The organism is Leisingera sp. M658 (assembly GCF_025144145.1).
GTDB lineage: Bacteria > Pseudomonadota > Alphaproteobacteria > Rhodobacterales > Rhodobacteraceae > Leisingera.
The window spans coordinates 3542151-3627500 of the sequence record NZ_CP083546.1; the positions used below are offsets into that span (position 1 = coordinate 3542151).

At 61.6% G+C, this 85350-nt stretch carries 76 protein-coding genes, 1 tRNA gene, 2 rRNA genes, 6 pseudogenes and 1 riboswitch (1 of these 86 cut by a window edge); of the genes and pseudogenes, 27 read left to right on the forward strand and 58 right to left on the reverse strand.

Going from position 1 to position 85350, the window contains the following annotated elements; genetic code table 11:
• Together K3724_RS17405 and K3724_RS17410 are read right to left on the reverse strand one after the other, a co-directional pair.
• Nucleotides 1-27: the 5' end (the start) of an amidohydrolase gene (locus K3724_RS17405; protein WP_259987681.1), read on the reverse strand. The gene continues 1119 nt to the left of window position 1, outside the view; the window shows 27 of its 1146 coding nt (coding positions 1-27); its start codon is at nucleotides 25-27; its stop codon lies beyond the left edge, outside the window.
• 166 nt (nucleotides 28-193) lie between these two features.
• Nucleotides 194-736: a hypothetical protein gene (locus K3724_RS17410; RefSeq protein ID WP_259987683.1), complete on the reverse strand. Its 543-nt coding sequence runs from the start codon at nucleotides 734-736 to the stop codon at nucleotides 194-196.
• A gap of 234 nt (nucleotides 737-970) precedes the next feature.
• On the opposite strand from K3724_RS17410, the gene K3724_RS17415 reads away from it, so the two are divergent.
• Nucleotides 971-1450: a YHS domain-containing (seleno)protein gene (locus K3724_RS17415; RefSeq protein ID WP_259987685.1), complete on the forward strand. Its 480-nt coding sequence runs from the start codon at nucleotides 971-973 to the stop codon at nucleotides 1448-1450.
• Nucleotides 1451-1558: 108 nt separating this feature from the next.
• Here the strand turns inward: K3724_RS17415 and K3724_RS17420 are convergent, their stop codons facing one another.
• The 12 genes from K3724_RS17420 to miaB form a co-directional block, all read right to left on the reverse strand.
• Nucleotides 1559-2191 (reverse strand): d(CMP) kinase, encoded by a 633-nt coding sequence (locus K3724_RS17420; protein ID WP_129369485.1) that lies wholly within the window; start codon nucleotides 2189-2191, stop codon nucleotides 1559-1561.
• Nucleotides 2188-3534 (reverse strand): 3-phosphoshikimate 1-carboxyvinyltransferase, encoded by a 1347-nt coding sequence (aroA, locus tag K3724_RS17425; RefSeq protein WP_259987688.1) that lies wholly within the window; start codon nucleotides 3532-3534, stop codon nucleotides 2188-2190. The genes K3724_RS17420 and aroA overlap by 4 nt, the downstream gene beginning before the upstream one ends.
• Before the next feature lie 100 nt (nucleotides 3535-3634).
• Nucleotides 3635-4411 (reverse strand): tRNA (guanosine(46)-N(7))-methyltransferase TrmB, encoded by a 777-nt coding sequence (locus tag K3724_RS17430; protein ID WP_259987690.1) that lies wholly within the window; start codon nucleotides 4409-4411, stop codon nucleotides 3635-3637.
• A gap of 90 nt (nucleotides 4412-4501) precedes the next feature.
• Nucleotides 4502-5158, reverse strand: a complete 657-nt coding sequence (locus K3724_RS17435; protein ID WP_259987692.1) for a hypothetical protein — start codon at nucleotides 5156-5158, stop codon at nucleotides 4502-4504.
• Between the two features lie 268 nt (nucleotides 5159-5426).
• On the reverse strand, nucleotides 5427-6608 hold the full coding sequence (metK, locus tag K3724_RS17440; RefSeq protein ID WP_259987694.1) for a methionine adenosyltransferase: 1182 nt from the start codon (nucleotides 6606-6608) through the stop codon (nucleotides 5427-5429).
• A gap of 6 nt (nucleotides 6609-6614) precedes the next feature.
• Nucleotides 6615-6664: riboswitch (SAM-SAH riboswitch) on the reverse strand.
• 61 nt (nucleotides 6665-6725) lie between these two features.
• Nucleotides 6726-8225: an apolipoprotein N-acyltransferase gene (gene lnt, locus K3724_RS17445; RefSeq protein WP_259987696.1), complete on the reverse strand. Its 1500-nt coding sequence runs from the start codon at nucleotides 8223-8225 to the stop codon at nucleotides 6726-6728.
• Complete coding sequence (locus K3724_RS17450) at nucleotides 8222-9121, reverse strand: hemolysin family protein (RefSeq protein WP_259987698.1); 900 nt, start codon at nucleotides 9119-9121, stop codon at nucleotides 8222-8224. The genes lnt and K3724_RS17450 overlap by 4 nt, the downstream gene beginning before the upstream one ends.
• Nucleotides 9122-9143: 22 nt before the next feature.
• Nucleotides 9144-9656 carry an rRNA maturation RNase YbeY gene (ybeY, locus tag K3724_RS17455; RefSeq protein WP_259987700.1) on the reverse strand — a complete coding sequence of 171 codons (513 nt, stop codon included), beginning with the start codon at nucleotides 9654-9656 and terminating at the stop codon, nucleotides 9144-9146.
• 80 nt (nucleotides 9657-9736) lie between these two features.
• Nucleotides 9737-10747 carry a PhoH family protein gene (locus K3724_RS17460; protein WP_134828862.1) on the reverse strand — a complete coding sequence of 337 codons (1011 nt, stop codon included), beginning with the start codon at nucleotides 10745-10747 and terminating at the stop codon, nucleotides 9737-9739.
• A gap of 142 nt (nucleotides 10748-10889) precedes the next feature.
• Nucleotides 10890-11195 (reverse strand): hypothetical protein, encoded by a 306-nt coding sequence (locus K3724_RS17465; RefSeq protein WP_129369476.1) that lies wholly within the window; start codon nucleotides 11193-11195, stop codon nucleotides 10890-10892.
• Nucleotides 11196-11208: 13 nt separating this feature from the next.
• Entirely contained in the window at nucleotides 11209-11790 is a 582-nt protein-coding gene (locus tag K3724_RS17470; RefSeq protein ID WP_129369475.1) for an OmpA family protein, read from the reverse strand.
• Between the two features lie 272 nt (nucleotides 11791-12062).
• A complete protein-coding gene (gene miaB / locus K3724_RS17475) occupies nucleotides 12063-13385 on the reverse strand; it encodes a tRNA (N6-isopentenyl adenosine(37)-C2)-methylthiotransferase MiaB (RefSeq protein WP_259987705.1) in 1323 nt (440 codons plus the stop codon).
• 128 nt (nucleotides 13386-13513) lie between these two features.
• On the opposite strand from miaB, the gene K3724_RS17480 reads away from it, so the two are divergent.
• Nucleotides 13514-14383: a glycosyltransferase family 2 protein gene (locus K3724_RS17480; RefSeq protein WP_259987706.1), complete on the forward strand. Its 870-nt coding sequence runs from the start codon at nucleotides 13514-13516 to the stop codon at nucleotides 14381-14383.
• Between the two features lie 61 nt (nucleotides 14384-14444).
• On the opposite strand, the gene K3724_RS17485 is transcribed toward K3724_RS17480, so the two are convergent.
• Complete coding sequence (locus K3724_RS17485; RefSeq protein ID WP_259987708.1) at nucleotides 14445-15779, reverse strand: PLP-dependent aminotransferase family protein; 1335 nt, start codon at nucleotides 15777-15779, stop codon at nucleotides 14445-14447.
• A 138-nt stretch (nucleotides 15780-15917) separates the two neighbouring features.
• Here K3724_RS17485 and K3724_RS17490 point away from each other — a divergent pair, with 138 nt between their 5' ends.
• Nucleotides 15918-17048 carry an MFS transporter gene (locus K3724_RS17490; RefSeq protein ID WP_311200188.1) on the forward strand — a complete coding sequence of 377 codons (1131 nt, stop codon included), beginning with the start codon at nucleotides 15918-15920 and terminating at the stop codon, nucleotides 17046-17048.
• Nucleotides 17049-17074: 26 nt separating this feature from the next.
• Here K3724_RS17490 and K3724_RS17495 read toward each other — a convergent pair whose 3' ends face one another.
• The 9 genes from K3724_RS17495 to K3724_RS17535 form a co-directional block, all read right to left on the reverse strand.
• Nucleotides 17075-17872, reverse strand: coding sequence for a hypothetical protein (locus K3724_RS17495; RefSeq protein WP_259987713.1), 798 nt, complete (start codon nucleotides 17870-17872; stop codon nucleotides 17075-17077).
• A complete protein-coding gene (locus K3724_RS17500; RefSeq protein ID WP_259987715.1) occupies nucleotides 17869-18249 on the reverse strand; it encodes a hypothetical protein in 381 nt (126 codons plus the stop codon). The genes K3724_RS17495 and K3724_RS17500 overlap by 4 nt, the downstream gene beginning before the upstream one ends.
• Before the next feature lie 65 nt (nucleotides 18250-18314).
• Nucleotides 18315-19274, reverse strand: a complete 960-nt coding sequence (locus tag K3724_RS17505; protein ID WP_259987717.1) for a dynamin family protein — start codon at nucleotides 19272-19274, stop codon at nucleotides 18315-18317.
• Nucleotides 19271-21316 (reverse strand): dynamin family protein, encoded by a 2046-nt coding sequence (locus tag K3724_RS17510; protein ID WP_259987719.1) that lies wholly within the window; start codon nucleotides 21314-21316, stop codon nucleotides 19271-19273. The genes K3724_RS17505 and K3724_RS17510 overlap by 4 nt, the downstream gene beginning before the upstream one ends.
• Before the next feature lie 88 nt (nucleotides 21317-21404).
• Nucleotides 21405-22598 (reverse strand): hypothetical protein, encoded by a 1194-nt coding sequence (locus K3724_RS17515; RefSeq protein ID WP_259987721.1) that lies wholly within the window; start codon nucleotides 22596-22598, stop codon nucleotides 21405-21407.
• Nucleotides 22595-23578: a PP2C family serine/threonine-protein phosphatase gene (locus K3724_RS17520; RefSeq protein WP_259987723.1), complete on the reverse strand. Its 984-nt coding sequence runs from the start codon at nucleotides 23576-23578 to the stop codon at nucleotides 22595-22597. The genes K3724_RS17515 and K3724_RS17520 overlap by 4 nt, the downstream gene beginning before the upstream one ends.
• A complete protein-coding gene (locus K3724_RS17525; protein ID WP_259987725.1) occupies nucleotides 23562-24911 on the reverse strand; it encodes an FHA domain-containing protein in 1350 nt (449 codons plus the stop codon). The genes K3724_RS17520 and K3724_RS17525 overlap by 17 nt, the downstream gene beginning before the upstream one ends.
• Before the next feature lie 11 nt (nucleotides 24912-24922).
• Nucleotides 24923-26281 carry a serine/threonine-protein kinase gene (locus tag K3724_RS17530; protein WP_259987727.1) on the reverse strand — a complete coding sequence of 453 codons (1359 nt, stop codon included), beginning with the start codon at nucleotides 26279-26281 and terminating at the stop codon, nucleotides 24923-24925.
• Nucleotides 26282-26879: 598 nt separating this feature from the next.
• Complete coding sequence (locus tag K3724_RS17535) at nucleotides 26880-27383, reverse strand: TetR/AcrR family transcriptional regulator (protein ID WP_259987729.1); 504 nt, start codon at nucleotides 27381-27383, stop codon at nucleotides 26880-26882.
• 183 nt (nucleotides 27384-27566) lie between these two features.
• Here K3724_RS17535 and K3724_RS17540 point away from each other — a divergent pair, with 183 nt between their 5' ends.
• The gene (locus K3724_RS17540) at nucleotides 27567-28430 is read left to right on the forward strand and encodes an NADP-dependent oxidoreductase (RefSeq protein ID WP_259987731.1); all 864 of its coding nucleotides are present in this window, start codon (nucleotides 27567-27569) and stop codon (nucleotides 28428-28430) included.
• Nucleotides 28431-28485: 55 nt separating this feature from the next.
• On the opposite strand, the gene K3724_RS17545 is transcribed toward K3724_RS17540, so the two are convergent.
• The 4 genes from K3724_RS17545 to gstA are packed head-to-tail and all read right to left on the reverse strand — an operon-like array spanning nucleotide 28486 to nucleotide 30667.
• Nucleotides 28486-29457: a nitronate monooxygenase family protein gene (locus K3724_RS17545; protein WP_259987733.1), complete on the reverse strand. Its 972-nt coding sequence runs from the start codon at nucleotides 29455-29457 to the stop codon at nucleotides 28486-28488.
• Nucleotides 29454-29675: a 4-oxalocrotonate tautomerase family protein gene (locus tag K3724_RS17550; protein WP_259987735.1), complete on the reverse strand. Its 222-nt coding sequence runs from the start codon at nucleotides 29673-29675 to the stop codon at nucleotides 29454-29456. The genes K3724_RS17545 and K3724_RS17550 overlap by 4 nt, the downstream gene beginning before the upstream one ends.
• Nucleotides 29676-29678: 3 nt before the next feature.
• Nucleotides 29679-30059: a nuclear transport factor 2 family protein gene (locus tag K3724_RS17555; RefSeq protein WP_259987737.1), complete on the reverse strand. Its 381-nt coding sequence runs from the start codon at nucleotides 30057-30059 to the stop codon at nucleotides 29679-29681.
• Nucleotides 30056-30667: a glutathione transferase GstA gene (gene gstA / locus K3724_RS17560; protein WP_259987739.1), complete on the reverse strand. Its 612-nt coding sequence runs from the start codon at nucleotides 30665-30667 to the stop codon at nucleotides 30056-30058. Before gstA ends, K3724_RS17555 begins: the two co-directional genes overlap by 4 nt.
• Nucleotides 30668-30776: 109 nt before the next feature.
• Here gstA and K3724_RS17565 point away from each other — a divergent pair, with 109 nt between their 5' ends.
• Nucleotides 30777-31661, forward strand: a complete 885-nt coding sequence (locus K3724_RS17565; protein ID WP_259987741.1) for a LysR family transcriptional regulator — start codon at nucleotides 30777-30779, stop codon at nucleotides 31659-31661.
• A gap of 206 nt (nucleotides 31662-31867) precedes the next feature.
• Nucleotides 31868-32887 (forward strand): AraC family transcriptional regulator, encoded by a 1020-nt coding sequence (locus tag K3724_RS17570; RefSeq protein WP_259987743.1) that lies wholly within the window; start codon nucleotides 31868-31870, stop codon nucleotides 32885-32887.
• Between the two features lie 448 nt (nucleotides 32888-33335).
• Here the strand turns inward: K3724_RS17570 and bla are convergent, their stop codons facing one another.
• Nucleotides 33336-34217: a class A beta-lactamase gene (gene bla / locus K3724_RS17575; RefSeq protein ID WP_259987745.1), complete on the reverse strand. Its 882-nt coding sequence runs from the start codon at nucleotides 34215-34217 to the stop codon at nucleotides 33336-33338.
• 126 nt (nucleotides 34218-34343) lie between these two features.
• Here bla and K3724_RS17580 point away from each other — a divergent pair, with 126 nt between their 5' ends.
• From K3724_RS17580 to K3724_RS17595, 4 genes and pseudogenes are all read left to right on the forward strand, one after another.
• Complete coding sequence (locus tag K3724_RS17580; RefSeq protein ID WP_259987747.1) at nucleotides 34344-35252, forward strand: LysR family transcriptional regulator; 909 nt, start codon at nucleotides 34344-34346, stop codon at nucleotides 35250-35252.
• Nucleotides 35246-35422 (forward strand): annotated as a pseudogene (locus tag K3724_RS17585) (integrase core domain-containing protein); the annotation flags it as partial. The gene K3724_RS17580 and the pseudogene K3724_RS17585, both read left to right, overlap by 7 nt.
• 81 nt (nucleotides 35423-35503) lie before the next feature.
• Nucleotides 35504-35683: a hypothetical protein gene (locus K3724_RS17590; protein WP_259987749.1), complete on the forward strand. Its 180-nt coding sequence runs from the start codon at nucleotides 35504-35506 to the stop codon at nucleotides 35681-35683.
• 123 nt (nucleotides 35684-35806) lie between these two features.
• Nucleotides 35807-36844, forward strand: a complete 1038-nt coding sequence (locus tag K3724_RS17595) for an IS110 family transposase (protein WP_259987751.1) — start codon at nucleotides 35807-35809, stop codon at nucleotides 36842-36844.
• Nucleotides 36845-37159: 315 nt separating this feature from the next.
• Here the strand turns inward: K3724_RS17595 and K3724_RS17600 are convergent, their stop codons facing one another.
• Complete coding sequence (locus K3724_RS17600) at nucleotides 37160-37807, reverse strand: TetR family transcriptional regulator C-terminal domain-containing protein (protein WP_259987753.1); 648 nt, start codon at nucleotides 37805-37807, stop codon at nucleotides 37160-37162.
• A 232-nt stretch (nucleotides 37808-38039) separates the two neighbouring features.
• On the opposite strand from K3724_RS17600, the gene K3724_RS17605 reads away from it, so the two are divergent.
• The 6 genes from K3724_RS17605 (at nucleotide 38040) to K3724_RS17630 (ending at nucleotide 45236) form a co-directional block, all read left to right on the forward strand.
• Complete coding sequence (locus tag K3724_RS17605) at nucleotides 38040-38903, forward strand: ABC transporter permease (protein WP_259987755.1); 864 nt, start codon at nucleotides 38040-38042, stop codon at nucleotides 38901-38903.
• Nucleotides 38900-39691: an ABC transporter permease gene (locus K3724_RS17610; RefSeq protein ID WP_259987757.1), complete on the forward strand. Its 792-nt coding sequence runs from the start codon at nucleotides 38900-38902 to the stop codon at nucleotides 39689-39691. The genes K3724_RS17605 and K3724_RS17610 overlap by 4 nt, the downstream gene beginning before the upstream one ends.
• Before the next feature lie 16 nt (nucleotides 39692-39707).
• Nucleotides 39708-40808 carry an ABC transporter ATP-binding protein gene (locus K3724_RS17615; protein WP_259987759.1) on the forward strand — a complete coding sequence of 367 codons (1101 nt, stop codon included), beginning with the start codon at nucleotides 39708-39710 and terminating at the stop codon, nucleotides 40806-40808.
• 20 nt (nucleotides 40809-40828) lie between these two features.
• On the forward strand, nucleotides 40829-41887 hold the full coding sequence (locus K3724_RS17620) for a PotD/PotF family extracellular solute-binding protein (protein WP_259987761.1): 1059 nt from the start codon (nucleotides 40829-40831) through the stop codon (nucleotides 41885-41887).
• A 74-nt stretch (nucleotides 41888-41961) separates the two neighbouring features.
• Nucleotides 41962-44037, forward strand: coding sequence for an FAD-dependent oxidoreductase (locus K3724_RS17625; RefSeq protein ID WP_259987763.1), 2076 nt, complete (start codon nucleotides 41962-41964; stop codon nucleotides 44035-44037).
• Nucleotides 44037-45236: an aromatic ring-hydroxylating dioxygenase subunit alpha gene (locus K3724_RS17630; RefSeq protein ID WP_259987765.1), complete on the forward strand. Its 1200-nt coding sequence runs from the start codon at nucleotides 44037-44039 to the stop codon at nucleotides 45234-45236. The genes K3724_RS17625 and K3724_RS17630 overlap by 1 nt, the downstream gene beginning before the upstream one ends.
• A 28-nt stretch (nucleotides 45237-45264) precedes the next feature.
• Here the strand turns inward: K3724_RS17630 and K3724_RS17635 are convergent.
• Nucleotides 45265-45795 (reverse strand): annotated as a pseudogene (locus tag K3724_RS17635) (IS481 family transposase); the annotation flags it as partial.
• A 132-nt stretch (nucleotides 45796-45927) separates the two neighbouring features.
• Nucleotides 45928-47427: a trimethylamine methyltransferase family protein gene (locus K3724_RS17640; RefSeq protein WP_259987767.1), complete on the reverse strand. Its 1500-nt coding sequence runs from the start codon at nucleotides 47425-47427 to the stop codon at nucleotides 45928-45930.
• Nucleotides 47428-47573: 146 nt separating this feature from the next.
• Here K3724_RS17640 and K3724_RS17645 point away from each other — a divergent pair, with 146 nt between their 5' ends.
• The 4 genes from K3724_RS17645 to K3724_RS17660 are packed head-to-tail and all read left to right on the forward strand — an operon-like array spanning nucleotide 47574 to nucleotide 51630.
• Nucleotides 47574-48779, forward strand: coding sequence for an SRPBCC family protein (locus K3724_RS17645; RefSeq protein WP_259987769.1), 1206 nt, complete (start codon nucleotides 47574-47576; stop codon nucleotides 48777-48779).
• A 58-nt stretch (nucleotides 48780-48837) separates the two neighbouring features.
• On the forward strand, nucleotides 48838-49695 hold the full coding sequence (locus tag K3724_RS17650) for an ABC transporter permease (RefSeq protein ID WP_259987771.1): 858 nt from the start codon (nucleotides 48838-48840) through the stop codon (nucleotides 49693-49695).
• Nucleotides 49692-50525 carry an ABC transporter permease gene (locus K3724_RS17655; protein WP_259987773.1) on the forward strand — a complete coding sequence of 278 codons (834 nt, stop codon included), beginning with the start codon at nucleotides 49692-49694 and terminating at the stop codon, nucleotides 50523-50525. Before K3724_RS17650 ends, K3724_RS17655 begins: the two co-directional genes overlap by 4 nt.
• A 1-nt stretch (nucleotide 50526) precedes the next feature.
• Nucleotides 50527-51630, forward strand: a complete 1104-nt coding sequence (locus K3724_RS17660) for an ABC transporter ATP-binding protein (protein ID WP_259987775.1) — start codon at nucleotides 50527-50529, stop codon at nucleotides 51628-51630.
• Between the two features lie 102 nt (nucleotides 51631-51732).
• Here K3724_RS17660 and K3724_RS17665 read toward each other — a convergent pair whose 3' ends face one another.
• The gene (locus K3724_RS17665) at nucleotides 51733-52794 is read right to left on the reverse strand and encodes an extracellular solute-binding protein (RefSeq protein ID WP_259987777.1); all 1062 of its coding nucleotides are present in this window, start codon (nucleotides 52792-52794) and stop codon (nucleotides 51733-51735) included.
• 165 nt (nucleotides 52795-52959) lie between these two features.
• On the opposite strand from K3724_RS17665, the gene K3724_RS17670 reads away from it, so the two are divergent.
• Nucleotides 52960-54999: an NAD(P)-binding protein gene (locus tag K3724_RS17670; protein ID WP_259987779.1), complete on the forward strand. Its 2040-nt coding sequence runs from the start codon at nucleotides 52960-52962 to the stop codon at nucleotides 54997-54999.
• 221 nt (nucleotides 55000-55220) lie between these two features.
• Here K3724_RS17670 and K3724_RS17675 read toward each other — a convergent pair whose 3' ends face one another.
• The 4 genes from K3724_RS17675 to K3724_RS17690 are packed head-to-tail and all read right to left on the reverse strand — an operon-like array spanning nucleotide 55221 to nucleotide 61016.
• Nucleotides 55221-56600 carry an aminotransferase gene (locus K3724_RS17675; RefSeq protein WP_259987781.1) on the reverse strand — a complete coding sequence of 460 codons (1380 nt, stop codon included), beginning with the start codon at nucleotides 56598-56600 and terminating at the stop codon, nucleotides 55221-55223.
• 18 nt (nucleotides 56601-56618) lie between these two features.
• Nucleotides 56619-57797 (reverse strand): aminomethyltransferase family protein, encoded by a 1179-nt coding sequence (locus tag K3724_RS17680; protein WP_259987783.1) that lies wholly within the window; start codon nucleotides 57795-57797, stop codon nucleotides 56619-56621.
• Complete coding sequence (locus K3724_RS17685; RefSeq protein ID WP_259987785.1) at nucleotides 57797-59368, reverse strand: NAD(P)/FAD-dependent oxidoreductase; 1572 nt, start codon at nucleotides 59366-59368, stop codon at nucleotides 57797-57799. Before K3724_RS17685 ends, K3724_RS17680 begins: the two co-directional genes overlap by 1 nt.
• A 10-nt stretch (nucleotides 59369-59378) precedes the next feature.
• The gene (locus tag K3724_RS17690) at nucleotides 59379-61016 is read right to left on the reverse strand and encodes an NAD(P)/FAD-dependent oxidoreductase (RefSeq protein WP_259987787.1); all 1638 of its coding nucleotides are present in this window, start codon (nucleotides 61014-61016) and stop codon (nucleotides 59379-59381) included.
• 113 nt (nucleotides 61017-61129) lie between these two features.
• Between K3724_RS17690 and K3724_RS17695 the strand changes: the two genes are divergently transcribed.
• On the forward strand, nucleotides 61130-61822 hold the full coding sequence (locus K3724_RS17695; RefSeq protein WP_259987789.1) for a TetR family transcriptional regulator C-terminal domain-containing protein: 693 nt from the start codon (nucleotides 61130-61132) through the stop codon (nucleotides 61820-61822).
• A 126-nt stretch (nucleotides 61823-61948) separates the two neighbouring features.
• On the opposite strand, the pseudogene K3724_RS17700 reads toward K3724_RS17695, so the two are convergent.
• A pseudogene (locus tag K3724_RS17700) lies at nucleotides 61949-62494 on the reverse strand (integrase core domain-containing protein); the annotation flags it as partial.
• On the opposite strand from K3724_RS17700, the gene tnpB reads away from it, so the two are divergent.
• From tnpB to K3724_RS17725, 5 genes and pseudogenes are all read left to right on the forward strand, one after another.
• Nucleotides 62448-62777, forward strand: a complete 330-nt coding sequence (gene tnpB / locus K3724_RS17705; RefSeq protein ID WP_409201385.1) for an IS66 family insertion sequence element accessory protein TnpB — start codon at nucleotides 62448-62450, stop codon at nucleotides 62775-62777. The pseudogene K3724_RS17700 and the gene tnpB sit on opposite strands and share 47 nt — an antisense overlap.
• A 62-nt stretch (nucleotides 62778-62839) precedes the next feature.
• A pseudogene (locus K3724_RS17710) lies at nucleotides 62840-63466 on the forward strand (IS66 family transposase zinc-finger binding domain-containing protein); the annotation flags it as partial.
• Between the two features lie 48 nt (nucleotides 63467-63514).
• Nucleotides 63515-63649, forward strand: a complete 135-nt coding sequence (locus K3724_RS17715; protein ID WP_259992678.1) for a hypothetical protein — start codon at nucleotides 63515-63517, stop codon at nucleotides 63647-63649.
• Between the two features lie 51 nt (nucleotides 63650-63700).
• Nucleotides 63701-64246, forward strand: coding sequence for an IS66 family transposase (locus tag K3724_RS17720; RefSeq protein WP_259987791.1), 546 nt, complete (start codon nucleotides 63701-63703; stop codon nucleotides 64244-64246).
• Between the two features lie 59 nt (nucleotides 64247-64305).
• Nucleotides 64306-64881, forward strand: coding sequence for a transposase (locus tag K3724_RS17725; RefSeq protein ID WP_259992680.1), 576 nt, complete (start codon nucleotides 64306-64308; stop codon nucleotides 64879-64881).
• A gap of 216 nt (nucleotides 64882-65097) precedes the next feature.
• Here K3724_RS17725 and K3724_RS17730 read toward each other — a convergent pair whose 3' ends face one another.
• The 20 genes and pseudogenes from K3724_RS17730 to K3724_RS17825 form a co-directional block, all read right to left on the reverse strand.
• Nucleotides 65098-65721: a hypothetical protein gene (locus K3724_RS17730; RefSeq protein WP_259987793.1), complete on the reverse strand. Its 624-nt coding sequence runs from the start codon at nucleotides 65719-65721 to the stop codon at nucleotides 65098-65100.
• A 565-nt stretch (nucleotides 65722-66286) separates the two neighbouring features.
• The gene (locus K3724_RS17735; protein ID WP_259987795.1) at nucleotides 66287-66517 is read right to left on the reverse strand and encodes a transposase; all 231 of its coding nucleotides are present in this window, start codon (nucleotides 66515-66517) and stop codon (nucleotides 66287-66289) included.
• Nucleotides 66493-66636 (reverse strand): annotated as a pseudogene (locus K3724_RS17740) (transposase); the annotation flags it as partial. The pseudogene K3724_RS17740 and the gene K3724_RS17735, both read right to left, overlap by 25 nt.
• 325 nt (nucleotides 66637-66961) lie before the next feature.
• A complete protein-coding gene (locus K3724_RS17745) occupies nucleotides 66962-67171 on the reverse strand; it encodes a transposase (protein WP_311200226.1) in 210 nt (69 codons plus the stop codon).
• Nucleotides 67122-67629, reverse strand: a pseudogene (locus K3724_RS17750) (transposase); the annotation flags it as partial. The gene K3724_RS17745 and the pseudogene K3724_RS17750, both read right to left, overlap by 50 nt.
• A gap of 220 nt (nucleotides 67630-67849) precedes the next feature.
• Complete coding sequence (locus K3724_RS17755) at nucleotides 67850-68653, reverse strand: IclR family transcriptional regulator (protein WP_259987797.1); 804 nt, start codon at nucleotides 68651-68653, stop codon at nucleotides 67850-67852.
• 67 nt (nucleotides 68654-68720) lie between these two features.
• The gene (locus K3724_RS17760; protein WP_259987799.1) at nucleotides 68721-70061 is read right to left on the reverse strand and encodes a TRAP transporter large permease; all 1341 of its coding nucleotides are present in this window, start codon (nucleotides 70059-70061) and stop codon (nucleotides 68721-68723) included.
• Between the two features lie 41 nt (nucleotides 70062-70102).
• Complete coding sequence (locus tag K3724_RS17765) at nucleotides 70103-70600, reverse strand: TRAP transporter small permease (protein ID WP_259958015.1); 498 nt, start codon at nucleotides 70598-70600, stop codon at nucleotides 70103-70105.
• A gap of 61 nt (nucleotides 70601-70661) precedes the next feature.
• Nucleotides 70662-71732, reverse strand: a complete 1071-nt coding sequence (locus K3724_RS17770; RefSeq protein ID WP_259987801.1) for a C4-dicarboxylate TRAP transporter substrate-binding protein — start codon at nucleotides 71730-71732, stop codon at nucleotides 70662-70664.
• 176 nt (nucleotides 71733-71908) lie between these two features.
• Complete coding sequence (locus tag K3724_RS17775; RefSeq protein WP_259987803.1) at nucleotides 71909-73429, reverse strand: class I adenylate-forming enzyme family protein; 1521 nt, start codon at nucleotides 73427-73429, stop codon at nucleotides 71909-71911.
• Nucleotides 73430-73452: 23 nt separating this feature from the next.
• On the reverse strand, nucleotides 73453-74457 hold the full coding sequence (locus K3724_RS17780; RefSeq protein WP_259987805.1) for a nitronate monooxygenase family protein: 1005 nt from the start codon (nucleotides 74455-74457) through the stop codon (nucleotides 73453-73455).
• 10 nt (nucleotides 74458-74467) lie between these two features.
• Entirely contained in the window at nucleotides 74468-75247 is a 780-nt protein-coding gene (locus K3724_RS17785) for an oxepin-CoA hydrolase, alternative type (RefSeq protein WP_259987807.1), read from the reverse strand.
• Nucleotides 75244-75669: a PaaI family thioesterase gene (locus K3724_RS17790; protein WP_259987809.1), complete on the reverse strand. Its 426-nt coding sequence runs from the start codon at nucleotides 75667-75669 to the stop codon at nucleotides 75244-75246. Before K3724_RS17790 ends, K3724_RS17785 begins: the two co-directional genes overlap by 4 nt.
• A gap of 3 nt (nucleotides 75670-75672) precedes the next feature.
• A complete protein-coding gene (locus K3724_RS17795; RefSeq protein WP_259987811.1) occupies nucleotides 75673-76803 on the reverse strand; it encodes an acyl-CoA dehydrogenase family protein in 1131 nt (376 codons plus the stop codon).
• Between the two features lie 14 nt (nucleotides 76804-76817).
• Complete coding sequence (locus K3724_RS17800) at nucleotides 76818-78014, reverse strand: acyl-CoA dehydrogenase family protein (protein WP_259987813.1); 1197 nt, start codon at nucleotides 78012-78014, stop codon at nucleotides 76818-76820.
• Between the two features lie 13 nt (nucleotides 78015-78027).
• Complete coding sequence (locus tag K3724_RS17805; RefSeq protein WP_259987815.1) at nucleotides 78028-79206, reverse strand: acetyl-CoA C-acyltransferase; 1179 nt, start codon at nucleotides 79204-79206, stop codon at nucleotides 78028-78030.
• A gap of 11 nt (nucleotides 79207-79217) precedes the next feature.
• Nucleotides 79218-81311 (reverse strand): 3-hydroxyacyl-CoA dehydrogenase NAD-binding domain-containing protein, encoded by a 2094-nt coding sequence (locus tag K3724_RS17810; protein ID WP_259987817.1) that lies wholly within the window; start codon nucleotides 81309-81311, stop codon nucleotides 79218-79220.
• Between the two features lie 510 nt (nucleotides 81312-81821).
• Nucleotides 81822-81898: transfer RNA gene (locus K3724_RS17815), tRNA-Met, on the reverse strand.
• A 46-nt stretch (nucleotides 81899-81944) separates the two neighbouring features.
• Nucleotides 81945-82059 (reverse strand): 5S ribosomal RNA (gene rrf, locus K3724_RS17820).
• A 212-nt stretch (nucleotides 82060-82271) separates the two neighbouring features.
• Nucleotides 82272-85115, reverse strand: a 23S ribosomal RNA gene (locus K3724_RS17825).
• Between the last annotated feature and the right edge of the window lie 235 nt (nucleotides 85116-85350).

Here is an 85350-nt window from a genome sequence, read left to right on the forward strand (position 1 = left end):
GGTCAGGCGGTCCTGAAAGCTGTTCATATGCGTTCCCCAAGCTGATTGCAGAGACCTTATTCTGCGAAACATGACTTGGCGCGTATATTTCTGGTGACGCAGTGACGAAATTTATTGCCGCGAGCGGGTTGCGGGCGGAAATTCGTACCTGTCAGAATGGCTGCAGTTTGGACCGCATTCCGGGAACTTAAGCCTAGATTTCCTCGCCCTTTTCCAGCAGCTCCTCGATCAGCTGCCGCTGGATGCCCGGGCTGTCGCCGCCGCCGAACTGCAGCGCCCCGCCGGTGTAAAGTGTGCCATAGGTGCGGGCGATATTGACGGTCTGGCCAAGCGAGGAAATCAGCTGATCCTTCTTCAACGGCGACAGCGGATGGATGAACACCGCCCAAAGCCGCCCCTTGGCCACGGCATAGCGTGCATCCAGGGCCGTGTCGAAATTGGCCTGCATCATCCGCATCATATCTTCCGCTGTCAGCCCCTCGGCCGGGCGCAGCGGCACCATTGCCCGCATCCGGTCCGCCGTCCGGTCGGTCACCACCAGCATCGGCACGCCTGAAATGGTCAGCTGAAACCCGGTACCCGCGGGCTGCGCGTTTTCGTCCAATGCAAAGAGTATCCGCCCCAGCCGTTCATAGGTCATCGGCGGCTCGGGGGAGTCAGGGACCTTCGGCGCGTCCTGCGCCAAAGCAGGCGCCGCAAGAACACACGCTGTCACAATCGTCCGCAACCAGGCCATAACGGCACCTCCTCATTGACACATGCACACAGGCTACTGCGCCGCGGCGCGAGGCTCCATGCACAGATGAGTGAGGCGCTGTGACTAAGCTCAAACAAAGATCGGGACGATCTGCAATGTCAAGCGAACGAACGAGAATTAAACGTCCAAGATTTCGGACCTAAGTTCAACTTATCGGGCTGCACAGCCTGAACTGAACAGAACAACCCGCAACTGAACCTGATGAGGACACCCATGAAAATTCTTCTGACAACCGCCCTGATTTCGCTCTCTGCCGCACTGGCCGCCCCGGCCTTTGCCGCTGATGAGCTTAACGTCTCCAACGGCATCTCGGCCGGCGGCGCACCGCTGGCTGCGCATGGCGTGGATCTTGTGTCGCTGCTGGACAGCCGCAACCCGGTGGAAGGCGTGGCAAACTACTCTGCCACTGTGGACGGCGCCTCTTATTACTTCACATCTGAGGAGAACAAGACCGCGTTTGAGGCCGATCCGGCGAAATACCTGCCGCAGCACGGCGGCTTTTGTTCCTATGGCGTGTCTGTGGGCAAGAAATTCGACGGCGACCCGGACCAGTATCTGGTGCATGACGGCAAGCTGTTCCTGTTCCTGAACGCCGCCACCCGCGCCGCCTTCCTGGAAGACGTGCCCGGCACCGCCAAAACCGCAGACACCCAGTGGGGCCAGATCAAGCACACCGCCGTCAGCGAGCTCTGATCGCGCACCACCCTGCGTCCCGGAGGGCCAGGCGGTTCCGCTCCGTCCCGCCTGCCCTTGCACCCGCGGCTGTTGCGTCAGCTGCGGGTGTTTTTGGTTGTTTGATGTTTACGCCAGTGTTTCGCCGGCCTCGCGGCGGGCTTCGATCACTGTGATCGCCTTGGCCAGGGCTTCTTCGATGCTCAGATCGCTGGTGTCGATCAGAATTGCATCAGCCGCCGGCCGCAATGGCGCCTCGGCACGGTTCATGTCACGCTCGTCGCGGGCCTTCACATCACCCAGCACCTCATCCAGCGTGGTTACCTTGCCCGCAGCGGCGAGTTCCAGAAACCGGCGCCGGGCGCGGACTTCGGCGCTGGCGGTCACAAAGAATTTCACCTGCGCATAGGGGCAGATCACGGTGCCGATGTCGCGCCCGTCCAGCACCGCGCCCCCGGCCCGGCGGGCAAAGGCGCGCTGGAAATCAATCAGTGCGGCGCGCACTTCGGCAATCACCGCCACTTTGGAGGCCGCCTGTGCCACCTCCCGCCCGCGCAGGTCGTCGCGCGCCAGGTCTTCCGGTGTCAGGTTCTGCGCGGCCTCTACTGGCGCCACACCATCCAGCATCTTGGCCCCCACGGCACGGTACAAAAGACCGGTATCCAGATGGCTGAAACCGTAATGGGCCGCCAACGCCTTGGACAGCGTCCCCTTGCCAGCCGCCGCGGGGCCGTCGACGGCTATCGTGTAACTTTCGCTCATGTGCGCTCCAGCTTGGCGCCGAGGTCCCCCATCAGGCTCTCGAAGATCGGGAAGGATGTTGCAATCGGGCCGCCGTCATCGACGGAGACCGCGTTCTGCGCGCCCATGCCCATCACCATGAAGGACATGGCGATGCGGTGATCCAGGACGCTTTCGCAGGTGCCGCCGCCGGGCACACCGTCGATGCCCAGGCCGGTGACTTCCCACCAGTCGTCGCCTTCCTCAACCGTCACGCCATTGATGCGCAGGCCCTTGGCCATCGCGTCGATGCGGTCGCTTTCCTTGACGCGCAGCTCCTTGACGCCCGCCATCATGGTCTTGCCTTCCGCAAAGGAAGCCACCACCGACAGCACCGGGTATTCGTCGATCATCGAGGCGGCGCGTTCCGGCGGAACCTCAATGCCCTTCATATCGGGAGAGTATTTGGCCCGCAGATCGGCAACCGGCTCGCCGCCCTCTTCGCGCATGTTCTCAAACGTCAGATCCGCGCCCATGTCCTGCAGAGTATAGTAGAGGCCTGCACGGGTCGGGTTCAGGCCGATGTTCGGCACCAGCACGTCGGAACCGGGGGTGATCAGCGCGGCACAGACCGGGAAGGCGGCGGAGGACGGATCGCGCGGCACCGCGATCACCTGCGGTTTCAGCTCCGGACGGCCGGTCAGGGTGATAACGCGGCCCTCTTCGGTTTCCTCGGTGGTGATCTCGGCGCCGAAACCGGCCAGCATCCGCTCGGTATGGTCGCGGGTGGCTTCCTTTTCGATCACCAAGGTTTTGCCCGGTGCGTTGAGGCCTGCGAACAGCACCGCTGATTTCACCTGCGCCGAAGGCACAGGAACCTCGTAACGCACCGGCACCGGATCAGCCGCACCCACGATGGTCATTGGCAGCCGCCCGCCGGAGCGGCCTACGGATTGCGTGCCGAACAGCGCCAGCGGGTCGGTGACACGTGCCATCGGGCGCTTGTTCAGCGAGGCATCGCCGGTAAAGGTCGCAGTAATCGGAGAGGTGGCCATCACCCCCATGATCAGCCGCACCCCGGTGCCCGAGTTGCCGCAGTCGATCACATTGCCCGGCTCAGCAAAACCGCCAACGCCAACCCCGAACACCGACCAGCTGCCGCCGCCGTGGTTCACCACCTCGGCGCCAAAGGCCTGCATTGCTTTGGCTGTGTCCAGAACGTCCTCGCCCTCCAGCAGGCCGGAGATCCTGGTCTCCCCCACCGACAGTGCGCCCAGGATCAGCGAGCGGTGCGAAATCGACTTGTCGCCGGGCACATCTGCCACGCCTTTCAGCGGGTCGGCACGGTGGGAGGTCATCGGGATGGGCGTGCCGTGTCCGGACATGGGGCTTCCTTCGTCTGTCGGTGCTTACTTACGTTGGCGCTATCGGTAACGGATTGGCGCTGGACGGTCCAGAGCCTTTGCCCGCAGCCCGCCCGCACCCTCAGCCAAGGTGGCGGAAGGTCAGGTAATGCGGCGTGCGGCCCTCGCGCAGGGCTTTCTGCTCATAGCGGGTGGAAATCCAGTCATCCCAGGACTGGCGCCAATCTTCGGGACCTTCTGCCATCCACTCGAAACCGGCCTTCGGCACCTCCTCCAGGGTCTGGCGCACATAGTCTGGAATATCGGTTGCCACCCGGAAGATCGCGCCCGGTTTCAGGCAGCGGGCCAGCGGCTCAAGATGCTCTTGCGTCACAAAGCGGCGGCGGTGGTGGCGCGCCTTGGGCCAGGGATCGGGATACAGCAGAAAGGCACGCGAAATGGAACCCTCGGGCAGCACATCCATCAGGTCACGCGCGTCGCCGGGATGCACCGCGATATTCTCAGCCGCCGCTTTGCGGATCTTGCCCAGCAGCATGGCGACGCCGTTGATAAACGGTTCGGCCCCGATGATGCCAACATCCGGGTTGCTTGCGGCCTGATGCACCAGATGCTCACCGCCGCCAAAGCCGATCTCAAGCCAGACATCTTTGCCGCCGAACAGTGCGTTCACGTCCAGCGGGGTACGGTCCGGGTTCACATCCCAATCAACCGCACCGGGGCTGAGGCTGGCCAGATCTTCGTCAAGATAGCGCTTCTGGCTGTCTTTCAGAGTCTTGCCCTTGAAGCGGCCATAGAAGTTGCGCCAAGGCGCGCCGCTGGCATGTTTATCGGCCGCATTGGCAACAGCGGTCCGAGCATTCTTGGTCTTGTCGTCGCGGGGCTTCTGGTCGCCGGACATGCGTCTGGGCTCCTGTTCAGGGCGTCTTTTGAAAGGCTGGACGCTCCTCTGCCGCATGCAGGCCTCGTGGTCAAGCCTGTGTCAAGCCGGCTAGCGGGTTTGCCCCTGCCGGACCTCGCGCAGAACACCCGCTGCTATCAGCCGCAAGCGGCTGGGATACCATTCGCCATCCGGGTCCGTGCGCAGTGTCTCAATCGCAAAGCCGGGATCGACACCGCGCGCCACCATATAGCTGAGATGGTCATGGATTTCGCGCTGCGTATCCACATAGATCCAGGATCCGAACTCAAAAGGCGTCGCCCAGCGCTGTGCCTTCCGCTCGCTCCGATAGTATTTATGCACCGCTACCGCCGGCCAATTGCGCTGGTGAAAGCCGATCTTGGACCCGATTGTCATCCGCCTCCGGCTGCCGGCCAGAAAGACATCGACACAGGCGCTGATACAGGCCCCGTCAACCGATGTGTCCAGCCCGTGTTCCAGCACCAGCCCGGCCATCTCTTCCCCGGCATAGACACTGCCGCCAATGCTGTTGAGCTGCAGTTCGGAGATTTCCGGGTTCTTCTTCAGAATTTCCTGCAGGCGCCCGATGTCTTGCTCGGTGATTTCCGCCGGCTCGTCTTCCGTTTTCCGTTCGGTGTCATAAACCAGCGTTCCGCCTTGCAAGCTGAATTTTTGCGGCAATGTGTCCTTGGCGGACGCAGATGACGCCAGAGCCAGAAAGGAAAGAACAGTTGTCACGCGCAGCATCGCAGTCCCGGCAGCTGGAAACACTCTTCTTTGCACTATGGTGCAGCGGACCGGTGTCTTCCAGCCTCAAAACGTCAGCTCTTCTGCCTCAGTATTTCGCGCGTGAGACACCCGGTCAGCATTGCTGACCGGCCCGCCGCGCCGCAGCGCGGCGCCCGGCCCAACGGGAGAGGCGCATTCCCAGAATGCGCCAAAACGGGCGGGAGCATCACCCAAACGAAAAAGAGCGGCCCCTGCGGCCCGCTCTCTTGTTTCGATCAGCCCGGTGTCAGACTGCTTTCTTCAGCGCCCCGGCCAGATCAGTGCGTTCCCAGCTGAAACCGCCATCGGCTTCCGGGTCGCGGCCGAAATGACCATAGGCAGCGGTGCGCTGATAAATCGGCTTGTTCAGGCCCAGATGCGAACGGATGCCGCGCGGGGTCAGATCCATCACCTGGTCGATCGCCTTTTCAATCGCTGCTGCGTCCACTTCACCGGTGCCATGCGTGTCTGCATAGATCGACAGCGGTTTGGACACACCAATAGCATAAGACAGCTGAATGGTGCATTTCTCCGCGATGCCCGCAGCCACGACGTTTTTGGCCAGATAGCGCGCTGCATAGGCTGCCGAGCGGTCCACCTTGGTCGGGTCCTTGCCGGAAAACGCACCGCCGCCATGCGGGGCCGCACCGCCATAGGTGTCCACGATGATTTTACGGCCGGTCAGGCCTGCATCGCCATCCGGGCCGCCGATCACAAACTTGCCGGTCGGGTTCACATGCCATTCGGTGGCGCTGGTCAGCCAGCCTTCGGGCAGGGTTTCACGGATGTAGGGTTCCACCAATGCACGGATGTCAGCCGAGGTCAGGCTTTCGTCCAGGTGCTGGGTCGACAGCACCAGCGAGCTGACGCCCACCGGCTTGCCGCCCTCGTAGACCACCGACAGCTGCGATTTCGCATCCGGGCCCAACGCAGGCTCGGTGCCGTTTTTGCGCACTTCCGCCAAGCGGCGCAGGATCGCGTGGGAATACTGGATCGGCGCAGGCATCAGCGCATCGGTTTCATTGGTGGCAAAACCGAACATAATGCCCTGGTCGCCGGCGCCTTCGTCCTTGTCGCCGGACGCATCCACGCCTTGGGCGATATGGGCGGACTGTTCGTGCAGCAGGTTGGTCACTTCCACGGTTTCGTGGTGGAATTTGTCCTGCTCGTAGCCGATGTCCTTGATGCAGGCACGGGTGATCTCATCGATCTTGCCCATGTAGTCGTGCAGCTTGTCCTGATCGGACAGGCCGACTTCGCCCCCGATGACAACACGGTTGGTGGTGGCGAAAGTCTCAGCTGCCACGCGTGCTTCGGGTTCTTCCGCCAGGAAAGCATCCAGCACCGCATCTGAAATGCGGTCGCAGACCTTGTCCGGGTGGCCTTCGGAGACAGATTCCGAAGTGAAAGTGTAGTTCATACGGGTCATGAAAAGTGCTCCACTGGTTCCATCCTTGCCACGCCAGGAAGCCGTTGTGGCAGGTATCAAGCCGCAGTACGCGGCCCATCCGCGCGGGTCAATCTATATTCCAATAGAGTTAAGCAGCTATGACCGCGGCACAAGGGCGCGGGAGCGCAAAAAAACCGCAGCCGCAGCCAACAGGCACAGCAGGAACACCGGCCAATCCCCGATGCGGCTGTAGAGCGTCGGCGGCAGCGGCGCAGGCAAGGCCGCATCGATGTAACCCGCGTCACCCAGCGGCAGGCTGTTCAGCAGCGTTCCGTCCGCACCGATCATTGCAGACACCCCGGTATTTGCAGCCCGGATCATTGGCAGGCCTTGCTCGATGGCCCGCATCCTGGCCTGCACCAGATGCTGAAAGGGGCCGGACCGGGTGCCGAACCAGGCGTCATTGGTGACCTGCACCAGCATGTCGGGGCGGGTCTCTGCGGCATTCACATCCTGTGGAAAAACAGCCTCGTAGCAGATCAGCGGCAAGGCGCGGCCAATAGGCAGATCCATGATTTGGGGCCCGGGCCCGGCGGCATATCCCGCACCTGCCCGCGACGCAAAGCCATAGATCCCGAACCGGGCCATGACGTCGCCAAACGGCACATATTCCCCGAACGGCACCAGATGCGCCTTGTCGTAGGCGGCAGCGGGCTGACCGTCCATGTCCAGCAGCACCGCAGAATTGTAAAAGGCGCCCGCCTCCTCCCGCTGGATGCCCAGAAGCACCGGCACCCCGCCGGCGTTTTCGGAAATGACCCGCAGGGTGTCATCCGCATAATTCAGCAGCTGCGGCACCGCGGTTTCCGGCCAGACAATCAGGTCCGGACGCGGCGTTTCGGCAGAAAAAGCAACAGCGCGGCGGACAAATTCCCAGCGGTGATCCGGGTGCCACTTCAAATCCTGCGGCGCGTTGGGCTGAACGATTCGCACGGTCTTGCCTGTTGGATTTGCCAGCGGCGGGGCGGGAACGGCAAAGGCAGCGGCTGCCGCCAGCCCCAATGGCGCCAAGGCTGCCGCCGGGGCCCGCAGCAGCAAGGCCAGCGGCAGGAAGGCCCCAAGCGTCAGCAGCGCCAGCCCTTGCGGCCCGATCCAGGGCAGCAGGTTTGCAGCAGGCGTATCAATCCAGAATTGTCCGAAAGCCGCCCAGGGAAAGCCGGTCAGCAGATAAGCACGGCCAAATTCCGCCAGAGACCAGGCAGCAACCAGCATCGGGATCCGCCAGACGCCGGCGCTGAACCGGGCGGCCAGTCCAAACGCAGCGCCCCAAAACAAGGCAAGCCCGGCCGCAAGAAACAACAGCGCAAAAGGGGCCATCCAAGCATGGCGTTCCGGATCAATCTGAAAGGGTTCAAGAATCCAGGACAGGCCAAAGGCAAAATACCCCAGCCCGAACAGCCAGCCGGCCAGCATCGCCGCGCGCGCCGTGGCGGCCTGCAGAACCAGCCAGCCTGCGGCGCCCAAGGCAAGCGGCAGTCCGAACCAAAAGCTCCAGGGGGCAAGTGCCAGAGACGCCAGCGCGCCGCCGCCAAAGGCCAGGCCGGCCCCGGCCGGGCAAAGCTGCCGCACGGCCTGCCGCAGCCCGGTTGCCATCATGCAGCGGCGTCCGGCAGCCGAACCCGCAACCGCTTGATCCGGCGGGGGTCGGCGTCCATCACTTCAAATTCGGTGCCTTCGGGGTGTTCGATCACCTCGCCGCGGGCTGGCACCCGGCCCGAGAGCATGAAGACCAGCCCGCCCAGGGTCTCGATCTCTTCCTCGTCCACGTCGTCGTGGCTGGTCAGAGACTGGCCGATCTCAGTCTCGAATTCCGGCAGCGGGGTCCGGGCAAGCGCGATGTAGCATCCGGGCTTTTCCTCGAACCAGGTCTGCAGCTCATCGGCGTCGTGCTCGTCCTCGATCTCGCCGACCACCTGTTCAATCAGATCCTCGATGGTGACAAGCCCGTCCACACCGCCGTATTCGTCGATCACCAGCGCCATATGGCGGCGCTCGGCCTGCATTTTGGTCAGCAGCACCCCGATCGGCATCGACGGCGGCACAAACAGCAGCGGACGCAGCATTTGAGACAGCTCAAAGTCCGAGGTGCCGCCGTTGAAACCATGGGTCAGCGAGAAATCCTTGAGGTGAACAAATCCCAGCGGCGTGTCCAGCGTGCCCTCATACACCGGGATCCGGGTAAAGCCGCTTTCGCGGAAAATGCCAACAAGGTCTTCCTTGGCGATGGAAACCGGCACAGCAGCGATTTCTGCAGATGGAATCGCAACGTCCTCAACCCGCAGCCGGCGCAGGTTCATCATGCCGCGCGGTTCCGTCCCGGCAACGGGCTGTTCGCGGCCACTGTCTTCTTCGGACTGCGGCTCTGCACTGAAGGCCCCGAAGAGCCGTGCCCAGAAACCGGTTTTCCCAGAGGCCGGCGCATCCGCTGCCGTGCCATTGATGTTCTGCAGCGCGCCCTGCGCCGCGTTAGAACTGCCTTCTATGTCGCCCATCGATCCTATCCAAAGGCCCCGCTTAAGGGGCGTCCTCACTCATATATGGGTTCGCGATACCCATTTTGCCAAGTAGCAGCACCTCAATCCCTTCCATCAATGCGGCATCGCGGTCACGAATGTGATCATAACCTAAAAGATGCAACATTCCGTGAACGATCAAATGGCGGGTGTGATCGCCCAGCGGCTTGCCTGCTTCCGCAGCTTCGCGGGTGCAAGTGTCATAAGACACCGCAATGTCGCCCAGCGGGTATTCGCCGGTGAAATCGGCCTGGGGCCGCGCCGGGGTGCCGCCGTCTTCTTTCGCGGCAAGGTCTTCGGCAGGCCAGCTCAGCACATTTGTCGGCTTGGCCTTTTCGCGGAACTCGGCGTTGAGATCCGCAATGCGCGGGTCATCACAGGCCAGAAGCGAGATTTCGCAATCCTCCGGGTCAAATGCGAAATGCGCCAGAACCGCTGAGACAGCCTGTTCAGCCAGTGCTTCAAGCCCGGCCTCTTGCCAGCGGCTGTCTTCGATAGTGATGTCGAGCGTCATGAAGCCGTTGCACATGCGGGGGCCAGCCCCCGCACCCCCGGAATATTTTTACAAAGGTGAAACCCGGCAGAGCCTTCGCATCAGGCCGGTTTAGCATCCGCGTCATAGGCTTCGATGATCGCCGCCACAAGGGGGTGCCGCACCACGTCGCGGGCAGTGAAGTAATTGAAGCTGATTTTCGGGATCGCGTTCAGCAGCCGTTCCGCGTCTGCCAGACCCGATTGCACGCCGCGCGGCAGATCGACCTGGGAGCGATCGCCGGTGATCACCATGCGCGAACCTTCGCCCAGGCGGGTCAGGAACATCTTCATCTGCATAGTGGTCGCATTCTGCGCCTCATCCAGCACCACAAAGGCATTGGACAGCGTGCGCCCGCGCATGAAGGCCAGCGGCGCGATTTCGATGCGTTTTTCCTCGATCAGTTTGGCCGCCTGTTTTTCCGGCAGGAAGTCGTTCAGCGCATCGTACAAGGGCTGCATGTAAGGATCGACCTTGTCCTTCATGTCGCCGGGCAGATAGCCGAGCTTTTCGCCCGCCTCCACCGCCGGGCGGCTGAGGATGATGCGGTCCACATGGCCGGTGATGAACATGGAGACACCCACCGCAACGGCGAGATAGGTCTTGCCCGTGCCCGCCGGGCCGATCCCGAAGGCCAGTTCACTTTCGAACAGCGAATGCACATAGGCCTTCTGTGCTTCGGTGCGCGGTTCCACCAGTTTTTTGCGGGTTTTGATTTCCACCCGGCCGCCGCGGAACATTTGCAATTGGCCGTCCGGTTCGGCATCCGCCGTCTCTTGCCCCATGCGCAATTCGCGGTCGATATCGCCGCTTTCGACGCTGCGGCCGGTTTCCAGCCGGTCATATAGCGCGGTGAGCACCCCGGCCGCCTGACCGCGTGCCGACTCCTCGCCCATCACCGACAGCTGGTTGCCGCGGCGGACGATCTGCACGCCCAGTTTCTGTTCGATGTCAGCCAGGTTGCGGTCGTATTCGCCGCACAGGTCGATCAGCAATCGGTTGTCGGGAAATTCCAGAAGCACTTCATGGGTTGCGGACTGGTCTTGCGCGTCATTCAGGGCACTGATGGCCAAGCTGATCTCCTCAATCTGGCGTTGCTCTTTCAGTTTGCCCGCGAAGTGGAAATTGCGCAAGATCCGGCGCACAAAATTCACACCGCTGAAACAAAACAGCCGCCCCGGAGGGCGGCTGAAAAGCAATTGGCACAAAGTCTGCTTACAGCGCGTCGGCGAAGGTAGAGCCAGCCTTGAACGGGCCGGTGGCAGTGTTACGCGGCAGGTTGCTGTTGCAGACCGGCTTGCCGTCAGGTGTGCGGCGCAGGTCGGCGTAGCCTTCGAGACCGTCGTCGATGATCCAGTGTTCGCAGCCCTGCGGGTCGACCCAGATGCCGGCGGTCATATTCGACAGATGGCTGGAAGAACCATCGCCGGCATGCTGGTCACGGGTTTTGTCCAGGGTTTCGGAACAGGCCGGGACCAGGGCCGCGGCGGCGAGGAGCAGAAGTGTTTTACGCATCAGCATGGTTTTTGTCTCCTCAGCGCAGGCAATAGATTTCGACACGGCGGTTTTGCGCCATATTTCCGGCACTGGTGTTGGGCACCCGCGGGTCGCGTTCACCATAGGCGCGCACATCATTGATCCGCGCACCCACCGAACGGCCCGCCTGAGCCACGGCATGGGCACGGCGCTCGGACAGGCGGATATTATATTCATCCGATGCCCGGCTGTCGGTATGGCCCGCCACGATGAAGGCACGAGCGCCATTGGATTTCGCCTGCTGGAAAAATTCCCCCAGGCGCTTGCGGCCTGCGGCATTGATGTAGTGTTTGTCCGTGGCAAAAAACTGGTCTGTCGGCATCACGCCGCAAATGTTGCCGCGGCGGCAGACCGGCTTGCCATCCGGGGTCACATGCGGGGACATGAAGCCTTCGGCGCCGTCATCCATCACCCAGTGTTCGCAGCCGTCCGGGTCAACCCAGATGGTGGGCACATAACGTTCGCCCTTGATGGTCCGCTGAGTTTGCGCGCTGGCAGGCGCGGCAGCTATGCTGAGCGCAGCCGCAGCAGCGGCGGCCAGCGCAACCGCTTTATTAAATTTGAGTATCAACACAACCAGATTTCCTTCACCTAAGTTCCCCCAGCGCGCTTGCCGCTTACGTGCCCACCGCTCAGGCCATAAGAGTCAAACTACCTGAAATTGATGCAGTATACCTGCTAAATTAATTGTTATTCCGCGCAGATTAATCGCATTTTCCGGGACACTCAAAGCACCCAAATAATATTGTCGCCGGAACCGATGCAATCGGGACTCACCTGCGCAATTCGAAAAACGGAGATCGAGCCGCTCTGAAAAAAGCGGCTGGAAAGATTCGCGCTGTGGCGGGAGTATTAGCCGATCAATTCCCCGGCCAGGGAATTTGCACCAGAGGAAATGATGCGCACCCGGGCCAAGTCCCCCGGCACGCGGTTGCAATCAGCGACATGAACGGCGTGGAGGTAGTCGGATTTACCAACCATCTGGCCCGGCCGGCGGCCCGGCTTTTCAAACAGAACGCCCACTTCGCGGCCCACCATGCTGTCCTGCACCTCGCGCTGCTGCCGGGTCAGCAGAGCCTGCAGGCGCTGCAGCCGGTCATCCGCCGCGGCCGGATCGACCTGGGCGCGTTCGGCTGCAGGGGTGCCGGGGCGGGTTGAATATTTGAAGGAATAGGCAGTGCCGTATTTCACCTCTTCCACCAGGTCCATGGTGGCCTGGAAATCTTCCTCGGTCTCTTCCGGGAAGCCGACGATGAAGTCGCCGGAAATCAGGATATCGGGCCGTGCGGCGCGGATGCGCTCAATCAGGCGGAGGTAGCTTTCGGCGGTGTGGGCACGGTTCATCCGCTTCAGGATCTTGTCCGATCCCGCCTGCACCGGCAGATGCAGATAAGGCATCAGCTTGGCGCAGGTGCCATGCGCCTCGATCAGGTCGTCCTGCATGTCGTTGGGATGCGACGTGGTGAAGCGGATGCGCTCCAGCCCGTCGACCTTGTCCAACTCCCAGATCAGTTGTGCCAGGGTCAGGTCGCCATTGGGCCCGGCCCCGTGATAGGCATTCACATTCTGGCCCAGAAGGGTGATTTCGCGCACGCCGCGCTCTACCAGATCGCGGGCTTCGGTCAGGATACGGTCAGCGGGGCGCGAAACTTCGGCGCCGCGGGTATAGGGCACCACGCAGAAAGCGCAGAATTTGTCGCAGCCTTCCTGCACCGTCAGAAACGCGGTGGGGCCGCGCTTGGCCTTGGGGCGGTCTTTCAGCTTCTCAAACTTGTCTTCCTCGGGGAAATCGGTGTCCAGCACCTTTTCCCCTTCGCGCGTCTTGGCTTCCATTTCGGGCAGGCGGTGATAGCTTTGCGGGCCGACCACCAGGTCCACCAGCGGCTGGCGGCGCATGATCTCTTCGCCCTCGGCCTGGGCGACACAGCCGGCGACACCGATCTTCAGATCCGGCTTTTCTGCCTTCAGCCCTTTGAAACGGCCCAGCTCGGAATAGACTTTCTCGGCGGCCTTTTCCCGGATGTGACAGGTATTGAGCAGGATCATGTCGGCGTCATCTGCCGATTTGGTCTCGACATAGCCTTCACCGCCCAGCGCTTCGGCCATGCGTTCGCTGTCATAGACATTCATCTGACAGCCATAGGTCTTGATAAACAGCTTCTTTGGGGCGCTCATGCGGGTCAGCCTTCCAGCCAAAGTGGGTAAACAGCGGCCTGCCTTACAGACAAATGCCGCCGCTTGCAATGAGGCGGGATTTACCCGATTTTGGCCGCAATGGCCAGAAAGGCAAAAGGCAGACGGGCATGATGTATTCTTCGCTGCAGGATTTCCTGAAAGAGGGCAAGGCGTTGCTGGTCAAAGGACCGGTTGCGCTGGTCTTTGTCGAGGATGAGGTGGAGATCGCCACCACCCTGCGCCACCACCTGCAAAGCGGTTTCAAGGCCGTTGTGGCGCTGATGCCGGATGCGTTTGACCTGCCGCAGGATGTGCGCGCTAAGGTGCACCGGGTGCCGTTTGACTGCGCCCTCGAAGGCGCGCTGACAGAGGCCGTCAATGCGGTGATCGCTGCGGCGCAACCCGGTTGCTGGCTTTATTACTGCTACAATGCGGAATATCTGTTCTACCCGTTCTGCGAGACCCGCAGCGTTGGTGAAATGCTGACCTTCCATACCGAAGAGCGGCGGGATGCGGTGCTCAGCTATGTGATCGACCTTTATGCCGGCGATCTGGAGGCCTGCCCCGGCGCTGTCTCGCTGGAGGCGGCCTATCTCGACAAATCCGGTTACTATGCCCAGTCGCGCAAGGACCCCGAAACCGGCCATCCGCGCGAACGGCAGCTGGACTTTTTTGGCGGGGTGCGCTGGCGGTTCGAAGAACATATCCCGGAGAAGAGCCGTAAAATCGACCGGATTTCACTGTTCAGGGCCAAACCGGGACTGGTGCTGCAGCAGGATCACACTTTCAACGACCAGGAATACAACACCTATGCCTGCCCCTGGCATCACAACCTGACCGCTGCGGTCTGTTCTTTCCGCACCGCCAAGGCGCTGAAGCGCAATCCCGGCTCCACCTTCGACATTGAAACCTTCCGGTGGCACAACTCCGCGCCGTTTGAATGGCATTCGCGTCAACTATTGGATTTGGGGCTGATGGAGCCGGGGCAGTGGTTTTGAACCCAGCCGGCAACGGCTGAAGAAATACATGACCGGGGGGCCGCTTTTTGGCTGCCCGCCCCTACCCTGCCGTCGCAGCCTGGACCGCTTGGCGCACTGTCTCCAGCGTGCCGCGCAGCTCTGCCATCGGCAAGCCGCCAAACGCCAATCTCAGGGCCTGCGGAGCTGCGGCAGCTGTTGCAAAAGCCTCCGCGCCGGACACCGAGATGCCCTGATCTTTCAAACGCGTCACGATGGGTTGCGCACGTGCGCCTTTTTCAAGCGGCAGCCAGGCAAAGCCCGCGTTGCGATGCGAAATGACCGAAGTCTCGCCAAAGACCTCCCGGCACAGCGATTGGCGCGCGGCGCCATCCTGCCTGCGGGTTTCCTCGGATTTTTTCAGTGTCCCGTCTTCGATCCATCCCGTGACCAACGCAGTGATCAACGCGGGCGTGTTCCAGGTCGTCGCGCGGATCGCTTCCAGCAAAGCCGCGGTGCGGTCAGCGGGCGGGACCGCATATCCCAGCCGCAAACCCGTTGCGAGGCTTTTGGAGAAACCGCCGATATGCACCGTCCGGCCGGGTGCCAGCGACAGGAAAGCGGGCGGCGGATCCGGTTCCAAAAACGCATAGGCCGCGTCCTCGATGATAAGAAGGCTGTGCTGCTGGGCCACGTCAAGCAAGCGCAGACGTGTGGTTTCATCCATGACGGTTCCCAGCGGGCTTTGGACCGTTGGCATCAGATAGACAGCAGTTATGTTCCGCATGCGGCATTGGCGGTCCAGATCATCCGGGTTCATGACACCGTTCTGTGTCCCGACCGGGGCAAGTTCCAGACCGTTCAAGGCGGCAGCGGATTTGAACCCTGGATATGTAAGCGCATCAGCAGCGATCACATCGCCGGGCTGAAACAGCCCCAAACAAGTGATCGCCAGCCCGTGCTGGCTGCCTGAGGTGACCAGCAAGTGCTCGGGGTCAATCCGGCCCAAAGACCGTCCGAGGCTTTCGGCGATGATCCGGCGTTCGTGCATGCGGCCGCCGTGGGGCTGATAGCGCAGCATCGCATCCAGATCGCCGGCCGCCGCAAGCCGCCGCAATCCGGCCCGCAAAATGTCTGCGTCCGCGGGTCCGCCTGGCATATTGAAAACCAGATCCGCGATCCCCTCAGCCGCTGTTTGATGCACCCCCAGTGTCATGGGCAGGCCAGGATCGCGCACAAAGGTGCCGCGCCCGGCTTCGCCGCAGACAAGCCCCCTGCGCTCCAGTTCCTTATAAACCCGCGTTGCGGTTGCCAGCGCGACGCCGGATTTCTCCGCAAAGGCCCGGTGCGGCGGCAGTCTGGAGCCCGGTGCGAGTTTGCCCTCGCGGATTGCGTTGGCGAGCATGTCGGCCAGGCGGATGTATCTGGATTTGCTCATATGCCCACCGTCATTAGTACAATAGAAAAATTGTCATACGCCGGACCGTCATGGCATTGCGGAGGCAAGTCAACCTGTGAGGTCCGCCCAATGCTCCGATTTCTGTCAGCTGCTTTGCTTGCCGCAATACTGTTTACTGTGACATTTGCCGTGAATCTTCAGGCGCCGCTGTATGATGCCTATGCCGCCCAGAACGAGGCCGGCGCCACCGCAGTTACAATTGCCTTCGCCGCTTATGCCGGCGGGCTGATGCCGACGCTGCTGCTGCTTGGCGGGCTGTCGGACCGGACCGGGCGGCGTATCCCTCTTGCTCTGGCCCTGGTCCTTGGCGCGGTTGCGACAGCGGTGCTGGTACAGTTCCCAAACTGGGCAAGCCTGGTCACGGCGCGGATCTTGCTGGGTATCGGGACCGGGCTGGCGACCACTGCGGGCACGGCGTATATGGCCGAAATCCTGGGCGCCGACCGGGAACGCACTGCGGCCTTGATTGTGACATCGGCAACATCGCTTGGTTTCGGCGGCGGCGCTTTGGCAACCGGGCTTAGCCTTGGCCTGCAAGGGCCGACATTCCTGCCATACAGCTACGCGGCACTTCTTGCAGCTGCGCCGGTTCTGGCCGCAGCCGCATTGGCCCTGCCCAAGGCGGACAGTCCGAAACCCGTCACACCGCTGCGGCTGCCGGTCTTTCCGTCCGGCACCTGGGTGTTCGGTGCGGCAATGGCGCTGGCCTGGTCGACAACCGGCATGACCATTGCCGTGGTGCCGTTGCAATTGGCCGCCAATGGGCTTGGCGGCTGGACCGGGCTTGTCATCTTTCTGGCGATCTTCGCAGGGTTTCTCTGCCAGCCCGTCGCCCGGAGCATGTCCAACGCCCGGGCACTGGCACTCGGGTTTGTGCTGATCCCGCTGGGCTTTCTCGTGCTCCTGGCCGGTGTCTGGCTGACATCACTGGTGCTGGTCCTTGCCGGAACCTGCATCACCAGCGCGGCAAGCTATGGCTTTACCTATCTTGCCTCCCTGGCGGAGGTGTCACTGCGCGCACCTGACGACAGGGCGCGGGCAACGGCGGGCCTGTTTGTCTATGCCTACTGCGGGTTTTCGCTGCCGGTCATTGCCAGCGGAGCACTGGCCGACACCTTTGGACTGCTGGCCGCAATGGCCCTTTTTGCTGCCGCGCAAATATCCGTTACAGGGGTCATCGTCCTGTTCTGGAGGAAAAGCTTGCATCCGGCCCGGTCAAGAACGGAACAGGGCTTGGGCATTGTTTGATCCGGGCGGATTTCCGCAAGCACAGATCAAGAGCCGGGAAAAATTTCCGTCCACATACGCAGCACCGCATCTGCCGCGTCGGCACGCAGGGTCAAAAGCAGCTGTTCGCCGCAAACCGAAACCACGATGATGCATCTCTGAGGTGAGACCGGCAGCAGCAGGCATTCCAGCTTGGGCGCAGGCATTCGGGCCGCGGACGGAAAGGCGCCCTGGGCCGCGAGGACGGTGCGGACTGCGTCCAACTGGCAAAGCAGTTCCTCCGGCCCGCCGCTGCCGGACAGATTTCCACCCCGCCCGCATGACATCCAAGCCTCTGCCTGAGGGGTAGCACGAGCGTGGAACCGGTCCAGCGGGCTGCTGTTCCCGGTTGCGCCCATAGCGTCGCTCAGCATCTTGGCGGTACAGCTGCCCGCGCCTTCGGTGGCCTTGCAAGGACGGCGTTTGATTGTGAAGCCTGCGCCATTGGCAACGGCGTCCAGAGTGCGCAGCCGCGCGGCAAAGATCCGGGCGGCTGCATCCGGATCCTCTGCCCCGTCCGCGGGATCTGCGGAGCGGCACAGGGTCAGCCCCGTCAGCCTGCGTTGCGCAATGGTGAGCACAGCGGCAGACTGCTGGCCGACACAAATGGTCAGTTCCCGGGGCAATACGGTTTCGCTGATTTCGCGCAGCACAGCAACGGCGAGCGGTTCCTGCCCGGCAGCAGCCTGCTGCACGCGTGCACGGATTGCGGCTGGTGTTTCAGCCAGCCGGTTCAACGCCTGCTGCAGCGCGCCACCTGCCCCGGCCGGCTGCGGCAAGAGATGAGCAGCCGCGTCTGCCATCATGCCCCCCCGGCCATTGCTGCCAGCAGGCTCCGCGCCGGGGCAGCAAGCCGCCCGGCGCTTGCCGCATCTGAGCAGACACACAGCACCGCGTCACCCGATCCATCTGCGGCGCGGATGAAAACACGTGCTTCGCCCGGGGTCAGAATCAGGACATCATCGGCTGCCGCTGCGGATTGCGGATCTCCGGCTGCCACAGCGGCATCAAGCAGCAAGAACCCCAGCCGGGCCTGCTGGCAGAGGCCGTCAAGATACTCCTGCGGATGGCTGGCGGCACTGCTGCTGCGCAGAACAATGCTGGCGCCGAGATCACCAAAGGCGGCCAAACGGCAGCCCTTGGCGGTCTGACGCAGCGCATCAAGCTGCAGGGAAAGCGTCACAGGATACCCCTGTTACCGGCAAGGGCCGCTGTGCATTCTGCTTCGGGACGTTTGGATATCATGCGTTACTCACCAGTTGGATGGGTTTCGGGCCGGGACCGGGCAGGCCGCTTGCTGCGCTTGACCGGGGTGACCCGGCGCGGTGTCACACGGCCGTCGGCATCCGCGCAGGCAGGGCTTTCTTGCAATTGCGGCTGTTCACCGCTCTCGCGCCTGCCGCCAAAGTCCAGCACGTCAGCCCCTAAAGGCTGCTCCGTTTGCGGATTTTGTGCAGAAGCCGCAGGATTGGATTGTGCAGGCGCAACGCGGTTTGGCTGCGCCCAAGTCACAAGCATATCCACCAGATACTCAATGAAACTGTCAGCGCCGCTGGTCTTCCAAACTTCCATGTCCTCACCCGCGGCCAGCGCCTGACTTAGCGACAGCGGAAAGATTGCGCCGAAGGCAACGCCGGTTTCCTTCCTGACACGCCGGACCACACGGTCCTGATCACGGCTGTTCCGCAGCTTGTCGAAATGCGTGATCAGCAATGTACTCGGGCCTTCAAACCGGTGTGAAATCTCCTCCCATACGGCGGCTTCGGACTGACGCCAGGCCTGGGTGGCATGGGTGCACCAGATCACACCGTCAACTTCGGGCAGCAGGTTTTGCCAGACACTGGACGGCATGTTGGGATCCGAAATGCCCGGCATATCAATGAGATCGCACAGCTCCAGCGCCTCTGCCGGGAGGGTCAGGCGGATCAGCGCCGTGGTGTCCATCGGCACATTGGCAAGGTCCTCGGGCCGCAGCGGTGTTTTGCTGCCGTCGGTGGCGGTGATGCTGGCCGCCTCAGGCCCGTGCGATATCCAGACCGGCGGCAACCGGGTGGCGGTCACGCGGGTCGGCAGCGGCTGTCGCCCCACAAGCAGGTTGGTGAGAGTGCTTTTGCCGGCGCTGAACTCGCCCATCAGTGCCAGGCGCGGCTTGCGCTGTGGTACAGCAGCCGGGAAGACGGGAGTGTGCATGGCGGATTCCTGTGTCATTCGGTGAAGCTCCTGAGCGTTTGCAAGGCGTCGTTGGCCTGTGTCCGGCGGCTGTCATCGGCAATCAGCCCCTGAATATCATCGCCGCAGCGGCTGTGGTCTGCGATTTCCATCAGGATGTCGCGCTGGTCGTCGAAAAAGCCCTGCAGCCTGGCAAGGACAGCGGTGCCCGCATCTGCTGTCTGCACGAATTTAAGCTGGGTCATGAAATCTTCGGTCTCGCCCGCGATCAGACTGCGGAAACGTTTGGCAAAAGCCTGATAACCGCGGGTGCGGCGCCACCAGGCAGCCCACCAGCTGTCATTGAAATCCAATGCTATGGCCTGCCCCAGCGCAATCGGAGAGCTGGCCGGGGGCACCTCGGGAATTGACAGCTGAATACCCTCGACCGCTGCGCCGAAACCGTCATACAGCAGCTCCGCGACGTCCTGCACCGCGGCCTTGTAGCGGGCCTGGGCGGCAGCCTGCAGGCGGCTGGTCATCACCGAATAGGCCGAGCGCAACAGCATCCGCAGCCCGGCGGGATCATATTCCCAGTGGCAGTCCTCGCCCCATTTCTCCAGGTGCTCGATCAGCGCGTGGGTGGCGCGGTCGGTAAAGGTGGCATGGGCCCGGTCGGCGCGGTCGCGGAAGGCGTCGAGGATTTGCGCGGTCTCGGCCTCCAGTGCGTCCAGATGGGATTTGCAGATATTCTCAAACGCGGCGCGGGTGTCGTGGAGACCGGCCTGCGCGCCGCCCTCGCCCTGCACCCTGACCGCATCTGCCGCCTGCTGGCCGGTGGCAGCGGTCACGGCAGACCCGGCAACGCGGGCCAGCAGCGGTGCGCCGAGGTCGGTCACGATCCGATCAGCCACCACCCGGTTCAGTGCAGGCAGCCCGGACAGCTCCCAAACCATGTTCTGGGCCGACAGATCCGCATGGGAACTGTTGACCGAGGCTTCGGCCCAATTGAGCAGCGCGGCGGAACTTGCCTTATCCATGTCCTCCAACCCTCCGGTCAGCACCTTGTTGGCCCAATAGGCACTGCCAAAGAGGACGGTTGCGTCCTCGGGCCCGTGATGACTGTCCAGTGTCTGGCGGACGCTGGCCTCGATCTCGGGGATCTGGATGGCGGGGGCGGCGAGTTCGTCGATGCGGTTGACGAAGATCACCACCTCACGCGATTTGAGGTTGGAGAGCATCCGGATCAGCCCCATGTCGACCGAGGTCAGCGCCTGGCCGGCAGACAGCACCACCACGCAAAGGCGGCTGTCACGGATTGCCTGGATGGTGATCTGCTCGCGCATCATGAAGGTGTCGTTGACGCCGGGCGTGTCGCGCAGGCACAGGCGGTGGGGCACGCTTTGGCAATTCAGGTACAGATCGGCCGCGCGGGTGATATCGGCAAAGCGCCCCTGTTCGCCGACGCCGCCCTCCTCCTCGTCAAAGTCATCGCCCAGGCAAATGTAGCGTTCGATCAGGTTCTTGTCGAAATAGCCGTATTCATGTTTCTGCCCCATCAGCAGTTCGAATTTACGGCCCAACCGCTGGCGCGAGCGTTCCCGCATCTCTTCGATCTGGGTACGGATTTTTTGCAGTTCGCTGCTGGCGCCGGCACGGCCCGCCATTTCACCGATGCGCCCGCCCTTGGTCAGCAGCCGGTCCCATTCCGCCTCGGTCATGAACTGGAAACAGGCCTTGTTCTCAATCCGGGCATCCCCCGGTGTCAGGTGCAAGGAGGTGACGACCGAGGTCCAGGGGTTCACATCCGACGGCAGCAGGTCAGCCCAGCCCGCCATCGCATTGACCAGGGATGTCTTGCCCGACTTCACCTGTCCCAGCAGCGTGACACTGGGTTCAAAACTGCTGAGTTCCGACTGCAGTCGCGACAGGCTGCGCTGGACGCGCATCCCCGAAACTGCGGACAGAGCAGACAGAGCGGTTTCAAGCCGCTGCGATTTGCGGGCAAAGTCCAAGAGCGGTTCCAGCCCCGCATTCAGATTGGTCGGACGCGCGGAGGCGTGGATGTCGGTGGCACTCTCGATCTGAGTTTCCATGTTCATGGCTGAACCTTGCTGTGTCTTGCTTTGGCGTGTGTGTCAGCCCTGCCGGACCGCGAGGCGGCGGCGGCAAGGGAATTGCGGTTGGTCATCACCCCGGGATGTCTTCGGTCAGCTCCTTTTTCAGCTGTATCAGCAGCGTCACCGCATCGATGGCCGCGTCTTCATCCTGCTCCAGTTGGCAGAGCATCAGCATTTCCTCTCCGTCCTGGGCTGCTTCGCGGGCGGCCTCCACTGCTGTGCTGCCTGGCATCGCTTCCAATGTCTGCGACAAGCCGCGGATCATCTCCATGCATTGCGCCAGTACCGGACCGGCCTGGGGGCCGCCTGCGGCTTCGGCCTCTGTCAGCATTTCCTCGGCCCGGGCTTGCATCTGGTCCAATGCGCTGCTGAGGCCGGCAGCAGCGGTCAGCGGCGGGGCCGCAGCAGTAACTGCAGACTGCCGGCCGGCAGGGTCAGCTGTTTCACCGCCAAACTGGCGGATCAGCAATTCGGCTTGATCCACATCCGAGGCACGGCCCGTTTCAACCTGCCGCATCACGCCGTCCGCCAATTGTTTGCCGCCGCTGGAGCGCCAAAGATCATGTGCCGGTGCGGGTTCTGCCTGGGCCGTCAGCCCCTGGATCGCGGCGACAGGATAGACGCCCAAAAACTCCTCAGCGGCAACTGGTTCCACCGTCTTGATCAACCCATCCAAGGTTCCCCGCATGATCTGCCGGTCGGCCATTGTCAGCACCAGGAAGCTGTGATCCTTGGTGCTGTCAGGAACGTCGGCCCACAGGGCCTGCTCCGTGTCCGGAAACGCCTGGCTGCACCACAGGATAATATCCGCCGCGCCAGAGGCCTGCTGCAGCAGGTTCTGCTGGCGGGCCTGCGGGCCTGCAAGCGGCAGTTCCGTATAACTGTGGGTGCGCAGCCGCAAATCTGGCAGAAACTGGCGGATCCTCAGGGTGCCCGCCGGCATGTCAAGGTCTGCCAGAACACCCGCCTGTTGCAGGCGCTCGCCCTTGGCGGTTTCAAAAACCGCGCATTCCTGATCGCCGTGGCAAATGTCAATGACGACGCTGCCCGCGTTGCGGCCAATGACCACCCGCCCCAGCATCATATCTATCAGCGCCGACTTGCCGGAACCGGTGACGCCGGTGACGATGATCTGCACCGGCTGGCGCAACCGGCGCAGCAGCTGGCTGCCCCAGCCTGAAAACTCTGCCGGCAGCTGCCCTGTGCTGAGCGTGTGCTCCAGCCGGCCTGCCAGCGGGCTGATATCTGTCTGAAGAAGGCTCAAGCCGATGCATCCGTTTTGTTGCGGCGGGCGGCGGGTGCAGAATCCCACGTCGCCGAAGCCAGGAGGGTGATCACCCGGCGGCCGCTGCGCTGACGCGGCGGCGCGGGCGGCTGTTCAGCCGGCGGCGGGTCCAGAACCGGCGCGTCCATCGGCAGCGCTGATGGCTGTGCCTGGGCAGGAAGAGCGGCCTGCGGATCAATGGGTTTGATCACGCAGAACGCGGCATTGTCCTGTTCGGCGGCATTCAGCACCTCCAGCTGCCGCATCAGCGCTGCGCCGATACGGGCGCTGGAACTGCCGCATTCTGCAGCGAGGACGGCGGCGATCTCTTCCTCCTCCAGGAATTGCAGCCCGTCGCTGGCGGCCAGCACGATATCGCCATGCTGCAGCCTGACGGGTGTGCTGCGGCAGTCGATGCGGGGGATGTCCGCCCCGGTCAGCACCGAAGTCACGCAATGCCGGTCCGGATGGCTGGCGGCCTCAGCCGGGTCCATGCGGCCCTGGGCGGCCAGCCTGTCGATCTCTGCTGCCATCGAATGATCGGCGTTGAGCCGGATCAGCGCGCCGTCACGGAACAGGTAGAGCGGCGAGTCACCGACCGAGATCCAGTAAAGCCGGTCGCTGAACAGCACCGGAGCCAGCAGCGTCGCGCCCATTCCGCGGGCCTGAGGCTGATGGCTGGCGTATTCGCCAAGGCAGGCATTGGCGCCGCTGGCAGCCTGCTGCAGCACTGCGCCGATCGACTGTTCCAGCGCACCCGGGTCGTCCGTGCGCAGCTTCAGCTCGCTGAACACTTCTGTGACCACAATTTTACTGGCGACATCTCCGGCGGCATGGCCGCCCATGCCATCGGCCAGCACCGCAAAACCGGTGCCGGTGCCGGCCAGGAAATCGGCGGCAAGCGCGTCCTCCTGGCGCTCGCGGCGGCCCTTGCTGATGGCCGTCGCGGCATCATATTCGAACTCAGCGGTGCACAGCATGGTCGGTATCGCTGGGTTGCGGCTGGTCCCAGCCGAAATCGGCGCCGCACAGCGGCACAAAGCGCAGGGTGGTCTCGCCAATGCGGATCACATCGCCTGCCGACAGGGTTTCGGTGCTGAGCACAGGGCGGTTGTTGCGGCGCACCAGGTTCGCCTTTCCGCCATGACCGACATAGAAAGCCTTTTGTTCCGGGTCATAGGCGATGGCAGCGTGGTTGTCGCGCGAGATGCTGTTGTCACCGAAGTCCAGCCTAACAGTCTGGTCGGCGCCGCGGCCGATCACAGTGACGCCGCTGAACAAAGTAAAGGCAGCACCACGGCCCGGCCCCTGCACGATGGCAAGCCAGCCGACGGGGAAACGGGTGTAACCGGGCGCAGTGTCTTTCTGGCTGCGGGCAAAGGGATCGCTGTCTTCGGCTTGAGCGGGGCTGAAACCCAGCAGGCGGGTCTTGACCCGTCCCGCCCGGCTGGCGCCGCGCCCCATCGACGGTGCCGGCACATCAATTGACGCGTCTGCCGGGCTGTCCATGGAAACCACGGGTTGCGAAGCTGCGGGCGCCGGTTGCGGGGCGGAAACAGCAGCTGCCTGCGGAGCAGGAGCAGCCGGCTGGGTGGGACCGGCCAGGATACTGGCAGGCTGTGCTTCGACGGCGCGCGGGCTGGTTTCTTGCTGTTGCTGAGGCTGATTTGCTGGGGCAAAGGCTGCAGAAGGAGTCTCCTCAACATCTGGCGGGCTGCTTTGCTGCTGCACGCCGGCCTGGGTTCGCTTGAAGACCCTGTAGGAATCGCTGCTTTCGACTGCTGGTTCAGCCAGTTCCGGGCTGCGGAAACTATCCTCCCTGCCAGCGCGCGCAGGCGCTTCGGCGCCAGGTGCGAAGGGATCATCTGATGCGGCGCCTGCGAGGCTGGCAAGGGTTCCGGTATCCCTAGGGTCAGCAGCGGCCGCTGGCACTGCCGCGGTTTCTTGCTCGCGGGCGAAAAAGGCCGCGATGGCCGGGTCCTGCGGCTGCTCTTCAGCAAAGCCTGGCAAGCCTTCGCCTTCTGCCAGCGCGTCTTCAGGCCCTGCGTCATAAGTCCAGCCGTCCTCCGCCGGCTTGCCGGCCAGCGGAGCAGCAGTCTCTGCCCGGGATGCCGCCTGAGCAGTTTCCGGCGCCGTATCCAGCAGGAAACCGCGGTCAAGGCTGAGAGGCGGACGGGCAGCCCCGGTATTGGCGACGTCAGGCGCAACCGCATCCTGCACAGGCGCCTGGGCCGGGTCTGCTTCTGGCGCCGCATGACCGTCCAGGCGGACCCTCTCTCGCTTTTCGCCAATGATATCCTTGATGAATTTCATACTCATTCCCTTCAGTTCTTAACCGTTTCCGGGTTGCTGCGCTGGCGCCCGAAGATCTTACGCAGCCGGCCCGCGAAACCGGGCTTTTCCCGGCGCAGTTCCAGAACCGGATCTGCCGGGAGGTCCGCGGCAGATACGGCGGCGGGCAGCCGTTCCACGGCGGGTGCGTTTTTCTTCCGCCGGGGGATAGCGTCCTGTTCCTTCAGCCAGGCTTCCACGTCGCTGACCGGCTCACCGAAGATATTCACCAGCTGGCGAAGCGGCTTGGAGGGTTTGCTGGCAGGCTGGGTCAGCTTTTGCCTGACCGAACGCGGTTGCCCAGGTGTCAGGCCGCCATTGGCCGTCGCGACCAGCTCGGCGATGACAGCATCCAGGTTGGCATTGTCTTCAGGCGCTGGCGCAACCGTGCCGGGCAGTTGAGTGTCTATTTCCGCAGCGTTCTGTGTTTCGCAATCGTTTTCGGCCAGCGCGCCCGCCCAGTCATGCGCCGATTGGAACCGTTCAGCCGGAAGTACGGACATCGCCATATCCACAGTTGCCAGCACCGCAGCATCCGCATTCCACGGTCTGCCCAGCAGCGGATTGCACGGGTCCGGGTCACCTGCCATCACTGCGCTCAGCCGCTGCTGGCTGCTTGCGGGCACGTCGCCGGTAATCAGGTAATACAGCGTGGCGCCCAGCGCATAGAGGTCACAGGCCGGACGCTGAGGCAGCTCGGGCTTGTACAGCTCATGCGCGGAGTATCCATCCTTGACCGCCAGCAGCACCGGCAGCGCGGTATCGTCATTGGGAAGACTGCCGCAGGCGGCCCCGAAATCGATCAGCGTGAGGCTTCCATCCTTGCCAAGGATGAAGTTGTCCGGCGAGATATCGCGGTGCAATATACCTTGCCCGTGCAGGCAATCGAGCGCTTCCAGCGCCTGGCAGAGAATGTGCCGCAGAAGCGGCCCGGTCAGCCGTTCAGGCTGGTCCTCACGCACGGTCAGCAAGTCCAGACCGTCGACGAATTCCATCGCGATATAGGCGGTTTGATTTTCCTTGAACACCTGATGCACGCCGACGATGCCGGAATGCCGGGCGCGGGCCAGCAGTTGCGCCTCGCGCAGAAAATTGCGCAAGACATTACGGCAGGATTTGGCGTGCTCTTCCGTGTTGGGTTCGACGTCCGTGCCACTGCGGCGGCAAATGCCTGCCGGAAAGCACTCTTTGATGACAACGCGGCGTTCCAGACTGTCGCGGGCCAGATAGGTGATCCCAAAGCCACCGCTGAGCAGCGGCTGCTCGATCTGGTACTGACCTTGCAGCAGCTTGAAGCCGCAGGGCAATTCACAGGCGAGAGCCGGGTCAGCAGAAGATGTGTCGTGAGGCACAGCGTCAATTCCTTGTGGCAGCCTGGGCTTTGGCCGGAGCGGGGCGGATGAACCCCAACGCTGAAAGCAGAATGCGGAAAGATCGCGGCGCCATTCAGGCAATCAAGGCGGTTGCGTCCAATTTTCGCCGCAATTGGCGCGGGACGCTTGGAAAGACTGAGTTAACGGGCCCATAACTACTTGCGTCGAAGTTAGTTAAACTGCGTGTGTAGGTGATGATTGCCCGTAACCCTGGCCAGGACAGCGGTGGATTTGGCTGTAAACGCAGCGGCAAGGTGATTTGCGGGAAGGATTCCAATGCCCCGTTTCAACCAAAGGCCCGGCAGCATTTTCGCTTGCCGCAACCTTGGCCGCCAGCCTGCCCGCCAGCGGCCAAGGCGCATCCCTTCGACTGACAGAGGCAGCTTGGGGACTTGGTGTCTTCCAGGTGATGCAAGTAACTTACAGACAGCAAACATGTGCTTAGGAACAGATCCGGGCCTTAAAACAGGTCTGCAGACACGTTTTTGGAACCTATGAATATCTTTCGGATGCGGCAGCAGCTAAGCTTGTCCCAGCGGTTTTCAAGATAGGGCCAGCTGAGGGGCATCCTTGTTTTCTAAGGCAAAACCGCAACTTGGCCCAGCGCCAGTTCAGCCACGCTGTGCAAAGCATCCGCTGTGGCACCATCGCGGGCTTGCGCCGCAAGCCCCTGAATCAGAACTGCAATGTACTTCGCCAACAGATCCGGATCACTTGCTGCGGGCATGTCTCCGTCTTCGATACCACGCCGGATCCGGGCGGCGACCATTGCCTCGCTGGCCTGCCTGTATCCGGCGAGCAGTTTCTGCGCACCGCTGCTGGCGGTGCCGCAATTGGTTGCGGCACTGACCAGCAAGCAGCCTTTGGGTCTCTCCTTAAAGGAAAACGCCTCGATGGCCTCATACACATAGCGGTGCAGGGCTTTGGCAGCCGTTGTTTCCTCGTCCAGTGCGCGGGGGGCATAGGCCGCAATGTTCTGCGCGTAATGGCTGGCACAACGTTCAAACAACGCCTGTTTGTTGCCAAAGGCCGCGTAGATGCTTGGGGGGTTCACCCCCATGGCCGCGCTGAGATCAGCCATGGATGCGGCTTCATATCCGCGCTCCCAAAACAGAAGCATCGCCTGTTCAATCGCATGGCCGGTGTCAAAAGATCTTTGCCGCCCCAAGGTCGCCTCCGAATTACTTATCGATCATTACACAAAATGCTTGACCCGGCAAGCTACCCATTATTTAACGATCACTACAAAATAAAGGAGGCACGGATGAAAGCTGCAATCATAGAATCCTTTGGCGACGCGGATGTGTTCCGGATGGCAGACCTGCCGCGTCCCGAACCCAAACCGGGAGAGGTGCTGCTCCGCATCCATGCGTCCAGCGTGAACCCGGTGGATGCGGGGGTGCGGTCCGGGACCATCCTGCCCGATGATCCCGCCCTTTTCCCGATGATCCTGGGCTGGGATGCAGCGGGGACAGTCGAGGCGCTTGGCCCGGAAACAGAGGGGTTTGCCCCCGGCGACCGGGTGATGGCAATGTCGCCGCAGCCTGGGTCAATGGTCGGTACCCATGCGGAATTTGCCGCCTTGCCAGCCAGTCAGGTTGTGAAAATTGCCGATGCGGTTCCCTTCACTACTGCCGCCGCAGTGCCGCTGATCGGCAGCACAGCGCTGGCGGCTCTTCAGGCCCTGGCTTTGCCGCCGGGCGCGCGTGTCCTGATCAACAATCCAATGGGGGCGGTTGGCGCAATGGCGGCAGCAATCGCCCCTCTGCTGGGGTTCGAACTCGCCGCCCCGGACGCGCGGCAGGTGGACGGCGCCATTGACGTGCGCGGGCGCAAACACGCGCAGCAGGCATTTGCTGCCGTGAAAGATGGCGGCGCCTATGCAACGATTGTCCCGGAGTGGTGGAAGCCAGGCGGGGTTTTCGCGGAAGCGCGGGGGATCACCCCGGTGACGGTTCAAAACCCCGCCAATCAGGAGGTTCTGCTGCCATTGGCGGGCTGGCTGGCCGAGGGTGTTTTGATGCCGGAGATCGAGGATATTCTGCCGCTTGATCAGATCGCAGAGGCGCACCGCAGGCTGGGGACGCCTGGGCACACGGGCAAATTCGTTCTGGACCATACCCTCTGATATCAGCTGGAAAGGGAACAGGCGGGCGGGTCTCCGCCTGTTCCGGTACAATAAGCTACTGTAGTCCGGACTGGCTTTGCCCTGCCAGACACTGCTGCGCCTGCGCCGTGATGCAGGCCAGAATATCGCTGGCGGCCTGCACTTTATCGATCAAGCCGATGCCTTCACCGGCAAAAGCGGTGGCAACATCCGGATCGCCGGCCTCCTGGGCTGCCGACCATTTTGCGGCCTCTGCGCCCGCTTCCAGTTTCAAAGCCTCCTCGGAACCGTGCCATTTCTGAATGAACCGGTTGCGCAAAACGCGGCCATTGTAACGGCCGGGCCAGTCATAACCGCGGACCACATCCACCACCCGGGTGCGGATCGTGTCATCTCCCGTTGCCGCCAGCGCGCGGTCCAGAATGCGCGGGTGCACCAGCGCCTCGTGCGAGGCCCAGAACCGCGTGCCGATCACCGCCCCATCCGCCCCCAGCATCAGCGCTGCCGCAAGGCCGCGCCCATCCGTGATACCGCCTGCGGCACAAAGCAGCGCTTTGCTGTTCCGGCGTGCGATCTCGTCAGCGATCTCGGGCACCAAGGCAAAGGTGCCGCGGGCTTCGCCATGGCCGCCAGCGTCCGCACCCTGGGCGACAATAATGTCTGCGCCGCAGTCCAGCGCTTGCCGGGCATCGCGCAGGGTCTGCACCTGGCAGATCAGCGCCACACCCGCTTCCTTGATCGCAGGCGCGAATGGTGCAGGGTCGCCAAAGGACAAGAACAGCGCCGCCGGATCGCGCGCCAGCACCCGGTCCAGCAGCTGCGGCTGTTCCGCAAGTTTCCAGGTGATCAGCCCGCAGCCGACGCGGGCGTCCGCCGCAAGGCCGAACTGCTGGTCGATCCAGGCGGCATCGCCGTAAGCGCCGCCGATCATACCCAGCCCGCCCGCATTGGAGACGGCACTGGCCAGCGCGCCGCCCGCGGCAAAGGCCATTGGCGCCTGAATAACCGGACAGGTGATCCCCAGCGCCTCTGTCAGCCGCGTCTTCATTGCGCCTGTTTCCGGTACTCCTGCACCGGCAGGCCGCCAACGCCCCAATCCTCCAGCGGGACTTCGTTGATTACCACAAAGGTTGTCGCCGGGTTCTTACCCAGAACCTCCTGCAGCAGGTCCGTAACTCCGGTGATCAGCTGCGCCTTTTGGTCCGCACTCGGGCCGGTGCCGTCAGGGCCGCCTTCACGGGTGACTTTGATACTCACATAAGGCATCTGTCAGCCCTTTCGCGGTACATATGAGAACACTTTTGCTACAATGCGCCATTCAGCGCCGTGGCGGACAAGGGTAAGCAGGTCATGGAAATCCCGGCCCATCATGGTCATCCGGGCGCTGACCCGGGCCAGCCGGTCGCTGGCAAAGGCAATCTCGAGGATCTCCTCCTCGCGCGGGTCCCCGCGTTTGGCCGGCGGCTCGCGCCCGTCGACGCGGGCCATGTAGGTTTCAAGATCTAAGTAAAGCTCATCGCCCTCGGTGGCGCAGATGTAGGCGAGATGCGGATGGAAAACTTCGCGCAGCATGGCGCTGTCAGCGTGATGGAGGCCCTCGAAATAGGCCTCCATCAGTGCGCCGACCACTTTGTGATCGGCTGGTGTCATTGGATCAGCCCTTCTGCGCGCATTGCAGCCTGAGCGGACGGGCGGGCGGCACTGCGGCTCACGAACGCCGCCAGCCGGGGCCAGCGGGCCAGGTCGATGCCGGTGAAGTTCGCCCAGTTCGAGACCGCGAACAGATAGGCATCCGCGACCGAGAACCGGTCCTCTACCAGCCACTCGCGGCCATCCTCCAGCTGCGTCTCGATGAAATCGAACTTGCCCGCTACAGCGGTGCGCGCATCGTCTTTGCCGCCCTCGGATATGCCGTCGCGGAACAGCGGGTTAAAGGCTTTGTGCAGCTCGGTTCCGATCCAGTTGAGCTGTTCCTGCATCCGGGCACGGGCCAAGGTACCGGCTGCCGGCGCCAAATCCGCTTCCGGGTTGCTGTCCGCGATATACTGCAGAACCGCCGCCCCTTCGGTGAGAACGCTGCCGTCGTCCAGGCCCAGGGCCGGCACATAACCCTTGGGGTTGATCGCGCGGTAGTCTGCGCCGCTTTCGGTCCGGCCTGCCGCGGTATCGACAGCTTCGATTTCAAATGGACGGCCGGTTTCATGCAGGGCGATATGGCTGGCCAGCGGACAGGCGCCGGGTTTGTAGTAGAGTTTCATGACAGTCTCCTGTGTTTGGTGATGTCCTCTGACTACCCGCTGATATGATTGATTGATAATATTGAGTACTCATGAATATGATCCAAAAAAATAATCATGTAATGGTCCCATGAAACACGATCAGCTCATTGCCCTTGAGGCGATTGTCTCAACCGGCACCTTCCGCGGCGCGGCGGAGCGTCTGAACAAATCGCAGTCCGCCATCAGCCACACAATCCGCCTGCTGGAAGAGGAGCTGGAGCTGGAGCTGTTCAGCCGCGCGGCCTACCGGCCGGCGCTTACCCCGGCAGGTGAAATCTTCTACCGCGAGGCCTCCCGTGTGCTGCGGCAGATGCAAGGCTTGAAAACCACCGCCGCCCGGCTGCGCGCCCGCGAAGAGCCAGAGCTGAACATTGCCGTCAGCGCCACAATGAATCTGGACCCATTGCTGCCGGCGCTTGCCGAAACCGGACGGCATCACCCGGCCACCCATCTCCGGCTGCGGATGGAAATGATGGGCGGCCCGATCGCCCGGCTGATGGAGGGCAAGGCAGACATCGCGCTTGCTTCGCTGGAAGGGGTGCCGCTGGATGATGTGGAAGCTGTGCCGGTCACGGAGGTGACAATCCGGCCAGTGGCCAGCCCCGGGCTGAACCTGCCCGTCGGCTCCCGTGCATTTTCAGCATCCGAAATGCAAAGCTACGTGCAGGTGGTCGCGGCGGGCACAGGCGGCGCCGCGCATGAACAAAGCCGCGACCTTCTGCCGGGCGGGCTGAAGTGGACCGTTTCCGATCTAGCTGCCAAGAAAAAGGTGATCCTCGCCGGTCTCGGCTGGGGCGGCCTGCCGGACCATATGACCGAGGAGGAGCGGCTGTCTGGTGCATTGCTTCCCCTCAACCTGGAACGATTCCCTGTACGCCAAACGATGATTTTCAAGATGAGACGCAGAGACCGCCCGCCCGGCGTCGTGGCCAGTGAACTTTGGAACAGAATCGGGGCAGCCGAACCGGCCTAGGCCCTGAAAATGCCCGGCAGCAGGTCACGCCGCAATCGTCGGCAATTTCGCCTGAGGGCACGCAGAAACGCTCCCGCGGCTGTTGCTTTCCGCCGTGGGCGCGTACTGTTACCTGATGCCAGATGCGTGTAGAAGTTGACCAGATTCACGTTTGAAAAAGGCGGTATGCTTTCCAAAAATGACAATCGGCGCTGGAGCCTAAGAAAATGACAGCTTCGGATCCTTCAAGCCTGGCCACGGTTTCGTCGCAGTTTGCCGGGCATTGGATTATGGCCTTGCGGCACTGTTGCACGGATGCCCAATTGGCCTCCTTTCTGCAGCGCGCGGGGATGCATGCAGTCCAGGGTCGGATTGCCCACCGCATCACTTTGGATCAGATTGTCCGGCTTTACCAAATCGCTGCCATCGAAACCAATGATGAAATGATGGGCCTTTGGAGCCGGCCGATCCGGGCCAGAGCACTGCAGCACCTGCTGACGACGGTCCGCGAAGCCAGCTCTCTTCCCTCAGCCTTGCACCGGTTCTCTACGTTCTGGAACCTGCTGCTGGACGATTACCAGATTGAACTCGCGTCCGGAAACGGCAGCGTCAGTCTGCGGCTTGTGCCGCGCGGTGCGCAGCCCTGTCAGCAGTTCGGCCATATGCTGATCCTGAAACTGGCGCATGGGCTGCTGTCCTGGCTTGCAGGATATGAAGTGCCTGTCCAGGCGGTTCAGTTTGCCTTTGAGCGCCCTGGGTTTTCAGACGATTACGCGGTGATATTTCCGGCGCAGATCAGCTTCATGGCACCGTGTTCGGCAATTACGTTTGAGGTCGCGAAACTGGGGCCAACAAAAAGACGCAGCCCTGCGGAGCTGAAGGAGTTTCTAAGCCGGGCCCCCCGCGACTGGATGTTCACAGGGTATAGGGAACATAAGCAGTCTCTGAGAGTCCGGGAGTTCCTTTATCAAACAAGCTGGGAGGGCGGCCACTTGGCAGATGCCGCCCGCGCATTGAACGTCACACCTAGAACCTTGATGCGGCGGCTGGATGCGGAAAACACCTCCTTTCAGGCGATCAAGGACGGGCTGCGCCGGGACATAGCCATTCATGACCTGCAGGCCGGGAGCAAGAGCATCGAAGAAATCTCTCAGGATGTCGGGTTCTCCTCTCCCGCGAATTTCCACCGCGCTTTCCGGCGGTGGACGGGTGTAACACCAAGTTCGTACAGAGCATCGGAAAACTGAACACTGGCCCTGTCCCCAAAGAAGATCGCAGAGGTGCTCAATAAGGAAGGCGTGCCGGGCCCGTCCGGCCGCCATTGGGGGATTTCACCATCCATGGCAACCGCCGGAGAGGCACCGGCATTCTGAACAAAGAGCTCTATAACAGACGCCAGTTCTGGAACCGGCTGTGTTTCGATAAGATCCCTCAGACAAACCGGCGGATGTCCCGCCTGAATCCGGAAAGTGAATGAACCATCACCGAGGTTCCAGAGCTGCGCATCGTTGAGCGGCATTTGCAAATCCATCCCTGCCGCCAGATCCGGCATTGATTTTCGCTGTACCGCCGCGGTCCAAGCCGGCCGGCTGTCAGGCAGAGTGCCGGCATTAAACCGGCACAGTTTCATGCTGCACTCCGCTGCGCCGCAAGATTTCTTCGGTCCCGAATTTCCGCGCCCCGGCCCGAACCCCTTCAGTCCCGGATCACCGCCATGGCTGCACCGCCAAGTTCCTGCAGGGCCGCGTTGCGCGTGCCGAAATCCGCATCTGCGTCCGACAGAAAGATGGTGATGATCCACGGCGCCCCTTTATCGGGCGTGACCATTGCAATGATGTTGCGGGTGTGGCTGCCGCTGCCGGACTTGTCGAGGACTTGCCAGTCCGCGGGCGCGTCAGCGCGCAGCAAGTTGCCCGTCACGCCGCCATGGCTCATCCAGTCTGCCAGTTGGTCGCGCGATGCCGGTGACAGCGCATTGCCCAGCAGCAGCTTTTCCAGCGTGGCAGCCATTGCCGCCGGGGTCGTTGTGTCGCGCGGATCGCCGGGGGCGAAAGTGTTCAGTTCGGGCTCACGCCGGTCCAGACGGCTGATCGGATCGCCAATGCTGCGGAAGAATTGCGTAACTGCCTGCGGCCCGCCAAGCCGGTCGATCAGGATATTGGCTGCAGTGTTGTCGCTCATGTCGATAGCGGCAAAGCACAGCGCGCCGATCGTCATGTCCTCGCCGACCCGTGTTTTTGCAACCGGCGCGTAGGACTGCAGATCCGCCTCACGCACCGGCAGCGCGTCGGAAAGAGCCAGTTCCCCCGCATCGCGCTGCGCGAGCACGGCCCCGCAGATTGGCGCCTTCACGGTGCTGTTCATCAGGAAACGTTCATCTTCCCGGTGCGACCAGGACGTCTGCCCGCCAACCTCTTTGATCGACAAACCGACGCGCCCGCCAAGCCTCTGTTCAACGTGCGACACGGTTTCGGCCAGTGCCGCGAGGCGCGTGTCAGCTGCGGACATGGTGGCCAGAGACAGGCCAAGAGCGAGCCCTGCCGCTGCGCGCGACAGGACGGAAGCGGTGAACCGCATGGGATGTTCCTTTCGGGATAAGAGCCAAAGACGACATCAGGTGATGTCATGCGTCTGGTATATTTCAGCTTGATCCGGCGCTACAAACGACAAATCTTATCGCCCGCCATTAGCTGAGGTATTGCCATGGATCGCCCCGACCTGCCTTTGAACGCCCTGCGCGTGTTCGAGGTTGCCATGCGCCAGGGCAGTTTCACCAAGGCCGCCGTCGAACTGCGGGTGACCCAGGCCGCGGTCAGCCATCAGGTCGCGCGGCTGGAAGATCTGCTGGGAGTCACCCTGTTCCTGCGCACTTCGCAGGGGCTGGTGCCGACCGACGAGGGGCAACGGCTTTTCCCGGTGCTCGAACACGGGTTCGACGCGATGGCGAGGGTTCTTGGCCGCCTTGGCGGGCAGCGCGACGTGGAGGTTCTGAAGGTTGGGGTGAACACGACCTTTGCGCTCGGCTGGCTGATGCCGCGGGTCGATGCCTTCCGGCAGGCGCATCCGGAGATCGATCTGCGGATTTCGACCAACAACAACCGGGTGGAAATCCTGCGCGAGGGACTGGACATGGCCATCCGTTTCGGCACCGGCGGCTGGACCGGCCATGACGCAATCCCGCTGATAGAGGCACCGTTGGCGCCGCTCTGCGCGCCGCGGCTGGCGGCGCGCCTGCAGCATCCATCGGACCTCGGGCATGTGACGCTTCTGCGCAGCTACCGCAGCGCCGAATGGCCGGGTTGGTTCGAAGTTGCAGGCGCGCCCTGTCCGCCGGTCACGGGCCCGGTCTTTGACAGCTCGGTGGCGCTCGCGGAACTTGCCGCCTCGGGAGCAGGCGCGGCGCTGCTGCCAGTCGCCATGTTCGAGAGATTCATTGCCCAAGGCCGGCTGGCACAACCCTTCTGCGTCACCTTTTCCGCCGGGCGCTACTATCTTGCCTGGCCCTCAGACCGCCCTGCAACACAGGCGATGAACACATTTTCCCGATGGCTCTCCGGGCAGCGCACAGAAGAGTCAAAGCTGATGCCCCTTGCTGGATCGGGAGACGCATGATCCGTCAGCCATGGCTGGGGAAATACATCTTTGAAACCGTCGAGGAGGCGCAAAACCAGGCAACGGAATGGCTTTGGACTTACAACAACGAGCGACCCAACATGGGCATCAACGGCATGACACCCGCAATGAAACTGAAAATAGCCGCATCTACGGCTGGGTTCCACTAAAAATGGGGGACTACCCGATCGCCGGCCTTACGCTGTTGGCAGGCTCGCCCTGGCGAATTCTGGAACCTGGACGAAGTTGCCGTGAAAATCGCGGGCAGGTCATTCTGGTTGTGGCATGCCGTCGATCAGGAAGGCGCCGTGTTGGAAGAAATCCCCCAATCCAGGCGGAATATGCGGGCGGCTGATCTGAGCCCCGGCGCAACTGTCTTAAGCCAGACCCGGCTTACTGGCTCAAATAATCTGAGCCGAAAACGGCGATGATCTCGCGCCCGACGATTTATGATCTCAAGATACCGTAATGGGCTGCTCAAGCCGCGTGTTTGGTTACAAGCTCCTCGTGAAGGGAAGTGGATTGTCCACCTTCCGTGTCAGCAGGAGGATATCATGGAAGTCTATATCGGGGTCGATGTGTCACTGGAATTGTCGAGTGTCTGCGTGGTCGACCGCGCCGGCCAGGTGATACGTGAGACAAAGGTTGCAAGTGAACCCGATGCGTTAGTCGATTTCTGTTGTTCATTGAGCCAACAGATCGTGTTGATTGGCATGGAAGCGGGGCCTTTATCGCAATGGTTGTTCGCTGGGTTGACTGAAGCAGGACAAAAGCCGGTTTTGATGGAGACCCGCCAAGTCAAATCTGCGCTACAGGCGATGCCAGTCAAAACCGACCGGCGCGATGCACACGGGATTGCCCAACTCTTGCGCACTGGTTGGTTTCGGCCAGTGCATTGCAAATCAATCTCGGCGCAGGAGATCCGAGCTTTGCTTTCAGGACGTAAGCTGCTGCTGAATAAGCTGATTGAAATCGAGCATGGCTTAAGAGGTATTCTGCGCGGCTTTGGTTTGAAAATGGGCAAAGTCAGCAGGGGGCGTTTTCTAGAGCGGGTGAATGAGCTTGTTGCAGGCAACCCTATGCTTGAGGAGATCTCGCAGGCGATCTTACAAGCTCGCTCGGCGCTCCAGACGGAGGTTTCGGATCTTGATCGCCGCGCTCGAAGCCTGGCCCGCGCTGACGGCCCTTGCCGATTGATGATGACAGCCCCCGGTGTCGGAGCGCTGACGGCCCTCACCTTCAAAGCGGCGGTGGATGATCCTGCCCGGTTCCGGTCATCAAAGCGCGTCGGGGCGCACTTTGGACTGACACCGCGAAAACACCAATCCGGTGAGACCGACATAACCGGTTCGATCACTCGGGCGGGCGACGCAGGAGTCCGTGCCATGCTCTTTGAGGCGGCGCAGGTCTTGCTGACCCGTGTGCAGGCGCCGTCGGATTTGAAAAGCTGGGGGCTGGCAGTAGCTCGGCGGCGCGGTTTAAAACGCGCCATTGTCGCCGTTGCACGTAAGCTTGGAACAGTGTTGCATCGAATGTGGTCGGATGGTGCCGAGTTCCGCTCTACGGTCGCCGCGCCTGCGGCAACCACATGATTGTACAACGAAAGAAAAACCAGATCCGGTTGAGCTGAAAAGCCAGCTCACCGACGTCCCCCACCGGGACGCGGATCCCGAAGACGCCGTGTAGCGGCTCGTGGCTCGCAAAAGTGAAGCCCGCTCTCAAGATTGGCGCTCGGGGTCTTTCTAACAGGTATCATGTGGCGGCCCACGTCGACCACGAACGGAAGCATGAAACCGGTGGATGGACGAAATTGGGAGCTTGACTAAACTCAGGCCATTACGGAAGCCGCTACATCTAGGGTGAGATCGAGGCCGCTGACGTTGGGCTTGCCCTGGTGTGCGGCGCGGCTATACTTTCAACGGGCGCACGGCACCCTTCAGCGAAAAATGCTCCGGAAACATGGCCGCCAGGAAGCGGAAGATGATCCGCGATGCCTCTTCCCGGTCGAAGCGGTCAGGGTGCAGCAGGAAGTCGGTCCACATGCCCTCAAGCAGTGCCAGTGTGCCATGGGTTGCATCCCGGGCCGCACCGGCGGCATCCGGTGTTCCGGCCTCGCGCACGATCCGGGAAAAGGCGTTGTGGATCATGCCGCGCAGCCGTCCGTCGCGGGTATCGGAATACTCGGCCACGGCCTTGCGGTTCCTGGCCTCGCCGCGGAAGGCGTACCAGATGCTGACATTGCGCCGGTTCAGCACCCGCGCGCTGAGGTCGCCGCGCACGATCATCTCGACCCGTTCCTGCGGGCTGTCTCCTGCGGTCTGCAACAACGCTTCCAGCCCGTCGTAATACTCCTCTGACGAATGATGCGCCGCCGCCTGAACCAGGTTGTCCTTGCCGCCGAAATGCAGGTGGATCATGCCGCGTGACAGGCCGGCCCGCTGGATGATCTCGCTGACGGATGTTTCCGAAATACCTTTCTCCGCAACCGAATCCAGCACCGCCCCGATCAGGGCCTGGCGGTTCTGCTCGCGGTTCTGTTCCCGTTTTCCCGGCATATGACTCTGTTGGTTATTGACGGCATTCACAATTCGGCACCCTGCAGCAGGCAGCGCCATGCCAGCATTGGTCGCATATCACCCGCAGAATATCCAGTCAAAATGGACGCTTGTCCATTTCCTTAAGAAACCTGTTGACAGATGCATGCCCTGACCGCCACTCTTTTATGGACGATTGTCCATTTTTCGATGCGGCACCCGCGTAAACAAAAACGGTAAGCGATACCCAGTAATGGCCGGAATTCTAAAAACCGAAGCAGGCAAAGGTCTGGCGCTCAGCGCCCCTGCGTCGCTATATGTGGGGCTGCTGGTAGCTGCGCCGCTGGGCATTCTGGTGGCCTACAGCTTCTGGACCCAGTCCTATGTCGACATCGACAAGACGCTGACCTGGGCCAATTACGCCGAGGCCGCCACCGATCCGCTGGTGCGGCATCTGCTGCTGCGCTCGATCCTGATTGCCGGGGCGGTGACCATGGCGACGGTGGCGCTGGCCTATCCGATTGCCTATTTCATCGCCTACCGCACCCGCAAGAAAACCCTCTGGCTCTTGCTGATCACCATCCCGTTTTGGTCAAGCTACCTGCTGCGGGTGTTCAGCTGGAAGCTGATCCTCGGGTTCAACGGGGTGATGAATTCCGCTCTGCTCTCAATGGGGCTGATCAACGAACCGCTGACCTTTCTTCTCTACAATGAATTCGCGGTGGTGCTGACACTGGCCCACGCCTGGGCGCCGTTTGCGATCCTGCCGATCTATGTCTCGCTGCAGAAGATCGACCGGGCATTGCTGGAGGCCGCCACCGATCTCGGGTGCTCCAAGCTGGAACGGTTCTTCCGGGTCACCCTGCCGCTGTCGGTGCCCGGCATCATCGCCGCCAGCCTGATCATCTTTATCCCCACCGTCGGCGACTACGTCACCCCGTCGCTGGTCGGCGGCTCGCAGGGCAAGATGGTGGCGAACCTCATCCAGGTGCAGTTCGGCCCGGCCAACAACTGGCCGTTGGGCGCGACGCTGTCGCTGGTGGCGATGGCCTCGGTCGGCTTTGTCGCCATCCTGTTCGTTATCCTGGCCACCGCCTTGGGGAGGAGAATCCGTTGAGCAAGTCACTCCGTTTCCCCTGGCTTCTGGCCTATGCGGTGGCCTATCTGATCTTCCTCTACCTGCCGGTGCTGCTGCTGCCGCTGTTCTCCTTCAACGACGGCACCATCGTCGCCTTCCCGATGAAGGGATTCACCCTGAAATGGTATGCCCAGCTGGGGGCGCAGGACACGCTCTTGCAGGCGATGGCGAACTCGCTGATCGTCGGCGTGGTCACCGCAGTGGTGGCTACCTCGCTGGGGCTGTTTGCGGCCCGCGCCTATGTGCGCTACCGCTTCACGGGGCGCGAGGTCTCCGAAGGGCTGGTGATGCTGCCGCTGGTTATCCCCGGCATTATCGTGGCGTCGTCGATGCTGGTGCTGTTCATCTCGCTGGGGCTGCGGCCGTCGCTGACCACGGTGATCCTCGGCCATGTCTTTGTCGCGCTGCCGTTTGCCGTATCAATCATGAAATCCGCCTTTGACGACTTTGATCAATCGCTGGAGGAAGCCGCTTTTGATCTGGGCGAAAGCGTCATCGGCACCTTCCGCCGGGTGACCCTGCCGATCGTGGCGCCGGGGATTGTCGCCAGCCTGCTGGTCACGTTCACCGTGTCGTTCGACGAGTTTGTGCTGGCCTTCTTTCTGTCCGGCAACCAGCCCACCCTGCCGGTCTATATCTGGAGCCAGATCCGCTTTCCGGCGAAGCTGCCGAACACGCTGGCGCTTGGCTCGCTTTTGCTGCTGGCTTCGGTGCTGTTGCTGCTGACAGCCGAATACTTCCGCCGCCGCTCCACCAAATCCGCCTGAGTGTAAGGACCAACAGATGACCAGTCAGAACATCATCGAAATCTCCGGGGTGGAAAAGCGCTTTGGCACCTTTGTGGCGGTGCGCGACCTGAACCTCGAACTGAAGGAGGGCGAGTTTTTCTCGCTCCTTGGCCCCTCGGGCTGCGGCAAGACAACGGCGCTGCGGATGATTGCGGGGTTTCAGGACCATGACGAAGGCACCATCCGCATCGGCGGCCAGGACATGGCCCATATTCCTGCCAACAAGCGCCCGGCAAACATGGTGTTCCAGTCCTACGCGATCTTTCCGCATCTGAACGTCGGCGACAACGTGGCGTTTGGCCTGCGCAAGCTGCGTCTTGGCAAGACCGAGATGCAGGACCGCGTCGCCGAAGCGCTGGAGATGGTGGAATTGGGCGGGCTGCAGGCGCGCAAGGCCGATGAGCTGTCGGGCGGCCAGCGGCAGCGGGTCGCCCTGGCCCGTGCGCTGGTGATGCGGCCCAAGGTGCTGCTGCTGGATGAGCCGCTGTCGGCGCTGGACAAGAACCTGCGCGAGGCGATGCAGTTTGAGATGCGCCGCCTGCAGCAAAAGCTTGGCATCACCTTTGTCATGGTCACCCACGACCAGTACGAGGCGATGACAATGTCCGACCGCATCGGCGTGATGTTCCAGGGCCAGCTCAAACAGGTCGACAAGCCGGAGGTGCTCTACGCCCGTCCCTGCAGCCAGGAAGTCGCGGCGTTCATCGGCGGCATGAACTTCCTTGACGCAGCGGTGACGGGTGAGGCGGACGGCAAGCTGCACGCCCAGGTCCAGGGCTTCGGGCCGCTTGCCATTGATATGAACCCCAATGTGGCCCGGCGCGGGCCGCAACTGCTGACGGGCATCCGCCCCGAACAGCTGGAGATCTCCGCCCAAAAGCCCGATGGCTATGACGGCTATCTGCAGGGCACTGTCACCAACGCCGCGTTTTATGGCGAAAACGTCCACTACCACGTCACCGCCGACGGGCTGCAGCAGCCCATTGCGGTGTCGGTGCCGAACTATTTTCACACGGTTGATCACCAGCAGGGCGATCCGGTCTGGCTGGGGGTGCAGAACGCCTCCGTCATCGACCTCGGCGCCCGCGAGGCATGAGAATAAAGGGAGGAAGAAATATGAAACATTTCAACACGGTGCTGGCCGCTGCCACGGCTTTGACCGCCTCAGCCGGTATTGCGTCCGCCGATGCCGCCAGCCTGTCGGTCTTTGACTGGTCAGGCTATGAGGATCAGGGCTTCTACGGCGATTATGTCGCCAAATACGGCGGCGCCCCCAGCTATACCTACTTCGGCAGCGTCGAGGAGGCCTTTACCAAGCTGCAATCAGGCTTTGCCGCTGATCTTGCCCATCCCTGCACCGACGGCTTGCGCAAATGGGTGGCGGCGGGGCTGCTGAAGCCGATCGACACCTCCAAGATCAGCAACTGGGACAAACTGCTGCCGCAGATCAAGGATGTGGACGGCGTCACCATCGACGGCAACACCTATATGGTGCCGTTTGAATGGGGCAACACCGGGCTGATCTACCGCACCGACCAGATCAATGCTGCGGACGTCTCGCTGCAATTGCTGAGTGATCCCGCCCATCAGGGCAAGATCGCCATTCCCGATGCGGCCTCCTCGGCCTATGCGATGGCAGCGCTGGCCACCGGGGCCTCCAGCTATACCGATATGTCGGATGAGGAGTTCCAGAAAGCCTCGGACTTCCTGCGCGCAATCCACCCGAATGTCCGCTTCTACTGGTCCGACGCGGGCCAGCTGGATCAGGCCATTGCTTCAGGCGAAGTTACCATGGGCTGGGGCTGGAACCAGTCGGAGCTGAATCTGATCTGGAATGAAACACCGGCCAAGATGATGCGCGACGTGGACAAGGGCATCGCCACTTGGGTCTGCGGCTATGTGCATCTGAATTCCTCGACCCAAAGCGATGAACAGGTCTATGACATGCTGAATGCGCTAAGCGCCGAGGCCAGCGGCAAATACATCATTGAAAACTGGGGCTACGCCCATGCCAATGCAGATGCCTTTGCCTCAGCCGATCAGGATCTGATCAAGACCTACGGCTTTGCCGATGTGGACAGTTTCTTTGAGGACAGCCTGTTCTTTGACGCTGTAAAGCCCGAGCTTGAGGGCCGCATGCTGAAGGAATTCGAACGCATCAAAGCCGGGTTCTGATCCAGCCGGCGGCGGGCACTGAAACCCGCCGCACCGCCAAGACCAAACAACCAAGACACAAAGGATGTGCCAGCATGCAAGGCGCAAATGGGTATTCCATTCTGTTCGAGCCGGTGAAGATCGGCCCCGTCACCGCACGGAACCGCTTTTACCAGGTGCCCCATTGCAACGGGATGGGCCATGTGCGCCCCCAGGCAGAGGCCGCGATGCGCACGATGAAGGCCGAAGGCGGCTGGGCCGTCGTTTCCACCCAGGAGACGGAAATTCATCCGACCTCGGACCTTGGGCCTTATGCGGAAAACCGGCTTTGGGATGAGCATGACATCCCCGCCCTCCGGCTGATGACGGAAGGTGTGCATGACAAAGGTGCGCTTGCGGCGATCCAGCTCGCCCATAACGGCCATCATGCCACCAACCATTTGACCCGCGCGCCGGTGCTTGGCCCGTCGGACATGCCGATCGACACACCATTCCCGAAGCAGGCTCGTGCGATGGACAAATCCGACATCCGCGACCTGCGCCGCTGGCACCGGGCCGCCGCGCGGCGGGCCAAAGAGGCGGGTTTCGATATTGTCTATGTCTACGCCGGCCACCAGATGACTCTGCCGCAGCATTTTCTGCTGCCGCAGTACAACAACCGCAGCGATGAATACGGCGGCAGCCTGGAAAACCGGCTGCGCCTTACCCGCGAACTGCTGGAGGAAACCCGCGAGGAGCTTGACGGCCATTGCGCGGTGGCCTTCCGCTTTGCCGTGGATCAGATGGCCGGACCGGACGGGATGCAGGCGCGAGAGGAAGGCCGCGCCGTGGTGGAATTGCTGGCTGATCTGCCCGATCTTTGGGATGTGAATGTCTCAGACTGGAGCAATGACAGCCAGACCACCCGTTTCCAGCCGCAGGACGGGTTTCAGGTTCCTTACATCGAATTCGTCAAACAGGTGACTTCCAAACCCGTCGTCGGTGTCGGCCGTTTCACCTCGCCGGATCTGATGGCCTCGCTGGTCAAAAAGGGAGTGCTTGATCTCATTGGTGCGGCCCGGCCCTCGATCGCAGATCCGTTCCTGCCAAAGAAAATTGAAGAAGACAGGATTGACGAAATCCGCGAATGCATCGGCTGTAATATCTGCGTCTCTGCTGACATGCTCGGGGTGCCGATCCGCTGCACCCAGAACCCGACCATGGGCGAGGAATGGCGGCGGGGATGGCACCCTGAGGTGATCGCATCAAAGGGCCATGAGGAGCACGCGCTGGTGGTCGGTTCCGGACCCGCCGGGCTGGAATGCGCGATGCAGCTGGCCAAACGCGGCTATGACGTGACCCTTGCCGAAGCCGGGAAGGAGTTTGGCGGGCGGGCGCTGCGCGAAAGCCGCCTCAAAGGGCTGGCAGCTTGGAAACGGGTCGCGGACAACCGTCTGTGGCAGCTGCAGCAGCGGGCCAATGTCCAGATGTTCACAGACAGCCCGATGACCGCCGAAGAGGTGGCGGATCTCGGCATTCCCAATGTCTTCCTCGCAACCGGCAGCCAGTGGCACCGTGACGGGCGCGGGCGGTCTTCGCTGACCCCGCTGCCGGTGCAGGATATGCCCTGTTTCACACCGGATGACATCATGGCTGGTGAACTGCCGCCGGACAGCGGGCCGGTGCTGCTCTATGATGACGACCAGGGGTATCTGGGCGGGGTGCTGGCCGATCACCTGGCCGCCGCGGGCCGCAAGGTGATCCTGGCCACGCCCGGCGCTGTGGCTTCGGCTTTTACCGACCTGACACTGGAGCAGGCCCGGGTGCAAACGAGCCTGTTGCAGGCAGGCGTGGAGATCGTGCCGCTGCATCTGCTCCACTCGGCGGATGCCACCGGCGCGGCACTCGCCTGTGCCTACACCGGCCGCATCCGGCAAATCAGCTGCGCCAGCCTTCTGATGGTGACGTCACGCCAGCGCGATACGGCGCTTTTCGATGCCCTGCGCGCTGACTACGGGGACCGGTTCACCACGCTGGAACTGATCGGCGACGCCGCGTCGCCCGGCCTGATTGCCGATGCGGTCTTTGCCGGCCATTTGGCGGCACGCAACTTTGAACGCGACCCGGCGGCAGCAGATGCTGAATGGTTCCGCCGCGAACTTATCTCACTCAACGATATGGGAGGCGCATAATGCCCAAAGATGACCTGCAAGTGATGCGTGACCTGATTGAAACCCATCAGCCCGGATTTGCGCTTGAGCGGCATTTCTATACCTCTCAGGCGGTTTATGACCACGACATCAAGATGTTCTGGAACCGCAACTGGATCTGGGCCGGCCATGTCAGCCAGATCGCGGAGCCGGGCGACTATTTCCTGTTTGACTACGGCCCGGAATCCATCATCGTGGTGCGCGACCGCAGCGGCGATGTCCGCGCCCATCTGAATGTCTGCCGCCATCGCGGATCCCGCGTGTGCCTGGAGAAACAGGGCTCAGCCCGGGTTTTCTCCTGCCCTTATCACGCCTGGACTTTCGGACTGGACGGAAAACTGCGTGGCGGCCGTGCCATGGGGCCGGATTTCGACCCCGGCGAATACGGGCTGTTCCCGGTGCAGGTGCAGATCTTCCAGGGGCTGATCTTTGTCTGCGCCGACGAAAACCCGCCGGCACTGCAGGACAGCCTGGACAAGCTGGCACCGCTGTCCGCCCCGATGCAGCTGGAAAACCTGACGCTTGCACACGAGGCCTCTTATCCGGTGCCCGCCAACTGGAAGCTGGCGCTGGAGAACTATCTGGAGTGCTACCATTGCGCGCCCTCGCATCAGGAGTATTCGCGCAGCCATTCGCTGAAAGACCCGGCGGATGTTGAAAAACATGGCGAAGCCCTGCGCGAACGCTCTGCCGCCATCGGCCTACCGACCGAAGAACTGGACCTCACCGGTCCCAATGCCCTGGCCTTGGGCGCGGATGTCTACTGGCGCCGCTACCCGCTGTTTCCCGGCTATCAGACCGGCAGCAGGGACGGCGCACCGCTGGCGCCTCCGCTAGGCGAGCTCAGCGGCCATGACGGCGGTGCCACCGACCTTGCGGTCGGCACGCTCAACTATTTCCTGATCTACGCCGACCACTTTGTCGGCTACCGCTTTGTGCCGCGCTCCCTGCAGGAGACCGATATACAGATCGCCTGGTATGTGCGCGGCGGTGCGGAAGAGGGTCGCGACTACGACAAGGAAGCGCTTACCTGGCTCTGGCATGTGACCTCGCTCGATGACGAGAAGATTATCCGCCACAATCAGGAAGGAGTGAATTCGCACCGTTTCGTTCCCGGCCCGCTGTCGGAAATGGAATGGAGTCTGCCCGGCTTCTACCGCAGCTATTTCGGCATGATCTGAACGCCTTACACCCTAGCAACTGTGTCCAGGTTTTCAGTCCCGGCACCTGGTGGAGCGGATTTGGGATGAAACGATCTGGCTCTGAAATCCAGATCTTGCAGATGTATTCGCAGGGTGTGAGGCCGCTAAGCGTCTTGAGCCTGCGAGCAAAGTTGTATGCGTCCATGAAGCCGGCGAGGTGCGTGCGCAGCTGATCATGGCTGTCGTAATGGAATCGTTGTACCGTCGCGTCCTTAATCGTTCGGTTCATCCGCCCGACCTGGCCGCCGCTCGGGCAAACAGTCCCCCGGACTGTTTGCCTTTCCTCGCAGCTCCATGGCTGAAACGCATAGAGGCAATCATCCAGCGGCAGTGGCGTGTGCCGCCGGAATGCGACGATCATTGCCTCCTCCGCTTCGAAGAGAACGGCCGAACACGGCTCCTTCGGCCCGGTCTTCAATTCCTCCACCGTCGCAGGCTTGCGCCACTTCGCGACGGTCTTGGGATTGATGCCCAGCTCCTTGCTCAGCTGCGCGGGCGGAGCCTGCGATCTCAGTATTGCTGCTCTGACGGCGTGCATGCCCTATCGGCAGATTGCTGCGCAATCGCCTGCCGGCTGACAGCGCGTGGCGCTCCCATGACGAACTTGTCCCATAGTGCTTCCTTCCATTCCAACGAAAGGATCACACCATCAAAACCTGGGATCAAACACCTAGACCGCGAGATCGCGGTAATTGTTTAAGATCGCGGTTACTGCTGCCTTGGTTTTCGAAGGCAACACCGGTTGTTCCAGCTCGGCCAGCATCACCTTGAGGTCATCGCCGATACGCTCCAGCAGATCCTGATCCGGCGCGCCTGCGTTGCTGAGCGGTATGTTTGGCCCGAAATAGCGGGAGTTCCAGACCTGGGTCCGGCAATTGTCGACCGTATGCTGCCGCGCAAGGAAGTTCCCCGACGGGCCGACTTCCCGGATCAGATCGGCAGCCATCTGATCGGCGGAAACTTCCAGGCCTTGCCACATCTTACGCAGCAGCCCCGCCAGATCGTCGCAGAGTAGAAGCGCATGCAGCGAATATGTCAAACCCTGATCAAGGGATCCCATATAGTCGATTGTGGCGGGACGGTTGTAGAACATCTGCGTCATGTTCGAGGAGATTTCCCAGACAGCATCCTGATTGAAGCGGCGGGCAACCGAGCAGCCGCCGATGCCAGTCAGCGACGGGAACCCCAGCGACCGGCGGATCTGGCACATCGCCATATCAGCCACTGAAGTCTGGGAAAAGCTGCCGATGGCGCCGGTGGCCGGCTCCATAAAATTCACATCCGAGCAGCCGACGCAGAAACTGCCCTCGGCGGCCAGCTGGCCCAGCACCACAGCAGCGAAGTCTGTCATCAGCGCATGGGTGATGCAGCCAGCCAGGGTAATTGGCGAAGAAGCGCCGCCGATCGGCAGGGTACCAACCCCAACCGGGACGCCTGTCCGGGCAGCGGTGATGATCTGGTCCGAGTGGATCCGTGCGAGATTGACCGGCAGCGGCGTGACCAGGTGCAGAAAATAAGGCTTTTTCCTCAGCGCGTCCTGCGATCCGCGCAGCGCGGCCGCCATTTCAGTGACAGCGACAAGCGACGACGGGTGCTCGCAAAGGTATTCCAGTGGCTTGGTGGTGTTTTCCATCAGACAGACAAACTCGTCGATCTCGCCGAACTGGTTCGACTGTTCGACATCCTTCACCGCAATGCAGACACCGTCGACATGCGGCAGCTTGTCGGCAATCAAGGTGATCAGCGCCAGGTCCTCCCGCGTCGAAGGGCGCGGCTCACCGGAGTCCGCGTCATAGACCGCGATGCAAGTCATGCCGGGCATGAACCATGTGTGCTCGCAATCAATCGAGATGGGGTTTTCACCGTTGCGGTCCCAGAGCGTGGTCTTGCGGGCGGCTGTTGCCAGCGCCCTGCGGGTCACGGTTTCCGGGATTTTGACGATACCGCCGTCTGAAAGGGCACAGCCAGCCTGCCGCAACAATCCATCCGCTTCGCCGCCCGGCTCGATGACCACGCCGGAGGTGGCAAGCAGCTCAACCGTGGTGTCCACGATCTTGTCCACCTGCCCCTGCGTCAGCGGCGCATAGGCCGGAGTGGCCCGGGAATGCGGGCCCTTGCTGGCAGGCGCTTCGATTGAGATGGTTTTTCTGCGGCTTCTCGCACGGCGCATTTACTCTACCCTTTTTTGAGTGATCGCTCAAATTTGGTGTTCGAAATTCGGTTTGTCCAGATATCAATGCCTCCTCCGGTAAATTATTTATTTGAGCGCTTAAATAAATAATGATAATGATTCCTGCCATAGGGAAGGAGACCCGCATGAAGGACGACGCGCTAATTCAGTCTGATCCCAGGGCCGGACGTACCGGATTACCCGCCTGGAGTTATACCAATCCGGAGCTTCTGGAAGAAGAAAAGGAGCTGCTGTTCCGCCGCCACTGGCAGCTTGTTTGCCATGTGAATGACGTGCCGGAGCCCGGCGATTTCATGGCCGCGGATTTCACCGGTGAGCGTGCCCTGGTGGTGCGGGGGAAAGACGGCGCAGTGCGCGCATTTCACAATCTTTGCCGCCATCGGGGCAGCCGTGTCGTGGCTGAAGACAAGGGCCATTGCAAAAACGCCATCATCTGTCCGTTCCACGGCTGGGCTTTCAATCTGGATGGCACCCTGCGCGGTGCGGCACGGCCCGAAACCCTGCCGGATCTGGATCCGCAGGAATGGGGGCTGAAACCAGTTGAGATGGACATCTGGCACGGGTTTGTCTTTGTGCGCTTCAAGCCGGGACCGCAGCCCGCGGTGTCCGAAGTGATGGCGCAGTTCGAGGCGGAGCTGGCGCCTTACGGCCTGGCAGACCTTCTGCCGGACGGGAACGGGATCAGCGCCACTGAAATTGCCGCAAACTGGAAATGCGTCCGCGATGTGGACAACGAAGGCTATCATGTGCCGCTGGCGCACCCGGGCCTGCATGATCTTTTTGGCAGCAACTACGCGGACCAGCCGTTCAGCGGTGGCGCTGCACGGTCATTCGGCGCCTTCCGTCCCGGTAACGGGCGGCTGTGGAGCGTGCGCAACTACAAAAAGCTGCTGCCCAAAGCCGATGGGCTGGACGAGGAACATCAGGCAGCCTGGCTCTATCTTGGGGTCTTTCCCAACCTGGTGTTCGGCATCTACCCGGACTCGGTGATCTTCTACCACGAGTTTCCGGTGGAAAACGGCCGCACCATCCAGCGCGCCGCCTGTTACAAGCGACCGTCCGAAGACCGGCAGCTGCGCGCCGCGCGCTATCTCAGCGGGCGGATCGACCGGATCACCTCGAAGGAGGATGAGCAGCTTATAGAATGGTGCTGGGAGGCGGCCTTTTCCAGCGGCTATGACGGTGTCATCCTGTCGGATCTGGAGCATGGCGTGCGCAGCTACCATGATGAGCTGCGCAAGCTGTTCCCGGTTCTGCAGCATGATGAACCCGGAAAAGGGCAATTGAAGGCCTGCAACGCAGAACTGCTTGCGCAGCTGGACAAGGCTTGAAGGCGGGCGCCGCCCGTGCGGGGTCGGCGCCCTTAAAACCACCCAGGAGGAGCCAGGAATGTTAACTGGAGAGAGACGCCAGGGCCTCGCATTAATCAGCCCGACATTGCTCTATTCGCTGCTGATGCTGGCCGCGCCTTTGGTGATGGTGCTGACGTTCAGCTTCTGGACCCAGAACTATCTGGATCTCGATACCACGCTCACGCTGGACAACTACCGCGAGGCCTGGAGCAAGCCGATCTACCGCGCCTTGCTGCTGCGTTCATTGAAAATCTCGCTCATTGTCACGGCAGTGACCGTGGGGCTGGCGTTTCCGATCGCCTATTTTCTGTCCTTTCACGTCAAACAGCGCAAGGCATTGTGGCTGTTCCTGATCACCGTTCCGTTCTGGACCAGCTACCTGCTGCGGGTGTTTCTGTGGAAGGTCATCCTCGGCTATAACGGCGTGCTTAACACGGCCTTCACGGGGCTGGGCATTATTGACGAGCCACTGACCTTCCTGCTGTATAATGCCAATGCGGTGGTGCTGACGCTGGCGCATGCCTGGGCACCCTTTGCGATCCTGCCGATTTTTGTGGCACTTGAGAAAATCGACCGCTCACTGCTGGAGGCCGCTGAGGATCTGGGCGACGGGCCGGTGCGGCGGTTCTTCCGCATCACCCTGCCGCTGGCGATGCCCGGCGTGGTTGCCTCCACCCTGATTGTGCTGATCCCCACCATCGGCGATTTCATCACTCCGAAACTGGTCGGCGGCACTGACGGGCTAATGATCGCCAACATGATCCAGATACAATTCGGCAAGGCGAACAACGCGCCGTTAGGGGCTGCGCTGGCGATCACTTCGATGCTGATTGTGGCCGGCATAAGCGCGGTTATCTTCCTTGCTGGCAAACGTTTTGGAGGCAAGGTGCAATGAAACCCGCCCTGAAATTCCTCTCCGCCAAATGGCTGGCCGTTTATGCGGTTGCCTATATGGTGTTTCTCTACGCGCCGGTGATCCTGCTGCCGATGTTTGCTTTCAACGATGCCACGATCATCTCCTTTCCGCTGACCGGCTTTACGACACAGTGGTTCGACGTGCTGTGGCAAACCGAATCCTTGCATGGCGCGGTGCGGAATTCGCTGTTGGTCGGTCTCTCATCGGCGCTGCTGAGCACCATCCTCGGCGCCTGCGCGGCGCGGGCTGCGGCGCGCTACCGGTTTCCCGCAAAACGCGGCATCATGAGCTTTATCATGCTGCCGCTGGTGCTGCCCGAAATCATCGTGGCGGTGTCCCTGCTGGTGCTGCTGATGCAGCTGGGCATGCCGCTGTCGCTGGCAACCGTGGTGCTGGGGCATGTGCTGATCTGCACGCCCTTCTCCATCGCCATCCTGAACTCCGCCTTTCAGGGGCTGGACCAAAGCCTGGAGGAAGCGTCCTTTGACCTGGGCGAAAGCCGCTGGGGCACCTTCCGCCGCGTGGTCCTGCCTCTGGTCATGCCAGGTGTGGTGTCCAGCCTGCTGATCACCTTCACCATTTCGCTGGATGAGTTCATCATCGCGTTTTTCCTGACCGGCACCGAAGTTACCCTGCCCGTCTATATCTGGAGCCAGCTGCGCTTCCCTGCCAAACTGCCATCAGTGATGGCGCTGGGGACCATCCTGCTGGCTTTGTCCGTCCTGCTCCTGATCCTGGCCGAGTGGTTCCGCCGCCGCGCCGCGCGGAAACAGGGTCTCGAAGCTTCAGCCACCGGAGGATTTGCCTGACATGGCCATCCTATCTCCCAATCCCATCATCGACCTTGCGGGCGTCACCAAGTCCTTCGGAAGTTTTCAGGCTTTGAAAGGCATCGATGCAACCGTCTATGAGGGCGAATTCTTTTCACTGCTGGGCCCATCGGGCTGCGGCAAGACAACCCTGCTGCGGATGATCGCCGGGTTTGAGACGCCAACGGATGGCACCATCGTGATTGCAGGCCAGGACATGGCAGGCGTGCCCGCCAACCGCCGCCCCACCAACATGGTTTTTCAATCTTATGCTATCTTCCCGCATCTCAGCGTCGCCGAGAACGTCGGTTACGGGTTAAAGACACGCAAACTGCCCAAGGCCGAGATTGCCCGCGAGGTAGAGCAGGCGCTGCAAATGGTGGACCTGGGCGGCCTTGGGACCCGCGCCGCGCATGAACTGTCCGGCGGCCAGCGCCAGCGGGTTGCGCTGGCCCGGGCGCTGGTGATGAAGCCCAAGGTGGTGCTGCTGGATGAGCCGCTGTCGGCGCTCGACAAGAAGCTGCGCGACCAGATGCAGGTGGAGCTGCGGCAGCTTCAGCAGAAGCTTGGCATCACCTTCATCCTGGTGACCCACGACCAGGAGGAGGCGCTGACCATGTCAGACCGGATCGCGGTGATGTTCGACGGCCGGATCGCGCAGCTCGCCACCCCCGAGGAACTGTACCGCCGTCCGGTGGACAGGCGTATCGCCTCTTTCATCGGGGTGATGAACTTCCTCGGCGCCAAGGCCACCGGGCGTATGAACGGCCATCTGGCGCTCGACATTCCGGCACTTGGCAGCATCGAGCTGCCGTCGGCACAGATCCCCGACGGGCTGGACCTTCGGACCCTGGATTCGATTGGCATCCGCCCGGAAATGCTGACCATCCTGTTTGACGGAAGCGAACCGGCCGAGCAGGTGGCCAGAGGACAGGTGACCGGCACCGCCTATTACGGCGACATGACCTATTACAGCGTGCGCCTGCCCGGCCACGGCGAGGACGTGACTATCTCAATGCGCAACACGGCAGGCCGGTCCATCGTGCCGCCCGGCAGCGAAGTTCCGGTGGGTTGGGGCGCAGACTCCATTGTGCTGTTCCAATAAGGCTGGGAGCATTGACCTCTGCTCTTTTGCAAATGCTCTGAACTACAAGAAAACGCCCCGCCATTTGGCGGGGCGTTTCGTCATCCGGAAGGCCTGACTGTTTCAGAAACCGGCTTTGATCAGTTCGAATTCGGCAATCATCTTCTCGCGCAGCGCCGAAGGCACCGGGGCCTGCCACAGGGTTTTGGCGCGCAGCGCGTTGCTGCTTTCAAGCCCAGCCGCCGCCAGGTCTTCGGTGTTCATATCCGCCATCGCCTTGGCGTTGCCGTGGCCATAGCCCCAGGCGGACACCAGGTGGTTTGCAGTCTGCGGCTCCAGCCAGGCGTTGATGAAGTCATAGAACTTGTCCTCGGACCCCGGCGCATTGGTGAGCTTTGCATAGCCGCACACCCAGCTGGATGCGCCCTCTGCCGTGTCGCGCTTGATTTCGATCGGATGGCCTTCGTAGGTCATCGTCGAATAGGTCTCGTTCCAGGCCCAGGCCAGATAAACCTCGCCGCTTTGCATCAACTGCGCCAGCGAGGCCCCATCGGACCAATAAGTGCGCACGTTCTGGTGCACGGTGCGCAGGAAGTCAGACGCCGCACGGAATTGGGCGTCTGTGGCATTTGTCCAATCATTGACACCGGTGGCCAGGAACCCCAGCGCATAGGCGTCGTCCACATTGTCGCCAATCGAAATCCGCCCCTGGTGCTTGGGATCCGCAAAGGCCTGCAGGGACGCAACGTCTGCGTCGTTCAGATGCTCCGTGTGATAGGTGACTGCGGTATTGCCCCAGTCTGCCGGGATGAAATAGTTCTGCCCGTCCTTGGTGTAGGCCTTGACGTCGCGAAAGCTTGGCTCGAGCTCGTCCCAGCGGTCGATCCGTGCAGTGTCGAGCGGTGCGAGCAATCCGGCCTCGATCCATTTCGGCACCGATTGCGAACAGGGATGCGCAACATCGGCGCGGAACCCTGAACGCAGTTTCTGGAACGCCTCTTCTTCGTCACCGAAGAACGCAAAGGTCGGGCTGTCGCCATACTCCTCAACATAGGCGGAGAAGAATCCTGGATCTTCGTAACCGGCCCAGTCGAAAACGGTCAGCTCCGCGTCTGCGGCCAGGCCCGCGCCTGCCTGAAGCGAAAGAACCGTGCCAAGCGCAGTGGCTGTTTTCAAAAATTTCATGAAAGTCTCCCTGTTGCCGCGGCCCTGTTTTCCCGCCATTTGCCTCCTCCGGCACAGGCTTGGCCGTGATAGAAAAGGTTAGGAGGGAAATCGGCTTGACACAACATTTATTTAAGCGCTCAATTAAATTGTGAACTGAAATATGCCCGCCGAAAGGTAAACTTGATGCGCGATCCCCGCCATGACAACCTGTTCCAGCCGCTGAAAATCGGTCCTGTGGAAACGAAAAACCGGTTTTATCAGGTTCCGCATTGTGCGGGCATGGGCTGGCGGCGTCCGCGCACCGTGGCGGCGATGCGGGGGATGAAGGCGGAAGGGGGATGGGGGGTCGTTAACACTGAATTCTGTTCGATCCACCCGACTTCGGACAACGACTATTACCCCTATGCAGCACTTTGGGATGACGATGACATCCGCGCCAACCGGCTGATGACCGACGCGGTGCACGAACATGGCGCGCTGGCCGGGGTGGAGCTGTGGATCGGCGGCGGCATGGTGACCAATTTCGGCACCCGCCTGGCACCTTTGGGCCTGCGCAACCGGCCGCAGACGGATTCCACCGTCCTGCATCCGGGGCAAGCACGCAAGATCGACCGCGAGGACCTCCGCAACATCCGCAAATGGCACCGCGACGCTGCCTTGCGTGCGGTCGATGCCGGGTTCGACATCGTTTATGTCTATGCCACCCACGGCTACCTGCTGTCGGAATTCCTCGACCCGGTGAACAACACCCGCAGCGATGAATACGGCGGCAGCCTGGAGAACCGGGTGCGGTTGGTGCGCGAACTGATCGAGGAAACCAAGCAGGCGGTCGGCCACAAATGCGCCGTCGCCACCCGGTTCAGCGTCGGGCTGGAGGATGCGGAAAGCTATGACGCCTTTGCCATGCTGGCCGACCTGCCGGATCTTTGGGACCTTGTGGTGCCCGATTACGGGGTGGAGATGGGGGCGAGCCGTTTCGTCAAGGAAGCCTCCTTCACTGATAGTATCGCGAAAGCAAAATCGCTGACCTCGAAACCTGTTGTGGCAGTGGGCCGCTACACGTCGCCCGACACCATGGCGCAGGTGATCCGCCAGGGCGGGCAGGATCTGATCGGCGCGGCGCGGCCATCGATTGCCGACCCGTTTCTGCCCAAGAAGATCGAAGAGGGGCGTAGCGAGGACATCCGCGAATGCATCGGCTGCAACATCTGCTATGCGCATGACTCGCTGGGGGTGCCGCTGCGCTGCACCCAGAATCCGACCATGGGCGAGGAATGGCGCCAGGGCTGGCATCCGGAGAAATCCGGCCGCAGCACAGCCCCTGAGAAGGTGCTGGTGGTAGGCGCCGGCCCTGCCGGGCTAGAGGCTGCCCGGGTGCTGGGCGAACGGGGCCATTCGGTGATGCTGGCCGAGGCAAGCCGGACCCTGGGTGGCCGCGTCACCCGCGAATCCCGCCTGCCGGGGATGATCGAATGGGCCCGCGTGCGCGACTGGCGCATCGGCCAGATCGACAAGCTGTCCAACGTTGAGGTTTACCCGGAAAGCCCGCTGGATGCCTCCGATGTGCTGGACCTTGGCGTCTCTCACGTCATTGCCGCCACCGGGGCGGTCTGGGCCACGGACACCATCGGGCGCCATTCCGGCACCGGGCTGGAAGAAGAAGCGCCCGGCATGATCGTCTCGGCAGAAACGGTTCTGAACGGCGAAGCGCTCAACGCCGATCACGTGGTGATTTATGACGACGACCACTACTATCTCGGTTCGGTCCTGGCACTGCAGCTGCGCAAAGACGGGCACCGGGTCACCCTGGTGACACCTGCAGGCCGCCCCTGCGATTGGGGCCAGTGGACGACGGAGGTCTACCAGTCCAACGCCGCCCTGGTCGAGGCAGGTGTCGCGGTTGTGCCCAACCGGATGCTGGTGGCCGCGCAGACGGGTGAGGCGATGTTGTCCTGCATGCTCTCAGAAGCCCGCAGCACGCTTGCCTGCGATGCGATCATCCCCCTCACCCGCCGCCTGCCGGTGTTGGGGCTTTATGACGGGCTGAAGGCTTTGGGAGACGGGTTGCAAGACACCGGGATCAAATCGGTAGCCCGTATCGGCGACGCAGAGGCCCCCCACATTATCGCCGCCGCGGTGCAAAGCGGCTACCGCGCAGCGATGGATCTGGGGCAGGAGGTCGATCTGGCCAAGAAATACGGGCGCCGCGAGCATACAGTGTAAGGCAGAATTCTAAGCCCCGGCTCCTGCGGAAACTGCCGCAGCAGCCGGGGCTTTTCATTTCCTGTGGATAGGAAGCGCGACACGTCCCGGGCTAGAGCGATGGCCCTGGCCCGCCGTCACAGCCGCAGGTATTCGGAACAAAAAAAGCGGGCGCCGGAACCACCGTTTGCGCCCGCCAGTTCGGGGAAGGGTGACGGGAGCCGGTGCCACCCCCTCCAGCTTTACGCTGCCAGCTGCGCTTCCACCTCCTGAATGGCACGTTCCAGGATGTCGAACATTTCGTCGATCTGTTCCAATGTGATGACCAGCGGCGGCGAGAACACTGCCATGTTGATCAGCGGGCGGACGATCAGCCCCATCTCCTCGCAAGCCGCATCTATCATCGAACCGAGCTTGCGCTCGGCCTCCAGATTCTCGGCCTGGCATTCGATGCATCCCAGCAGACCCTCGCCGCGGGCGTCGCCAACGATATCGAACCTCATCAGATCGCTCAGACGCGCCTGGAAATGCGGAGTGACGGCGCGGACATGCTCCAGAATGCCTTCGCGCTCGATGATCTCGATGTTCTTCAGCGCTGCAACGCAGGACACTGGATGGCCGGAATATGTGTATCCGTTGGTGTAGGAGGACGGTGTGCCCAGATCGCTCATCTGCTCCATGACGCGGTCAGAGATGATGCAGGCGCCAAGCGGCAGATAGCCGGATGTCAGCCCCTTGGCACAGGTGATCATGTCGGGCTGGATGCCAAAGACCTCCTGGGAGGCAAACCAGTGGCCAAGACGGCCAAAGCCCGTCACCACCTCGTCGGAAATATAGAGGATGTCATTGGCGCGGCACAGCTCCCACGTCCTTTTGTGATAGCCGGGTGCGGGCACGATGACACCGCCGGAGGACAGGATCGGCTCGGCAATGAAGGCGCCGATATTGTCCGCGCCGATCTCTGCAATGGCAGCCTCCAGATCCGCAACCTTGGCGTCGCACCAGCCCTCCACGCTCATACCCGCGGGGCGGCGGTAGGGGTTCACGTCGGGCAGGAAATGCACCAGCCGGGTTTCAAAATCGAAATGGCTCTGGTCGCGCTCCTTGCCGGTCACCGAATGGGCCAGATAGGTGGAGCCATGGTAGCCCTTCTCGCGGGCGATGATCTTTTTCTTCTGCGGCAGCCCGCGGCGGTTGTTCATGTACTGCATGGTGCGCAGGGCCGTATCCACCGCGGTCGAGCCGCCAGTGGTGAAGAAGACGTTGTTGAGGTCGCCCGGCGCCATTTCGGCGATCTTCCGGGCCAGCACTGCCGACGGCTCGGTGGTGTTGGTGAAGGGCGAGGTATAGGGCAGCTTCATCACCTGCGCGGCGATGGCATCGGCCATGTCCTGACGGCCATAGCCAATCTGGGTGCACCACATGCCACCCGGCCCGTCGATGTAACGTTTGCCGGAGGCATCCCACAGATGGATGCCGTCGGCACTCTCCATAAGCATGTTATCGTAGCCGCGCCAGTCATCCATTGCCATCCAGGGGTGCAGCTGATGGGTGCGGTCCCATTCGTGCAGGGTGTCGGCGCTCGGTTCGTTTGCGAATGTGTTCGGGGTCATCTTGGTCATAGGAGTACCTGATCCGGGTTAAAACGGGCGCGGCGGGGTTACCCGCGCACGGCTGTTAATGAAGAAGGGCTTGTCCTCGATGGTGACCGGCACAAGGCGCCTGTCCCACTGCCCCTCTTCGTTGACGTAAACTTCGGCCCAGAGGTCATCGGCGACGTTCTCGCCGAAAGGCGCCTTGAACTCGGCCAGCGCGATGTTGCGCTTGGTGGTGGGGGACCAGACGCCAGAGGTCACATGCCCCACCTCCTTCTTTTTCTTGTGATAGATCAGCGCGCCATCCGCGGGTTTGAAACCGCCGATGTCGATCTTGCGCAGGTGATAACGCAGGCCGGTCTCCTGCTGTTTCAGCAGCGCACGGCGGCCGTTGAAATGGCCCTTGGTGAAATCTACCATCTTGGCAAATCCCAGCTCCAGCGGGCTGCGGCCCCGGCCCAGACGCATGGCCATATGCACGGGCTGGAAGTCAAAACCCGCGGCGATGAACCCGGCCTCGATCCGGCAGATGTTGAGCGCCTCAAACCCGATCGCCCGCAGGCCCCAGTGGCCGCCCTTGGCCCAAAGCCTGTCCCAAAGCTCCAGCGCCTTACCATTAGGCACCCACAGCTCATAGCCGAGATCGCCGGTGAAGCCGGTGCGGGAAATCCACAGATCCGGCTCGATTTCGCGCCAGTCGAAGGGTTTCATATCCGCCACGGCGCCTAGTCCTGCGTCCTGCAGCAGCGAAAACGAGGTCGGGCCCTGCAGCGACAGCGCCGCGATCTCCTGGCTTTCGTCGGAGATCTTTGCGTCAAAGCCCCAGGCGGTGTCGAGCAGCCATGTGTACATCGGCTCCTGACAGCAAAGGCGGAAATCAGTGTCCGAGAAGCGGAACAGGGTGCCGTCGTCGATCACCATACCCTCTTCGTCGCACCACAGGACATAGCCGACCCGCCCGGCGCGCAGCTTGGCGGCATTGCGGGTCACCAGCCGGTTCACCACTTGCAGCGCGTCCGGTCCGGTGATGCGGTATTTGTGCATCGGCGAGATGTCGAACAGGGTGGTCTGGTTGCGGATGGCGAAATATTCGAACTCCACTGTGTCCAGCATCGCAGGCGAAACATAGCCCGCCCAATTGATCCAGCTTTTGGCAGTGCTGAGCGCCTCCAGCCGTGGCTGGAACGGGGTTTCGATCAGTCCGATGGGTACATGTTTGGTCATCAGATCACCCCGTCTTTCAATAGCTGCAAGGCGCTGTTGCGGCCGGCAAGCCCGGTCACATCGCCGCCGGGATGGGCCCCCGCACCGCACAGGTAGTAGCCCTTGGGGCCGAAGCGGTAATGCGCCATGCCGTTGGCGGGCCGCACCGTGAGGATCTGATCGATGCCCATCTCCGCATGATGCCAATGCCCGCCCGGCGCGCCGGTCCGTGCCTCGATACAGGCGGGGCTGAGCACCTGGCGTTCCGTGACCAGCGCGCTGAGGCCGGGTGCGTATATCTCCAGCGTGGAAAGTGTGACGGCGGCAAGCCTGTCACATGCGGCCTCATCCCAGCCGCCCTCCAGCCCATACGGAACTGAGCTGACAACAGCGGACAGCACATGCTGCCCGTCTTTGGCCAGTCCTGGGTCGGCAAGGCTGGGAATGACCGCCTCAATCACCGGGCTTTCCGGGATCCCGCCGTATTTTGCCGGGTTGAAGGCGCGCTCCACATAGGTGGCACTTGGCGCAATCAGCAGCCGGCCTGCCGCGAGTTCGGGGGTGAGGCCGGTGAACTTCGGTACACCGTTCAGGACCAGATTGACCTTGGCGGCCGCGCCCTTGCAGCGCTGGTTGCGCATCCGCCGCACCATTTCCACGTCGTAATGTTCCGCACCCGCCAGCTTCATCGCGGGCATCGGGCCAGTGTTGCTCAGAACTGTACCGGCGGAGATTTCCGTGCCATCCTCCAACACCACGCCTGCCGCGCGGTCGTTTTCGACCAGCACACGGGACACGCCGGTGCCGGTGCGGATTTCAGCGCCGGCTGCACGGGCCGCAGCTTCAAACGCAGCTGAAACCGCACCCATGCCGCCGATCGGCAGCTGCGCTCCACCGCCCTGCCCCAGCCGGTACATCAGCGAGAAAACCGTCCCGGGTGAGCGCGGCCCGGCATAGGCGCCGCGCACCGCATCCGCTGCCAGCGCACCCGCCAGCGGGCCGTCTTCCAGATCGTCCAGGATCAAATCGTAGGCGTTGGACAATAGCACGCGGAGAAACTCGCGCATGTCTTTCTTGCCCGTCCGCTTAAGATCCAGCCCCAGCTTGGCCAGCCCGGCAAGTTCCGCGAGTGTATTCAGGCTGGCCAAGCCGCCCTCAAGCGATGACGGGGATTTTGTTGAAAGCTGGCCCAGAAGGCCGGCGAACAGTGTCAGGCGGCGCATCAGCTCCGTAAAAAGCGCGGCTTCCGGGTGGGGCCGCCCATCGGCCAGTTCTGCCTTGCCGCCGCGGATCACGGCATGGTTCCCATCCTGGGACAGTGAAACAGCAGAAAGCTCGCGCACGTCCAGAGGCGCGCGGGCGGTCCCAAGGCCCAGTTCCTTCTTCACCTTGGGATGAAGGTTGTAGAGCAGATGCGCAATCTCCGGCACCTCCATGCCGCCTGCCAGCGTGGTATTGCGGGCCATGCCGCCGGTGGTTTCGTTCTTTTCGATCACGCAGACGGATTTGCCTTTGCGGGCCAGCGTTGCAGCCGCGGCCAACCCGTTGTGGCCGGCACCAATGACAATTGCGTCGTAGGTTGGTGTATTCATTGCTTGCTCCTCACGCCGCGTAACCGGTCACTGCGCGGCCCTTGCCGATGTTGCGCAGGATTTCCTTGGCGGCATTGGCGCCCGGCGCCGCCATTACGCCGCCGCCCGGATGGGCTGAGGAGCCGACGATATACATGCCGTCAATCGGGGTATCGTATTGCGCGTAACCCGGCACCGGGCGGTTAAAGAGCAGCTGATCAAAGGTCAGCTCGCCCTGGAAGATGTTGCCTTCGGTCAGGCCGACCTCCTGCTCGATATCCCAAGGCGTGCGGATCTCCGCGTGCAGGGTCTTGCTGCGGATGTCGGGGCAGGCCTGCTCCAGCTTGTCAAAGACGCAATCAGCAAAGGCACCGCGGGTCTGGCCGTTCCAGTTGGTGCCTGCGCGCACGCCGCCCACCTCCAGATCATAGGGCGCGTATTGCACAAAGACGGTCATCATATGCTTGCCCGGCGGCGCCATGGTCGGGTCGATCTGACTGGGGATCAGCATGTCAAAATACGGATTCTGCGACCAGCACCCCTCTTTCCAGTCGTCATAGGCGCGCTCCAGCTCATTCAGGCTCTCCGAACAATGCAGATCGCCGCGCAAGAAGGGCGCGCCTTTGGGGGCGGCCGGGAATTCGGGCAGCGCATCCAGCGCGATGTTCAGCTTTCCCGAAGAGCCGCGGATCTTGAAACGCTTCACTGCCTTGGTGAAGTCCTCGGGAAGGTGTTCTTGCCCGGTGTGCTTTAGGAACGTGCGCTTTACATCCATGTTGGAGGCCACGACGGGAGCGTGGTATTCGTCGCCGTTTTCCAGTGCCACCCCGGTGACCTTGCCATTGTTCACCAGGAAACGCTCGACGCCGGAGCCGGTGACGATGGTGCCGCCCGCCTCCTCGAAACAGGCCCCTAGCGCGTTGGAGATCGCCCCCATACCGCCGCGTGCAAAACCCCAGGCCCCGATCGCGCCATCGACATCGCCCATATAGTGGTGCAGCAGCACATAAGCCGTGCCGGGTGAGTAAACCCCAAGGCCAGTGCCAATGATCCCGGCGCCGGCGATATGCGCCTTGATCAGGTCATTTTCAAAATGCTCATCCAGGAAATCGCCGATCGACATCGACCAGAAACGCAGCGTCTCGCCCAGTTCTTTCTTGCCCAGCCCATGCGCCTGTTTGATCAGAAACAGCAACTCGCCGATGTCGCGCGGCTTCAGCGACGACGGATCCGGTGCATTGCGCAGCAGGAAGGGCCGGATAAAGCGGCACTGGCGGATCACCGTTTGGCTGAACCGGTCATAGGCATCTGCGTCATGGACGCTGTGACGGGAAATTTCCCGGCGCAGGGCGTCATGGCCCGACATGTAGGCAAAGTAATCGCCATCGCGGCTGAAACTGGCACCGCCCTCATAGGGGATCACCTGCAGCCCGTATTTCGGCAGTTCCAGGTCGCGCACAATCTCGCGACGCAAAAGCGAACAGACATAAGAGCAGTTGGAGTACGTCCAGCCCTCATGCAGGGAACGGCTTACCGCCGCGCCGCCGATCCAGTCGTTTTTTTCCACCACCAGAACCTTCAGCCCAGCCTTGGCCAGGTAACAGGCCGCGGTCAGACCGTTGTGCCCGGCCCCTGCCACGATGGCGTCATATCTGTCATGCTGCCCCATGAGTTTCTCCTGGTTCGACTGTTGCTGACTGGAGACTAGTAGAGAAGATATTTGCCGTAAAGTTTTTTTGAGCGCTCAAACAAAAATAATCCGGCTGACAGGCGCAGCGAAGTGTGGAACAAGAAAGAAAATTGGCATTTGGATTTCTCATGGTGGCATCGCAGAGCGGCGGCAGTAAGCCGCGCAAAGAACGCAAGGAAAACGCCGACATGCGGCGCCGGCAGATTCTCGATGCGACTCTGAAGTCGATTGTTGCCAATGGGCTTGCCAAAACGACGCTGGCGACGGTGGCCAATGAGGCCGGGCTGTCCCAAGGTGTTGCCGTCTTCTATTTCAAGTCCAAGACCGGCATTCTGACCGAAGCGTTGCGGGATCAGTACCAGACCTACGAGGCCCACTGGCAGGCTGCGCTGGACAAGGCCGATGCTGCACCCGCGCCCCGGCTGCGCACGATCATCGAGGCGGATTTCAGCCCGAAGATCTGCAACCCCAGTGCGCTTGCCATCTGGTTTGCCTTCTTCGGAGAGCAGAATTTTGTTCCGCAATATGCCGAGATCACTGGCGAGTTTGAAGATAAGAGATCTAAAATCCTTAGCGAGATCTGCCGGCAGCTGGCGCCGGATGATCCTGAAAAGGCGCGCCTGACTGGCGGCTGGATTGATACGCTGACCGATGGTTACTGGCAGAAATTGCACTTGTTTCCGCACATTTACACGCGTGAGGCGGCACTTGAGCAGACTCTGACATTCCTGCAAACGCTGTTTCCTAATTATACGGAGGCTTTCCAGGCAAAGACTGGCAATTAAGCCAATTAGCAGCCTAACAGGAGTTCCTCGCGTCAAAGAATTTCTGCTTGAACCTCCATCGGCTTCGACCAGTTGGCGGCGTTGAACTGAACCGCACCGGGTTTGCCGGAGACTGATTTCAGTTAGTTACGCGGCAATGTCCTCAGTTTCCAGAGCGGCGTAGAAATTGGCCTCTGCTTCTGCCGGCGGGATGTTCCCAATGGGTTCAAGCAGGCGGCGGTTGTTGAACCAATCCACCCATCCGAGCGTTGCGTATTCCACGTCTTCGAAGTTGCGCCAAGGGCCGCGGCGGTGAATGAGCTCGGCTTTGAACAAACCGTTGATCGTCTCGGCCAGGGCGTTCTGCGCCTTCAAATGATCCCCCGGATCATTTGATCCGCTGCGCGGATCTGCTTGAACTCATAGCTGTCTCCGACGCTGCCCGCAGAGGGCTCGATACCAGTTTCTCCCAACCGCTCTGTGTATTTGATCGAAGGTATTGGCTGACCCACTGCGTGACAGGCGATGCCAGCATCGCCGAGAACGGCGGCCGGAGTGATGAACAAGCCCCATCGCCTTTGCCGGCCGCCGCTCGTGAACAGCCTGCTCCAGAGCATCCATTGCCCGGCAGGCGCATGCGAAGCATGTGCGAGAGGGGAGAACGAACCCGGCATGCGCCGAGGTGCTGACACGACCCATTGACCGGCAGGCGATTGCCCAGGATGTGTTGCGCCAGAAGCCCGCGGGCGGTGCCGTCTTTGCCTTCCGTGGGCGCCGAGGCGACAGGCTGAAGCTTTTGTATTGGGATGGCCAGGGGTTCTGCCTTTACTACAAGGTTCTGGAGCGCGGACGCTTTCCGTGGCCCAGCAGCGGGGACGGTGCGGTTCGCCTGACCTCGGCGCAGCTGGCCATGCTCTGGGAAGGGATCGACTGGCGGCGTCCGGACTGGGGTGCGCCACCGGCGCGCGTCGGGTAGTTTACCCTCCTGAATCCCCTTGTTTTATTGGCCATACTGGATGTTGAATGGTAGATATCGGCATGTCCGATGACGCCCGCATTCTCTCCAGAGATCCCGCCGTTCTGAAGGCGGTGATCGCCTCTATTCAGGCGGAGAATGCACGCATGTCAGCCTCGCTTCAGGCCCATGAACAGCTGGTCCAGACCCTGCGTCTGCGGATTGCCAAGCTCCAGAAGCAAGCCTTCGGCAAGTCATCAGAGAAGATCGAAAGGGAGATCGCCCAGCTTGAGCTCGCGCTGGAAGACCTGCTGATCGCCGACGCCGAGCAGCGCAGCGAGCCGCTTGAGGAACAGGGGGTGGAGCCTCCTGCCAACGATCCCGGGGTCCCAGAGGTGCGCCCCCGCCGCAGGCCGCGGGTGTCGGACGAGACGCCCCGCGAACGCCGTGAACTTGATCCCGGCACCTGCTGTCCCGATTGCGGGGGCGATCTCCGCGTGGTCGGTGAGGATGTAAACGAGCTGCTCGACATGGTCGCTGCACAGATGAAGGTCATCCAGATCGCGCGGGTGAAGAAGTCCTGCCGCCGGTGCGAGAAGATGGTGCAGCCCGCCGCCCCGAGCCGCCCCATCCCCGGCAGTATGGCCGGGCCAGGTCTGCTGGCTCATGTTCTGGTCTCGAAGTTCGATGACCACGTGCCATTGTACCGGCTCTTTGTGCTCAAGAGCGATCTGCGCCGAGTGACGGAGCAATTGGCAGTGCTGCGCCAGAAGCATTTCGGGCAGAGCTCGGAAAGAGACCTCGACGATCCTGCGGAAGATGACCTTTGCCTCGCGCTTGAGGATGACCTTGACGATGATCCGAAGGAAAAACCCAAGGGTAAGCGCGCATGAAAAGTACCCAAGGATATCAAGGTCATCACCGTTGATCATTTCCCCGACGATATGAGCTGCGGCACATGCGGCCATGATCTCAAGACGATCAAGCGTGAGGAACGTGCCGGAAGCTTCCGGATCGTGCCGGAGCATATGGTTCTGGTGAAAGACGTATACCACACCTGCGCGTACAACCACACCTGCGCGTACAACCGCGGGATCTGCAAGGAGAACAAACCCGCGGCCGCAAAGTCGAAAAACTACATCATGAAGGGACGCGGCATGGAAGCGGGGTTCGCAGTCGAAGCCGCCTGCCAGAAGTTCTTCGAGCATATTTCGCCCTACCGGCAAGCGCGGCGGTTCAGGAACGCCAACATCAATCTGGCCCGCCAGACAATCGAAAACGGTGTTGCACAGGTGGCCAAATACGCTGGGCTGGTCCAGGACGAGCTTCATGCCCATGTGCTTGCTGGTCCTACCGCGCAAATGGATGAGACCCCGGTGAAGGTTCAGGCGCCTGGAAAGGGAAAGTGCGATACCGGGTATTTCTGGGTGATCAACCGCGATGAACGCAATTGGAATCCCGATGCCCGGCCGGCAGTGGTGTACCGCTAGCCCATTCCCGCGCCGGCGCAGTTGCAGAGGAATTGCTTTCCGGAGCGTCGCTCTGATTCCTGCAGACTGACGGCTACTCGGATTACAACTGTCTCTTCAAAGAGAGCCCGGAGAATGACGGATTGATGCCGGTGCGCTGCAATGCCCATGCGCGGCGCAAGTTCTTCGAAGCCCATCTGGCGACCAAGAGCAAGCTGGCAGCCAAGGTCGTGCAGATGTACCGCAAGATTTATGCTGTCGAAAAAGCGGCCAAAGGTCTGCCCCCGGAGGAGCGCGAACAGTTGCGCCTCGAGAAAACCCTGCCCATCCTGACCGAGCTCAAGGCCATCCTGACGAAACATCAGGAAGACGCCACCGGAAAACTGAAGACGGCCATCAACTACACGCTCAACGCCTTTGACGGGCTGCAGCGGTTCGTGTTCGATGGTCGGCTTGAGATCGATAACAACGCAGTCGAACGCTGCATCCGCGGCATTGCTCTGACGAAGAAGAACTCGCTTTTCGCCGGGAACCATGAGGCGGCTGAAGTCTGGGCAACCTACTATTCGCTCATCGAAAGCGCGCGCTTGAACAAGGTCAACCCCCCGCAGCTACCTGAACTGGGTGGTGCAGGAAATCGAGCGCAACCGCGGTGAGTTGGACTATGGCCAGCTGATGCCCTGGCACTGCCCGGTCGGCCGGATCGACGACTGACAGGCTATCACTGCCCCGCAATCGGGGCGGTGACGCACTCTCACACAGCCGGATTCCCATGCAGGGTTCCGGCCCAAAGCCGTGTCTGGACGGTCTCCCGATGAGGGCGACAGTCCTCATGCCCAAATCCGTGGTACCCTGCGCCCATCCGGTCAGTCTTAGGCAGTAACTGGGACGAGTTCAGCCGCAAGCTCCAGAACAAACCCGCTGACCGCCTCCTGGGCTTGGTCCTGCGATTTCTTCCCGCGCAATTGGCGGGCCAGCGCAGACCCGCGGGCGGAGGTTTCCTGTACCAGCAGCAGAAAAGCGATCTCCCGCAATTGGTGCATGGCCAGATCGGCCTCGTCTTGCCCTAGCAGCCTTTCAAGTTCAGCCGGTTCCGCGCATTCGAACAGCAGGCGCTTCAGGGTGGGCCCGTGTTTTGACGCCTCGGCCCAGGCAATGCAAATGTCGGTCATGCCTGCCATCTCGGAGTGAAAAACCTCAACCGGCATGCATGCCGTCTGTCTGGAATAGCCGGCCTGCCGCTCGACATGGAGCTCCCGCTGCGCCGGGTTGTAGGACATCTCAAGCCCATCGAGCGACACGTCCGATGCAAAGGGATTTCCGAAGCGCTTGCGCAGGCTGAGCGCTTCCGCAAAGAGCACCAGCTGCAAAAGACCGGCCTGCGGCAGATCGCAGGAAATACGCTGGATGCCACTGCGGCCGGCGTGCTTGTAGTTGAGCGCGAGCCGGGCACCGCCGTCCTCCCGCGCCTCCATCGAAAATATCTTTGCAACCATGGCGCGGGTTATATGGAAGCCTGCCGGACCTTCAAGCCGCAGCAAACAGGTCCGGCGATGCTAGGCGGCCATGCGCCTAAGGCGGCGCCTGGAAAGGAAGTGTTTGCATTGAGAGCCCTCGGTCATTCTGGAGCTATTGAAGCCGCCTAGAGGTACGTCTGCGGCATGGGGAATCGCCTAGTCGTCCTTTGAGTGAAATGTTGGTCTGATGCATGTCTGCCAGCAAAACAATTTTGCGGGCCAGTCAATTTCCGGGGCGGATACACCGCTTACGAATTATCGCATTCGAGCACGCGCGCGAGATGGGCGCGCGGGAACCGCCCTTGAACCAGGCATCATGTGGCAGCCACGGCGCTGACCACAGACAGAAGCATCATCTCGACACCGGGAAACCCCTCGCCAGGCCCTGGCGCCCATGCGACCCAAAACTGGGTGATCTGACACATCGGACTGGCGCTGCTCCGATCTTTGACGTCACCGAGGAGCCAGCGGCCTCGTCACGCGAGCGGTGAAACCATATCGCGACTGCCGTTGTGAAAAATACCAATTGACACCAACCGCCCTATTACAGAAGCCGCTTCGTCCTTCCTGACGGTTTTCCGATGCCGGTCGCTGCGTGGCGGGAGGGCGCCTGCGGGCGTCGGCCCGCGATGCCAAACCTCGGAAGGAGCAAGCCGCGGGAGCGTGCGATGTTGGCCTTGCGAGCCGCGCAGGCCAGCAGCCCGTAGTGCCGGATGCGGTGGAACCCATCGGGGAGCACATGCGGTGGATGAACTCGGGCTTGCAGGAGATCCATCGGGTGCCGTCCGGCGATAGGCCGCCGCCCGGCACAATCATGCGGACATGCGGGTGGTGGGTCAGCGCCGATCCCCAGGTGTGCAGAACGCTGGTCATTCCGATCCGCGCGCCCATCTGCCGGGGGCCACGAGCTGCTGGATCGGGTTGTCGTTTCATACGATCAAGAAACCAAGAATCACATTCTGGACATGCGGGGCAAACCGATCGCCATGCTTAAAAAAGCAAAACCCGCTGAAGAGGCGGGCATTGACGATGCGAAAAGTTCGCTAAAGTTGGATGCGGGAGCAGGCAACCCTCGTATCCCACCTCAATTGACCGCCGCCATTTAAGAGCTGACATGGACCTATGTTAGCCGATTGTGTTGAAAAACTCTTTGGTTTTGCCTGGCCTGTGTGATCTATCGCTGTGACTTCGTTTAGATGCCGAAGTCCTGTCCGCCACTTCAATCTGCGGCCGGCAGCATTGGCTTGAGCTTTGCCAATTTCCGGAGGTTTTGAGCGGTGGCTGCGAGGGTGAATTCGTCTTGAACGCCGCACGGGCCTCGTAATCGGAGCTGTCCAAGACCGAGGATGCGTTTGAGGTGTGCGAAGAGCATCTCGACCTTTTTGCGCCGACCAGTCTTCCGGATTGCTCGAGTTCTGCTTTTGAACATCGGCACTGATCAGTGCTGGCGTCGACCGCGAAGCCCTGACCACCGACCAACCCTTCTTCCATGCAGCGCGCGACCATCATCTCGAACACGTAGCGCATGAGGCCGCTCTCGCGGAAACGACCGTGCTTATTCTTTGAGAATGCCGAGTGGTCCGGGATGCGATCCGTCAGATCAAGGCGACAAAACCAACGATAGGCGAGGTTCAAATGCACCTCTTCGCATAGCCGCCGCTCGGGCCGGATGCCAAAGCAGTATCCAACCAACAGCATCCGGATCAGGAGTTCCAGGTCAATGTATGGGCGGCCCGTGTGACTGTAAAAGCCGGCCAAATGCGCGCGGACGCTGCCCAGATCAACGAGCCGGTCAATCAACCGCAAAAGGTGATCTTGTGGGATGCGATCTTCCAGCGAAAACTCGTAGAATAAGGCCGCTTGTGCTTCCTGCCTCGGTCCCATCATCGCCAATCCTCCCGTTCCTTGAGAGAACTGAATCAGCCACTTACCTTCCGATCAAGCACGGGTTTTTCAACAAAATCAGCCCAAACCAGGCAAATGCTGCAAAACGCACAAATGCCTATGCGGCCTGAAAAGCTGCCATCTAACGATGGCTCCCGGCCCTCCGCGAGGAATGGCGGCAAACCGAAACTCTGTCGGCAGAGTCGGTTACACCCGGGACGCCCTATTCATTCATCACAAGAGCGGACTGTTGGCCGGTCATCCTGCGGACCTCAGACACAGCCTCGGCAAGTGCCGGGCCAACCTCGTCAGAGATGCGTTGATCAGTAAGTTGCTTTGAAGTGGAGCTTGCCAGAAAAGCCACCGGCTCACCTAAATCAGACGGACGGTATGGCACAGCAGCAGCGTTGATGGTCTCGGAAAACCGGCTTACGCCCCTCACCTGAGTGTAGCCTTCAGCCAGGATCTCGTTATGCGCGGCAAGTCTTATTGCTGCGAATTCCACCAGCAATTCTGCTGGCTCATCGCCTTGGCTTTCAAGAAAACGGGCAAATTCCTCATCGTTGAGTGCACCCAGATACGCTTTGCCGCTGGAAGAAGTATGAAGCGGCATCCGATAGCCGACATCCAGCCAGATTGCCGAGGAGTTCACTGGCCGCCAGGCCCTGGTCAGCAGCATCCGCTGGTCATCTTTGATGCTGATCGCCGTCAGCGTGCCGGTTTCATCCGCCAGCCGCTGCATCACCGGCGAGGCGATCTCAACAAAGGCGAATGAGGCCGCGGCGATGTTCCCCAGCGCCAGCGCTGCCGGGCCAAGGCGGTATTTATCGTGCCGCCGCCCGTGGGTCAGATACCCAAGCGCGCACAGCGTGAAGGTCAGCCGTGACACCGTCGGCCGCGGAATGCCGGTGCGTTCGGAGATTTCAAGGTTGCCCAGACCGTCATCCGTCGGGCGGAAGGCCCGCAAGATGGTCAGGCCCCGCGCGAGTGTATTTGCAAATCTCTTGTCCGATGCATCGGCTGGCATGGTATTCCCTGTATCTATGCGGGCGTCCGGCCCGAGCGGGGTATTCGCAGTCCGCTGGTCCCCGATACTACTGAACCGCATTTGACAGCACCAGAGAGATCGACGGAAACGCCACCAGCAGAAGCAGCACGACCACATCAACGCTCAGGAACCGCCAGATGCCGGAAAACACCATGCCCACCGGGGCGTCCTTGCCGACAACATTGGACAGCACAAAGACATTCAGCCCCACAGGCGGCGTTATCAGGCCGATCTCCAGCAGCTTCACGACAACGACGCCGAACCAGATCAGGTTCAGCCCATAGGATTCCACCAGCGGCACCACCAGCGGCAGGGTCAGAACCATGATCCCGATCGGATCCAGGAACATGCCCAGCATCAGATAGACGACGCAGATCGCAAACAGCAGCGTGCCCGTAGATAACTGCGCCTGCGCCACCCAGTCCACCAGCGCCGGGGCCATGCCCGTGAGCGCGATGGCCGCGACAAAGATCTTGGCGCCCGCCGCGACAAAGAAGATCGCGGCGGTCTGTACACAGGTTTCCCGCACCGCCTGCCAGATGCCCGCCAGGTCCAGCTGCCGCTGCGCCAGGCCGATCAGCACCGTCAGCACCACGCTGACCGCCGCTGCTGCGGTGGCGGTAAAATAGCCGCCGTAAATCCCGATCACGATAACTGCAAAGATCACCGCTGCGGGCCAGGCCCTGCGGAACGCCGCCAGCTTGTCGGCAAAGCTGGCAGCCTCGCCGCGCGCCGGCACCGCCGCCGGATCCGCCTTGATCCACATGGCAATGACCAGGACAAAACCCGCCAGCGTCAGCAGCCCCGGCAGAATGCCGGCAATGAACAGCTTGTTCACCGAGGTCTCGGTAAAGATCGCATAGATAATGAACAGAATGCTCGGGGGGATCAGAGAGCCGAGTGTACCCCCGGCCGCGACGCTGGCGGTTGCCAGCCTTGGGTCATAGCCAAGACGCAGCATTTCAGGTGTGCAGATTTTGCCCATGGTCGACGCACAGGCCAGGCTGGAGCCGGTAATGGCGGAAAACCCGCCGCAGCCCATCACCGAGGCCACCGCAATGCCGCCGCGCAGGCGCAGCAGCCAGACCTTGGCCGCATCATAAACAGCTGTGGTGATCCCGGCCCGATAGGCAATATTGCCAAGCGCAATGAACAGCGGGATCATCGACAGATCAAAGGAATGCAGCAGATCGAACGAGTTATTGAAGACCAGCGAGGAGGTTGCCCGGAAGGCCCGTTCCGGCATGAAGGTGCCGGTGCGGAACGCAAAGATTGTAAAGGCCGCCAGCGTCGCCACGCCGATCAGGGCAAAGGCAATCGGCACACGAATGGCCAGAAGCACAAGCATAACGGCAAAGGCCACAAGGCCGATCAGGGCGGGATCCACGGGCAGTCTCCTCGGCAGGTCTGTTGAATGTCAGATGGATGTCAGGTTTTGTGCAGCGCGATTTCGCCGCCGCGCAGCAGGGTCAGCGCATCACCGGCAGCCATCACCGCAAGCCGCAGCCATCCCAGCGCAATCCCAAGGGTAAAGGCCAGCCGCCCCGGCCATTGCGGCAGGTTCAGATCGCCGTAAAACACGCTGCCGGTCTGCCACTGATGCAGGAATTCCCGGCCGCCGGAATACAGGATCGGCGTCAGCGCCAGCAGGCCGAACAGGGTGCCGAACACTGTCAGCCACCCCGACACGCGCGGCGGCAGCAGATTGGTCAGAAACTCCACCGCGATATGCGCCCGTTGCGCGGTCGCGGCGGCCAGGGGCATCACAATCGCCAGAACCATCAGCTCGCGCACGATGACGATAGTGTCCGGCACCGAGCTGTTGAACAGGTTCAACGCCACCACATCGGCAAAGATCAACAGCGCCAGCAAGATGATAGCCGCAGCCGATACATCCACAAAAACCCGTTCCAGCCTGTGCAGCATCTTGTCCTCCCCTGGTACTGCCAGACGGCGCTGCCGCCGCCCGGCCTCTGCTTCGCACAGATCAGTTGCTGCGCGTCCAGGGATACCCCTTGGCTTCGAACTCGGCGGTGAATTCAGCCACCGCCGCGGTATAGGTTGCCATCAGCTGATCCGCATCCAGACCGACGCTGCGGGCGTTTTCCATCCAGTCCGCAATAAAGGGTTCCGCCGCCGCATTCAGTGCTGCCTTGTCAGCATCGCTCAGCTCGATGACCTCGATCTTGCGGGTGGTCTCGCCTGCGGTCATCGCCTTCATCGCCTTGCTGTTGGCCCCGGTCACGATCTTGGCGAACTGGTCCGCCAGTTCCTCACCCGCCTGCATCAGCACCTGCTGCTGGCCAGCCTCCAGACCGTCATAGACCTGTTTGTTCATGAACATGCCATAACCGCCGATCTGCCCCCAGTTCAGGACAGTATAGCTGTCGATCACCTCGTCCCATTTCAGCGAGGGCACGATGTAATCATAGCCCTGACTGCAATCAATCAGCCCGGTGTCCAGCCCCTGATAGGCCTCATAGACCGACAGGTTCACACGGGTTGCGCCCATTTCGCCAAAGACCTTGCCGTAAACGCCCGCGCCGCGGACCTTCTTGCCCTTGATGTCCTCAACCGAACGGATCGGCTCTCCGGCGCAGGCCACATTCACAGCCGAGGCGGTGAAGGTGCCGATATAGACCAGGTTCTGGCGGGCCAGATGTTCGGTGATCTGCGGTTCCGACCGCATCAGACGGTCGGCGGCACGCATGGCGACCCAAGCATTCGGCCCGCCGATGGGAAAGTCAGCCAGCGAATAGGCCGCCATTTCCTTTTGGAAATAGGCCGCAATGATCGAACCGGCATCCGCCACCCCGTCGCTGATCCCCTGCACTGCCGCGCTTGCCTTGAACAGCGCGCCGCCCCACTGGACATCCATCCGCAGATCGCCTGCCGACAGCTCGCCGATACGGCTGTTGTACCATTTCAGCGCGGCAGGAACCGTGCCCCGGTCCGGGCCGCTGTGGCCGTAGTAAATCACGGTCTCCGCAGAGACCGCCGTCGCGCCAAGACAGGCCGCAATGGTCAGCCCTCCCAGAATATTCCTGATCATTCCCATGACTGGCATCTCCTCCTCGAAAGCCATTCGCTTCATTTTACTATGTGGAATTTTAGCGCTCTGTCCAGAATTTTATTTCACATAATGGAATTTCTAGTGACTGCCTGCACTCGACCCGCAGCAGAACAGGACTTCCTCTTCTGCGCCTCTGCAGGACAAGAAATTGGCGCAGCAGATCAAACGGCTTCCGCCAGCTCGCTGGCAAAGGTCTCGATCAGTTTCGCTTTCAGGATTTTCCCAGTCGGCGCGGCAGGCAGGGCCGTAGCCACGATAATACGTGCCGGCCGCTTGTAGGGCGCAAGCCGGTCGTGCAGGAAGGCTTTCAGTTCCGCCTCTGTCACGCTACTGCCGGTGGCGGCGCTGACAAAGGCCAGAACCTCTTCATTGCCTTCAACGGTACGGCCCACCACGCTTGCCACCACCACATCGGGGTGCTCGGTCAGCGCCGCCTCGATCTCCACCGGATAAACATTGAACCCGGACCTGATGATCAGCTCCTTGGTGCGCCCGGCAATATGCAGCCGCCCTTCCTCGTCAAAGCGGCCCAGATCGCCAGTGCGAAACAACCCGTCCTCTGTCAGCGCTGCGGCTGTTTGCACCGGATCGCGGAAATACCCCTTCATGATTTGCGGACCACCCACAAGGATTTCGCCGATGCCTTCCTCCGGGGTGGCGCCCGGCGCCTCCAGATCCAGTTCAAGGGTGCAATCGCCCATTGCCAGGCCGACGCTGATGTCAGGATCGCCGAATGCGTTGCGGGTGGCACAGACACCCGCCGTGCCTTCAGTCAGCCCGTAACCGTTTTGCAGCGGCAGACCATAGAACGCCTCGGCCTCGCGTTTCCAGGCCGGATCCAGGGGCGCACCGCCAGAGGACACAAACCGCAGTTTGCCCGCATCATAGCGCGGCTTGCCGGCTGATCGGGCATAGTTGAACAGATGCGCATGCATCTGCGGCACTGCGGGCAGCAGGGTCACATCCTCCTGCAGCGCCTGGTACAGACGCTCTGCCGAGAATTGCGCCTCCATCCGCATCGCCGATTGCGCCAGGGTGACGGACAGCATGGTGACAAGCCCGAAAATATGGCTGAGCGGCAGCGCCAGATAGGTAACATCCGACTGCTGAATCCCCCGCACCTCGGCTGAGGCCGCCGCCCCTGCAATAAGGTTGGCGTGGGTCAGCATTGCGGCCTTGGGGGTGCCAGTTGTGCCCGAGGTGTAAAGCAGAAGGGCGGTCTGTTCGCGCCCGTCCTCCGACACCGGTTCCGGGGTGGCGCCGGCCCGCGGCATCAGGGCCGCCGCGCCAAAGGCACCCTGCACGTCCCGCGCGCCGTAGTGATCCGCATGAGCCCGTGCCGCCGCGGATGAGGCGGCTGTGAACATCACTGCACTGGGATCGGAGTGGGCAAAGATCCGGTCCAGCTCAGCCGTGGTCAGCCGCGCATTGATGGCAACCGCGGATGCATCCAGCAGGCTGGCGCCATAGAAGAACGCGATCACCTCGGCGCAGTTCTCAAACACCAGAACCACCCGGTCGCCGGACCGCACGCCTGCGGACTTCAGCTGCTCCGCCGCGGCATGTGCCGCTTGGGACATCTCCTGCCAGGTCAGGCGGCGGCCATCCTGATCCATCAGCGCCAAAGCATCGGGGCGGGCCCCGGCGGCTGCCTGCAGCAGCCCGTGTACGCGGTTATGCATGTCTTTCCTCCTCCCGTGCGCCCTCACGCTGCCAGGCCCAGCCGCCCGAAAACCGCCAGCGCCTCAGCCTCCAGCCGGGCGGTAATTTCGGCAAAGGGCTCCACCCTGTCGACAAACCCCAGCGCATGGCCTGCCGACAGCAGCCCCTGCGAGACGTCGCCAGTGGCATAGGCTTGGCGTCCGATCTTGCCGGATACATGCTTCAGCAGTTCCTGAATGCCGATCTCCGGATTGTCGCGCTCCAGCCTGGCAACCGTTTCGGTGGTCTGATTGCGCAGGCTGCGCACAGTGTTACGCACCGAGTGCATGGTCAGCTGCGTGTCCAGCTCGCTCGCATTCACCATTGCCTGCTTGTAATCCGGATGTGCGGTCAGCTCGCTGGCAACCAGGAACCTGGTGCCCATCACCACGCCCGACGCGCCCATCACAAGTGCTGCCATGATCTGCTTGCCGTGTCCGATGCCGCCGCCGATTAGCCAGGGGATAGTCAGCCGGTCCCCGGCCAGGCCTGCGTTGACCATGCTGCCAACCATATCCATGCCGGGGTGGCCGCCGCATTCGGCGCCGACAATCGACACCATATCAACCCCCACCTGCTCCGCCTTCACCGCATAACGCAGGCTGGGCACCTTATGCAGCACGGTGATCCCGGCATCCTTGAGGATGGGCATGAACGCCTCGGGGCTGCGGCCGGATGTTTCGACAAACTGCACACCTTCGTCCGCGATCAGACGGAACACCTCTTCGGTCTTCTCGCCCGGCACCAGCTTGGGGATCATCGAGACATTGACGCCGAAAGCCTTGCCCCCGCACATCTCGCGGCAGCGGCGGATCTCGGCGCGCAGATCCTCCATCTCGGGAAAACTGGCCGCAGTGATGAACGAGACAATCCCGGCCCGCGCCGCAGCCGATACATATTCGGCATTGGCCAGCCATTGCAGGCCGCCCGCCACAACCGGCAGCCGGTTGCCATAGGTCCGGGTCACGGCTGTATCGAAAATCGCCGGAAGCGCAGAAGTGTGCATCATGTCGGTCTCCTTACCGGAATACTGGGGAGGTTTTCTTGAGAAAGGCGCCGATGCCCGCCTGGGCTTCGTCACCGCCAAGGGCCTTCGCCATGGCATCGCGTTCATGGGTCATCTGGTCTTCGAAACTGGCGGTTTCGGCCTGGTTGAGCAGCTCCTTGATGTCCGCAATCGCCATCTCAGGGCCACGGGCCACCGCATCGGCCAAAGCTTCGGCCTGTGCCAGGGTACGCCCCTTGGGTGCCAGTTCCGTCACAGCCCCCAGCTGATGCATCCGCTCCGCGCTAAGCGGTTCTGCCAGCATCGCCATCCGTGCCACGGTCGCCCGCGGCAGCGCCTGCGTCAGCGCATAGGTGGCACCGCCATCCGGCACCAGGCCCGCCTTGACATAGGCCAGCGTGAACAGCGCTCCATCTTCCGCCACGATCATATCCGCCGCCATTGCAAGCGATAACCCAGCCCCGGCCGCGCCGCCTTCGACAGCTGCAATCACGGGCTTGGGGCAGTCCCGGACCGCACGGATCAAGGCGTTCAGCTTGCCGATCTGCACTTGCCGCTCCTCATAGGGCATCGCGCGGCGTTCCTTCAGCATGTTCAGATTGCCGCCGGAACAGAAGAACCCGCCCGCGCCCGCCAGGATCACCGCTGCAATCGCAGGATCCCACGCCGCCCGCGCCAGACCCTCCTGCAAGCCTTGGTAATACTCATACGACAGCGCATTGCGCATGCCTGTGTTGCAGTTCCAGATTATCAGGGTCCCACCGCGGACCTCATGCCGGTAAAGCGCGCTCATCCCGCATCCTCAGCTGCTGTCCCGCGCACCCGCTTGAAAACGCCGGTGGAGGCCGCAATCAGCCGCCCGGCCCCGTCCCGCAGGTCGCAAGAGACAAATTTGGTTGTGCTGCCGCCGCCGGTGATCCGGCCGGTCGCCCGCACGCACCCCTGGCGGGCCACCGCCAAATAATTGACGTTCAACGACAGGGTGACAAAAGGGGTGATCCCTTGCGGATCGCAGGTGAGGCTGGCGGTGATCCCGCTGGCCGTATCCAGCAACGTTGCCGCCACGCCGCCATGCAGGCTGCCCTGCCGGTTCAGATGCAAAGGCGAAATCTCCAGCACGCAATGCGCCTCAACCGCCTCCGGGTCGAGTTCAATGCCATAGCCCATCGCCTCAAACAGCGGGATCAGGGGCCTGTCGGGACGCACCAGCGGCATGTCTTACCCCGCCTTCAGCGCGATGAAGCGCTCCAGATGGTAATCCGTGTCGCCGAACAGATGGTCGATCATCGTCAGCCGGCGGGCGAAATGGGACAGCGCGTATTCATCGGTCATGCCGATGCCGCCATGCATCTGGATGCATTCCTCGGCCACCAGCGCTCCGGCGCGGCCAATCAGGTTCTTGGCAGCGCTGACGTGGATTTCGCGCAACTCCCGCGGCTGATCCAGATTGCCCGCCAGGTTGATCACGGCAGAACGCGCCTGCTCCACCTCGATCAGCATATCCGCCATCCGGTGCTGCAGCGCCTGAAACTTGCCGATCGGCATGCCGAACTGCTTGCGCTCCTTCAGATAGGCGATGGTCAGATCCTTGGCGGCCTCCATCGCCCCCAGCGCCTCGGCGCAAAGGGATGCCAGGCCGCGGGCAACAGCGGCTTCCAGCGCCTCCAGCCCGCCTCCGGCCGCGCCCAGCCGCGCCGTGCCTGCCAGCCGCACCCCGTCCAGCGCAACCGTTGCTGACGGTATGCCGTCCATATTGCGGTGACCGCTGACGGTCACGCCCGGGGTGTTTGCCGGCACCAGAAACAGCGAAATGCCTGCCATATCCGCCGCAGCGCCGGCCTCCCGTGCCGAAACCACCAGGGTCTGCGCCTCGGCGCCGTACAGCACATGGGTCTTGATGCCATTCAGAACGATGGCATCGCCATCGGCAGCAGCCGTGGTTTCCACGTGGTTCAGGTCATAACGCGATCCGGCCTCGCCTTGGGCCAGCGCGGCCACATGGGTTCCCGCGATGATCTCATCCGCCAGTCCGCGCTGGCGGCCGGTGCCAAACGCGGCAATCAGCCCGCCCGCCAGAACCGCCGGCAGCACCGGTTCGATCACCCCGGCGCGGCCCAGCTCTTCGAACACCACCATCAGGTCAAAGCCTTCGCCGCCGAAACCGCCCTGATCCTCGCGGAACATGGCCCCCAAAACGCCCAGATCGGCCAACCCGGCATAGATCCCGCTATCAAATGGCTTACCCGCCGCAATCAGTGCCCGACGGTTTTCATGTGAATACTTATCCGCCAGAAACCGCTGCAGCGTATCGCGGAGCATCATCCGTTCTTCGGTCAGATTGAAATCCATGTCGCCTGCTCCCGTTACAGCCCCAGAATGGCCTTGGTGATGATGGTGCGCTGCACCTCGTTCGAACCGCCGAAAATCGACAGCTTGCGCATGTTGAAATACGCAGGCGCCGCCGCCGCCGCATGATCCGGACCCAGTGCCGCTGCATTGCTGCCGCCATCCAGAAAATCAGGCTGGAACGGCAGCGCGTCCGGCCCCATCGCCCGGCGCAAGAGCGATGTAAGTTCCTGCCGGATCACCGTGCCCTTGACCTTCAGCATCGAGCTTTCGGCGCCGGGCGCCTGCCCCTTGGCCGCAGCCGAGACAACCCGCAGGTTGGTGGTCGCCATCGCCATCAGGTCGATCTCTGCCTGCGCCATGCGGGCCGCGAAATGCGGGTTTTCCGCCAGCGGCCGGCCGCCGGACGCCACCCGCCCGGCCACATGTTTCAGCGTCGTCAGCAGCGCGTTTGAAAAACCGACCCCGGCGATATTGGTGCGCTCATGGGTCAGCAGGTACTTGGCATAGGTCCAGCCCTTGTTCTCCTCCCCCACCAGGTTCTCCGCAGGCACCCGGACGTTGTCAAAGAACACCTCGTTCACTTCCGGCTCGCCATCGATCAGCACGATGGGGCGCACCGTGACTCCGGGCGTGTTCATATCGATCAGCAGGAAGGAGATGCCTTCCTGTTTCTTGGCATCCGGATCCGTCCGCACCAGGCAGAAAATCCAGTTCGCGTGCTGGCCCAGCGTGGTCCAGGTTTTCTGGCCATTGACCACATAGTGATCGCCGTCACGCACCGCCCGGGTCTTGACCGCCGCCAGATCGGAACCTGCGCCCGGCTCGGAATAGCCCTGACACCACCAGTCCTGCCCGTTCAGGATGCGCGGCAGAAAGCGCTGGCGCTGCTCTTCAGATCCAAACGCCAGCAGCACCGGCGCCAGCATCGACAGGCCGAATGGCAGGCTGCGCGGGGCATGGGCCAGACAAGCCTCTTCTTCAAAGATATGGCGCTGCACCGCGTTCCATTCACAGCCGCCATAGGCCCGCGGCCAGTTCGGCGCCAGCCAGCCGCGCGCATTCAGCAGGCTGTGCCACTGCTCGACGTCCGCCTTGGCCAGCCGCTTGCCCAGCCGCACCTTCTCGCGCAGTTCATGCGGCAGGGTGTCGTTCAGCCACTGGCGGACCTCTGTCCGGAACGCCTGTTCTTCCTTGGTGTAGTTCAGATCCATCGCCTATTGCCCCTCAGAAGATTTCAAACAGGCCGGCAGCACCCATGCCGCCGCCGATGCACATGGTGACAATGCCCAGCCTGGCGCCGCGCCGCCGCCCTTCCAGCAGCAGGTGCCCGGTCATCCTTGCACCGGTCATGCCAAACGGATGGCCGATCGAGATCGAACCGCCATTGACGTTGCAAATCTCCGGGTCGATCTCCAACCGGTCGCGGCAGTAGAGCGCCTGCGAGGCGAAGGCCTCGTTCAGCTCCCACAGATCAATGTCGCTGGCCTTCAGCCCGTGCCGTTTCAGCAGGCGCGGCACCGCGTAGACCGGACCGATGCCCATTTCATCCGGCTCACAGCCTGCCACAACGAACCCTTTGAACGCACCCAGCGGCTCGGCGTCTTCGCGTTCGGCCACGGCACTGTCCATCAGCACCAGCGCCGCTGCCCCGTCGCTCAGCTGCGAGGCATTGCCGGCGGTGACGAAATGCCCCTCACCCTGCGCCGGGGCCAGCCCGGCGAGCCCCTCCAGCGTGGTGTCCGGCCGGTTGCAGTCGTCCATGGCAAAGGTCACCTCCTTACGGGTGATCTCGCCGCTTTCCTTGTCCTTGAAGGCCTGGGTCACAGTGATGGGCACGATTTCCTCATCCAGACGGCCCGCAGCCTGCGCCGCTGCCATGCGCTGCTGGCTGGACAGCGCCAGTTCGTCCTGCGCCTCGCGGCTGATGCCATAGCGTTCGGCGACAATGTCGGCAGTCTGGATCATCGGCAGATACAGCTCGGGCTTGTTCTCCTGGATCCAGCTTTCCTGCGCCTGCGGCGGGCGTGCGGGCGGCATCTGACTGATGCTTTCCACCCCTGCCCCGATCGCGGCCTGCGCGCCCTCCATCACAATCGAATGCGCTGCCATTGCCACCGCCTGCAAGCCGGACGAGCAGAAGCGGTTCACCGTGGCCGCGGAAACTGACACCGGCAGCCCTGCGCGGATCACCGACTGGCGGGCGATGTTGGACCCGGTCCAGCCCTCAGGGTAACCGCAGCCGACCAGCGCGTCCTCAATCAGGTCCGGCGCAATGCCGGCACGCTGCACCGCGTGGCTGATGGCATGGCCTGCCATGGTGGCGCCATGGGTTTCATTGAAGGCGCCGCGGTAGGATTTGGCCAGACCAGTGCGCGCAGTGGAGACGATGACCGCCTGTTTCATTGAGAACTCCTTCAGGTGTTGAGGCTGCCGAATGTCCGGCCTTCGGCGGCCAGCCGTTCCAGCAGCGTCGCAGGCTGCCAAAGCAGGGGATCTTCCTCGTGGAAGCGGCAGATATCCTGCAGGATGCTGTCCAGCCCGTTGGCATCGGCATAATGCATCGGCCCGCCGCGCCAGCGCGGAAACCCGTAGCCGTTCAGCAGGGTCACATCCACATCCAGCGGTCGCAGCGCGATACCGTCCCCGACCACGCGGGCGGCCTCGTTCACCATCGCTGCCATGTAACGGCTGATGATCTCATCTGCGCCTATCGTCCGCGGTGTGATGCCCTTGGCGGCGCGCTCTGCTGCGATGATTTCTTCCACCTCAGGATCAGGCTGCGGCCCGCCGGCGCCTTCCTCATAGATGTAAAACCCGCGCCCGGTCTTGCACCCGAACCGGCCCAATTCGCACAGGCGGTCGGCAAACTCGGGGTAGGTTTCCCTTGGATCGCGCTCAGCCGCCAGGCGCTTGCGGTTGGCCCAGCCGATATCCAGCCCGGCCAGATCGCCAACGGCAAACGGCCCCATCGCCAGACCAAACCCGGTCAGCGCCTTATCCACCGCATAGGGGCTGGCCCCGGCCAGCACCATGCCGTAGACCGCCTTGCTGTAATGCGACAGGATCCGGTTGCCGATAAAGCCGTCGCAGACGCCCGCGCGCACCGCCACTTTCTTCAGCCGCTTGGCCAGCGCAAAGCCGGTAGCCACCGCATCAGGGGCGGTATCATTGCCCACCACAACTTCCAGCAGCCGCATCACATGCGCGGGCGAGAAGAAATGCAGCCCGATCACATCCTGCGGGCGGCTGGTCATTGCCGCAATCCGGTTCAGATCCAGATAAGAGGTGTTCGAGGCCAGAATGGCGCCCGGCTTGCAGACCTCATCCAGCCGGGTGAACACGTCCTTCTTGACGTCCATGCTTTCAAAGACAGCTTCGATCACCAGATCTGCCTGTGCGAAATCCTCGTACCGGGTGGTGGTGCGGAACGCTTGCGCTAGAATGGCATCGCGCTGCGGCGCTGCCAGCTTGCCGCGTTTCACAGCACTCTCCAACATCCTGCCAACGCTGTCTGCCGCCCTGTCTGCCGCAGCTTCGTCGCGCTCGGCCAGGGTCACATCCAATCCGCTCAGCAAAGCGCTGACAGCAATCCCCGCCCCCATAGTGCCGCCGCCAACAACGCCCATCCGATTGATTGCGCGCGGGTCAACACCTTCGATTTCCGGCAGTTTCCCAACCTGGCGCTCGGCAAAGAAAGCGTGGATCAGGGCGGTGCTCTGGTCCGAGGCCATCAGCCCCTGAAACAATGCGCGCTCTTTCTTCAGCCCGTCCTCGAACGGCAGCGACATCGCCGCCTCCACTGCATCGAGGCAGGCGATTGGCGCAATCGCCCCGCGTGCGGCCCTGGCAACTTTGGCCCGGACGCCCTCCAGTTCCGCCGGCTCCAGTATATTGCACAGCAGGCTCCCGGCCGGGCGCGGCTCCTTGCCTGCCGCGATCAGCTCCCGGGCAAATTCGATACCTTCGGCGCGGGCATCGGTGCCGTCCGCCACCCGGTCAATCAGCCCCATGGACAACGCCGCATCGGCACTAACCGGCTTGCCGCCGGTGATCATCCGGACCGCATCTGCCGCCGGGATCAGCCGCGGCAGGCGCTGGGTTCCGCCTGCGCCGGGCAGCAGCCCCAGCGACACTTCCGGCAGGCCGAGACGGGTGCCCTTCACCGCGATCCGGTAATGCGCGCCCAGGGCCGCCTCCAGCCCGCCGCCAAGCACATTCCCGTGCATCGCCGCAATGACCGGCACCGGCGCCGCCTCGATTTCAGTGATCAGATCCGGCAGGAACGGCGCCAGCGGCGGCTTGCCGAATTCGCGGATATCCGCGCCGGCAAAGAAACTGCGCCCCGCGCAGCAGATGACAACAGCCTTGGTTTCCGCGCGGCTCAGCGCGGCCCGCAAACTACCCTGCAGACCGGCGCGCACCGCATGCGAAAGCGCGTTCACCGGCGGGTTGTCCACTCGCACAACAGCAACGCTGCCATCCATTGTCAGATTAACCTGGTTTGCCATCCCGTTCCTCCGCCCGTTGTTCGCAGCATCTCTTGGCTTGGGATTCTGAGTAGCAATTTCAATTTCTAATTTCAATATGTAAAATTATATTCCTCTTTGCGGAATTCTCCTCCGCCGAGACGCTGCTCATCCGCAAGGTCACACAGGACGCGACGGAGAAGGCGAGCCAGCACGCGTCAACTGCCAACCGTGTTGCATGTCGGCCAGTCAGGTTCCGGACCAGGGCCCATAATGAAGGTCCGCTTCTGCAGTCGGTCAAGCATCCGAGCCTGTCGCCGCGGTACCGGGAGCTGATCGGGGACCTGGCTGGCGCCCTGAACGCTCCGGATGTGCGGCGGGAGGCGGCGGCGTCGCTGCGGGCGCTGATTTCGGAGGTGCGGATGGTTCCCGACAGTGCTGCGCCGGGCGGCCATCAGCTTGAACTTGTTGGGGAATTGGCGGGGATCATGCCTTTGGGTCGGCCTGAATCGAAAAAGCCCCCGCTGTTTGCGGAGGCTTGGTCGTAAACGTTGGTTGCGGGAGCAGGATTTGAACCTGCGACCTTCAGGTTATGAGCCTGACGAGCTACCTGGCTGCTCCATCCCGCGTCAGGTTTTTTTGAGACCGTATTGAGAGATATTTGGATTTTACTAGGTTTGGCGGTGACCTACTCTCCCAGGGCTTGAGCCCAAGTACCATCGGCGCGACAGTGCTTAACTTCCGGGTTCGGGAAGGGACCGGGTGTTTCACTTGTGCTGTAGCCACCAAACCGAGAAAAATCCAAATACCGAAGGCATTTGGATTTTTCTCGTGTGGCGGTCGGCAGCGTATTTACGAAGTAAATGCGCGAGAGACCGCACCTGAGTTATGTCACGGGGACATTACCAAATGCGTTCGGCTGCAATCAACGTTGTCCAAGCGTTTGTATTATGGGATGTGTTTGCTTGTTTGGTTTTTCCGTAACACTGTCTGTTACTGGATCAAATCAAGCCTATCGGGCGATTAGTACCGGTCAACTGAATGCATTGCTGCACTTACATCTCCGGCCTATCGGCGTGGTGGTCTTCCACGGCCCTCAGGGATACCTTGTTTTGAGGGGGGCTTCCCGCTTAGATGCCTTCAGCGGTTATCCTGTCCGAACATAGCTACCCTGCACTGCTGCTGGCGCAACAACAGGTCCACCAGTGGTTCGTTCACCCCGGTCCTCTCGTACTAGGGGCAACTCCTCTCAAGTATCCTACACCCACGGCAGATAGGGACCGAACTGTCTCACGACGTTCTAAACCCAGCTCACGTACCTCTTTAAACGGCGAACAGCCGTACCCTTGGGACCTGCTCCAGCCCCAGGATGAGATGAGCCGACATCGAGGTGCCAAACACTGCCGTCGATATGGACTCTTGGGCAGTATCAGCCTGTTATCCCCGGCGTACCTTTTATCCGTTGAGCGATGGCCCTTCCACTCGGGACCACCGGATCACTATGGCCGACTTTCGTCTCTGCTCGACTTGTCAGTCTCGCAGTCAGGCTGGCTTCTGCCATTGCACTCAACGAGCGATTTCCGACCGCTCTGAGCCAACCTTCGCGCGCCTCCGTTACTCTTTAGGAGGCGACCGCCCCAGTCAAACTACCCGCCACGCAGGGTCCCGGATCCGGATAACGGACCGCGGTTAGATATCAAGAGTGCGAAGGGTGGTATCTCAAGGGAGGCTCCACCGCGACTTGCGTCACGGTTTCGATGCCTACCACCTATCCTGCACATCACAATCCTGATACCAGTGCGAAGCTGTAGTAAAGGTGCACGGGGTCTTTCCGTCTAACCGCGGGAAGCCTGCATCTTGACAGGCAATTCAATTTCGCTGAGTCGATGTTGGAGACAGCGGGGAAGTCGTTACGCCATTCGTGCAGGTCGGAACTTACCCGACAAGGAATTTCGCTACCTTAGGACCGTTATAGTTACGGCCGCCGTTTACCTGGGCTTCAATTCGGAGCTCTCACCCCTCCTTTTAACCTTCAGGCACCGGGCAGGCGTCAGACCCTATACGTCGTCTTGCGACTTCGCAGAGCCCTGTGTTTTTAATAAACAGTCGCCACCCCCTGGTTTGTGCCCCCGGATTCCACTTGCGTAGGACCCGGGCCTCCTTCTCGCGAACTTACGGAGGTATTTTGCCGAGTTCCTTCAACATCGTTCTCTCAAGCGCCTTGGTATTCTCTACCTGTCCACCTGTGTCGGTTTAGGGTACGGTCTGATGGAGGGCTATTTCCAGGGACTGATCAGCAGCCCATTCAATCCGATAAGGATGAACTACCTTCACAATCCGTCACATCCTCCTGGCCCACGAATATTAACGTGGTTCCCATCGCCTACGCCTTTCGGCCTCGGCTTAGGGGCCGGCTTACCCTGCTCAGATTAGCTTTAAGCAGGAACCCTTGGACTTTCGGCGAGAGTGTCTCTCACACTCTTTGTCGCTACTCATGTCATCATTCTCACTAGTGATCTCTCCACGGGATCCCTCACAGGCCCGCTTCATCGAAAGCTCCTTGCGTCCAATTCTTCCCGCAGGAAGATAAGGACGCATGGAACTATGTCACACTACGCTCTGCTACCATGCACTATGTGCATCCTCGGCTTCGGCTCATGGCTTGAGCCCCGTTACATCTTCGCCGCAAGACATCTTGATTAGACCAGTGAGCTGTTACGCTATCTTTAAAGGATGGCTGCTTCTAAGCCAACCTCCTGGTTGTTTTGGACGTCTCACCTGCTTTCCCACTTAGCCATGAATTGGGGGCCTTAGCCGGAGGTCAGGGTTGTTTCCCTCTCCACGACGGACGTTAGCATCCGCCGTGTGTCTGCCATCTAGTACTCCCGGGTATTCGGAGTTTGGTTAGGATCAGTAAGCCTGTGGGGCCCCATTACCCATCCAGTGCTCTACCCCCCGGGGTATTCGGATGACGCTCTACCTAAATAGATTTCGCAGAGAACCAGCTATCTCCGAGTTTGATTGGCCTTTCACCCCTAGGCACAGCTCATCCCGATCCTTTTCAACGGATGTGGGTTCGGTCCTCCAGTGCGTGTTACCGCACCTTCAACCTGGCCATGCCTAGATCACTCGGTTTCGGGTCTGATCCCACAAACTCATTCGCCCTATTAAGACTCGCTTTCGCTGCGCCTACACCTAACGGTTTAAGCTTGCTTGTGAGACCAAGTCGATGACCCATTATACAAAAGGTACGCTGTCAGCCCTCAAGGGGCCTCCAACTGATTGTAGGCGTTCGGTTTCAGGTACTGTTTCACTCCCCTCGCCGGGGTGCTTTTCACCTTTCCCTCACGGTACTGGTTCGCTATCGGTCAGTAAGGAGTACTTAGCCTTCGGAGGTGGTCCTCCGATCTTCAGACAGAATTTCACGTGTTCCGCCCTACTTAATACGTCCCTCAGAGCTTAGAATACGGGGCTGTCACCCGCTATGGCCATGCTTCCCAACATGTTCTTCTCACTCATCAGGCTCGGCTGGTCCGCGTTCGCTCGCCGCTACTAACGGAGTCTCTATTGATGTCCTTTCCTCCGGGTACTTAGATGTTTCAGTTCCCCGGGTTTGCTCTTATAAACCTATGTATTCAGTCTATAAGTACCTGGTTAAGCCCATTATAAGCAGCCATCCGGAATGAACCGGCGGCTATTATAACAAACTTTCAGGTGGGTTCCCCCATTCAGAGATCTTGGGATCAAAGCCTATTCCCGGCTCCCCCAAGCTTATCGCAGGGTATCACGTCTTTCATCGCCTCTTACTGCCAAGGCATCCACCAAACGCCCTTCTCGCGCTTGATTTGATCCAGAAAAAGAGAGTGTTCTAAAACACGCTCAGCTGCGGAAGCTGGTAAGAAACCGCAGCATGTTTTCCTGAACCAAAAAGCAAACTATCCCGCTCCCGGCCACAATTGCGACCAGGAACTTATTGCATGATCATGCGATCATGCGGGTTCAAATCCTTGCGGATATTGAACCGGGTTAGTGTACTTGACTTGGACAACACTGTCTTTTCAATCAGGCAGACTTCAGAACG

Excerpts from the sequence above, each read along its gene's own strand:
- K3724_RS17410 (WP_259987683.1), bottom strand. The coding sequence starts at position 736 with ATGGCCTGGTTGCGGACGATTGTGACAGCGTGTGTTCTTGCGGCGCCT.
- K3724_RS17415 (WP_259987685.1), top strand. The coding sequence starts at position 971 with ATGAAAATTCTTCTGACAACCGCCCTGATTTCGCTCTCTGCCGCACTG.
- K3724_RS17420 (WP_129369485.1), bottom strand. The coding sequence starts at position 2,191 with ATGAGCGAAAGTTACACGATAGCCGTCGACGGCCCCGCGGCGGCTGGC.
- aroA (WP_259987688.1), bottom strand. The coding sequence starts at position 3,534 with ATGTCCGGACACGGCACGCCCATCCCGATGACCTCCCACCGTGCCGAC.
- K3724_RS17430 (WP_259987690.1), bottom strand. The coding sequence starts at position 4,411 with ATGTCCGGCGACCAGAAGCCCCGCGACGACAAGACCAAGAATGCTCGG.
- K3724_RS17435 (WP_259987692.1), bottom strand. The coding sequence starts at position 5,158 with ATGCTGCGCGTGACAACTGTTCTTTCCTTTCTGGCTCTGGCGTCATCT.
- metK (WP_259987694.1), bottom strand. The coding sequence starts at position 6,608 with ATGACCCGTATGAACTACACTTTCACTTCGGAATCTGTCTCCGAAGGC.
- lnt (WP_259987696.1), bottom strand. The coding sequence starts at position 8,225 with ATGATGGCAACCGGGCTGCGGCAGGCCGTGCGGCAGCTTTGCCCGGCC.
- K3724_RS17450 (WP_259987698.1), bottom strand. The coding sequence starts at position 9,121 with ATGGGCGACATAGAAGGCAGTTCTAACGCGGCGCAGGGCGCGCTGCAG.
- ybeY (WP_259987700.1), bottom strand. The coding sequence starts at position 9,656 with ATGACGCTCGACATCACTATCGAAGACAGCCGCTGGCAAGAGGCCGGG.
- K3724_RS17465 (WP_129369476.1), bottom strand. The coding sequence starts at position 11,195 with ATGCTGATGCGTAAAACACTTCTGCTCCTCGCCGCCGCGGCCCTGGTC.
- miaB (WP_259987705.1), bottom strand. The coding sequence starts at position 13,385 with ATGAGCGCCCCAAAGAAGCTGTTTATCAAGACCTATGGCTGTCAGATG.
- K3724_RS17480 (WP_259987706.1), top strand. The coding sequence starts at position 13,514 with ATGATGTATTCTTCGCTGCAGGATTTCCTGAAAGAGGGCAAGGCGTTG.
- K3724_RS17485 (WP_259987708.1), bottom strand. The coding sequence starts at position 15,779 with ATGAGCAAATCCAGATACATCCGCCTGGCCGACATGCTCGCCAACGCA.
- K3724_RS17495 (WP_259987713.1), bottom strand. The coding sequence starts at position 17,872 with ATGATGGCAGACGCGGCTGCTCATCTCTTGCCGCAGCCGGCCGGGGCA.
- K3724_RS17505 (WP_259987717.1), bottom strand. The coding sequence starts at position 19,274 with ATGACACAGGAATCCGCCATGCACACTCCCGTCTTCCCGGCTGCTGTA.
- K3724_RS17510 (WP_259987719.1), bottom strand. The coding sequence starts at position 21,316 with ATGAACATGGAAACTCAGATCGAGAGTGCCACCGACATCCACGCCTCC.
- K3724_RS17520 (WP_259987723.1), bottom strand. The coding sequence starts at position 23,578 with ATGCTGTGCACCGCTGAGTTCGAATATGATGCCGCGACGGCCATCAGC.
- K3724_RS17525 (WP_259987725.1), bottom strand. The coding sequence starts at position 24,911 with ATGAAATTCATCAAGGATATCATTGGCGAAAAGCGAGAGAGGGTCCGC.
- K3724_RS17535 (WP_259987729.1), bottom strand. The coding sequence starts at position 27,383 with ATGGCTGATCTCAGCGCGGCCATGGGGGTGAACCCCCCAAGCATCTAC.
- K3724_RS17540 (WP_259987731.1), top strand. The coding sequence starts at position 27,567 with ATGAAAGCTGCAATCATAGAATCCTTTGGCGACGCGGATGTGTTCCGG.
- K3724_RS17545 (WP_259987733.1), bottom strand. The coding sequence starts at position 29,457 with ATGAAGACGCGGCTGACAGAGGCGCTGGGGATCACCTGTCCGGTTATT.
- K3724_RS17550 (WP_259987735.1), bottom strand. The coding sequence starts at position 29,675 with ATGCCTTATGTGAGTATCAAAGTCACCCGTGAAGGCGGCCCTGACGGC.
- K3724_RS17555 (WP_259987737.1), bottom strand. The coding sequence starts at position 30,059 with ATGACACCAGCCGATCACAAAGTGGTCGGCGCACTGATGGAGGCCTAT.
- gstA (WP_259987739.1), bottom strand. The coding sequence starts at position 30,667 with ATGAAACTCTACTACAAACCCGGCGCCTGTCCGCTGGCCAGCCATATC.
- K3724_RS17565 (WP_259987741.1), top strand. The coding sequence starts at position 30,777 with ATGAAACACGATCAGCTCATTGCCCTTGAGGCGATTGTCTCAACCGGC.
- K3724_RS17570 (WP_259987743.1), top strand. The coding sequence starts at position 31,868 with ATGACAGCTTCGGATCCTTCAAGCCTGGCCACGGTTTCGTCGCAGTTT.
- bla (WP_259987745.1), bottom strand. The coding sequence starts at position 34,217 with ATGCGGTTCACCGCTTCCGTCCTGTCGCGCGCAGCGGCAGGGCTCGCT.
- K3724_RS17580 (WP_259987747.1), top strand. The coding sequence starts at position 34,344 with ATGGATCGCCCCGACCTGCCTTTGAACGCCCTGCGCGTGTTCGAGGTT.
- K3724_RS17595 (WP_259987751.1), top strand. The coding sequence starts at position 35,807 with ATGGAAGTCTATATCGGGGTCGATGTGTCACTGGAATTGTCGAGTGTC.
- K3724_RS17600 (WP_259987753.1), bottom strand. The coding sequence starts at position 37,807 with ATGCCGGGAAAACGGGAACAGAACCGCGAGCAGAACCGCCAGGCCCTG.
- K3724_RS17605 (WP_259987755.1), top strand. The coding sequence starts at position 38,040 with ATGGCCGGAATTCTAAAAACCGAAGCAGGCAAAGGTCTGGCGCTCAGC.
- K3724_RS17615 (WP_259987759.1), top strand. The coding sequence starts at position 39,708 with ATGACCAGTCAGAACATCATCGAAATCTCCGGGGTGGAAAAGCGCTTT.
- K3724_RS17620 (WP_259987761.1), top strand. The coding sequence starts at position 40,829 with ATGAAACATTTCAACACGGTGCTGGCCGCTGCCACGGCTTTGACCGCC.
- K3724_RS17625 (WP_259987763.1), top strand. The coding sequence starts at position 41,962 with ATGCAAGGCGCAAATGGGTATTCCATTCTGTTCGAGCCGGTGAAGATC.
- K3724_RS17630 (WP_259987765.1), top strand. The coding sequence starts at position 44,037 with ATGCCCAAAGATGACCTGCAAGTGATGCGTGACCTGATTGAAACCCAT.
- K3724_RS17640 (WP_259987767.1), bottom strand. The coding sequence starts at position 47,427 with ATGCGCCGTGCGAGAAGCCGCAGAAAAACCATCTCAATCGAAGCGCCT.
- K3724_RS17645 (WP_259987769.1), top strand. The coding sequence starts at position 47,574 with ATGAAGGACGACGCGCTAATTCAGTCTGATCCCAGGGCCGGACGTACC.
- K3724_RS17650 (WP_259987771.1), top strand. The coding sequence starts at position 48,838 with ATGTTAACTGGAGAGAGACGCCAGGGCCTCGCATTAATCAGCCCGACA.
- K3724_RS17655 (WP_259987773.1), top strand. The coding sequence starts at position 49,692 with ATGAAACCCGCCCTGAAATTCCTCTCCGCCAAATGGCTGGCCGTTTAT.
- K3724_RS17660 (WP_259987775.1), top strand. The coding sequence starts at position 50,527 with ATGGCCATCCTATCTCCCAATCCCATCATCGACCTTGCGGGCGTCACC.
- K3724_RS17665 (WP_259987777.1), bottom strand. The coding sequence starts at position 52,794 with ATGAAATTTTTGAAAACAGCCACTGCGCTTGGCACGGTTCTTTCGCTT.
- K3724_RS17670 (WP_259987779.1), top strand. The coding sequence starts at position 52,960 with ATGCGCGATCCCCGCCATGACAACCTGTTCCAGCCGCTGAAAATCGGT.
- K3724_RS17675 (WP_259987781.1), bottom strand. The coding sequence starts at position 56,600 with ATGACCAAGATGACCCCGAACACATTCGCAAACGAACCGAGCGCCGAC.
- K3724_RS17680 (WP_259987783.1), bottom strand. The coding sequence starts at position 57,797 with ATGACCAAACATGTACCCATCGGACTGATCGAAACCCCGTTCCAGCCA.
- K3724_RS17685 (WP_259987785.1), bottom strand. The coding sequence starts at position 59,368 with ATGAATACACCAACCTACGACGCAATTGTCATTGGTGCCGGCCACAAC.
- K3724_RS17690 (WP_259987787.1), bottom strand. The coding sequence starts at position 61,016 with ATGGGGCAGCATGACAGATATGACGCCATCGTGGCAGGGGCCGGGCAC.
- K3724_RS17720 (WP_259987791.1), top strand. The coding sequence starts at position 63,701 with ATGAGCTGCGGCACATGCGGCCATGATCTCAAGACGATCAAGCGTGAG.
- K3724_RS17730 (WP_259987793.1), bottom strand. The coding sequence starts at position 65,721 with ATGGTTGCAAAGATATTTTCGATGGAGGCGCGGGAGGACGGCGGTGCC.
- K3724_RS17735 (WP_259987795.1), bottom strand. The coding sequence starts at position 66,517 with ATGGATCTCCTGCAAGCCCGAGTTCATCCACCGCATGTGCTCCCCGAT.
- K3724_RS17745 (WP_311200226.1), bottom strand. The coding sequence starts at position 67,171 with ATGTTCAAAAGCAGAACTCGAGCAATCCGGAAGACTGGTCGGCGCAAA.
- K3724_RS17755 (WP_259987797.1), bottom strand. The coding sequence starts at position 68,653 with ATGCCAGCCGATGCATCGGACAAGAGATTTGCAAATACACTCGCGCGG.
- K3724_RS17765 (WP_259958015.1), bottom strand. The coding sequence starts at position 70,600 with ATGCTGCACAGGCTGGAACGGGTTTTTGTGGATGTATCGGCTGCGGCT.
- K3724_RS17770 (WP_259987801.1), bottom strand. The coding sequence starts at position 71,732 with ATGGGAATGATCAGGAATATTCTGGGAGGGCTGACCATTGCGGCCTGT.
- K3724_RS17775 (WP_259987803.1), bottom strand. The coding sequence starts at position 73,429 with ATGCATAACCGCGTACACGGGCTGCTGCAGGCAGCCGCCGGGGCCCGC.
- K3724_RS17780 (WP_259987805.1), bottom strand. The coding sequence starts at position 74,457 with ATGATGCACACTTCTGCGCTTCCGGCGATTTTCGATACAGCCGTGACC.
- K3724_RS17785 (WP_259987807.1), bottom strand. The coding sequence starts at position 75,247 with ATGAGCGCGCTTTACCGGCATGAGGTCCGCGGTGGGACCCTGATAATC.
- K3724_RS17790 (WP_259987809.1), bottom strand. The coding sequence starts at position 75,669 with ATGCCGCTGGTGCGTCCCGACAGGCCCCTGATCCCGCTGTTTGAGGCG.
- K3724_RS17795 (WP_259987811.1), bottom strand. The coding sequence starts at position 76,803 with ATGGATTTCAATCTGACCGAAGAACGGATGATGCTCCGCGATACGCTG.
- K3724_RS17800 (WP_259987813.1), bottom strand. The coding sequence starts at position 78,014 with ATGGATCTGAACTACACCAAGGAAGAACAGGCGTTCCGGACAGAGGTC.
- K3724_RS17805 (WP_259987815.1), bottom strand. The coding sequence starts at position 79,206 with ATGAAACAGGCGGTCATCGTCTCCACTGCGCGCACTGGTCTGGCCAAA.
- K3724_RS17810 (WP_259987817.1), bottom strand. The coding sequence starts at position 81,311 with ATGGCAAACCAGGTTAATCTGACAATGGATGGCAGCGTTGCTGTTGTG.